The following is a 111374-nucleotide window of genomic DNA, read 5'->3' as shown; positions in this document are numbered from 1 at the left end:
ACGTGCACGAGCTCAAGCCGGAGCCCCTTGCGTGCCGCGTCGTCGGCTGCCCAGGTGAGCGCGGCGTCGGCGCCCGGCGAACCGTCGGTTCCCACGACGATGACATCGTTCATGGTCGCGCCTTTCGTCAACAGCCTTCCCTGTGCGTACCTCCTGCCCGGAACGCGACAAAGCCACAGCAAAGGCGCTCAAGACTGCGCCGTGGTCACCGCACGTGTGTCCTGACCAGGGAAAACGGGAAGGTCGTCCCTTGTGGATCGTCCCTTTGACGCGTTCCGTGCCCTGGCCGACCGGCGTGGCCGGCCCGGGGGGCGGCTGGTCGAGGCTCTGGCCCAGGCCGCGTCCGAGACGCTCAGCGGCCCTGAGGCGTGGGCGCCGGAGATCGCGCGCCGGTTCGGGCTGCCCGCGGCGGCCGGGCTCGGCCCGGCGAGCTTCTACGCCGATCTGGCCACCGGGCATGGGCGTCGTCATGTACGTGTGTGCACCGCGACCGCGTGTTTCGCGGCCCAGGGCAACCGGCACCTGCCCGAGATCGAGCGCGCTCTCGGCATCGAGAGCGGCGAACCCACGCCTGAGGCGTCCGTGCAGCCGGTCCGGTGCCTGGGGTACTGCTACGCGGGGCCCGCCTGCCTGGACGGTGCGACGCCCTGCAGCGGTCCCTCGGTCGCCGAGCAGGTGGCGGGGCGGGTGCGGCCGTACGCGCCGCCGATCCCGGTGGCCGACGTCACCGGCGAGCCGGTCGTCCTGGCCGGGATCGTCGCGGGTCAGCCTGCCTGGCGGTCCTGGGTGGAGACCGTCGGCCGGCGGACGCCCGAGCAGATCGCCTCACAGGTGGCCGTCTCCGGGCTGCGCGGGCGCGGCGGGGCCGGGTTCCCGGTGGCCGGCAAGTGGGCGGCCGCGGGCCGTTCGCCGGACACCGTGGTGGTCGCCAACGGCGACGAAGGAGACCCCGGCTCGTACGCCGACCGGCTGCTGATGGAGGAGGATCCCGGGCGGGTGCTCGAAGGGCTGGCGCTGGCCTGCCTGGCCTGCGGGGCGCGGCGTGGGGTGGTGCTGGTGCGCTCGGAGTATCCGCGGGCGCTGGCCCGGATGCGTGCGGCTCTGGCGCAGGCGTACGAGGACGGGCATCTCGGGACGCGGGTGCACGGCAGCGATGTGGATCTCGACGTCGAGGTGGTGAGCGGCGCGGGATCGTACGTGTCAGGTGAGGAGACGGCGCTGATCGCCGGGCTGGAGGGCGGCCGTGGCTGTGCGCGGGCGCGCCCGCCGTACCCGACCGGCAAGGGCTTGTGGGACGCGCCCACCGTGGTCAACAACGTCGAGACCCTGGCCGCGGTCCCGTGGATCGTCCGGCACGGCGGCCACGCCTACGCCCGCCGCGGCACTCCAAGTGAGACGGGCACGAAACTGGTCTGCCTCTCGGAGCGGTTCGCCCGTCCCGGCTGCTACGAGGTCGAGCTCGGTACGCCGCTGCGCCGGATCGTCACCGAGTTGGGCGGCGGCCTGCGCGACGGCGCCCGGCTCGCCGTGCTGCAGGTCGGCGGCCCGCTGGGCGGGTTCCTGCCGGAAGACGAGCTGGACGTGCCGCTGAGCGAGGCCGCGCTGGGCCGGCTCGGCGCGGCGCTCGGCCATGCCGGCCTGGTGGCCGTCGACCATCGGCCGGCGCCGGAGGACGTGCTGCGGCACGTGTGGGGGTTCGCCGCCGCCGAGAGCTGCGGCGCCTGTTCGCCCTGCCGGGTCGGCTCGCGCCGCGGGCTGGAGCTGGCCACGGCGGGCGGCCCGCCCGGGGAGGCGTACGCCCGCATGCTGGAGCTGATGAGCCGGGCCAGCCTGTGCGCGTTCGGCCGCCGGGTGCCCGCGGCCGTGCGGAGTCTGGCCCGCGCCTACGGAGACCGGCTGCGGGGGTGGGGCGGATGAGGGTGATCGTGGACGGCGCCGGAGTCACCGTGCCCGAGGGCGTCACGGCGCTCTCCGCGGTCCGTGCGGCGGCCGTCGGCCTCCCGACGCTCTGCCACGACGACCGCCTGTCGCCCGTGGGCTCCTGCCGTACCTGCTTGGTACGGCTGGACGGCCACGTGGTCGCGGCCTGCGTGACCCCCGTGACGGAAGGCGCCCAGATACAGGTCGAGCAGGACGATCTGTGCCGGCTCCGGCACGACGCCGTGGAGCTGATCGTCTCCGCCCTTCCCGGCCATGCCCTGGAGGGCGACACCGAGCTGGCCCGGCTGTGCCGGACGCTCGACATCGGCCCCGGAGCCGCCGAACCGGCGCGCGGCCAGGACGACAGCCACCCCTACGTACGGCTGGACCGCGACCTGTGCATCGCCTGCGGCCGATGCGTACGCATGTGCGCCGAGGTCCAGGGCACCTTCGCACTCACGCTGACGGGACGCGGCGGCGACACCGTGGTCGCTCCGGGAACCGGTGGCCCATGGGCGGAATCCGACTGCGTCGCCTGCGGCGGCTGCGTGGACACCTGCCCCACAGGCGCTCTCACCGAGCCCGGCCTGCCGCTGGGCACCCGGTCGTCCGCACTCACGCGTACCCGCACCACCTGCGGCTACTGCGGCGTCGGCTGCGCTCTGGACGTGCTGACCCGCGACGGCGAGGTCACCGCCGTCAAGCCCGCCCACGACGGCCCGGTCAACCGCGGGCACGCCTGTGTCAAGGGCCGCTTCGCCCACGGATTCCTCCGCTCCCCCGAGCGGCTCACCCGGCCGCTGCTGCGCCGCGGTTCCCGGCTGGAGCCGGTGGACTGGCCCGAAGCACTCGACCACGTCGCCCGCGGAATGCGGGCGGCGATCGCCGAGGCGGGCCCTGACACCGTGGCGGCGATCTCCTCGGCCCGGGCCACCAATGAGGAGAACTACCTCATCCAGAAGTTCATGCGGACGGTCATCGGCACCAACAACGTCGACAACTGCTCACGCCTGTGCCACTCCCCCTCCGCCGCCGGGCTGACCGCCGCGTTCGGGCTGTCCGGCGGCACCGACAGCTTCGACGACGCCGAGCACGCCGACTGCCTGCTCGTGGTGGGCGCCAACCCGATCGAGGCGCACCCGGTCGTCGGGGCCCGGCTGCTGCAGCACGTGCTGCGCGGCGCGCGGCTGGTGGTCGCCGACCCGCGCCGCGTCGGGCTGGCCGAGCACGCGGACGTGCATCTGCGGGCCCGGCCGGGCACCAATGTCGCGCTCTTCAACGGGCTCGCCCACGTCCTGCTCGACGAGGGCCTGGCCGACCTGGACTTCCTCCGCCGCCGGGCCACCGGCCTGGCCGAGCTCACCGCGCTCCTCGAGGACTACCCACCCGGCCGCGTGTCGGAGATCACCGGCGTTCCCGTGCCCGACCTCGTGGCGGCGGCCCGCCTGTACGGCCGGGCCGAGCGACCCGCGATCATCTACGGACTCGGCGTGACCGAGCACCTGCACGGCACAGACGGCGTGCGTACGCTGTCCAACCTCGCGATACTGCGTGGCGCGGTCGGCACCGGCCGCGGCTACGGCGTGAATCCGCTGCGCGGCCAGAACAACGTCCAAGGCGCCTCCGACATGGGCGCCCTGCCCGACCTGCTCCCGGGCTACGCCGCGGTCGGCGACCCCGCGGCTCGTGCCAGGGCCGAGCGGGTCTGGGGCGTCCCGGTGCCGCGGACCGCCGGCCTGCGCATCCCGGAGATGTTCGCCGCCGCGCGGGCCGGCGACCTGCGCGTTCTGTGGGTCGTCGGAGAGGACGTCTGCGCCACCGACCCGGACACCAACCTGGTCGTCGCGGCGCTGGAAGCCTGTCCCCTGGTCGTGTGCCAGGAGCTGTTCCTGTCCGAGACCGCCCGCCACGCCGACGTGGTGCTGCCCGCCGCGTCCTGGCTGGAGAAGGACGGGACCTTCGTCAACTTCGACCGGCGCTTCCAGCGGGTGCGGCCCGCCCTGTCCCCGCCCGGGCAGGCGCGCACCGACTTCGCCATCGTCCAGGCCCTCGCCGCCACGCTGGGAGCCGATCTGGGCTGCCCCACCCCGGCCGCCGCCCTGGCCGAATGCGGCCGGGTCGCGCCCGTCTTCGGCGGCATCTCGCACCAGCGGCTCGACCAGGAGGGCGCCCTCGCCTGGCCGTGCCCCGACGCCGGCCGGCCGGGGACGGGCAAGCTCTACCTGGACCGGTTCGCCACCGCGGACGGGCTGGCTCACCTCGCCGCCCTGCCCTACCTCCCGCCGGGCGAGAGCCCCGACGGCGACTACCCGTTCATCCTGGTCACCGGCCGCCGGTGGGCGCACTACAACTCCGGCAGCATGACCAGACGCACCGGCAACCTCCGCCTCGATCCCGCCGACAGGATCGACGTCAACCCCGCCGACGCCGCCCGCCACGCTGTCCGCGACGGCGACCCGGTCACCGTGGAGAGCCGCCACGGACGCGCCACGCTGAACGCCCGCATTACCGACGAAACAGCGCCCGGCCAGCTCTTCTGCGCGTTCCATTTCCCCGCCAGCCGGGTGAACGCCCTCACCTCCGGCCACGCGGACACGGTCACGTCGTGCCCCGAGTACAAGGTCACCGCCGTACGACTGTCACCCGGCGGACCCCCTTAGAGCCTCTCGGGCTGGGCGTTCTAGGTCAGGCAGCGAGCGTCGAACCGCGTACGACAAGCTTGGTAGCACGTTCGATGTGGCGGTATTCGATGTCCTCGCCGGCGGCCAGGCGCAGCGCGGTGCGCAGGGCGACGGCGCCCATTTCGCGCAGCGGCTGGCGTACGGTGGTCAGCTGCGGCGAGGTCATGGTGGCGATCTCGGTGTCGTCGAAGCCGACGACACCGAGCTCCTCGGGGATACGCAGACTGCGGGCCCTGGCCGCCTGTATGGCGCCCATGGCGCTCTCGTCGCCGGCCGCGAAGATGGCCGTGGGCGCGGGGCGCAGGTCGAGCAGGGCGGCTCCTTCTCGCATCCCGTCGGGATGGCCGAAGCCCGGAGTGCGGATGATTCCTGCCTGGCACCTGCCCTTCGGCAGAGGACGCCCGGCAGCGATGGTCTCCTCCTCCGATGACTGGTGATCCGAGCGGCGCCTTGCAGAAGAGACGGCGTCACCCCGCCTACCCGGTGCACCTGATCACCGAGTCGGGCATGGGCTACCGCTTCACTCCCTCACGATTCGCGCGTTGCGGCATTTTGCGATACATGGTGTATATATCAGATACAGTCTGATCTCTTAGAAACGACATGTCGATACCCCCACAACGAAAGGCATGCGATGCCCAGCGCCGAAGCCCACGTCACGACGGACCGCGCCGGCCGGTACCTCGCCCAGCTCTGCCGGCACGCCGCCCAGATGGGCCACGGGTTCCCCGCCCATCCGGGTCGCGGTTCTCACACGGGCGGCGAGAGGCCCAAGGACGTCAAGGCCGAGTGGTCGGACACCGAGGGGACCATCACCGTCGACGGGGCAACCTGCTTCCTGCGGGCCACCCCCCACGACCTGACCCTGCGCGTCGAGGCCGCGGACGAGGACGGGTTGCAGCGCGCCCAGGCCCTCCTCACCAGGAACATCACCAGAATGGGCAGGCGCGACAACCTGACCGTGGACTGGGACCGACCCGGCGCGACCGCCGGCGCGGCCGTCACGGACCCCGCGCCCCGGCGGCGGCACATCGTGCTCGGCCTCACGCTGGCCGCGGTCCTGGCCGTCGTCGTACACGTGGGCCTGGCCGCAGGCATACTGGCGATCCCGCAATGGGCGGGCCTCGGTGCGGACGTCGTCCTGGTGGCCGTCCTGGCGAAGGCCGCCCTCGTGGCGACGCACCTCTGGCGCCGCCGCCGTTCAACGGCCAAGACCGGCTGAGACCGGAAGGCCGCAACGGGCTCAGCGGGCTCGCAACCCGCCCAGGGTGACCGCGACGAGCCGCTGGACGGCGTCCTTCGAAGGGAGGACGGCAGCCGCCTGCAGCGCGTGCAGGCAGAACGCGGCGAGCTCCTCCGCCGCCACGTCGTCGCGCACGGCACCGGCCCGCACGCCCTCGCTCAGCGCGTCGCGGAGCAAGGCGTGTATCTGATGCTGGGCGTGACCGACGTCCTGCGACCGGTGCAGGAGCGCGACCAGATCGGGGCCGAAACCGTGGCGCGCCATCTGCTGATGGATGAACGCGTACGTCTCCAGCACGGCCTCGAGCCGCTGCCCGGCATCGCCCTCATGCTCCCCCGCACGGGAGAGTCGCTCCAGATGCCCCGCGACCTGGCGGCCGTGCCAGGCCACCAGGATCGTCTCGACGTCAGGGAAGTACTTGTAGAGCGTGGCCCGGCCGATGCCGGTCTTCTCGGCGATCTGCGACATCGTCACCGCCAGCAGTCCCCGCTCGCGCACCAGCTCGACGGTGGCGTCCAGGATCGCGTCATGCACGGTACGGCGGTGCGCCTCGATCGTCTCGTTCCACAGTTTCGGCACCTGGCCAGTGTACGAGGTGCCGCAAAGGATACATTTTGTCGGAAAACGTGCACTCTGTCGCGCTCCGTGCAGCCCGGCGGCACCTCGGCGGTTCAGCCGGCGACCACTTCGTAGCCGACCTCTTCCACGACGTTCCTGATCTCGGCGTCGTCGAGCGGGCCGTCCGAGGTGACGGTGACCTGTCCGGTCGCCAGCTCGACGGCCACCGATGAGACCCCGGCGACCTTGCCGATCTCCGCCTTCACCTTGCCGGCGCACCCGCCGCAGGTCATCCCCGACACCTTGTACGTGCTCGTGCTCATCGCGACATCTCCTTTCCTTCATACCCCTGCCGGGTATGCAGAGGAGACGGTACGCCGCGATCCTTTCCAAGGCAAGGCATACGGCCTAGGGGTATATGAGATCCATGTCACATTGCCAGCCATATACCCCCTGTAGGTATTGTCGCCGGCATGGGAAGAATCAACAAGATCACCGTTGTCGGCGCTTCGCTGGCCGGGCTGCGGGCCGTGCAGACGCTGCGCCGGGAGGGCTTCGAGGGCGAGGTCACACTGGTCGGAGCCGAGACGCACCTGCCGTACAACCGCCCGCCGCTCTCGAAGAGCGTGCTGCGTGGCGACGACGACGTCACGCTCCCCGGCGCGGAGGAGGTCGGCGACCAGTGGCTGCGCGGGCGGCAGGCCGTACGCCTCGACGTCCGGAGCCGGACGGTCACCCTCGACGACGGCGCCGAGGTCGGCTACGACGGCCTGGTCATCGCCAGCGGCGCGCGCCCGCGACGGCTCGACGGCGTGCGCACCCTGCGCACCCTCGACGACGCGCTGGCGCTGCGCGCGCAGCTCGAGTCGGGGCACGAGCACGTGCTGGTCATCGGCGGCGGCTTCATCGGGGGCGAGGTGGCCTCCACAGCACGGCAGCTCGGCAGGAAGGTCACCCTGGTCGACCCGGCGCCGTACCCCATGCACGCCGGGCTCGGCGAGGAGGCGTCCCGCTGGCTGGCCGCGCACCATGAGCGCAACGGCGTCGAGCTCGTCACGAACGCCAGGGTCACCGCCGTGAACGGCGGCCAGGTACGGCTCAGCGACGGCCGGTCCATCGCCGCGGACCTGGTCGTCGGGGGCATGGGCGTGGCGCCGAACACCGAATGGCTGGACGGCAGCGGCCTGTCCGTGGACGACGGCGTGCTGTGCGAGCCGACGCTGTTCGCGACGGAGTCGACCGACATCGTGGCCGCGGGGGATGTCGCGCGCTGGCCGCACGGCCTCTTCGGCGGGGAGACGGTGCGCATCGAGCACTGGTCCAACGCCAACGAGCAGGGCGCGGTCGCCGCCCGGAATCTGCTGGCCGGACCGGAGAACGCGCAGCCCTTCGCGGACGTGCCGAACTTCGCCACCCATGTGCACGGCGCCCGCGTCCAGACGGCCGGGCTCCCGCACCTCGCGGACGCGGCGAGCATCACCGCCGGCTCCCCGGAAGAAGAACGGTTCGCCGTGGCCTTCACCCGGAACGGCGTGCTGGTGGGCGCCGTCGCGGTCAACTCCCCCAAGGACCTGATCAAGCTCAAGCGGGCGATCACGGCACGCGAAACGCTCTGACTACGATCGCCGGTAGCATTGCCGGCATGACGCGGGGTCTCGGCGAACTCGAATCCACGATCATGGACCGGATGTGGGCCCGGCGCCGGCCCGCCTCCGTACGAGATGTCCTGGAAGACCTTCGCCAGGAGCGGGCCATCGCTTACACCACGGTGATGACCGTGATGGACAAGCTGCACACCAAGGGCCTGCTGAAGCGCCGGCCCGTCGGTCGAGCGTACGTCTACGAGCCGGTCGCCTCCAAGGAGGCTTACACGGCCGACCTGATGCGCAGCGCGCTCGCGGGCAGCGGCAACCAGGCCGCCACGCTGGTGCACTTCCTGGAGCGGCTGACGCCGGAGGAGGCCGCCGCGCTGGAGGCGGCGCTGCAGGTGTTCCCGCCCCGGGGCGGTCGGGCATGATCGCCGCCATCGTCCTGCTGCTCTACACGGTCGTGGCCGCGATCTGGCTGCCCCGGCTGGGCCGGCGGGCGGCGCGCCGGGCCGATCGGGCACCCCGGCTGGCGATCGCGCTCTGGCAGGCGGCGGCCGCTTCGGTGGTCGCCTCGACGGCGCTGGCGGCGCTGGCCTTCGCCGTCCCTCCCGAGGTCGTGGGGCACGGCCTGGCCGGGCTGTTCGAGGCCTGCGCCGACATGCTGAACGACGGATCCGGAGTCACGCCGGCGGGTGGGGGCGCGCTGCTGGCCGCGGGAGCGGTGCTGGCACGCGTCGCCTATTGCGGTGCGGCCGTCCTCGTCAGAGCCCGCGCCGAACGTCGCGAGCACGCGGCGCTGCTCGGTCTGCTGGGCCGGCGCGACAGCGACCTCGGCGCGGTCGTGATCGAGTACGACGAGCGGCTGGCCTACTGCGTGCCCGGCAGGCACGCCCAGATGGTCATCACCACGGGCGCGCTGCGAAGTCTCGCTCCTGAGCAGGTCGCAGCGGTGCTGGAGCACGAGCGGGCGCATCTGCGGGGCCGCCATCACCTGGTGCTCGCCGCCGGCGAGGCTCTGGCCCGGGCCTTCCCGCACGTCCCGCTGTTCGAGCAGGCCAGGACGGAGATCGCCAGGCTGATCGAGCTGCTGGCCGACGACGTCGCCGCGCGCCGCCACCCGCGTGTGCAGATCGCCGCCGCGCTGGTCCGGCTGGCCACCGGCCACGCGCCCGCGTTCACGCTGGGCGCGGGCGGCGAGACGGCGATCACCCGCGTGCGCCGTATGCTCAATCCCGAGGCGCCGCTCGGCCGTCGCGAGCGCCTCACCGGGCTGCTCGCGGTCGCCCTGCTGCTGGGTGGGCCCGCGATGGTCGCGCTGGTGCCCGGCCTCAGCTCCTTCCTGGCACATCACTGCCATTCGCTCCTCACCTTCTGACCTACGAATACTCGTAGTAGCAAGCTTCGAGACCGTCGGCGCGGCGCCGCTTTGGACATGGGGCCGGCATGCGACTTGATGCCGGCATGAAGTCGCATGCCAGCATGAGCATCGGTGAGTTCGCACGTACGAGCGTGATCCGGGACTCCTTGAGGTCGCCATACGACGCCTCAGGACGCAACTTCTACTATGAGTAATGGTAGATAGAGCGCCACCTGACGGGTATGGAGGAGCCATGACGACCGGCGAGACCAAGGATCGCAGCACAGCGGTTCTCGACGTGAGCGGGCTACGGTGGGCCTCGGAGCAGAACGTCGTGCGTGCCGTCCTGAGCCGCCGCCCTGGAGTGATCGAGGTCGAGGTGAACCCGGTAGGGCAGACCGCCACCGTGGTGTTCGACCCGAGGGCCACGTCCTTGGCCGAGCTTCGCCGCTGGGTCCGGGAATGCGGCTATCACTGCGCGGGGCAGTCGGTGCCGTCGCACGTCTGCGACCCCATGGCGGAGCCCGACCCGCCAGGCGCCGAGCAGGCGGTTCTTGAGCCCGCTGCGGAGCATGAAGCGTCTCCGCACGAGATGATGGGGCACGGGGGCCACGGCGCCATGTCGATGGAGGCCATGGTGGCCGACATGCGCAACCGGTTCCTGGTGGCGGCCGTGCTGTCGGTCCCGATCCTGATCTGGTCGCCGATCGGCCGGGAGGTGCTGGGGCTGGACGTGCCGGTGCCGTTCGGGCTGCGCGAGGGCGTGTGGGCGCTGCTGCTCAGCCTGCCGGTGATCTTCTACTCGTCGTGGATCTTCTTCGACGGCGCCGTACGGGCGTTGCGGGCGCGCACGCTGGACATGATGGTGCTGGTCGCCGTGGCGATCGGGGCGGGCTGGCTGTACTCGCTGTACATCACGCTGACCGGCGGCGGCGAGGTGTTCTACGAGGCCGCGACCGTGCTGGCGGCGTTCGTGCTGCTGGGGCACTGGTTCGAGATGCGGGCCAGAGGCGGCGCCAACGACGCGATCCGGGCGCTGCTGGACCTGGCCCCGCCCAAGGCGGTGGTGATCCGCGACGGCGAGCAGGTGGAGATCCCCACGGCCGAGGTCGTGGTCGGGGACGTGCTGGTGGTCCGTCCCGGCACGAAGATCGCGGTCGACGGCGAGGTCGTGGAGGGCGAGAGCGAGGTCGACGAGTCGATGGTCACCGGCGAGAGCCTGCCGGTGCACAAAGCTCCGGGCTCCGCGGTGGTCGGCGCGACCATCAACAAGAACGGCACTCTGCGGGTACGGGCCACCAAGGTCGGCGCCGACACCGCCCTGGCCCAGATCGTCAAGCTCGTCCAGCAGGCCCAGAACTCCAAGGCACCCGGGCAGCGCCTGGCCGACCGGGCGGCGTTCTGGCTGGTCCTCGTCGCGCTCATCGGCGGCGGGCTGACGCTGGCGGCCTGGCTGGTGGCGGGCGCGACGGCAGGAACGGCCATGCTCTTCGCCATCACCGTCGTCGTGATCACCTGCCCCGACGCGCTCGGCCTGGCCACCCCCACCGCGATCATGGTGGGCACCGGCCTCGGCGCCAAGCGTGGCGTGCTCTTCAAGAACGCCATGGCGCTGGAGACCTCGGCTCGCATCCAGACCGTGGTCATGGACAAGACCGGCACCCTGACCAGGGGCGAGCCGGAGGTCACCGATGTGATCGTCGACGGCCTGGAGGAGGCCGAACTGCTGCGGCTGGTGGCCGCCGTCGAGCGGGAGTCCGAGCACCCGCTGGCCGAGGCCGTGGTCCGGTACGCCGACGCGCACGCCCCCGGCGTCCCCCGGGCCACCGGCTTCGCGAACGTCCCGGGTCACGGCGCGACGGCTCAGGTGGACGGGCGCCGGGTCGTGGTGGGCAACACGAAACTCATGCAGGCGGAAGGCATCGACCTCGGCGCCCTGGCCGTACGCCGTGAGGAACTGGCGGCGGGCGGACGCACCGCGGTCGTCGCCGCCGTGGACGGGCGCGTGGCAGGGGTGATCGGCATCGCCGACGCCCCCCGCGACAGTTCAGCGGCCGCCGTGGCCGCGCTGCACGAGGCCGGTGTGGAGGTTGTCATGCTGACCGGCGACAACGAGGCCACCGCCCGGCGGATCGGCGATCAGCTCGGCATCGACACGGTGATCGCCGAGGTGCTGCCGGGCGACAAGGCCGCCAAGGTCGCCGAGTTGCAGAGCGGCGGGCGCAGGGTCGCGATGGTCGGCGACGGCGTCAACGACGCCCCGGCGCTGGCCCAGGCCGACCTGGGCATCGCGATCGGCGCCGGTACCGATGTCGCCATCGAGACCGCCGACGTGGTGCTCATGCGTTCCGACCCGCTCGACGTCCCGACGGCGCTGGCCATCGGCCGCGGCACGTTGCGCAAGATGCGGCAGAACCTGGGCTGGGCGATCGGCTACAACACGATCGCGCTGCCGATCGCCGCCGGCGTCTTCGAGCCCGCCTTCGGTCTGGTGCTGCGGCCGGAGATCGCGGCCCTGTCCATGTCCGGATCGAGCTTCATCGTCGCGGTCAACGCACTCGCCCTCAAAGGGCTCCGCCTGCCCCGCCCCGCCGCTGCCGCAGACTGAGCACCGACCTCGGTCCTGCCGGTCTGCGGACGGTCCACGCTATGTGCGGGCAGGTCTCGTATCCGTGCCGGACATGCTCGCATGTCCTGTCCGGGCCTCAGCTGTCAGCTGTGTGATCAGGTTCACGGAAATGATCCCCACCTGGCGCTGCTGCGGGCGTGCGCAAGGGCGAGGCGAACCGGCCGGCGACGGCTGCCAGGATCGCCCCTGCTACGGCCGCGACCGCGGCCGCACCGAAGGCGGTGGCTCCGGTGTCGTGAGGGCCGGTGAGCCGGCCGGCGACGGCGGTGCCCAGGCCGTATCCGGCCCACATGAAGGTGTTGAGCCAGGCGAAGACCTCGGTGCGGTACCGAGCGGGGGCGTGGTCGGCGAGCAGGGCCGGCACGACCGCGTCGCGCGGCCCGGTCACCAACCCGACGAGAGTGACCAGCAGGGCGAGCGTCACGAAGCCGGGCGCCCAGCCTCCGCCGAGCAGGACGGCCGCCTCAGCGAGCGAGAGCAGGACGAGCAGGCGCCCGCCGGTGATGGGCCCAGTGATGTGCCACGCCCGCGCGCCGTACCCGAGGGTGCCGAGGAGGGCGCCGGCCGACAGCAGGCCCATCAGCACGCCTGCGGAGGAGGCCGAGCCGAAGGCGGTGGCGGAGGCGACCGTGGCGATGCGCAGGCAGCCGAAGGCGAAGGTGCCGAAGGCGGCGATGGCCAGCAGCACGAGGGTGCGCCGGTGGGTGAGCGGCCCGGCCAGGCGGAACCTGCCGGGCGGGGTGGGTGCGGCCTGCCGTACCGCAGGGAGAGCAAGGAGTAACGCGGTCCCGAGCAGGACGGCGGCGCCCGCGGCCGCCACCACGCCCTGGGCCGGGATGACCCAGGTCAGGACCGGCACGAGCGCGGGGCCGGCGATGAAGGTCAGTTCGTTGACGGCATTGTCGACGGCGTAGGCGGCGGGCAGAGCGGCAGCGGGGACGAGGCGCGGCCAGACGCCTCTGATGACCGACCCCGCGGGCGGGGTGGTAGCCCCCAGCAGCACCGCGGCGCCGATCATCAGGGCCGGCGGTGCGAGCAGGAGCAGGGCGTAAGCGAGGGCGTGGGCGGCCAAGTAGCCGGTCAGAGCCGGGCGTAGGCCGTACCGGTCGGCGATGCGCCCGCCGAGCGGCGCGCACAGGGCCAGGGCGAAGGCGTGACCGGTGAGCACGAGCCCGGCGGTGGCGTAGGAGCCGAGCCGGTCGACAGCGGCCAGCAGCAGGGCGAGGCTGAGCACGGGGGTGCCGAGCTTGACGATGAGCCCGGCGACGACCAGGTGAGGGACGCCTGGATGGGCGAGCAGGCGGCGATAGGGCGCGAACATGGCGACTCCGTTACCATCTAACTGGATTATGCCTATGACACACGGAAGGGTGTTACCAGTCAAGTGGAGATAGCCTGTAACGTGACCCGGCAGGCTCCGCTGATCGCCGAGCTGGTCAATCTGGCCACCACGCGCTGGCGGGGCGGCGCCTCGATACAGCCACTGACGGACGAGGAACTGGCGACGGCGTTCGCCGCCCAGCTCGGCGACCGCACGAGTGCGGCCCTGTGCGCGGCCCCGGACGCCGGGCGGCGCCTGGCCGAGCTGGCCGGCGAGCTGCGACAGGCGCTGCTGGCCGAACGGCCGGCGGACCAGGCCGCCCACATCAACGCCCTGATCCGCAGGTACGGCGCACAGCCGTACCTGGTCGAGGACGTCGGCCAGCCGTTCCACCTGCACTTCCACGGCTCGGGCGGCACCCAGGTGGATGCTCTGGGGGGCGAGTTCGCCACGGCGCTGGCACTCATCGTGGACGGCTACGGCCCAGACCGCTTCGGGACGTGCGAGGCGCACCACTGCGAGGCGGTCTACATCGACCTGACCCGCAACGGTTCGCGCCGTTACTGCAGCGCGGCGTGTACGGCTCGCGCCAAGACCGCCGCCTACCGCAGCCGCCGCCAAACCTGATCGAGCCGGTACGGCACGCAATGTGGCCGAAGGCGTTGGTCGCCTTCGGCCACAGGGAGCGGTTTCCTAGTTGAAGCGGCGGAGGCGCAGGCTGTTGCTGACCACGAAGACGCTGGAGAACGCCATCGCGGCTCCGGCGATCATCGGGTTGAGCAGTCCGAGTGCCGCCAGCGGCAGCGCGGCCACGTTGTAGGCGAACGCCCAGAACAGGTTGCCCTTGATCGTCGACAGCGTGCGGCGTGAGAGCCGCAGCGCGTCGGCTGCCACCCGCAGGTCGCCGCGGACCAGGGTGAGGTCGGAGGCCTCGATGGCGGCGTCGGTGCCGGTGCCCATCGCCAGCCCCAGGTCGGCCTGGGCCAGCGCGGCGGCGTCGTTGACGCCGTCGCCCACCATGGCCACGACCTTGCCCTGGCCCTGCAGCTTCTTGACCACGTCCACCTTGTCGGCGGGCAGCACCTCGGCGATCACCTCGTCGATGCCCACCTCGGCCGCCACCGTCGTGGCGACCGCCTCGTTGTCGCCGGTCAGCAGCACCGGGGTCAGACCCAGCGCCCGCAACTCGGCGATCGCCTGCCTGCTGGTCGCCTTGACCACGTCGGCCACCACCAGCACCGCGCGCGCCTGGCCGTCCCAGCCGACCGCCACCGCGGTGCGGCCCGCCGCCTGCTCCTCGCCCAGCTTGCGTTCCAGGTCGACGGGCAGGTGCTGCGACCATTCGGCCAGCAGCCGGGGCCGGCCGACCAGCACCGCGTGCCCGTCCACGATGCCCTGCACGCCGAGCCCTTCGACATTGGCGAAATCCTCCACGCTCGCCTCGGAGGCGGCTGCGCGGGCGATGGCCTGGGCGATCGGGTGCTCGGAGGCGTGTTCCAGCGCGCCCGCCAACCGCAGCACCTCCTCCCGGCTCTCGCCCTCGGCCAGGTGCACGGCGACCAGGGTCATCTTGCCTTCGGTGACCGTGCCGGTCTTGTCCAGCACGATCGTGTCGATGCGGCGGGTGGACTCCAGCACCTCCGGACCCTTGATCAGAATGCCGAGCTGAGCGCCCCGGCCGGTGCCGACCAGCAACGCCGTCGGGGTGGCCAGACCCAGCGCGCACGGGCACGCGATGATCAACACGGCGACCGCGGCGGTGAACGCGGCCCCCACCCCGTTGCCGGTCCCCAGCCAGAACCCGAGCGTCGCGACCGCGAGCGCGATCACGACCGGCACGAACACCCCGGAGATCCGGTCGGCCAGCCGCTGCACGGCCGCCTTGCCGGTCTGCGCCTCCTCCACCAGCGTGGCCATCTGGGCGAGCTGGGTGTCCGCGCCGACCCGGGTCGCGCGGACGATCAGGCGGCCGCCCGCGTTCACCGTCGCCCCGGTCACCGCATCACCCGGCTTCACCTCGACCGGCACCGATTCGCCGGTCAGCATGGAGGCATCCACCGCGGAGGTGCCCTCGACGATCACACCGTCGGTGGCGATCTTCTCTCCCGGCCGCACCACGAAGGTGTCACCGACCTGCAACCGCTCGATGGGGACACGACGCCCGTCGGCCAGCTCCACGTCCTTGGCGCCCAGCTCCAGCAACGCCCGCAACGCCGCACCCGCACGCCGCTTGGAGCGGGACTCGAAATAACGCCCGGCCAGGATGAACGCGGTCACCGCCGCCGCCGTCTCCAGATAGATGTTGCCCGAACCGTCGCTACGCTCGATGGAGAACGCGAACGGGTGCGTCATCCCGGGGGCGCCCGCGGTGCCGAAGAACAGCGCCCACAACGACCAGCCGAGCGCGGCCAGCGTGCCGACCGAGATCAACGTGTCCATCGTGGCGGCGCCGTGCCGCAGGTTCGTCCAGGCCGCCTTGTGGAACGGCCAGCCCGCATACACCACCACCGGCGCGGCCAGCACCAGCGACAACCACTGCCAGTTGGTGAACTGCAACGCCGGAACCATCGCCATCGCCACCACCGGCACACTCAGCACCACGGCGGTGGTCAACCGCTGCCGCAGCGGCCGCAGTTCATCCTGCGGCTCTTCCTGCGCTTTGGTTTCTGGCGGGCTGGGCAGCGCGGCGGTGTAGCCGGCCTTCTCCACCTCGGCGATCAACTGCCCCGGATCCACCCCCTCAGGGAAGGTGACCTTCGCCTTCTCCGTCGCATAATTGACCGTCGCGCTCACACCATCCAGCTTGTTCAGCTTGCGTTCGATCCGGTTGGCGCAGGACGCGCAGGTCATGCCGCCGATCGACAGCTCGACAGCCCTGCTTTCCGTCAGGGACGACATCACGTCTCCTTTCGTCGGTGTCCTGCGCTCAGTGCGCGTGCTCGCCGTGAGACGGGCTTGAACTCGGCTCTACCGCCGGCTCACTCTGTCCGGTCCCGGCCCGGGCGGTGAAATCCGCGGTGCGGACCTTCCCGTCGTGCTGGAAGTCCAGGAACAGCCGGTACTCGCCGCCGCTGGGAACCTCGGCATAGAAGGTGATCTGCGGTCCGGCCGCCGTCTTGCCGTCACCCGGCTCACCGTCCGGGTGAACGTGCAGGTAGGCCAGGTCACCGGCCCGCAACGCGACCAGATGCCCATACGCACCCAGATACGGCTGCAAATCCGTGACCGGCTTGCCGTCCTTGCTCACCCTCAGCGTGAGCTTACTGGCCCGGCCCGGCACCAGATCACCCGCCAGAGCGACCGTGTAGCCGTCCACCTCAGCCGTCCGGACCGCCTGCGGCAGGGGCTGCGGCTTGTAGTCGCCCGCGACCAGCAGATCCGCACCAAGAGTCAGACCGCTACCACCGGCGGGAGCGAAATCCGCGAAAGCCCGGTAGGCGCCCGGATCGGCCAGCGTCAGCTTCACCGACCACACACCATCGCCGGCCATCTCCGGATGCACATGCTGGAACGTCGCCAGATCCCGCGAGACCACGATGAAGTGCAGCTTCTTGTCATGCTGAACCTGATAATCGGTCACCGGCCTGCCATCGGGACCCGTCACCGTGAAACGGAAATCCGTCGGCTCACCGGCCTTGATCGTCGTCAACGGGTTGAGCGTGTAGCCGTTCTGGGACACCTGGAGCCCCCCAGGGGTATCGTTCTGCGCTGTCGCGGTGCTCTGCTCATGGCCGCCATGGCCCACGGCGGCGGACGTCGAATGGGTGGTCCCGTGTTCCGACTTGGCGGGTGCCGGGCCAACCTCTCCCACCGCGTTCCCCACGCCCAGGGCGCCGCCGAAGACGACGGCCAACCCCAGCACGTACGCACCCAGCTTGGTCGCCGCGTTCATGCCGGATTCGCCACCTCGTAGCCCGCTTCCTTCACGGCCGCAACAATCGCCGCCGCCTCCACAGGACCGTCGCTCGCAACGGTCAGCAGGCCACTGGCCAGATCAACCTCCACCGAGGTGACCCCGGCAACCTCACCGACCTCCTCCTTCACCGAACTCACGCAGTGGCCGCAGGTCATGCCCGTGACGGTGTAAGTAGCGGTAGCCATATCGATCAACCCTTTCCGGTGTGTTCGGTGCTGTCAGGAGCGGACAAGCCGCGCAATCGCGTCGGAAGCCTCTTTCACCTTGGCCTGAGCCCCAGGACCCCCCTTGGCGGCGGCCTCCGCCACACAGTGAGCCAGATGATCCTCCAGCAGAGAGATGGCGACCGACTGCAGAGCACTGGTAGCCGCCGACACCTGCGTCAGAACATCGATGCAGTACTTGTCGTCCTCCACCATCCGCTGCAACCCCCGCACCTGACCCTCGACGCGGCGCAACCGGCGCAACTGGTCCTGCTTGCTGTCGCTGTATCCCACCATGTCTCCCCCTTCCGACCCTCTCAACATACTATACCCCCCCACCGTATTTCAAACCTAGACCGCACCCCATGCGGTCGTCCCACCCGGAGGGGTGGGACCAGTAGGTACCGGGATGGGGCAACCGGCTGGCGCCAGGCCGGAGAGGTTCGGGTCCCGAGGAGGCCTTCCAGGCCGCCTAACGCATCAACGGAAGGAAGCCGACGATGGCCTCGCCGATCTGGCTCGCGGCGTCGAACACGCCGTTGCCATGGGCTACACCAGGGATCTCGACGAAGGATGCCTGCGGCCACTCCTCTGCGGCTTCCTTGACCCGGCTCGGCGGAAACTGGATGTCGTGCTCGAAAGCCACGAACAGCGCCGGCACCCGCATGTTCGGCCAGCGCTCGACGCGTCCGTCGTCAAGAAGCCAGGCCCGCGCCGCGGCACCCTGCCCGATACGCCCCGGCCCGTCCGTCGCGCCGATCAACTGCGCCCACTGCTCCACGGTCTTGTCGTCGTCCTGGAGAACCTTGGCGGGCAGGAACACCGACAGCGCATCGACGAGGTCATAATCCACCGGCACCGGACCGGCGGCGAACAACCGCTCCTCGGCCTGCATCTTCGCCCGCATGTACGCGGTGGTCCGCCCACCGGAGGCCACCAGCACCACCGAACGCACCAGGTCCGGCCGTCGCCAGCAGATCTCCTCGGCCACGAACCCGCCCAGTGACAGTCCGACGACGTGACACGGCCCGTCGCTCACCTGCTCGACCAGTCCGACGGCGTCCAGGGCGAGATCTTCGATCGAGTAAGGCGGCTCCGGAGCGCTCGACCCGCCGCCACCCCGGGAGTCGTAGGTCACCACGCGATAGCCCGCCTGGACGAGAGCCGGCTTGAAGGAGAAGTCCCACACCCCCTGATCCATCCCGCTCCCCCCAACCAGCAACACCGTCTCGCCCTCACCCGCCGCGCTGTAGGCGATCTCGACCCCGTTCGCATGAGCTGTGTTCATGAGGCGATGCCAGGAGACCGCGAAGCGAACCGGTTGCTGACATGAGGCCATCTGGAGAGGGGCGCCCTGAAGCAGCGGTCCCGATTTCTTTACCAAGTCCCGCAACCCTTACAGGCACGGCACTTCAGCGCCGTTCAGGTGCCGATACCGACAAATCACAATTTGCCCTACTTGCACCATATATGGTCGTATGTCTATCTTTTGCCTAATCGCGACATGGATGCGACGACCTTCACCGCATCATTGCCGCTTGGTTGACCGGACCGTGCGCTGCCCTTCGGAGCAGTGTCCGGCCGCCGAATCCGCGCCTCGCGGAGCCGGGGACCCATCTTCTCGGGGTGAATCGGACGCCGGCCCAGCCTGCGCCCGTAGGGCACTTCCAAGCCCGAACCCGTCAGCTAACCCGGTAGGCGGCATGGAAGCAAGGAGTCAATGCCGTCATGCCCGAGCCCCGGCTTGCCGCAATCGCCCATACCCTAAAGAATCGCCTCAATCCCCTCACCCAGCGCGTCAGCTTCGCCGTCGCGGGTGCGATCCTCGCCGGAACAACCGCCATCGCCGGCGTGGCCACCATGACGCTCGCATCGCCCACCAGCCACGCCCCGGGGCAAGAAGCCCAGCCTGAGACCGGGTCTCTCACCTACGGCCTGGACATCTCGAACTACGAGCCCCTGTACGACTGGAACGCCAGCGACGCCCAGTTCGGCATCATCAAGGCCACGGAAGGCACGAGCTTCCGCGACGCCTCCTTCGCCAGGCACTGGCTCCAGTTGGGCAAGAAGGGCATCGTGCGCGGCGCCTACCACTACGGCCACCCCGGCAACGACCCCATCGCCGAGGCCGAGCACTTCCTGTCCGTGGTGAACGCGCAGCCCGCCGAGCCCGGCGACCTGCTGGTCCTCGACCTGGAGACCACCGACGGCAGGTCCGTCGCCGAGGTCAACGCCTGGGCCAAGGCGTGGCTGTCGTACGTGAAGGCCAAGACGGGAACCACCCCGATGTTCTACAGCGGCTGGAACTTCGCGGACACCTACGGCAAGGGCCTGGCCGAATACCCCCTATGGGTGGCCCACTACAGCAAGCCCAAGGGAGCGGTCACCCCGCCCGCCGACTGGAAGTCCTGGACCATCCACCAGTACTCCGAGTCCCCCATCGACCAGAACGTCTCCGCGCTGACCGCCGACCAACTGCGCGGCCTGGGCCGCCGCGCGGCCTGAGCAGAGCGCGACGAGATCGGTGGACGCCGGTTCCGACGTCCACCGATTCGCCTCGGCTCGGCACACGTCAGCTTGACGCCTCGGTTCACTCGCTGACGTACTGGTCGGCGTAAGCCTCGGACGGCGCGATGGGCGTGATGACATCGATCAGCACGCCGTTGGGGTCGGCCACGATGAAGTGCCGCTGCCCGAAGTCCTCGTTGCGCAGCTCGAGCTCGGGTCGCAGCCCTTCGCCGGCGACGAGCCGTTCCCACTCGGCATCGACGTCCTCCACCTCGAAGTTGAGCAACAGCCCCCGCACCGGCGCGCGATACCCCTCGGGCAGCGTGGGGTGGGTGTGGTCGAGCAGCGCCAGTTCGTACGCCGACGGCCCCGGCCGCCGCAGACTCACGTACCAGTCCGCCTCGAAGGTCGCCTCGAAGCCGAACAGCCGGGTGTAGAAGTCGTGGGACTCGGCCAACCGCGAGGTGCCGATGACCGGATAGAAGCTGGTCAGTATCATGGAATCGCCTTTCACATACCGATGGTATGCGAAGGTACAGTATTGACGTACCATCGGTATGTCAACGTGGAGGGACGCCATGACCGACGGGGCCAGGGCCCGCCAGCGCGAGCAGACCAGGCGCACCCTGCTGCATGTGGGCCGGCGGCTGTTCGCGACCCGTGGCTACGCCGCGGTCGGCCTGGCAGAGATCGTGCACACCGCCGGCGTCACCAAGGGCGCGCTGTACCACCACTTCGCGGGCAAGGCCGACCTGTTCCGCGCAGTCCTCGAACACGTACAGCAGGAGGTCGCCCAGAAGGTGGCCGCCACCGCCGACGCCGAGGACGATCCCTGGGAGCAGCTGACGTCGGGATGCCGAGCCTTCCTCACGGCGAGCACCGATCCGGACGTCCAGCAGATCATGCTCATCGACGGTCCCGCCGTGCTGGGATGGAGCGACTGGCGCGCACTGGACGAGGCCGCCTCGGCCCGCCACCTGGCCGAAGCGCTCACCACCCTTATCGAAGAGGGAGTCATCGCGCCGCAGCCGGTCGAACCGCTCACCCACCTGCTGTCCGGCGCCATGAACGAGGCGGCACTGTGGCTGGCCAGGTCAACCCGCCCCGGCGACCTGGACGACACCTGGACAGCGCTCTCACAGATGCTCCAGGCACTACGCCTCAAGCCGGCCCACACGGCCGCCGCAACGGATTGACCGCCGCACCCCACGCGCGGCATCTCGACAAGAAGGCCGAGGTCAGCGGCTGAGCAGGTAGCGCCGGGGCGTGGTGCCGACCGTACGGCGGAAGGCCGCCAGGAACGCGCTCGCCGTGGCGTACCCCACGCTGTGCGCCACCCGCGACACCGGCTGCCCCTCGGCCAGCAGCGGCAGTGCGGCGCGCAGCCGTACCTGCGTATGGCCAGCCTGGCCTGCGGGCTCGCGCGGGAGCCGTGGCAGCTCGTGGTCGGGCGATTCGTGCAGGGCGCGGGCTCTGCGATGGCCGGCCCGGCGGCGATGTCGATGATCACGTTGCTGTATCCGGGGCCGGAGGAGCGGGCCAGGGCGCTGGGTGTCTGGGGCGGCATCGCGGCTCTGGGCGGGACCGCGGGCCTGGTGCTGTCCGGGACGCTGACCGACCTGGCGTCCTGGCGCGTGATCTTCCTGATCAACCTGCCCGTCGTCGCCGTGGCCCTGGCGCTGCTCCCCCGCCTGGTCCCCGAGTCCCGTGCCCCCGGCCGGCGCCGCCTCGACGTTCCCGGCGCGATCCTGGTCACCGGCGCCGCGGTGTCGCTGGTGTACGGGCTCCTGCGGACTGGAGAGACCGGCTGGGGCGATCCGATCGTCATCGGCGCCGTCGCGCTCTCCGCCGCCTTGGCGGTGGCGTTCGTGCTCGCCGAGACACGGGCGGCGGCGCCGCTGGTGCCCGGGTCGTTCCTGGCCTCGCGGACGCGGGCGGTCGCGAGCGGCGCGACCCTGCTGTTCTCGATGGCGATGTACGCGATGTCGTTCCTGCTGATGATCCAGGTGCAGACCGCTCTGGACTACAGCCCGCTCCTGGCCGGCATCGCCTACCTGCCCTACGGCGCCGGCATCCTGGCGGGCATGTGGCTGTCCTCCCGCATCTCGCTCCGGGTCGGGACGCGCTGGGCGCTTCTGCCGGCGTTCCTGGTCAACATCGCCGGCCTGCTGCTGCTGTCCGGCCTGGCGGCGGGCGACTCCTACGCCGCCCACGTCCTGCCCGGCATGCTCATCCTGAGCGTGGGCAACGGGCTGAGCCTGCCCGTCATGGCCGCAGCCGCCGTCGACGGCACCACCGAGGAGGACGCCGGTCTCGGCTCGGCAGTGTTCACCTCCGTCCAGCAGATCGGCGGCGCCATCGGGGTGGCCGCGCTGACCACCATGGGCTACTCGGGCGGGCTCACGGCGGGCGCGGTCTGCGTGGCGCTCGGCGCCGTACTCATCGTCGTGCTGCTGCCATCACGCGCCGGCGGCCCGCCGCAGCCCGCCGGACAGGAGGCCGAAGCACGCCTCCCCCGGTGAGGAGCTGGGCCTGGCGGCCCTGGCACCAGAATGCGGACCTCCTCAGGCCCCGATCCAGGCGTCGATGAGGTCGAGCCGCTCGAGTGGAGGTTCGGGCGGGCGGAAGCCGAGCGCCTCGGTCAGGACGCTGTCGACGACCGGGTGGAGGCGTTCCTCGACGAACGTCTCCCAGTCGGCCTCGGACTCCCACACGTCGACGTAGCGCAGGCCGTTGCCGGTGCGGTAGGCCAGGTGGGCAATGAGCCCCTTGGGCGGCTCGGGCCCCAGCCCTTCCTTGATGCGGGCGTAGATGTCGGGGCCGATCGGAACATCGTAGGTGAACGCGTGTGCCATGGGATCCCCCCAATGACTTTGATCCGAAGTAATTTCGGATGAATATGGCTAGCATGAACCTCGTGGCAGGACAGGTCAAGAGGCGATACGACGTCACCGGCCGGCGGGAAGCGGCCGACGCCAATCGGCGGGCCATCCTGGAGGCGGCCGGCGAGTTGTTCACCGCGCGCGGCTACGCGGCCACGATGATGAACGACATCGCCGAGCGGGCCGGCGTCGCCCTGGACACCGTCTACACCGCGGTGGGCCGCAAGCCCGCGCTCTTCCTGGAGCTGGTGGAGTCCGCGCTGTCCGGCACCGACCGGGCCGTTCCTGCCCGGGAGCGCGGGTACGTACAGGCCATCCGCGCCGAACCCGATGCCGGGCGCAAGCTGGAGATCTACGCGCGCGCGATCGGCGACATCCACGGCAGGCTGGCGCCGCTGCTGCGCGTCGCCCAGACGGCGACGCATCCGGAGGTCCGCGAGGTCTGGCAGGACATCGCGCATCGGCGCGCGGCCAACATGCGCGAACTGGCACAGAACCTCGTCGACACCGGACAGGTGCGGCCGGGGCTCGACGTGGAAGAGATCGCCGACGTCGTCTGGGCGACCAACTCGCCGGAGCTCTACTGCCTGCTGGTTGAGGACCGGGGCTGGCCGGCGGAACGGTTCACCGCTTGGCTGGCCGACACCTGGCGCCGCCTGCTCCTCGCGTGATGCCTGGGGCCGTACCCGCATGCGCGCCCCCTGGCCACCTCGCCCGTCTCGCAAGCCGGGCAACCGTTCTGGAGAGGACAGGCGAGGGCCAACCGCTGACGAGAATGGCCTTTGGCCGGATGGGTAGCTGCCGGTCATGGCTACCGACGTCATCACCCTGATCACCAAGGACCACCGGGCCGTGGAGGGTCTCTTCGAGCGGCTCAAGAACAAGGAGGGAGACCAGGAGGCGACCGTGACCGAGTTGCACGCCCTCCTGATCGCACACTCGCGGGCCGAGGAAGACAGGGTCTATCCGGATATCGACGCCCACCACAGCCTGGAGGAGCACAAGGAGATCGAGATCCTGCTCGATGCGCTCATGCGTGCCGAGCCGGGGACGAAGGTATTCGACCGCACACTCGACAAGCTCATCAAATCAGTCAATCGCCATGTCCAGGAGGAAGAGGGCAAGGTCCTCCCCAACCTGGCGAAGTCCGTCAGCAAGAAGAGACTCGAGGATCTCGGCAGGGAGTTCAAGAAGCGCAGAGCGGAGGAACTGGACGCGCTCAGCGCTCAAGCCCGCTCCACCAGCGCCCCCACCAGGCGCTAGCCGTACGAGCGGACACAAGCCCGGCTGAGATCAAGCCCCTGGCTCGTCGAGATCCTGTCCGGCCAGGTCGAGAAAAGCCCGGCCCTGCGCGGAGAGGCGATCGCGGCGCCAGACCAGCGCCAGGCTTCGGCTCGGGGCGGGCGGCCGGAGCGGGATGGTGACCACCTGCGGCCGGGCCCGCTCTGCGGCCGACCGGGGCATGAGGGCCACTCCGAAACCGTGCCGGACCAGATCGGTCAGCAAGGTGAGGTCGTCGGTCTCGGCCGTGACTTCGGGGAGGAAGCCTTCCTCGGCGCAGGCGGTCTCGAGTGCGATGCGCAGCCCGGCGCCCCAGGTGAGCGTGACCATCGGCTCTCCACGCAGCTCGGACAGGCTCAGCTGTGGCTTCGCGGCGAGTGGATGTCCGGGGGTGACGACGATCACGAGTGCTTCCTCGGCGACGTCGCGGCTCGTGAGGCCGACAGGCAGGCGCTGTCCCGCCGGCCCTGCGGGAAGGCGGTTGCCTGAGACGCCGATGACGGCCGCATCCAAGGCGCCCGCCGCCACCTGCGCCGTCAGTTCCTCCGGATCGCCGGTGCGCAGGGTGATACGGACGCCGGGATGGCGGCGCCGAAACCGTGCGAGTTGATCCAGTAGCGACAACGGAGGGGAAGGGATGGTCCCCACCGTGAGCCGCCCTGCCAGGACGCCGCGCAGTGCGACGACCGCGTCCCGTCCAGAGGCTGCCGCATCGAGGGCCGCGCGGGCGTACGGAAGGAAGGCCTCCCCTGCCGGGGTAAGCCGGATCCGGCGCTCGGACCGGTCGAAAAGCCGCTCTCCGAGCTCGCGTTCGAGTTGGGCGATCTGCTGGCTGATCGCGGGCTGGGCGACGTGGACGCGAGCGGCGGCGCGGGTGAAGCTTCCCTCTTCCACGATGGCCAGCAGATAGTGCAACTGGCGCAGTTCCATAAGGCTCCCTTATGCGAGGGCATAGGAACCATATCTTGGACTTCTGTGACAGCGAACGGCAGGGTGTAGCTGTACTCAACCGTCCCGATCTCTCCAGGGAGGCAGCCGATGTCCCGTCATCACCAGGCTCTGATGGTGTGGATCTCAGTCTTGCCCACTCTCACCGTCGTACAACTCGTCCTCAATGGCTTCTTGGAGGCGGTCCCGCCGTTCCTGCGCCCCCCGGTCGTCGCCACCGTGGTGGTGCCCATCGTCGTCTACGTGATGATGCCGCTGTTGCAGCGGGTTCACAGCCGGATGGGCAAGCAGCGAAGGTCACGGCGGCGGCCATCCCCGCCTGTTCGGGGTTTGGATCAGAGGGCTGGGTGATCATGTATGCGACTCGAGGATCAAGCATCCGGGTGGACAGGCTCTCATGGAGAACCGTGCGCCGGCCGGGGGCGCCGGTCAGCCAGGCGACGGCCGAATCCCTGCAGGGGCCGCTCGAGGAACCGATGGCTCAACCAGCGTCAGGCTGCAACCACCACCAGCCGGCGTTGATCGCCCATAAGGGCGTCGCCGTCACCAGGACGGCGGCGACCGCCACCGGCCATCGCCGGCCATCGCCGAGCTCCCACCTGCGAATCGCCGTACCGGCGAACATGACCGCGAGGATCGCGGCGGCGAACCACGGGACGCGGCTGCTCAACAGGACCAGAGCCAGCCCGCTCGTCGCGATCGGCTACTTCCTGTCCGGCCAGGCTTTCGCCCAAGCTACGGGCCTCGCTGACATCGGCGGGCTCCTGCAGCGGCTGACCGTCGTCGTTGGCTGGGGATGGCTGACCCTCCTCGCGATCCACCTGCGCAACACCGACGAACCCGCTCGCCCTCCTCTCGGATGGAACAAATCGTGAAGATCACGAAATACACCCATGCCTGCGTACGGCTGGAGCACGAGGGCCGTGTCCTGGTCATCGACCCCGGGATCTGGAGCGAGCCGAGCGCGCTGATCGGCGCGGACGCGGTGCTGATCACCCATGAGCATGCCGACCACGCCGACGTGCTGCGGCTGCTGGGCGCCGGCATCGAGGTGTACGCTCCGCTCGCGGCGGAGCTGGCGCTGCCGTACACCGCCGTGCGGGTCGGTGAGGACTTCACGGCGGCCGGTTTCCGCGTACGGGCCGCCTGCGGCCGGCATGCGCCGATCTACGGCGGCCGACCCGACTGCGTGAACCTCGGCTATCTCGTGGAGGGCACGCTCTACCATCCCGGCGACTCCCTGCACATCCCGAACGAGCCCGTGGAGACGCTCCTGGTCCCCCTGCAGGCGTCGTGGCTGAAGACCGCCGAGGTGATCGACTTCGTTCGCGCGGTCGCCCCCGAGCGGGCCTTCGGCATCCACGACGGGCAGGTCAACGCACGAGGCTTGGCCAGCGTGAACGGCTGGCTCGGTCAGGAGACGCGGCACCGCTACCGGTGGCTGGCCCCGCAGGAAAGCGCTTGACCGCACACGTCGGACTGGGAGATGTACCTCAGTTCTCTGCCCCGCAGGCACGAACTTCTGGGTAGATCCCGACAAGGACCGGATGACACCGGGTCGGCGCTGCGCCGGCTTGTTCGCCAGGCGAACTTCAGCGACCGACTTGCCGACACGGCGATGCGCTGGGAATGGCCAAACCCACTTGCCGAAAGTCTCGAAGCCAGGCGGGTGGCGCTTCAGGCGGCCCTGATGGCCAGGCCGGGATAGTCGAGCACGAGGCCGGACTCGTCGTAGGTCAGGCGGCAGGCGACGTCGAAGACCGGCGCGGCGTAGTCGTACCGCTGCCGCCCACCGTCGTCGGGCAGCCGGGCATAGTGCTGCTCCAGCCGCTCGACGGCCAGGTCGGCGGCCCGGACGAACGCCGCAGGAGCCGGCGAGGCGGCACCCACGCCGAGGCGCAGCCGGTGCACGGGGAACGCGTTGGTGAGGGCCGACGACTCCAGGTCAACGTCGAGGCAGCCGTCCAGCCAGGACGCCGGCGCGCCGTCCACGCGCCAGTGGCCGGCGCCGTCGGCCTCCAGGACGATGTGGCGCCTGGCCCGGGCGGAACGGCTCTCCAGCCGGGCCGAGCGCGTGGCCCAGCCCGAGTCGAGCTCGATGACGTAGTCGACGACCCAGGCCTCGCCCTCCTCGACCGCGGTTGTGCACCCCTCGACGCGGTATCCGTCCGGCGGGGAGCGGAAACAGACCACCTCGAAGCCGGTGCGTACGGCGAGGTGCTGCCAGGCCGCGGTGTCAGGCGGTGGCGTGAAGGTCGTCATGGCCGGATCATGTCACCGGCCACTGACAAAGGTGGAGAGGCGACGGCGTCGGCGGCCTCACCGGCGCCGCGCAGCGGGTCACAGGCACGGGCAGCAGCGCGAAAAGCTTGAGCCGTTTCTGCGTGCCGCCCCAGGGATTCGAACCCTGAACCTCCGCCTCCTGAGGGCGGCGCCTCTGCCGTTGGGCCAGAGCGGCTGGGCCCCGGGCTTGGCTGGCGTGGGCCGGCCCGGGGCGTGGGCTGGGTCCGGCCGGGGGGCGCCAATCCCGTCGGCCAGGCCGTGGCCCGCGGCCCTTTCCTTTCAGGACCGCCGTCCGAGTGGCAGGATTCGAACCTGCGATGCTCCTGCTCCCAAGGCAGGCGGGCTGACCAAACTGCCCCACACTCGGTTGTCAACGAAAAAGCCGCCCCGGGGTGTCCGAGACGGCTCTCCGAATAATTCGAGGGTTTATCCGGAAAGCCTTCGCGGCGGCTCTGGGAGGACCAGGTCGGAGCTCACTTCGCCGCCTTTCTTCGTGCTGCTGGACAATGTCCACGGTAAAGGCTTGATCGGCCCCGCGCCACGTATTTAATTGCGCAGTCGGGATTCCGGGGTGTCCACGCGGAAGCGGGGCAGGGAGTCCGGGTAGTTGTCCCTGACGTAGTTGACCAGGAACTCGCGTACGTCGCACTTGAGGTCCCACGCGGACGGCGAGTCCGCGGCGCTCATCAGGGCGCGCAGCTCCACCAGGCCGTTCGTGAGCACGTCGGTGACCTGGAGCGTCCAGTCCTTCTGGTCCCACAGCGGGTTGCCCTGAAGGAACTCGTAGAGCGCGTCCCGCAGTTTCGGGACCGGCACCGACCAGTCCACGCGCAGGAGGACGACGGCGAGGACCCGGCTGCCGTGCCGGGTCCAGTTCTCGAAGGGGTTCTGCGTGAAGTAGGACACCGGCAGGACCAGGCGGCGCTCGTCCCACAGGCGCAGGACGACGTAGGTGAGCGTCAGCTCCTCGATCCTGCCCCATTCGTCCTCCACCACGACCACGTCGTCGAGCCGGAGCGCGTCGCTGAAGGCGAGCTGGAGGCCGGCCAGGGCGTTGCCGATGGTCGGCTGGGCGGCGATGCCGACGATGGCGCCCGCGATGCCCGCCGAGGCCAGGATGCCCGCTCCGAGCGCGCGGACCTGGGGGAAGGAGAAGAGCATGGCGCCGATCGCGACCACGATGATGACCGCGGCGGCGATGCGGCGGACCAGCGCGATCTGCGTCCTGATCCGCCGCGCCCGGCGGTTGCGCTCCCCTTCGACCAGCACCAGCCGCTCGAGTACGACGTCCGTCAGGGCGTACGAGGCCTGCACGATCAGCCAGGTGACCGCGCCGATCGTGGCCAGGCCGAGCGCTCGCTGCACCGTCGCCGCGACGCCCGGCTCCCCCGGGCCTGAGCCGAACATCCCCGGCTCGAAGACGAGGTTGAAGGCCACGACGGCCGCCACCGCGAACGCAGCCCACGTGCAGTGCTCCACCAGGTGCCGGGCGAGCGACCATTTGCGCCCGACCCTGTTCAGCACCCTCCGCACCAGCTCAACCAGGAGGATCGAGCCGATCACCGAGATTACGAGAATCGGCCAGTCCGCCGGAGACTGCACGCCTATGCCCCCAATGTCTAGAAAGTCTCGTCAAAGGTCACATTGCCCTCAACTGCCACTTGATACGCAGAAACCCGCCGTTCGAAGAAGTTCGCCAGCTCCTGGACGTCCTGCAACTCCATGAACGCGAACGGGTTCGCCGAGCCGTACCTCTTGGGCAGGCCCAGCCGGACCAGCCGCTGGTCGGCGACGTACTCGAGGTACTGGCGCATCTGCTCGACCCCCATGCCGGGCATGCCGTCCCCGCACAGGTCCTCGGCGAAGGCCAGCTCTGCGGCCACGGCCTCCTCCAGCATGAGGGTAACCTGTTTGGCCAAATCATCGCCAAAGAGCTCCGGTTCCTCCGCCCGCACGGTGTCCACCACGCTGAAGGCGAACTCCATGTGCATGGACTCATCGCGGAAGACCCAGTTCGTCCCGGTGGCCAGGCCGCCGAGCAGCCCGCGGGAGCGGAACCAGTACACGTAGGCGAAGGCGCCGTAGAAGAACAGGCCCTCGATGCAGGCGGCGAAGCAGATCAGGTTCAGGAGGAAGCGCCGGCGCTCGTCCTGGGTCTCCAGGCGCTGCAGCTCGTTGATCGAGTCGATCCACTTGAAGCAGAATTCCGCCTTGTCGCGGATCGAGGGGATGTGGTCGATCGCGGCGAAGGCCTTCACCCTCTCGGCGGGATCCGGGAGGTACGTGTCCAGCAGGGTCAGGTAGAACTGGACGTGCACGGCCTCCTCGAACAGTTGCCTGCTGAGATAGAGACGCGCCTCAGGGGCGTTGACGTGCTGGTAGAGGTTGAGCACGAGGTTGTTGGCCACGATGGAGTCGCCGGTGGCGAAGAACGCGACCAGCCGGTTGATCAGGTGCCGCTCCTGGGGCGTCATCCTGGCCAGGTCGGCGAGGTCGGTGTGGAGGTCCACCTCCTCGACGGTCCACGTGTTGCGGATGGCCGCGCGATACCGTTCGTAGAAGTCGGGGTAGCGCATGGGCCGGAGCGTGAGGTCCATTCCCGGGTCGAGCAGCATGGAAGTCTCCTTCTACTGGCAGGCTTCGCAGGTCTCCGGGTTCTCCAGGGAGCAAACCGAAGCCGCGACGGTGGTCTGGGCGATGCGGGTGGCGGGGCGGGAGCGCAGGTAGTACGTGGTCTTCAGGCCCTGCTTCCAGGCGTAGGCGTACATCGACGAGAGCTTGCCGATGGTCGGGCTGGCCATGAAGAGGTTCAGGGACTGCGACTGGTCGATGTACGGCTGGCGCGCGGCGGCCAGGTCGATCAGCGCCTTCTGCGGCAGCTCCCAGGCCGTGCGGTAGAGCTGCTTGAGGTCGTCCGGGATGCCGGGGACCTCCTGGACCGAGCCGTCGGCCCGCTTGATGGCGTCGCGCATCTCCTGCGTCCACAGCCCGCGCGCCTGCAGGTCGGCCACCAGGTATCGGTTGACCTGCAGGAACTCCCCGGACAGGGTCTCGCGCTTGAACACGTTGGACACCTGCGGCTCGATGCACTCGTAGCAGCCGGCGATGGAGGCGATCGTGGCGGTCGGCGCGATGGCGATCATGAGCGAGTTGCGCAGGCCGGTCACCGCCACCTTCTCCCGCAGCGCCGCCCAGCGCGGCGAGGTCCCGGCGCCGTAGTGGTCCGGGTGCAGCACTCCCCCGGCCGCCCGCGTGTCGGCGTACGACGGGTGCCGGCCGCGCTCGGCCGCGAGGTCGGCCGAGGTGTCGTACGCGGCCAGCGCGATCTCCTCGGCTATCCGCGTGGACAGCTCCAGGGCGCGCGGCGAGTCGAACGGCAGCCGCAGCCCGAAGAACACGTCGGCCAGTCCCATCACGCCGAGCCCGATCGGCCGCCAGCGCCTGTTGGCCGCCTCGGCCTCGGGCGTGGGGTAGAAGCCCAGGTCGATGGTCCTGTCCAGGAAGCGCACGGCCGTGCGCACGGTGCCGCGGAGCCGCTCCCAGTCCATGTCGCCACCGGCGAGATGGGCGGCGAGGTTGATCGAGCCGAGGTTGCAGACCGCGGTCTCCCCGTCGCTGGTGACCTCCAGGATCTCGGTGCACAGGTTCGACAGGTGGATGACGTTCTCGGGGCGGGCGGTCTGGTTGGAGGTGCGGTTGGCGGCGTCCTTGAACGTCATCCAGCCGTTGCCGGTCTGGGCGAGCGTGCGCATCATCCGACCGTACAACGTCCTCGCCGGAATCTGCCGGACATATCGCCCCGCGGCCTCATAGGCGCGGTACGCCGCCGTGAACGCCTCTCCGTACAGGTCGGTCAGGTCGGGCACCTCCTTCGGGTCGAACAGCGACCAGACCTCGTCCGCCTCCACCCGGCGCATGAACTCGTCGGGCACCCAGTTGGCCAGGTTGAGGTTGTGGGTGCGGCGGGCGTCCTCGCCGGTGTTGTCGCGCAGCTCCAGGAACTCCTCGATGTCGGCGTGCCAGGTCTCCAGGTAGACGCAGGCCGCGCCCTTGCGCCGCCCGCCCTGGTTGACCGCCGCGACGGACGCGTCGAGCGTGCGCAGCCAGGGGACGATGCCGTTGGAGTGGCCGTTCGTGCCCCGGATCAGGGAGCCGCGCGAGCGCACCCGGGTCCAGGAGATGCCGATGCCTCCCGCGTACTTGGACAGCCGGGCCACCTGCCCGTACCTGTCGTAGATCGCCTCCAGCTCGTCGCGCGGCGAGTCGAGCAGGAAGCACGACGAGAGCTGCGGCCGGCGGGCGCCCGCGTTGAACAGCGTGGGCGAGCTGGGCAGGTACGACAGCGTGGACATGAGCGCGTAGAGCTCGGCGGCCTCCTCGACCGACTCCGACAGCCCGCAGGCCACGCGGAGGAAGAAGTGCTGCGGCCGCTCCAGCACAGCCCGCGTCTCGGGGTGGCGCAGCAGGTAGCGGTCATAGACGGTGCGCAACCCGAAGTACTCGAACCGGTCATCCGCCTCCGCGGCGACCAGCGCGTCCAGCTCCGGCGCGTGCGCGGCGACGAACTCCGCCAGCCCGTCCTGGATCAGCCCGGCCGCGTGGGTGGCGGCGATGGACTCGGAGAACGACCGCACCCCGTGCGCGGCCGCCTCGTCGGCGATCTCCTCGGCCAGCAGCCGGGCGGCGACCCGGGAGTTGGCCGGATCGGCGATGACCCGGGCGGCGGCCTCCTCGATGGCCAGCCGGCGGTCGATCCCGATGATCTGCGTCACGTGCTCTCTCCTCGCGAGCTCGTCCCCCGTGAGGGCGCGCGAGAGCACGGCGGCGGGCAGCACCCGCCGCGGTTCGCTCCCCGGCCCTCCCTCGAGGCCATGGTCACTTCATGCCGGACGGGCAGCCCGGCACGCCGCTGGCAGGTCTTCGGGCTCGCGGGCGCACAATCGTTCCTACTGGCCGTCGCTTCCCAGATCACTCCAGTGCGTATGACGGCGGTCGTTCCCGCTCACCGCTGCGGGGCAGCCCCGGAATCGCACCGGGTTCCCTTTTGCTCCGCCTCCGTGGAGGCGAACCAGCAACGAGGAGGATCCTACATCTAGTAGCCGTTCCCGCAACTGACCCAGGATGTTGTGGCTCAGGGCTTGTCGAGCAGTCCGAGATCCCGCAGCACGGCGCGCGTGCGCTCGACCTCGGTGCTCAGCCAGAGCTCGAAGTCCTCGCCGCTCAGCGGGATCGAGATCCACCCTTCGGAACGGCAGGCCGCGTCCCAGGCCGGCGAGCCGGTGACGTCGTCGCACATGCGGATGGCCGCCTCGCGGGCCCCGTCCGGCATGGCCTCGGGGCCGAAGGCCGCCACCCAGTCCGCGAAGTCCACCCGTACGCCGGACTCCAGCAGCGTCGGAGTGTCCAGGTCCGGCACCCGCCTGGCCGTGGAGACGGCGAGCGCCCTGACCCGGCCCGCGCCGATGCCGGGGCGCCAGTCGGCGAGCAGGCCGGCGGCGGCCGTGGCCTTGCCGGACAGCAGCGCGGTGGCGGCCTCCTCGCTGCTGGGGTAGCCGGTGTAGTCCATCCGCCTGGTGTCCGCGCCGAGCCCCTTGGCGATGAGGCCGAACAGCAGGTGGTCGGGCTCGCCCTGCGGCCCGCCCACCAGCGGCGTCTGGCCCGGCTTGGCGACCAGGTGGGCGCCGAAGTCCTCGAAGTCCCTGAAGCGGGACTTGCCGGACACGACCACGACCTCGACCTCGCCGCTGAGCCGCGCCAGCGGGGTCGTCGTGGTGAGCAGGGCCTGGCGGCCGTTCACCTCGGCGGCGGCCAGGGCCGGCAGGCCGGTCAGGGTGACCTTCGTGCCGGCGCCGAGCTGGTACCCCGCCGCGCGGGCCGCGCCGGCGAACACCTGCCCGACGCGCGCCCACCGGCGCCCCTCCGGGTTGATCGAGAACCGGGCACGCAGGCCGGCCGCGCCTCCGGGGGCGCGCTCCGTACCGCAGCCGACCGCGCACACGGCCACGGCCAGCCCTCCTGCGAAGAACTGTCGACGGCGCATGTGCCTCTCCCCCGAACTATCACTTACAGGGAGTTATTGGCAATTTACGCAGAGATACACATTTCTCTCAGAGTGGCTTCTTGCCGACTCCGGCCATGAGCGACGACGGGAGCGACCAGTCGCCGACCAGCTTGGGCCGGTCGGGTCGCCAGTCGACGGCCTGTACGAGCCCCGGCGGCTCCAGCGGGAAGTCGCCGAAGAACGCACGGATCTCGGCGGGCGTGCGGTCGGTGCCGGCACCCGGCTCCTCCGTGGAGGCGCCCCGGTATCGCCGCTCGTCCTCCAGACGGCCCATCGACGTGGCATGGGTGATCACGAGGTGGCTGCCCGGCGCCAGCCTCTCGCGCAGGCGGGCCACCACCCGCTGCGGCCCCGCCGAGTCCGGCAGGAAGTGCAGGATCGACACCAGCAGCACCCCGACCGGCCTGCGCAGATCCAGGAACGCGCCCGCCTTGGCCAGCACCGCGTCGGCGTCCAGGAGGTCCGCCTGAACGAAGGCGGCCCTGCTCGAACGTCCGAGCAGGGCCTTGGCGTGGGCGGCGACGACCGGATCGTGATCGACGTAGACGACCCTGGCCTCCGGCGCCACCTCGTGCGCGCTGCCCTGGGTCGGCAGCCCGCTGCCCAGGTCGAGGAACTGGCGTACCCCGTCGGCGGCGACGTAGCGCACGGCACGCTGGAGGAACGCCCGGTTCGCGCGGGCCAGCGGGACCGCCTCCGGGATCAGCTCGGCGAGCTGCTCGATGGCCTGGCGGTCGACCGCGAAGTTGTCCTTCCCGCCGAGCATGTAGTCGTACATGCGTGCGAGATTGGGCGTCTCATGGTCGAACTGCCGCACGTATCGAATTTATGCCGTCCGCAGCAAGATAACGAGGTTTGAAGCCAAATTGGCCTGTTTATTCGACCGTGACACTCTTGGCTAGATTGCGCGGCTTGTCCACATCACGGCCGAGCGCCACCGCCGCATGGTAGGCGAGCAGCTGCAACGGGATCGTGAGCAGGATCGGGTCGAGCTCGATCTCGTTCTTGGGGATCACGATCACGTCGTCGGCCAGCTTGGCGTCGGGCTCGCGGTGGCCGACCATGACCACCTGGCCGCCGCGCGCGCGGATCTCGCCGAGCGTGGTGAGGTTCTTGTCGAGCAGCTCGTCGTCGGGGACGATCGCGACCGTCGGCATCTCGGGGCCGATCAGCGCGAGCGGCCCGTGCTTGAGCTCGCTGGCCGGGTACGCCTCGGCGTGGACGTACGAGATCTCCTTGAGCTTCTGCGCGCCCTCCCTGGCCACCGGGTAGCCGCGCACGCGGCCCACGAACATCATGCTCGGGTGCTTGGCGTACTTCTGCGCCAGCTCGGCGATCTTGTCGCCCTGCGCGAGGATCTCCTCGATCTGCCCCGGCAGCCGGCGCAGGCCCTCCACGATGCGCCGCCCGTCGGCGGGCGACAGGTCACGCACCCTGCCCAGGTGGAGCGCGAGCAGTGCGAACGCCACCGACGTCGAGGTGAACGCCTTGGTCGAGGCCACCGACACCTCGGGCCCCGCGTGCAGGTAGATGCCGCCGTCGACCTCGCGCGCGATGGCGCTGCCGACCGCGTTGACGATGCCGATGACGCGGCCGCCCTTGCGCTTGAGCTCCTGCACGGCGGCGAGCGTGTCGTACGTCTCCCCCGACTGGCTGATCGCGACGTAGAGCGTGTCGGGGTCGACGACCGGATTGCGGTAGCGGAACTCGCTGGCGGGCTCGGCGTCGGCGGGGATCCTAGCCAGCTCCTCGATGAGCTGCGCGCCGATCTGCCCCGAGTAGTACGCCGACCCACAGCCGATGATCTTCACCCGGCGGAAGGAGCGGGTCTCGCGGGCGTCCATGTTCAGGCCGCCGAGGTGGGCCACGTGGAAGCGCTCGTCGAGGCGGCCGCTCATCGTGCGGGTCATCGTCTCGGGCTGCTCGGAGATCTCCTTGAGCAGGTAGTGCTCGTAGCCGCCGGTGTCGTAGTGCCCGGCGTCCCAGTCGACGGTCAACGGCTCCTTGGCCGTCTCGCGGGCGTCGCTGGAGAAGGTGTGGAAGCCGTCGGCCTTCAGCACGGCCAGCTCGCCGTCCTCCAGGTGGACGACCTGACGGGTGTAGCGGACGAGCGCGGCCACGTCGGACGCGGCGAACATCTCCTTCTCGCCGATGCCCAGCACGATCGGGCTGCCGTTGCGCGCCACGACCACCTCGCCGGGCCGGTCGCGGTCGATGACCGCGATGCCGTACGTGCCGACGATGCTCTTGAGCGTCTTCCTGACCGCCTCCTCGAGGGTGTCGTTCTCGTCGACGGCGCGGGCGATCAGGTGCGCGAGCACCTCGGTGTCGGTGTCGGAGGCGAACTCCACGCCGTCGGCCTGGAGCTTGGCGCGCAGCTCACCGGCGTTCTCGATGATGCCGTTGTGCACGACGGCGATGCGCTCGTCGGCGGACAGGTGCGGATGCGCGTTCTCGTCGCTCGGCACGCCGTGCGTGGCCCACCGGGTGTGCCCGATGCCGAGGGTGCCCTTGAACCTCGCCGGCATCACCTTGGCCAGGTCGGCCACGCGGCCCTTGACCTTGCGTACCTTGAGCCCACGGTTGGACACCACGACCCCGGCCGAGTCGTAGCCTCGGTACTCCAGCCGCTGCATGCCTTCCAGCAGGATGGGTGCCGCCTCCCTCGGGCCGACGTAGGCCACGATTCCGCACATAGAGGTCTCCTGTTCATCCGTAAATGATCCTGCGCAGCTGCCGCAGGGACAGCTCGGGTGCCGCTACTCGGCGACCGCGTAAGTCGCGGGCGATCCTCGGGAAGATCTCGTCGTTGGTGTGGCCGCGCGACTTCAGCTCCGCGTGACGGCGGCGGACGTACTCCTCGACGGACTCGGAGAAGTACGACAGCACGTCGGCGACCACGCGCGCGGCCTCGCCCGGGCTCAGGGGGCTCGTCTCGGTGAGGTGGGCGATGAGATCTTCGTAGGGATGCCGTGCGGTGGACACAGAGGAGGACACTACGCATCTGGAACGAGACACGCCATCATCCTGCCCGAAATCGGGCAGGATTTAACTCCAACCGCTCTCTACAGGAGGCTGCTGCGGTCCCAACCTTTACCGAAGCGCCACCAGGCGAAGGCGCCGGCGACGAGGCCGAGCCCGACGAGGACGGCCGCCGGACCGGCCGTGCTCGCGACGTCGCCCCTGACGGCGGCCTGGAGCATGGTGGTCGCCCAGTATCCGGGCGAGACCGGCGCGATCGCCTGCGCCCAGGAGGGCATCATCGAGTACGGCACGAGCGCGCCGCCGAGCGCGCTGACCGACAGCGCCGCGATGTTGCAGAGCGTGCTCAGCTCGCCCTGGCTGCGCACCACTCCGGCCAGCGCCGTACCCACCCCGAGCAGCGCGAAGCACCATGCCATCACGGCCAGCGCCAGCGCCCACACCGGTCCGGCGGGCCGCATGCCCACTGCGACGATCCCGTACGCGAGCAGCACGGACTGCTGCAGGACAAGCACGGCGAAGACCGGCAGGGCCTTGCCGAGCATGATCTCCGGCACGCCGGCTCTGGTGGCCTTGAGGCGGTCCCAGGTGTGCCAGGTGCGCTCGGCGAGGCTGGACCCGGCCACGTCGGCCATCGACAGCACCGAGAACATGACCAGCAGGCCCGTGACGACCTGGACGGGCTCGCCCAGCATGGACTTGAAGACCAGCATGAGGACCATGGGCATGACCAGGTAGCTGACCAGGTGGGCCGGGTCGCGCCTGCGCAGCAGCACGTTGTGGGCGGCCAGCACGGCGATCCGGTGCAGGGAGATCCGGCGCAGGGAGATCTGGTGCGGGGCGTCACGCGGCATGGGCCAGCTCCCGGTAGAGGTCGTCGAGCGACGGCTGGCGGATGTCGATGCCGCGCACCGGGCGGTCCAGGTCACGCAGGAGGGCGGCCAGGGTGGCGGTGGGATCGGTGGTGGAGACCGTGATCTCGTCGTCGTCCAGCGTGACGCGTACCTCGCCCGGCAGCCCCTTGAGCAGCTCGGCGCCCGTGCCCCGCGCGATGACCCGCCCGTTCCTCGCGACGGCGATCGTGGCCTCCAGCTCGGCGAGCTCGGGAAGGTAGTGGGTGCAGTAGACGACCGCCGCACCGCCGTCCGCCCGGCGGCGCACCGCCGCCAGGAGCGCGGCGCGGGTCTCGGGGTCGGCGCCCACCGTGGGCTCGTCGAGGAGGAGCACGCCCGGGTCCGCGAGGAGGGCGGTGGCGGCCTGCGTGCGGCGCTGCTGGCCGCCGGAGAGCACGCTCACGCGCCGGTCGAGCACCTCGGTCAGCGCCATCTCCTCGGCCGCGACGTCGACAGCCCTGGCCAGGGACCGCCGCCGCAGCCCGGCGAGCCCGCCGAACAGCCGCAGCGTCTCCCGCACGGTGACGCTCGGGTAGAGGGCGAGCTGCTGGGGCGCCATCCCCACCTCGCCCCGCGCCACGACGCTCCCGGCGTCCGCCCGGACCAGGCCCGCGGCGATCTCGAAGAACGTCGTCTTGCCGGCACCGTTGTGCCCGACCAGACCCGCGATCTCCCCCGGCTCCACCCGCAGGTCGAAGCCGCCCAGGGCGGTGACGTCGCCGTACCGCTTGACCAGCCCGTTCGCGTTCAGCATGACGCCTCCTTCGCAGTCTACGGCGTAGACTGCTCTACACTGTAGACTGTTCGCGTGCGGAAGCTCAAGACCTCCCGGCAGCCGGAAATCCTCGACGCGGCCCTCGCGATCGCCGACGAACGCGGCCTCGAAGCCCTGTCCATGCGGGCCGTCGCCGAGCGGGTCGGGGTGACGCCCATGGCCCTGTACGGCTATTTCCGGAACAAGGATGAGCTGCTCGACGGCCTGGTCGGCCGCCTGCTCGGCGAGCTCGTGCCCGACGACCCCGGGCAGACGTGGCAGGAGCGCCTGGGCGCGATCGCGTGGGCGATCCGGCGCCTGGCCCGCGAGCACCCGACGGTCTTCCCGCTCCTGCTGCTGCGCACGTCGGTGACGCCCGACGGGGTCAAGCTGGTCGACCTGGCCTATCAGGCGCTGCTCGACGCGGGCGTGCCGGAGGCCGACGTCCCCCGGGTCGAGCGGCTGATGAGCACGTTCGTGCTGGGCTTCGCGCTGTCCGAGGTGAGCGGGCGCTTCTCCCACGCCTCCAGGGAGATCAGGCACCGCCGAGGGACCGACATGCCCGCCCACCAGCGGCTGGCCGGCCACCTCACGCCTGATGACTGGGATGCCGAATTCGCTGATGATCTCGCAGATCTCATGCGTATCATCCGACCCGTCTGACACATCCCTTTCAGGGGAATGGCTACGGTGAGTAGTTGCATCGTGACGTTCCCGAGGGGTGCTCATGCACATCCGGCTCACCGCCACCTTGATCGCCGGCACGCTCACCTCGCCTGCCGCCGTGCCCGCTGCCGTGTCCACGTCGGGACGGCAGGCCGACTTCGCCGCCGCGGCCCGGGAGTACGGCGTGCCGGAGAGCGTGCTGCTCGGCGTCTCGTACCTGGAGTCCCGCTGGGACACGAACGGCTGGTCGCCCAGCACGGCGGGCGGCTACGGGCCGATGCACCTGGTGGACGCACCCCCCGGCCGACGCCCCCTATCTGCGCTGCGCATGGCCGACCCGCCCGCCTCGCTCCCCCAGGCCGGGCTCCTCATCGGCGCCGACCCCGCCACGCTGCGCAAGGACCCCGCCGCCAACATCAGGGCCGGCGCCGCCCTCCTCGCCTCCTACCAGGACCGCCCGAGCGCCGACCCCTCCGCCTGGTACGAGGCCGTCGCCCGCTATTCGGGCGCCGCGGACGAGACCGGGGCTCAACAGTTCGCCGACGAGGTCTTCTCGGTGATGCGGGAGGGCGTGGAGCGCCGCACCGACGACGGCTTCCTGGTGCGGCTCGACCCGGTACCGGCCCTGTCGTCCCCTCGCGAGCAGTCGGAGAACGCGGACGTGGAGTGCCCCGCCTCCCTCGCCTGCGAATGGATGCCCGCCGCGTACAGACGCTTCGGCAAGAAGAGCAACCGGGACTACGGCAACCATGACCACCTGAGCCGGACCCGGGCCGTCGACTACATCGTCATCCACGACACCGAGGGCTCGTACAAGGGCATCCCGTCCATGATCAACGACCCGAAGTACGTGAGCTGGCACTACACGATCCGCTCCGGCGACGGGCATGTCGCCCAGCACGTGCCGACGAACGACATCGCCTGGCACGCGGGCAACTGGGACGTCAACACCCGTTCGATAGGGATCGAGCACGAGGGCCGCCTCGCCCAAGGGGGCACCTGGTACACGGAGGCGATGTACCGCTCGTCGGCCAAGCTGGTCAAATATCTGGCCGACAAGTACGACATCCCGCTCAACCGCGCCCACATCCTCGGCCACGACAACGTGCCCGGCCCCACCCCGAAGGCCGTTCCCGGCATGCACGACGACCCCGGGCCGTACTGGGACTGGGCCCACTACTTCGACCTGATGGGCAAGCCACTCAAAGAAGCCAAGAACGGCGATTCCATCATGATCCGCCCGTCGTACGGCGAGAACCAGTCCCGCTTCACCGGCTGCGCCGGCGGCAAACCGGCCAAGGACTGCCCGAAGCACGGCGCCGCCACGGTCTGGCTGCACACGCAGCCGAGCGAGTCGTCTCCCCTGGTCAGCGATCCCGGCAAGCATGCGGGAACGCCCGGCACGTACAGCGTGTACGACCAGAGCGCCCGCGCCTCCACCGGCCAGCGCTACGCCGTGGCCGCCCGGCAGGGCGACTGGACGGCCATCTGGTACCTGGGCCAGAAAGCCTGGTTCCACAACCCGCCCTCGAACCCCACCGCCGTCCCCGCCAAGGGCCCCGTGGTCACGCCGCTCAAGGCCGGCACCAAGGTGTACGGCCGCGCGTACCCGGAGAAGTCCGCCTACAAGCTGGCGTCCTACCAGCCGCTGGCGCCGCTCCCGTACAAGATCGGGCCCGGCCAGCAGTACACGGTGGGCGGCACGATCACCGGCTCCTACTACGCCGCCGGCGCCTTCAGCCCGGCCAAACACGTCACCACCACCGGCGATCTCCGCTACTACCAGATCCAGCTCGGCCACCGGGTGATGTTCGTGATGGCCAAGGATGTCCGCCTGATCGATTGAATTTCGCCCCGGGGGCCGCCTGCTGCGCACGGGCACTCCGGGAAGGCGATATGGTTTTCCCGTAGCCCGGCGCACGTCGCCCGGGGTTAACGCGGAAGTGGCTCAGTGGTAGAGCATCACCTTGCCAAGGTGAGGGTCGCGGGTTCGAATCCCGTCTTCCGCTCGGAGCAAGACTCCTGGTGGAGTGGCCGAGAGGCGAGGCAGCGGCCTGCAAAGCCGTCTACACGGGTTCAAATCCCGTCTCCACCTCGGCCTGGCTGGCGGACCCTCCGGGATCCGCTAAAGTAAAAGCAGCACCACGCGGAAGTGGCTCAGTGGTAGAGCATCACCTTGCCAAGGTGAGGGTCGCGGGTTCGAATCCCGTCTTCCGCTCTGAGTTCTAACTCAATACGGACGATTAGCTCAGCGGGAGAGCGCTTCCCTGACACGGAAGAGGTCACTGGTTCAATCCCAGTATCGTCCACCATGCAGAAAGAGAGCCCCAGGTCCCAGGCCTGGGGCTTCTTGTTGTTATCGGTTGATCATGGATGTTGTCAGCACCGGTGCTGACCCGTGATGGCCCCGGTCGGGATCTCACCCTTGACGACCTCGCAACCGCCGTTCAGGCTCGCCTGTGCGCAAGTTCGCACATCCGGAGCAGTGGAGGCCATCATGGCGCTACGGTTCATCGGCATCGACGGCACCAGCGAGCACGGGGTTGTCCCTCAGTCTGGGTCGATGACAGAGACGGGTGGCGTCTGAATTACCGCGACATTTGCGCTCAGGTCGCGAGAGGAAGAAGTCATGTCAGCAAACGGGCAACGGCCCGACGACCAGCCCGCGTTATCCGACAGCGGCGACAGCGGCAGACGATTACCAGCAGACGTCGTCGTGCCAGAGCTCTCTCGCCGGACCTTTCTGGGGAGCAGCCTCGGAGCCATGGCGGTGGCCTCGCTGCCCTGGGTCGGCGCGCCCATCCCGACGCCATGGCCCTGGGCTCTTCGCGGCAAGCCCGGCCCTGGGGTGACGTACGGGATCGGTGCGGTGGCGGTCCAGGACAGGAGAGTCTCGATGGCCTCCCGTCCTTTCGTATTCGTGCGAGCGGATGACAGTCATCTGTGGATTCTCTGGAAAAACCCCGCTGACATCTGGGAATGGGTCGACCAAGGGGGAAAGGTCGACCGACCCGTTGGTGTCATCGCCCTCGACGACGATCCGAATGGGAATCGACCCTACGCGTTCGTCGTGCGAGATGGACATCTCTGGGTGCGCTGGTGGAACGGCGCAAACTGGATCTGGTCCGATCAGGGGCAGCCGGCGAGCGTCGACGTTCTCAATGGCCTCGGCGCGGTGACGGTCGCGCTGAAGCGGACGATGGATCTCGCCCCCTTCGCCGTCGTAACCGGCAGCGACGGCAATGCGTGGGTGAACTGGCAGAACGTGTTGTCCTGGAACTGGTACAACATGGGTTCGCCCGGCGTCGCGATCGGCTCCTCGATGGGAGTTCTCGCCGTCCCGGACTTCCGAACCGGCGAGCAGAGCCTGCAGGTCTATGTGTGGGACGGCAGGCAACTGTGGCTCGGTGTCACGGACATGGTGTCCACGCGATGGACCGCCCTTGGTGGGCCTCGCTACCCCGCGGTGATCAGTGGATCGGCCGGTGCGGCGATCATCATAAGCGCCTCGGAGGATCTCGCGCAGCCCTGCTGCTTCGTTCTGAGCGCATCAACCGGCGACCTCTGGGCCTGTCAGGACGGCACCTGGCTCAACATGGGCGCCCCGCCGAGTGACCATTACGCCAAAACCGGTTTGGGTGCGAGACGCGTCCTGGACATGAACAACGGCTCCCAATACGCACTGGTCTTCGTGACCGACGGCAACGACTCCGTCTGGGCCTGTCGGTGGGACGGCACCAGTCCGGTCTGGGAGGATCACGGGAATCTGACTGGCCATACCATCGACGCGGGCGTCGGCGTCACCATCACACAGACCTCGCCTGGGGCAACTTGGCTGCCCCATGCCTTCATGCGAACCACAGACGGGCTCGTATGCGAGAACTGGCAGCAATAGGGCCCATCTGAGCGACGTCGCCGGATATCGCTCAGGTCTTCAAAGCAAGGCGGCCCGCCTCAGAAGCTGGGGCGTGTCCGCTACAAGGGAATGACGTACGCGTTGGTGCTAGATCGGCCGGTGCCGTTCACGGCGGTGATGTACAGGAACGGCCGGCGGGGATCGACGTCGGTGGGCGTGGTGAAAGGGACCCATGCGGCACTCGCCTCGTCCGGGCCTTGGGCGACGGTGCCCGTCTTCATCGCCGCACCGGCCCGAGCGTACTGGACCTTGATCGTCCCGCCCGCGAGGTTGCGGCCAGTGATCGCGATCCCCGCCGCGTTCCTGGTCGCGCCGACGATGAGCGGCGCGTTCCACGAGGCGTGGAGGTCGTCGCTCAACGACGGGGTCATCCAGTTGAGGCGGCAGGTCAGGAACGGGTCCCAGCCGTAGGAGATCACCTTGGTCACGGCCGCGCCGGCCGCCATGACCTGGGCATCCAGCCGTTTCTTGGTCGTCCGGCCGCGTAGCGGCAGTGGGTCGGCCCGGCCGCACTCGCCGGCCACCGGGACGGCACCTCGTCGCGGCCGTACACGGGCACCTTGCCCGTCCCGCGCCCGACCTGCACGGCGACGACCATGGGCGCGCCGTGCGCGGTGGCGGCGATGGCGAGCAGCCCCGGCCCCACCCGTTCGGGCGGGAAGGTGTCCTGTGAAACGTTGAACGGGGGCAGATCACCACCGGGCTCGGGCACGAGGGCGTCTCGGCGATAACCGCCCGCGAGATGGCCGCCTGGCGCGATCACCTGGCCGCCGCCGGGCGGCACACGAAGACGGCAGCAATATGATCACGCGCATATGAGCGACATCACCGAACCCCCGATCGCCCGGGTTGACGTCGTGCGCGAGACCCTCCACGGCATCACACTTGAGGATCCCTACCGGTGAATGGAAACCGAAGGTGAGGAGTTCCACCACTTGGACGGCCAGGCCAGGCACGCCCGCGAGCACCTGGATGCCCTGCCGCACCGCTCTGGCCTGCTGACCCGGATCCGACGCCCCGGGATGTTCGCGACTGCTGTAAGGGAGGATCAGCGCGTTTCCGCGTCCTCGTCGTCCCAGTCCTCGTCGTCCCAGTCCCAGTCCTCGTCGTCGATCAGCCAGTCCGGCGGTGAGATGAGCGGGTTGCCCCTCACCCGAAGCTCTGTGACTGTGAGGTTCTCCAGCCACTCGGGCAGGGCAGTGATTTGGTTGTCGCCCAGGTTGAGTTCCTCAAGGGCGGTGAGACCTCTTACCCACTCGGGCACCTCGGTGAGATCGTTCTCGCTCAAGTCGAGGTAAGTGAGGTTGGCCAGGTTGGCCATGGTGTCAGGCAACGCGCTCAACTGGTTGCCGCCCAGGCTGAGGCAGCCGAGGTTGGCCAGGTCACCCATGGTGTCAGGCAACGCGCGCACCTCGTTGGCGTCCAGATTGAGGTACCTGAGGTTGGCCAGGTTGCCGAAGGTGTCAGGCAACGTCGTGAGCTCATTGTGCGGCGCCTCGAGCCAGGTGAGATTGACGAGGCCGCCGAACGTGTCCGGCAACGTTTTCAGATGGTGATTGCCGGACAGATTGACCTTGGCGAGGTTGACGAGATGGCCGAAGCTCTCGGGCAATGTCGTGAGCTTGTTGTGCGACAAGTCAAGCTCCCTGAGACCGATGACGCCGCCGAACGTGTCCGGCAAGGTGCTCAGGTGGTTGCCGTACAGATTGAGCTTGGCGAGGCTGACAAGGTCGCCGAAGGACTCGGGCAATCCTGTGAGATTGTTGTGCGACAGGTCGAGCTCGACGAGATCGGCGAGACCACCGAAGGTATCCGGCAACAGGTCCAACCGGTTACCGCTCAGCTCCAGCTCGCCGAGATTGCCGAGATCGCCGAAGGTGTCGGGCAACGCGGTGAGCTTGTTCTGCGACAGATCAAGCTCGGCGAGACCGGCGAGGGTACCGAATGTGTCGGGCAACAGGTCCAGCTGATTGTTGCTGAGGTCCAGCTCGGTAAGGCCGGTGAGATTACCCAGCCAGTCGGGCAGAACGCTGAGCCGATTGCTGTACAGCTTGAGCTTGGTGAGATTGGTGAGCCCAGCCAGCCCGCTTGGCAGGACAGCGAGGTCGTTAACTCCCAAATTCAGCTCGGAGAGGTTGCTCAGCGTCTCCGGCAGTTCGGCGATGCGGTTGCCGTACAGGTTGAGTTTGGTCAGGTTGGTGAGCCGGGCTATGCCGTCCGGCAATACGGTGAGCTTGCTGTCTTGCAGGTCGAGTTCGGTGAGGTTGCTCAGCGTCTCCGGCAGCGCGGCGATCCGATTTCCGCCGCCCAGGTACAGCCTGGTGAGGCTGGTGAGCCTGCCGAACGTTTCCGGCAGAGCGGCGAGCCGGTTGTAGCAGACGTTCAGCTCGACGAGGCTGGTGAGCTCGCCCAGCGTGTCCGGCAACGTGGTCAGCTGGTTCATGGCCAGGCTGAGATCGGTGAGGTTGGCGAGGTCGCCGAACGCCTCCGGGAGCACGGTGAACCGATTGTGGCCCAGGTCGAGCGTGGTCAGGCCGGTGAGCCTGCCGAACGTTTCCGGCAGAGCGGTGAGCTGGTTGTACCAGAGGTTCAGCTCGGCGAGGCCGGTGAGGTCGCCGATCGAGTCCGGCAGGACGGCGACATTGTTGAAGGCCAGGTCGAGAACCGTGAGGTTGGACAGATCACCCAGCCACTCGGGTAAATGGGTGATCCTGTTGTCCCGCAGCTTGAGCACCCTCAGATTGGCGAGGTTACACAGCCAGTTCGGCAATGCGGTGAGGCGGTCGCCGCCGGTATTGAGCTCCAGCGTGGTGAGGTTGGTGAGGCCGCCTAACGCATCAGGCAGGCTGACGAGCTTGCTCCCTGACAGTTTGAGCTCGGTGAGGTTCGCGAAGCCCCCCAGCCATTCGGGTAATTCAGCGAACAGATTGTTTCTCAGGTCGAGCCTGGTAATACCGGTGAGGTCGCGCAGCGCCTCAGGCAGGCTGTCCAGCTCCAGACCGGAAAGGTCCAGGTCAGAAGCACCGCTTTCCAGCGCCGCGGCGATCCGCCTCTCGGCCTCGGGAGACACCTCGATCCACCCCACTTCGACATCCTGGCGAAGCGGATCGGCTCCGCCCGCCGCCTCCAACGGCATCGCCGGCAACCGATGACCGGTGCCGCGCGCGATCGACGACGGAATGAAGTGCCCCTGTTTCAGTGACGGCGGTGCCGGTCTTGATTCCCGCTCACCGGCGGCCGACCCGGCCCTGACATACGGGGCACACTGATGATCTCCGCACATCGAGGCCACCCTAGTGGCAATGCCGGGAAGTCGGAGGGGTGCGGCTCCTTCTGAGGGACCGGGCTGATCAGGTGGTGTGCTCGTTATCGTGCCGACCGTGGATGCGCTGATGTTCTTGGCCGAGGTGATGGCGCCATTCGGGCAGGTCGTTGTTGGTGATGAGGGCGGAGTTTCAGGATGGCTCCGGCCAGGCCCCAGCGGGCGCCGGTGATGTCGAGGCGGTCGGCGATGAGGTGGCGGCAGGCGCCTTCGATGACGCCGGTCGCGATGGGCCGTCCAGCGGCCAGCCCCGGCTCGTCCAGCGCCGTCACCTCCACGCCGCCCAGGAGCACCCGGCCGGAGTTCGGCATGTCGAGACCGGCAACTCAGCCCCCATCAATATCTCCTGACCTGCACAAACGTAGGAGCCGGTGCGGCGGGGCGACATCCCACCGGTGGGCGTCTTGGCGGTGGTGCGCGCACTGCCATGCAGAATGTGGCCCATGAACGTCCTGACGGCCATGCGGAATGCGGCGCTCTTCCTGATCATCGGGTTGAGCACCGCGCTGCTCGCCCTGCCGCTGTTCTGGCTGGCTGTCTGCGCCGCGCTGCTGAGCCTGGCCGGCATCGGCCTGCCCCTGGTCCCGCCGGCGACGCACCTGGTCAGGCGGCTGTCGGGGTGGCAGCGCCGGCGCCTGGGGATGCCTGCTCCGCCGTACCTGCCGCTTGAAGGGCCGCTGCCGGTGCGCCTGCGCGCGGCCGTGGGCGACCCCGCCACCCCGCGGGAAGTGCTCTGGCTCCTCGCGCACGGCCTCACCGGCATCGTGCTCGGCTTCCTGGCACTCGGCCTGCCCCTGGCCGCGCTCAACGCAGCCACCCTGCCGCTGTGGTGGCGGCTGACGACGGGCAGCCCGCCATCGGTGCTCGGCTACGCAGTCGACTCCTGGCCGCTGGCCCTGACCGGCCCGTTGGTCGCCACGGTCTACCTGGGCGCGGCCTGCCTGGTCCTGCCGCCCGCCGCCGGCCTGTCAGAACGGCTCAGCCGCAGCCTGCTCAAACCCCTGGGCCGCGTACGGCTGGCGCAGCAGGTGGCACTGCTGACCGCGGCTCGGGCCTCGGCACTCGAGGCCCACGCACAAGAACTCAGACGCATCGAACGCACCCTCCACGACGGCACGCAGAACCGCCTGGTCGCCGTCGTCATGCACCTCGGCCTGCTCGAACGCGCCCTGGCGGGCGCCCCGGAAAGCACCCGGCAACTGGCCGGACGGGCCCAAGAGGCCGCCTCCGACGCCCTGGTCAACCTGCGCGATGCCATCCGGGCCATCCACCCGCCCGTCCTCACCGAGTACGGGCTCGACGGTGCGCTCGCCGCGCTGGCCGCGCGCAGTCCCGTCCCCTGCACCGTCGAGATCACCGACTTCCCTCGCCTGCCCGCGGCCGTCGAGGCGGCGGCCTACTTCACCGCCGCCGAAGCGCTCACCAACGTCGCCAAACACAGCCACGCCAACAAGGCCGTGGTGCGGGTGCACCTGGACGGCGGCCTGCTGATCACCGCGATCGAGGACGACGGCGTGGGCGGCGCCCACAGCGGCACCGGCAGCGGCCTGACCGGAATCGACCACCGAGCCGCCGCCTTCGGCGGCCGAACCACCCTGACCAGCCCGCCCGGCGGGCCGACCGTGCTGAAAGTGGAGTTGCCATGCGGGTTGTGATCGCCGAAGATGACGCGCTGTTGCGCGAGGGGCTGGCCCTGCTGCTGGCCGCAGAGGGCATCGAGGTGCTCGCCGCCGTCGACAACGCTGCCGACCTGCTCGCCGCCGTCACGGAAAAGGCGCCCGACGCGCTCATCGTGGACGTACGGCTGCCGCCGGACTTCAGCGACGAGGGTCTGCGCGCGGCCATCGAGGCCAGGCGGACACGGCCCGAGCTGCCCGTGCTGGTGCTGTCCTCCTATGTCGAGGACACCTACGCATCCGCCCTGCTCAGCAAGGGTGGCGTGGGGGTCGGTTACCTGCTGAAGGAGCGGGTCGGCAAGGTGCAGTCCTTCCTCGACGCGCTCCACCGGGTGGCCGAGGGCGGGACCGCCATCGACCCCGAGGTGATCGCCCAGCTCCTGGTCCGCCGTCGGGCCGGAGACCCGCTCCACGCCTTGACCGCGCGTGAGCGGGAGGTGCTCGCGCTGATGGCGGAGGGGTTGTCCAACACCGATCTGAGCGAGCGGCTGGTCATCAGCGAGGGTGCGGTCAACAAGCACATCAGGAACATCTTCGCCAAGCTCGGCCTGCAACCCTCCGACAGCGGCCACCGCAGGGTCCTAGCCGTGCTCGCCTACCTCAAGGCCTGACCGGCAAGGGACTGGCTCGTGAGGATCTGACCCGCGAGAACCTGGCTCGGGCTTGCCCCGAGGGGCCCTACCTTCCCGCGCAAAGGGCCGTGTCAAGGGCGGCGTCGAGCTGCTTGTCACCGTCTGCCGTGAGAGACTCCGCGGTCGCGGTGACCGTGGCCGACCGGCCGCCCTCGGTGATGCCGCTACGGGTCGAGTAGCCGCCGACATCACCACTGTGCCCCCACGCGAGGCCGCCGCAGCTCAGCAGGATCTTCGTCAACCCGAGCCCATACCCCCACCCCTGCGGGGCCCCGGCCACCGGGACGGTCCGCTTCATCTGCTCCAGCATCGACGGTGTGAGGAGCCTGCCCCCCAGCAGCGCGCCCAAGAACCGGTTGACGTCCCGCGGCGTGCTGACCAGCTGCCCGGCCGCCCACCCCCTGGACGGATCCATCTCCGACACGTCCACCGGTTCGCCGCCCGGTTTGCTGGTCTTGGACTTGTAAGCCCCGGGGTGGACACCCCGGATCTTCTGCTCACCGGCAGCGGGCCAGTAGGTGTCACCGAGCCCCAGCGGCGTCATGATCCGATCGGTGATCTCCGCACTCACCGGCCGGCCCGTGACCTTCTGCACCAGCAGCCCGAGCAGAACGTAGCCGGTGTTGCTGTAACCCCAGCTCTTGCCGGGTGCGAACTGCGGCTTCTGCGTCAGAGCCAAGTCGAGCAGCTCCCGGGGCTCGAAGTAACGGTGCTGGCTTTCGAAGAACGTTCCCGCGATGGCCCTGCCGTGCTCGGGCATGCCGGAGGTGTGCTGGAGCAGCTGGCGGACGGTAATCAGGCGGCCGTCGTTCCCGTTGCCGCGTACCAACCCTGGCAGATACGTCTCGACCGGCGCGTCCAGCTTGACCTTGCCCTCGCCGGCCAGCTGCAGCACGACCGCGGCGGTGAAGGTCTTGGTGATGCTGGCGATGCGCACCTGCCCGTTGACCGGGACCTTCGCCCGCGTGACCAGGTCGCCCACACCTGCGGTGTAGTCCCAGCTGCGCCCGTCGCGCTCCCTGACAGCGGCCAGCGCACCGGGGAACTCGCCGCCGCTGACCAGATCGTGCAGCGCCGTCTGCACGGCGCCGCCCGGCCGGTCCTGGGGGGCGACGTCGGCGGTCGCCGGGCTGAGGGTCCCCAGAGCGAGGGCCAGAACCGCCGCGCCGGCCGCCCAGGCCGGGCGGAAGGGGACAGCAGGATGCTGAGACATCGGGAAACTCCCTTGATGACGTGGTTGCGATGTCCTCAAGCATGTCGGCGCGACCAACTCGCGATCGATCCCACGCGTGGGTGTTTCCGCACTACAGCCAGCGCTACCAACGGCCCGGGAGACCCTGGGCCGCACCCACTGTCCGGCCGGAGGCATCGACGACGCCCTCATCCAGCCCTACTCCGGCCATGCCAGCCGCACCTCGCTGGAGATCACGCCCCTGGCTGCCCGATCGCGTGCGACTGGTTCGCTCAAGAGTCGCGTCGCAGCGACGACAGCCCCCACAGCTCAGCGATACGCCCGTCGCGCACCCGGAACATCTCCAGCATGGTCGGTGGCTGCGTACCGGGGATGCCGTGCACGCTCGTACGGACGGCGACCGTGTCCCCCTCGACGATCATGTCCTCGACGACCACCCGAGCATCGGGGAACGTCTCATGGAACCGCTGCCACGCTCGGGTGACGCTATCCGGCCCGGTCGTGTCCATGGGGTGGCTGTAGAAGTCCGCCGTGAAGATCTCCGCCGCGGCCGCGTGGTCGTGGGCGTTGAACGCGGCGTACATGCGCCGGGCAGCGGCCCGCAGGTCCTCGGTCATGGGTTCTCCTGTTCGATGATGTTCGCGCGGACACGGCGTAGCACGCTCAGCACGATCTCCCGCTGTTCCGGGGCGACACCGTGCAGCAGCCGCTCCTGGTACACCTGGTGCGATCGCTCCAGATCGGCCGCGGCCCGCTCGCCCGCAGTGGTCAGCGCGGCCAAGGTGTAGCGGTTGTCCGCCGGGTCGAGGCGACGGCCGATCAGCCCTTCGGCCTCGAACTCCTTGACCAGCCGGGTGACGCTCGCACCATCGATGCCCAGCGTCCGGCGCAGGTCGCTGTGGCTGGTCTCGCCGTCGCGCCACAGACGGATGAGCAACTGCACTCGGTGGGGGCTCATGCCCACGTGCCTGGCGAACGCCTGCCGCAGCTCGGCGCAGGCGCCGCCGAGCTCACGGAAGAAGGCGTCCTCAGGCGTCTCCTCACGTATCACCATCTCTTTATATCTTCAACTCTTGATGACATCAAGAGATTCCCAGGCCTGACTGTCCTTCGAATCGGGGACAGTCAGGGTCGACCGGTTGATGGTGGCGGGCGGGACTCACCGATCGGATGCTGGAGGCATGACTGGGGCTGCGGTGAGGGTCAGGGGCCTGATCAAGCAGTACGGCGATGTGCATGCGCTCCGCGGCATCGACCTGGACATCGGCATGGGTGAAGTGCTCGGGATCCTCGGCCCCAACGGCGCGGGCAAGTCCACCATCGTGGAGATCTCGGAGGGCTACCGCCAGTGACGCGGCCGAGCTCACCGTACGCGAGACGGGCCGGCAAACGGATCCGCCGGCTCTCCGGCGGCCAGCGGCAGGATGGCACACTCAAGCGCCTGGCAGGGACTCCCATGCCACCCGTGGCCTATTTCATCGGCCGCCCCGTTCGGGCTCTGCCCCCAACGCTTCATGGCGCTGCCCACGTGGCGGCCGGTTCAGACGTGGATGGCTGCTCGGGTGGAGGCTTCGAGGATGTCGCCCAGAGCGGTTTGGGCTCGGGTGAGGTCGGCTATGCGGGAGTCCAGCTCGGCGTACTGGGTTCTCAGGTGGTCGAGAACGCAGGCCTGCAGCTCGGTGCCGTCGCCGACGAAGCAGGGCATGAGCTCGCGGATGACCTTGGTAGGGAGCCCGGCAGCGAGCAGGGTGCGGATGCGGCCGACAGTGGCGGGGGCCTCGGGATCGTAATGCCGGTGGCCGCCTTCGCTGCGGTGGGAGGTGAGCAGCCCCTGGGCCTCGTAGTAGCGGAGGAGACGTACGGCCACGCCTGTTTCGCGGGACAGCTCCCCGATCTTCATGTGACCCACCTCATAGGGCAGCGGCTTGAATCTGACACCGATGTCACATCCTAACGTTGATCGCATGACGACGACTTCGACGGCACCAGCGCCCGTTTCGCTCTACGGATTCCTGACCCCCAAGCCCGGACACGCCGACGAACTCAGGAAGCTCCTGATGGACCTTGTCGAGCCGTCTCGGGGGCACGAGGGCAATCTTGAATACCACCTCCACGAGCAGGAAGACGGCCGATTCTTCCTCTATGAGGTCTGGCGTTCGCAGGAGGACCTCGACCGGCACAACGCGACCCCACTGCTGCGCGCCTTCATGGACGAACTGTCCGAGCACATCGAAGGAGCACCCGAGGCTTACTTCGGCGCGATGAGGAGTCCCCATCCGGCCATCGTGGTCTGCGCGCGGACACCGTTCTGACCCGGGGTCAGGGCCAGGTCTTCGCCTCCGCCTCGAACCGGTCGCTCTCCACGGGCAGCACGCAGAGCACGTGCCCGCCGGGCGCCCGCAGGATGCGGCACTCTTGCCACTGCGACACCTCCGTCGCCCCGAGCGCCACCAGCCGCCGGGTCTCGGCCTCGATGTCGTCCGTCTCGATGTCCACGTGGAATCGGGGTGCGTCGTCCACAGCCTGGACGGCCACGTCGAGGCCCGGAACGGCCCCGTGCAGCGAGGTGAACTGCTCGTATCCGGGGAGCGGGCTCGCGGTGGCCCCGAGCGCCCCCGCCCAGAACGTCGCCGCCTGCTCGGCCTCGGACGCGGGGGTGTCGATGAGAAGGGCGTACATCCGGCTGCGGTGCATGACGATCACCCTAGCTGCCACCCCGATGCAATGTCGCCTTGTGCGAAGTTTCGACTGCGCTGCGTGCATACACCGATTCCGTACGGGTAGCAGCGCGTTGCATTGGCTCCTCGGAGGAGGGAACCGTGGACATCAACATAGGCCAAGGTCTGTCTGACGCCTGGCGGGCGATCGCGACGTTCGTTCCGAAGCTGGTCGCGATGCTGGTGATTCTCGTCATCGGCTACCTCGTGGCCAAGGCGCTGGAGAAGATCGTCGACAAGATACTCGAACGCGTCGGCTTCGACCGGGCGGTGGAGCGCAGCGGCATACAGCGGTGGCTGGAGCGGAGCAAGTACGACGCCAGCAGCCTGCTCGCGAAGATCGTCTTCTACGCGATCCTGCTGGTCACCCTGCAGCTGGCCTTCAGCGTGTACGGGCCCAACCCGATCTCGTCCATGCTGAACGGCGTGGTCGCCTGGCTGCCCCTGGCGCTGGTCGCCATCGTGATCATCGTGGTCGCGGGTGCGGTGGCCAAGGGCGTCAGGGACGTCCTCGAAGGGATGCTCGGCGGGCTCTCGTACGGCCGCTGGCTGGCGACGGCCGCCTCGGTCTTCATCTGGGCGCTGGGCATCATCGCGGCGCTCAACCAGATCGGCGTGGCCACGACCGTCACGACGCCGGTGCTGATCACGGTGCTCGCCACCCTCGGCGCGATCGCGGCGATCGGCTTCGGCGGCGGGCTCGTCCGGCCGATGCAGCAGCGCTGGGAGCGCTGGCTGGGCCGCATCGAGCGGGAGGCGCCGCAGGCGAGGGCGCACGCGGAGGCGTACCAGCGGGGCCGCGAGGACGCGCGGGCGATGTCGGAGGAGACCACCCCCATCCGCACGGGCCCGGCGGCCACGACCACCCCGCCGCGCACGGACATGCCACGTACGGACATGCCGCCGCGCACGGACGTGCCGCCGCGTCCGGAGATGCCTCCGGAGTGACCGCGCCCAGCGGGAGCCCCGCTCGGGGGCCCGGCGTGGACCCGGCGAGTCAGGCGGGCAGGCCGTCTTCCAGGAAGCCCAGTTCGCGGGCCAGCCAGCAGACGGCCGTCAGCCGGAGCGCGGCCGCGTCCGGCTCGCCGGTGAAGATCCAGCCGCGCTGCCGCAGCTCGTCGAGGAAGCCGAGCAGGTAGTCGCCCAGCGTCTCCCGGTCGAGCGGGATCGCGTCACGCAGCACTGCGGCGTGCTGGTCGACCGCGGCCACCAGCCCCGGGTCGCGGTCCATCCGGGCGAACTGTGCGTCGCCCAGCGTGTTCATCAGCCAGCGCAGGGGCGTAGCCGCCCACCCTTCCTCAAAGACCACCAACCAACTGTAAAGCATCTCCCAAGGTCAACGGCCCTCCGCGTCGATTTCGGCGAGGGTGCGGCGGGCCACCGCGAAGGCGGCGTTGGCGGCCGGAACCCCGCAGTAGACGGCCGTCTGGAGCAGCACTTCCTTGATCTCGTCCCGCGTGAGCCCGTTCCGTAAGGCCGCTCGGACGTGCATGGCGAGCTCGTCCAGGTGGCCCCGCGCCACCAGCGCGGTGAGCGTGACGCAGCTGCGGGTGCGCCGGTCGAGGCCGGGCCGGTTCCAGATCTCGTTCCACGCGTAGCGGGTGATCAGCTCCTGGAAGTCCCGGGTGAAGTCCGTGGTGGCGGCGACCGCCCGGTCGACGTGCGCGTCCCCGAGCACCTCGCGCCTGGTGCGCATCCCCGCCGCCAGGCCGTCCTCCACGACAGGAGGCGGTTGGTCGTCTGACAGGTGGCCGACGATGGCGGCGGTGACCGCCTTGGGGCGTTCCACGTTGGCCAGGTGGGAGGCGCGCGGCACCACCGTCAGGGACGCTCCCGGGATGCTGTTGGCCAGCGTGAGCGCCTGGTCGAGCGGCGTGGCCGGGTCCTCGGCGCCGGCGATGACCAGCGTGTGCGCGGTGATCTCCCCCAGGCGGCGCGTCAGGTCGAAGGCGGCGATGGCCTCGCAGCAGGCGGCGTACGACTTGGCGTCCACCCCCACCAGCTGGTCGAACACCCACTGGCCGTCGAAGTCGGGCGTGAACCAGCGGGCCTTGAGCGTCGGGACGAGGGCCGCCACCCCCTTGCCGCGCACCAGCGCCGCCCGCCCCAGCCACGGCCCCGGCTCGCCGAACCTGGCCGACGTGCAGCAGAGCACCAGCTTGCGCACCCGGTGCCGGGCGCGCGTCGCGATGGTCGTGGCGATCGCGCCGCCGACCGAGATGCCGCCCACCGCGAACCGCTCGGGCTCGACGAGATCGAGTACGGCCCGCGCCAGGTCGTCGATCGTGAACCCGGCCGCGACCGCCGGCGAGCCGCCGTGGCCCGGCAGGTCGTACCTGAGGACCCGCCAGGAGTCGGTGAGCGCGGGCAGCTGGGGCTCCCAGATCTCCATCGTGGTGCCGAGCGAGGGCCCGAGCACCAGCAGCGGCGCGTCGGGCGGGCCGTCGATGCGGTGGTGGAGTTTCACGGTTGCTCCCGATAGGTGGCGAGAATGCGGTCAACCAGCTCAGCGGCCGCCCCGAGGTACGCCTCCGGATCGAGCAGCTCATCGGGGACGGGGAGCCGCGATCCCGCCGCGGACAGGGCCTGCTTGAGTGTCCGCGGGTCGAGGTGGGCGGACAGGCGTTCGGCGACCAGACGGCCGCCGGTCAGCTCGGCGTTGGCGCGCATCCGTTCGGGGAACACCCGCAGCCCGGCCACCAGCTCCGCCGCGGTCTCGGCCGCGCCGCCCGTGAGCCGGAGCGCCTCGCGCAGCGGCAGCCACTCCGCCTGCCAGGCCCCCGCGGCCCGCTCGTGCTCGCCGATCTGCCCCAGCACCTGCGTGTACGCGGGCACCTGGAGCGCGGCCGACCGCACGAGAACGGAGAGCGCCGGGTTGCGCTTCTGCGGCATGGCCGACGAACCGCCGGTGGACGACTCGGCCACCTCCCCGACCTCGGTCTGCGCCATGAGCACGATGTCGGTGGCCGGCTTGCCGAGCGCCCTGGCCGTGCCGGCGAGCGCGGCGCCCAGCTCGGTGACGGCGGAGCGCTCGGCGTGCCACGGGATCGCGGGCGCCGCCAGCCCGATCTCCTCGGCGAACACCTCGACGAGCATCAGCGCGGTGACGGGACCGGCGTCCGCCCGTTCGGCGACGGCGGCCAGGGTGCCGGCCGCGCCGCCCAGCTGGGCCGGCAGGCGCAGCTCGCGCAGCCGGGCGCGGGCGCGCAGGAGCCCGGCCAGCCACCCCGCCGCCTTCAGCCCGAACGTGGTCGGCACCGCCTGCTGCCCCAGCGTCCGCGCGGCCATCACCGTGCCTCTGTGCCGCTCGGCCAGCTCGCCCAGATCCCGCATGATCGCGCTCAGATCGCCCACGATGGCACGTACCGCCCGCGTGGCCACGAGCATGGCCGCGCTGTCCAGGATGTCCTGGCTGGTCGCCCCCAGGTGCGCGTACGAGGCCGCCCCCGGCACGGCCCGCCGCAGGTCCGAGACCAGCGGCACGACCGGGTTGGCCGACTGGCGGGCGCGTCTGGCGAGGTCGGCCGGGTCGAGGACGAGCGCGGCCGCCGTCCTGTCGATGGCCGCGGCCGCCTCGGCGGGGATGAGCTCCAGCCGGGCCTGCGCGCGGGCGAGCGCCGCCTCGGCCTCCAGCATGGCCCGCAGCCAGGCCGCGTCCGAGGTGATCTCCTCCGCTCGAGTGCCTGCCCAGACCGGGGCGAGCAGGCCGCCGTCAGCGCTCAATGAAGCCTCCAGCACTCAAATGACCCGGCACTCGATGAAGCCTCGCCCCTGATGTATCACGGCAACCCCACGTAGTTCTCCGCCAGGGTGGTCGCCGCCGCCTCCGACGAGGTGACGTAGTCGAGGTACGAGAGCTGCAGCCGCCGCGCGTACGGGTCGTCGTCCTCGAACGTGTGCAGCAGCGTCGTCATCCACCACGAGAAGTGCTGTGCCCGCCAGACCCGCTTCAGGCACGCGGCGGAGTAGCCGTCGAGCAGCTCGGTCGAGCCGTCCGCGAAGTACGCGGCCAGCGCCTCGGTCAGCACGCGGACGTCCGCGACGGCCAGGTTGAGCCCCTTGGCGCCGGTCGGCGGCACGATGTGCGCGGCGTCCCCAGCCAGGTAGAGCTGCCCGTACTGCATGGGCTCGGCCACGAACGCCCGCATCGGCGTGACGCCCTTCTCCATGATCTCGCCGGTCGCCAGCGTGAAGCCGGGCACACTCTCCAGCCGCGCCTTCAGCTCGGCCCAGATCCGCTCGTCCGGCCACTCCTCTACCCGGGCGTCGGCCGGGACCTGCAGGTAGAAGCGGCTGACGGTGGGCGAGCGCATGCTGTGCAGCGCGAAGCCACGCTCGGTCCTGGTGTAGATGAGCTCCTCCGACGAGGGCGCGACCCTGGCCAGGATGCCGAGCCAGGCGAAGGGATAGTCCCGCTCGAAAACGCTCAGAACGCCCTCGGGGACGGCCGGTCTGGATACGCCGTGGAAGCCGTCGCACCCGGCGATCACGTCGCAGTCGAGCCGCTCGCCGCCGAACGTGAGGTAGGGGCCCGAGTCCGACCTCGACTCCAGCGAGTGCAGGGCCACGTCCTCGACCTCGAAGCGCACGTCGCCGCCCGCCGCGAGCCTGGCCGCGATCAGGTCCTTGACCACTTCCTGCTGGCCGTACACGGTGATGGACCTGCCCGGCACGAGCTTCTCGAACGCGATGCGGTGGCCCGCGCCGCCGTACCTGAGCTCGATGCCGTGGTGCGGCAGCCCCTCGCGCAGCATCCGCTCGCCGACGCCCGCCTCGATCAGCGTGTCCACCGTGCCCTGCTCCAGCACTCCGGCCCGCACCCGCCGCTCGACGTACTCGCGGCTGCGCTTCTCGAGCACCACGGAGGAGATGCCGCGCAGGTGGAGCAGATGAGACAGGAGCAGGCCGGCGGGCCCCGCGCCGATGATCCCGACCTGAGTTCGCATGAGGGAAGCATCCTGCCTCGACCGTGCTTTGGCCGAGATCTCCCTTCCGCTCAGTGGAAGAATGGCTCCATGGCAGGCGGATCACGCGACCCCGGGCGTTCGGTGACGTCCAAGGTGCTGGCCGTTTTGGGCGCGTTCGACCCGGCGCATCCGCAGCTCACGCTGACCGAGCTGGCAAGGCGCAGCGGGCTGCCGCTGAGCACGGCGCACCGGCTGGTCGCCGAGCTGGAGGGCTGGCAGGCGCTGAGCCGCGCGCCCGACGGGCGGCTGCGGGTGGGGCTGCGGCTGTGGGAGCTGGGTCAGCTCGCGCCCCGGCCGCTCCACGAGCTGGCGCATCCGTGGCTGCAGGAGCTGTTCACGAGCACGGGCGAGAACGTGCACCTGGCCGTGCGCGACGGGCTCGAGGTGCTCTACGTGGACAAGGTGTACGGCAGGCGGGCGGTGCCCATCGTGTCCAGGACCGGCGGCCGGCTGCCGATGCACCCGACGGGGGTGGGCAGGGCGCTGCTGGCGTACGAGCCGGACTGGTTCGTGAAGTCCTACCTGGCGCGCCGGCTCGAACGCCCGACCCCGCACACGATCACCGAGCCGGGGCGGCTGGCCAGGGAGCTGGCGGTGGTGCGCGCCCAGGGGTACGCGCTGACGTACGAGGAGATGACCTTGGGCACCTGCTCGGCGGCGGCGCCGATCCTCGTGGAGGGGCGGCCCGTGGCGGCCGTGGGCATCGTGGTTTCGTCCCGGCGCGCCCGCGAGCTGCCCCGCCTGATCGATCCGCTGCTGAACGCGGCGGCGGGCATCGCGACGGACATCGCGAAGATCAGTCCCCCATCTTCTGGATCCGGTCCTTGAACAGGGTGGTGGCGATGGCGGCCTTGTGCGGCTGCCCCTTGAGGAACGCCTGCGCGAAGTTCTTCGCCTGCTCGTAGGAGACCTTGCCGGGCATGGGCGGCTCGTTCGGGTTGACGTCCACGTCCACCAGCGCCGGGCCGTCGTACGCGAGCGCCTGCCCGATCGTCAGGGCCACGTCCTCCGCCTTGACGACCTTGGCCGCGAACCCGCCGCACGAGCGGGCCCAGGCCGAGAAGTCGGCTTCGGGCTCGGGATAGCGCACGCCGTGCTCCGGGTAGCCGAGCACCATCTGCTCCCACAGGATCTGGCCGAGCGAGTTGTTGTTGTTGATGATCACCTTGACCGGCAGCCGGTGCTGCACCGCCGTCAGGAACTCGGCCATCAGCATCGAGAAGCCGCCGTCGCCGACGTACGCGATGACCTGGCGGCCCGGGAAGGCGTGCTGCATGGCGATGGCGTACGGCAGCCCCGGCGCCATCGTGGCGAGCGTGCCCGACAGGTAGAACTGGCGCCCGCCCCGGATCGTCCAGTGCCTGGCGGCCCAGGTGGCGATGGTGCCGCTGTCGCAGGTCAGGATGGCGTCGTCGGTCGCGAGCTCGTCGAGGACCGACACGACGTACTGCGGCGCGATGGGATCCCGGTCCGGGTTCTCCAGGGTGTCCATCTCGGCCCGCCACTTGCCCATCATCGTCTGATATTTCGACAGGTGAGCGTGACGGTCCCGGTGGGTCAGCAGCGGCAGCAGCGCCTGCAGCCCCTCCTTGGCGTCGCACACCACGGGCACGTCGGTCGCGATCCGGGCCCCCGCCCTGGTCGGCTCCGCCTCGAACTGCACCACGCGCGCCGCCTCCGGCAGGAACTTCGTGTACGGGAAGTTCGTCCCCACCATGAACAGCACGTCGGTCTCGTCCATCAGCTCCTCGCTCGGCCGGGTGCCGAGCAGCCCGATCCCGCCGGTCGTGTACGGCGAGTCGTCCGGGATGACCGCCTTGCCGGGCAGCGTCTTGACCACGGGCGCCCCGAGCGCCTCGGCCACGGCCAGCACCTCCGGCCCGGCGTGCAGCGCTCCCTGCCCGACGAGCATGGCGGGGCGCTCGGCCTCGTTGAGCACGTCGGCCGCGCGCCGGAGGTCCTCGTGCCGCGGGATGCCCGCCGGCTGCAGGTAGATGGGCGCGGTCTCCGGCGCACGCGCGGGCGCCACGGTCCTGTACGGCTCCGCGCCCGCCTCGGCCACCTGGATGTCGTTGGGCACCGTGAGATGGGAGACCCCGCGCCGCGCGTAGGAGGTCCTGATCGCCAGGTCCACCAGCGAGGGCAGCTGCGCCGGGTTGGTGATCATCATGTTGTACTCGGTCACGTCGGCGAAGAGCCGGTCCAGGTGCACCTCCTGCTGGTAGCCGGTGCCCAGCACGGACGTCTCCTGCATGCCGGTGATCGCCAGCACCGGGACGTGGTCCAGCTTGGCGTCGTACAGGCCGTTGAGCAGGTGGATGCCGCCGGGCCCCGAGGTGGCCAGGCACACGCCGATCCGCCCGGTGGCCTTGGCGTAACCGGTGGCCATGAAGGCCGCCGCCTCCTCATGGTGGACGAGGACGAAGCGCACCCGGTCACGGTGGCGCCGCAGCCCCTCCATGATGCCGTTGATGCCGTCGCCCGGCAGGCCGAAGACGGTGTCGACGCCCCACTCGGCGAGCCGTTCTATCAGGGATTCCGCTGCGATTCGAGCCATGTGAGCGGCCCTACCCTGCTCGCCCGCTGACAGACGCTTTTACCAGATTCCTTGTCATTTCCTGAGATTCACGGGTAGAGGGGCGGCATGCGCATTCTGGTCACGGGAGCCACGGGCACGCTCGGCAGTGCACTGGTGCCCGCCCTGCTCAGAGCGGGCCATCAGGTGCGGGCGCTGAGCCGTACGAAGCGGGAGAGCCGGGGGAACGTCGAGTGGATGTGGGGCGACCTCGTCTCCGGCAACGGCGTCGCGGACGCCGTGCGGGACGTCGACGTGATCGCGCACCTCGCCACGGGCGGCCGCAAGGGCCGCGGCGCCGTGGACGTGACCGGCACGCGCAAGCTGGTCGCCGCCACCCGCGAGTCGGGGTACGCGCACCTGCTGTACACCTCGGTCGTCGGGGCCGACCGCGTCGCCATCGGCCATCTGCGGCACAAGCTGGAGGCCGAGCGCCTGGTCTCGGAGAGCGACCTGGGCTGGACGATCCTGCGCGCCACCCCCTTCCACCAGTCGCTCGACCGGCGGCTGGGCGACTTCGAGTCGCTCCCTGTGCTCACCGTGGACCGCACGGTGCCCTGGCAGCCGGTCCACGCCGGCGAGGTGGCCACCCGCATCACCGAGCTGATCGCCGCGGGCCCCGCGATGGACGAGATCGAGTACGGCGGCCCCCAGGTGCTCAGCACGGAGGAACTGGTCAAGACGTGGCTGCAGGCCAGGAACCTGCACCGCCCCTGCCTGCCCGTCCGCTTCCCCGGCAGCCTGTACGCGGCCCAGCGCGCCGGCGACCTCCTGACGGACGCCGAGCCCAAGGGGCGGATCACCTGGCAGGGCTACCTCTTCCCGCCGCCGCCCGAGCCCTCAGACGACTTCGCCGCCGAGCACACCGCCTCGCCCACCAGCCCGGCCAACCAGCCGGAGCAGGACCCCGACCTGCACGTCTACGGGGGCGACGAAGGCTACGAGCGGCCGACCCGCGGCTGATCCCCCTTTACGCACTCGTTACGTATCTTCTGTACGGTGCTTCAGTGCCACTTAACAATTTGTTCAGTGGCGTCAATCGAGCGCTTCCCGGCAAGAAGGCTGGCGTCCCCATGGGAACGATGTGATGACCGGGCCGGAGACCGCCCGCTTGGGTGCGCGAATCCGGGCCTACCGCACCATGCGCCACATGACCGTACGCGCTCTCGCGACCGAGGCCAAGGCGAGCGCAAGCTTCATCAGCCAGTTGGAGCGCGGGCAGACCAGCTCAAGCATCGGTATGCTGCGGCGCATCGCCTCGGCGCTCGGACTCACGGTCGCGGATCTCTTCAACGAGGAGGACGAGATCGGCCACCGCGTGGTGCGCCGAGAAGCACGTCCGGAGCTGCACACCGCCCCCGGCACACGCAAGTTTCTGATCTCTCAGCGTCCGCTCCAGAACGTGGAAGTCTACGCCGCGGAGTTCGATCCGGGCTCGTCCACAGGGGACGAACCGTACACCCACAGCGACTCCCAGGAGATCCTCCTGGTGATTCGCGGGCAGGTCACGCTCTGGCTCGGCTCGGACGGCTCCGCCACCGCACACTTACTGAAGCCTGGGGACAGCGTGGAGTACCGCACATCGGTCCCCCACCGGGTGGTCAACGAGTGCCACGAGACCGCCGAGGTCCTCTGGATTGTCTCCCCGCCCACCACATCCGTTTGAACAGGCTTCACACCTCCTCAAGGAAGTTCGATGACAGATATTCCGCTGACCGGGGACTTCGCCAACGGCGGGGTCTCCTTCTGGTACCGCCAGATCGGCCTGCCGGAAAGGCGTCCCGCGCTGCCGGGGCCGCGCTCGTACGACGTGGCCATCGTCGGCGGCGGCTACACCGGCCTGTGGACCGCGTACTACCTGAAGAAGGCCGAGCCGGGGCTGCGGATCGCGATCCTGGAGAAGGAGTTCGCCGGGTTCGGGGCGTCGGGGCGGAACGGCGGCTGGCTGTCGGCCGAGTTCGCCGGGTCGCGCAAGCGGCACGCCAAGGCGCGCGGGCGGCAGGCGATGATCGATCTGCAGCACGCCATGTTCAGCTCCGTAGACGAGGTCATCGAGGTGACCCGCCAGGAGGGCATCGACGCCGACATCCACAAGGGCGGGCTCATCCACGTCGCGACGAACCCGGCCCAGCGGCGCAGGCTCCGCGCGGAGCTCGAGGACCTGCGCGCCTGGGGGTACGGCGAGGAGGACATGCGCCTGCTGGACCGCGACGAGCAGCGCGAACGCGTGCAGGTCGCGGGCACGCTCGAGGCCGCCTACTCGCCGCACTGCGCCCGCATCCAGCCCGCCAAGCTGGCCGTCGGCCTGGCCGAGGCGGCGGCCCGGCTGGGCGTGGACATCTTCGAGAACACCACGGTGACCGCGATCCGGCCGCGGCGCGACAACGCCCAGGCGGCGGCGATCACCACGCGCGGGGCGGTCTCGGCGGACTACGTCATCCGCGCCACCGAGGGCTTCACCGCCTCGCTGGCCGGGCAGCACCGCCAGTGGCTGCCGATGAACAGCTCCATGATCGTCACCGAGCCGCTGCCCGCCGAGGTGTGGAAGCACATCGGGTGGCAGGGCAACGAGCTGCTCGGGGACGAGGCGCACGCGTACATCTACGCGCAGCGCACGGCCGACGACCGCATCGCGATCGGCGGGCGCGGGGTGCCCTACCGGTACGGCTCGCGTACCGACGTCCGGGGCGCCACGCAGCCGCAGACGGTGGCGCTGCTCTGGCGGATGCTGGTCAAGCTCTTCCCCGCGGCCGCGGACGCGCGGATCCAGCACTCCTGGTGCGGCGTGCTGGGCGTGCCGCGCGACTGGTGCTCGACGGTCCACCTCGACCACGCGACGGGGCTCGGCTGGGCGGGCGGCTACGTCGGCAGCGGCGTCACGACGACCAACCTGGCCGGGCGCACGCTCCGCGACCTGGTGCTGCGCCATGACACCGAGCTCACGGCCCTGCCGTGGGTGGGCCGCCAGGTGCGCCAGTGGGAGCCGGAGCCGCTGCGGTGGACGGGGGTTCAGCTGATCTACGCGCTGTTCCGGGCCGCCGACCGCCGGGAGAACGACCACGGCACCACGACGTCGCCGTACGCCCGCCTGGCGAACCTGATCTCGGGCCGCTGAGCCGGGCGTCAGGGGATGACGATACGGTCCTGCTCTGTGGGCGGCGTGCCGCCGTACCAGGGCAGGGGTTTGCCGAAGCGGACCAGCTCCCCGTACAGGGCGGGGTCGGCGCCCTCGCCGAGCACCAGGTCGAGCACCGCCCGCGCGGCCTGGGCCGGCGTCTGAGCGTGGCCGTACTCGCTGAACCAGGGCCGCGAGGCCCGGGTGTCGACCATGCCGGGGCAGACGGCGGCGATCAACGTGCCGGTGGCGAGGTCGCGCTCGCGGCGCTCGGCCGCGACCGCGCGCACGGCGGCCACCTGCGCCACCTTGGAGGGCACGTTCAGCCAGCGCGGCCAGCCGGCTTCGTCGAGCGTCCCGGCGTGGATGGCGTCGCGCCAGGACTCGACGGCCTGCTCGACCTGGTCGAGCGAGGCGCCGTCGAACAGGTGGTGCAGCCGGGGGTCGAGGTGGCCGAGAGTGCCCAGACTGCTGGCCACGACGATGAGCCGCCCGCCGGGCCTCAGTATCGGGCCGTACGAGCGCAGGATCGTGTGGGTGGCCGCGTTGGCGACGTCGATGAACTCGTCGGCCTGCTCGGCCTGCGACCTGTCGGGCAGGTTCGGGGCGATGGCGTTGGAGATCACCACGTCCACCCCTCCGTGGCGCTCGCGCAGCTCATCGGCGAGCCCGGTCACGGCGCCGGTGTCGGCGACGTCGAGCACCCGGCCCTCCACCCGGCTGCGCGTGCCGGGCGACCGCACGACCTCGCGGGCGGCGTCCGAGACCCGCCGGGCGTCGCGGCCGGTGAGCAGGACCAGGTCGTCCGGGGCCATCCGGGCGGCCAGCCCTTCGACGAGGGCGCGGCCGAGGCCCTGGTTCGCCCCGGTCACCAAGGCGATGCGTGGATCGTTCATGCCGCCACGCTAGGAGGCGGCTCGATCATGAGTCCAACGAAAGTTACGCACACCTGGTATGCGTAGACGTCATGGATTTCAGCGACGTGTCGCTGACCGCGCTGCGGGTCTTCCGCGCCGTGGCCGAGCAGGGCACCTTCACTGCCGCCGCGTCCGTGCTGGGCTACACGCAGTCGGCGGTGTCCCGGCAGATCGCCTCCCTGGAACGGGCCGCGGGGACGGACCTGCTGGAGAGGCGGCGCGACGGCGCCCGGCTGACCGCCGCCGGCCGCGTCGTGCTGCGCCGGGCCACCGTCGTGCTGGACGAGATCGACGCGACCGCGCGGGAGCTGTCCGGCCTGCCGGCCCGGGCCGGGGTCGTGCGGGTGGGCTGGTTCCCCAGCGCGGGCGCCGTCCTGCTGACCAGGGCTCTCGTCGCGCTGCGCCGTACGGACCCCGCCATCACGGTCGTCACCCGGGAAGGCAGCACCCCGGCACTCGTCCGCGCGCTGCGTGCCGGCAGCCTGGACCTGGCCGTGCTGGCGTCGGCGCCACCGTTCCGGCCGCCGGACGCCGAGTCGCCGCCGCTGACCGTCCAGACGCTCGCCGAGCGTGGCCTGCGCCTGGCCGTGCCCGCCGCCCACCCCCTCGCCCACGGCGACTACATCGACGTCGCCGACCTGCGCGGGCAGCGCTGGATCGCCGGCCCGGCGGGTGACGACCTGGTGATGGGGGCGTGGCCCGGCCTGGACGAGAAGCCCGACATCGCCCATACCGCCCGCGACTGGCTCGCCAAGCTCCATCTCGTCGCGGCCGGCTGCGGGCTGACCACCGTGTCCGCCCTGCTCACCGCAGCCGCGCCGCCGGGCGTACGCATCCTGCCGGTGAGGGGCGGCCCGCAGGAGCACCGCCGCCTCCTCCTCGCCCGCCTGCCGCACCCGCCGACGGAGCCGGTCGCCCGCGTCGCGGACGCCCTGCGCACCGCCGCACTCGACACCGAAACACCGACGTGACCCGAGCCGCGAAAGTCAGCCTGCCGCCTTGATCAGGGAGTCGAGTGTGAGCGGCGGCGCCGGCGGCAGGGGCTCGGCGTGCTCGGCCCGGAAGGACTGCAGCAGGTACGCCACCAGCCGCCGCGACGCCGCCGCCGCGGCCTGGCTCGTTCCGGTGGCGACGCCGCAGTTGGCCTTGAGCACCAGCGTCAGGTCGGCCAGGTCGAAGTCGGCCCGCAGCCGCCCCGCGGCCTTGGCCCGCCGCATCACCTCGGCGAAGCCCTGCTCGGCCCGCATCCGCGTACGCTCGTAGTCGATCGCGTCGGGGAACGCCGTCAGGAACGCCTCGGTGAACCCCCGATCGGCGACCTGCATCGCGCACACCTTCTCGATCATCGAGCAGAACCCCCGCCACGGGTCCGGATCGGCCAGCGCCTCGTCCACGACCGACGCGCACGTGGCCAGCTCGTCGCCGAACACCTCCGTGATCAGCGACTCCCGCGACGGGAAACGCCGGTAGAGCGTGGCCACGCCGACCCCGGCGCGCCGCGCGATGGCCGCCATGGGCACGTCGAGCCCGCGCGTGGCGAACGACTCCCGCGCGGCCTCGAGGATGCGCACGCGGTTGTGCCGCGCGTCGGCCCGCAGCACCTGCGCGGACTCCATCTGAGAGGGATGATCAGGCATATTTCTCACATTAACGTAAATGGACGGCCCCATCCGGTTAGCCCGCTAGCGTCACTCACGTGGAGATGAAAGCGACTGAGATGCGCGCAGCCCTGTTCGACCGGTACGGGCCACCGGACGTGCTGTACGTGGGCACGGTGCCGAAGCCGGCCCCCGGACCCGGCGAGGTGCTGGTGCGCGTGCACGCCACCAGCGTGAACGGCGGCGAGCTGCACGGCCGGGCGGGCAAGATGCGGCCCGTGACCGGGCTGATGCAGCGAGGCTTCCCGAAACGCATGGGGCTCGACTTCACCGGTGAGGTCGTCGCCGTGGGCCCGGACCCGGCCGAACCCGGACCCCGGCCGGGCGACCGGGTGTGGGGCGCGCTGGACCGCACGTTCGGCAGCGTCGCCGAGTACCTGGCCGTCCGCCCCCGTCACCTGTCCCTCGTCCCGGAGGGCCTCGACCTGGTGGCGGCCTCGGCACTCCCGGTGGGCACCGTAGCGATCACGGCACTGCGCGACAAGGCGGAACTGCGGCCGGGCGAGCGCCTGCTCGTACGCGGCGGCAGCGGCGGCGTCGGGGTCACGGCGGTGCAGCTCGGCAGGGCACTCGGCGCCCACGTCACCGCGCTCGCCGGGGCACGGAACCTCGACCTCGTCCGCGACCTCGGCGCCCACGAGGCCTATGACTACGCCACCACGCGGCCTGCGGATCTGCCGCCATTCGACGTGGTCATGGACACCGTCGGCACCGACCACGCCGCCTACCGGCGCCTCCTGACCCCGTCGGGTCGCATGGTGGCGATAGCCTTCGACGTCAACCGGATCGCCGCGTCCCTGTCGTACATCGCCGCCTCCACCCTGTACGGCCGGCGGCGCGTGCGCTTCTTCAGCGGCCGGCCCACCCACCGCCTCCTCGCCGACCTCACCCGGTACGTGCAGACCGGCGCCATCCGCCCGGTCGTGGACACCGTGTTCCCCCTGGAAGAGATCGCCGAGGCGCACCGGGCCCTGGAGGCGGGCGGCGTGAGCGGCAAGATCATCGTCCGCCTCGTCTGAGACCCGGGGTCGGCGAAAATCGGTCGCTTCCGCGCGGCGGTCGTCGTTAGCGTGTCACGGTGATCTACGAGCACCCGTTGGCGTACGTGCTGGGCCTGGAGGGCATCGCCCTGATGCGGTCCTTCACCGGCGAGCACGACCGTGCGTTCGTCGAGGCACGCCTCGCCGAGATCCGTAAGTTCCTCGATGACGACTCCCTGGCCGACGCCGCCGTCGAGGTGGCTCGCTTGGACACCGTGGAGGGTTACCGGATCTGGTCGCGGAACTACGACGGGCCCAACAGCGCGTTCGACCTCGACGAGCCGTTCATCAGGGAGATCGTCGACGCGTTGCCGGCCGGCGACGCGCTGGACGCGGCGTGCGGCACCGGCAGGATGGCGGCCTACCTGGCCGGTCGCGGCCATCGGGTGCGCGGCGTGGACAGCTCGCCCGACATGCTGGAGCGGGCGCGCCTACGGGTGCCGCAGGCGGAGTTCCTGCCGGGCGAGCTGTCCTCCCTGCCGGTGCCCGGCGAGTCCGTCGACCTGGTGGTCTGCTCGCTGGCGTTGACGCACGTGCCCGTGCTGGACCCGGTGCTGGCCGAGTTCGGCCGGGTTTTGCGGCCCGGCGGGCATGTGGTGATCGCCGACATCCATCCCGAGGGCGTGGCGCAGGGGGTGGTCCCGCCCGTACGGCTGCCGGACGGCCGGCCGGGGAGGGTGGCCACCTACCGCCATCTGGTCGGGGACTACGTACGGGCCGCGCTGGCGGCGGGGCTCCAGGTGCGGCGCTGCGAGGAGCCCCGGCATCCGGCAGGGGAGCCGCGCGAGCGGACCGACGTCCTGGAGGCGTGGGACGTGTGGCCGTGGGCCTTGTGGGATCTGGCGCCCGAGGCGGCGCACGCGGCCATCGCCGGGACGCCGTCCATGCTGTTCTGGCACTTTCAGCGCTAGCCGGCACTCCACGGCCGCCGCGATGCGCGCCGAGGGGGATGTGTCCGGCGCCCCGCTCAGCTCGGGGCGGGGCCGCCTGCGCCCGCTCAGCTCGGGGCGGGGCCTCCGGCGCCGCGCCAGGGGTCGTAGTCGACCTCCAGCGGCTCCTGCTCCGGCCGCTGCTCCTCCGGCACATGCTGGAGGTTGACCCGGACGCGATACCACACGCTGCTGCGCCCCCGCATGCCGTCGACCAGCACGTCGGCGGGCTCCAGCTTGGCCGCGACCTCCGGATGGCGGGCCTTCCACCGCTCGAACCCGGCCAGCGCCTCGTCCTTGTGCTCGGCCCGCGCGATCTCGATGACGGGCATGGTCTGCTGCCGGCGCCCCGCGCCCTTGGGCGGCTTGGGCGCGGGCCCGAGCTCGTCGGCCAGCCGCAGCAGCCCGTCCAGCGAGCCCGGGTGCAGGTCCATGTCCTCCCACGGGTCGCCCACCGAGGCCAGGCGCTTAGGCACCGTGTCGATCGTGTACGCCTCGGGGTGGCAGCCCGGCACCTCGTCCCAGGTCAGAGGCGTCGAGACGCGCGCATCGGGGACGGCGCGCACGGAGTAGGAGGAGGCCACCGTGCGGTCGTAGGCGTTCTGGTTGAAGTCGACGAAGACGCCGTGCCGCTCCTCCTTCCACCACCGGCTGGTGGCCAGGTCGGGAGCCCGCCGCTCCACCTCGCGGGCCACCGTCTCGGCGGCCTTGCGCACCTTGGCGAACGGCCAGCGCCGCTCGATCCGGGCGTACACATGGAACCCCCGCGACCCTGACGTCTTGGGCCAGGCGACCAGCCCGTGGTCGGCCAGCACCTCGCGGGCCACCTGCGCGGTCGCCAGCACGTCGGACCACGGGACGCCGGGCACCGGGTCGAGGTCGATGCGGAGCTCGTCGGGCCTGGACAGGTCGTCGGAGCGCACCGGATGGGGGTTGAGGTCGACGCACCCCAGATTGACCACCCAGAGCAGCTGGGCCAGGTCGGTGCAGACGACCTCCTCGGCGCCGAGCCCCGAGCGGTATTTCAGCTCGGCCACCTCGATCCAGTCGGGCCGCTTGGCCGGGGCGCGCTTCTGGAAGAAGGCCTCCTGCTCGATGCCGTGCACGAACCGCTTGAGCACCATCGGCCGCCCGTGGACGCCCCGCAGCGCCGCCTCGCCCACGGCCTGGTAGTAGCGGACCAGGTCGAGCTTGGTGTGGCCGCTCTGCGGGAAGACCACCTTGTCGGGGCTGGTGATGCTGACCTCGCGCCCCGCGACCTCGATGACAGGCATACGGTCACCCTACGCGGGGCCACCGACAAGACCCCGGCGGCTTCATTGCGTCAGCTCGGCGCGGCGGGCGAGGCTGCGCGACTCCCAGTAGGCCAGCCCGAGCCGCCGATGCGTGGCGATGGCGGCCGCGTTGTGCTCGAGCGCCTTGTCCCTGTGCCCGAGCCGGAGCGCGAGCTCGGCCAGCACGTCCTGCACGGAGCCCAGGGCCGCGCTGCCCATGCCCATGATGACCGGCTGCCCGGCGATCGGCAGCAGCCGCTCGTACATGTCGCCGGGGTCAGGCGTGCCGAGCTGGGCGGCCACGAGCCCCCAGACCGGGAAGAAGAAGTCCGCCGACCAGTCCTCCTGCAGGTCCACACCCCACCGTTCGACGAGCCTGCGCGCCCGGTCGGTGCGCCCCACGTCCAGGGAGGCGAGGATGGCGAGCGGGCGTACCAGGGTCATGCCTGGGCGGTCGCCCGCGGCCACCAGCTCGTCCACCAGCTCCGCCACCCGGCCCTGGCCACGCCGGCACGCGTAGAGGCCGGACAGGCGGCGGACGTCCAGGCCCCACAGGCTCGCCCCGAAGGCGATCGTGGGGAAGCGTTCGAGCAGCGCCTCCACCTCCGCCCACCGGCCGTGCAGCACGTGGTCGGCGGACTGGGAGACGCGGACCATGGCCTCCAGCTCGGGCCGGTCCACCTCGTGGAGCAGCTGCTCGCAGCGGGCCAGGTCCCTCCTCCACTCGTCCAGGTCGCCGGCGCGCAGCAGGCACGACATGCGCAGCACCCGCCCCACCACCTTGGCCTCCCTGGGCAGGCCGGGCACGGCCAGCATCTCCTCGGCCGCCGCCAGCCGTTCGCGGTTGCGGCCCGGTACGAAGCTCGCGATCAGGTAGTTGTTGAGCGCCCTGGCCAGCAGCATGGACTCGCCCGAGCGGCGGGCCAGGTCGATCGCGTCGAGCGCCAGCCGCTCGCCCTCGGCCCGCCGGGGGCCGTAGTACAGCTCGATGCCGAGCGTGCCCAGGAGCGCGGCCCTGGACCGGTCGTCGAGGTCGCCCGCCAGGAGGTCCTCCAGGATCGCGACCATGTCCTCGTCCACGGTGCCGTACGGGCGCCAGTTCCACACCGACAGGCCGCCGAAGACCGAGACCGCCGCCACCAGCGCGTCCCCGTCGCCGAGCCGCTGGGCCTGGGCGACCGCCTCGCTCAGGTCGCGGTAGGCGCCCTGGGCGTCGCCCATGGTGCGGCGGGCCTGGCCCAGCTCGGTCAGCACGTGGCAGCGTCCGGGCGAGTCGCCGGGCGGGAGGTGGTCAAGCGCCAGCTCCCACAGCTGGACGGCCTCCTGGTAGCCGTGCCGCCGCGCGGCCTGCCCGGCGGCCCGCGTCGCGTACGTGGCGGCCTTGGGTGCGCCGCCCAGCCGGGCCGCTGCGGCGAAGTGCCCCGCCAGGATCGCGGGGTCGGCGCCGGGCACGGTCTCCAGGTGCTCGGCGGCCCGCAGGTGCAGGCGGGCGCGGCCCAGCCTGGTGAGCCCCGCGTCGAGGGCCTGACGTACGAGGGCGTGGGAGAAGCGGTAGTCGGCGGCCCCGTTGGACAGCTCGGCGAGCAGCCCGGCGGCCAGCGCGGGCTCCAGCTGCGACATGACCTCTTCGATCGAGCGGTCCACCAGGGCGGCCAGCAGGTCCAGCTCCACCTCGCGGCCCGCGACCGCGGCGGCTCTGAGCAGCTCCTGGGTGGGCTCGGGAAGGCGGGCCAGCCGGCGTTCGATGACGTCGCGGGCGCCGGGAGGGACGAGGTGGCGCTCGCGTTCCGGCAGGCGGAGCAGCTCGGTGAGGTAGAACGGGTTGCCGCCCGACCGGTCGAGCAGCTCCTGCGGGTCGGCCGCCACGTCGTACAGGCGCAGGTAGTCGCGTATGCCCGAGGCGTCGAACGGTTTCAGCGGCACCCTGCCGCCCTCCCTGGCCAGCACGCCGAGGGTCTCGCGCAGCTGCTCCGGATGGTCGCCGGGCTCAGGCCTGAGCGTGGCGACGATGAGCGCGGAGGTCCGCGCCAGCTCGCCCGCGACGTGGCCGAGCAGCCTCAGCGAGGAGGCGTCGGCCCAGTGCAGGTCCTCGAGCACCACCAGCAGGGGGCCCTTGCGCAGCTCGGTCAGTACGGCGTCGTACAGGTCGAACAGCTCGGCGTGCGGGCGCGGAGGGATCAGGCCCGCCTTGGTCCAGGGCCAGAACGCCGGAGCCGTGCCGCCGTCGAGGCAGCGCCCCCACTCCACCCTGAAGCCCCGGGCGGCGGCGAGGTCGGCGGCCGCCCTGGCCAGGCTCGTCTTCCCGATGCCCGCCTCACCGGTGACCAGGACCAGCCCGCCCCTGCCGCGCCGGGCCTCGGACAGCAGCTCCTCCAGGGCACGCAGCTCGCCCTCCCTGGCCACGAGCCGGTCCCCGTCGAAGGCGGGCGCGGGCCTCGGGCTGCCCGCGGGCGCCGCCCCGGCTCGCGCGGGCATCGCCCCGGCACTCGCGGGCGCCTCGGCTCTCGCGGGCGTTCCGGCTCTCGCGGGCGTTCCGGCGTCGAGCTCGGGCGCCTGCTCGAACACGGCCTGTTCCAGCCGCCTCAGCTCCGGCCCCGGCTCGATGCCCAGCTCGTCGGCGAGCAGGGCGCGCACCCTGCGCAGCGCCGCGAGCGCGTCGGCCTGGCGTCCTGCCCGGTACAGCCCGAGCACCAGCAGCCCCCACGCCCGCTCGCGGTAGGGATGCGCCTCCGTCAGCGCCTCCAGGTCGGCCACGCTGGCCTCTCCCAGCGCCAGCCGGGCCTCCAGCCGATCCTCCTCGGCCGCCAGTCGCAGCTCGCCCAGCCGCGCGGCGGCCGCCGGCGCCAGATCGGGGAACTCGGCCAGCGGCTCCCCGCGCCACAGCGCGAGCGCCCGGTCCAGCGTCCGGCCCGCCTCCGCGTGCCGCCCCTGTCTCACTAGGCGCGCGCCGTCGGCGGCCCACGCGGCGAAGCGGCCCACGTCGGTCTGGCCGGGTGTGATGTTCAGCAGGTAGCCGGGTTCGCGGGTGAGCAGCACCTGGGGCGGCGTGCGCGGCTTGCGGTCCGGCTCGAGCACCCGCCGCAGGTGCGAGACGTACGCCTGCAGCGTCGCCGTGGCCTTGGCCGGCGCCTCGCCCGCCCACAGCTCCTCGATCAGCAGGTCGAGCGGGACGACCCGGCCGGGTTCGAGCGCCAGCCTGGCGAGGACCGCCCGCTGCTTGCGGGTACCGGGGTCGAGCCGGTTGCCCTCGTCGTCGTCCACCTCAAGTGGGCCGAACATTCTGAACTCCACGAACCTCAAGTCAACCCCAATTTTTTCTCAAGTCCTAAACCGCACGCTGGACACATGAACGAACTGAGGAACCTGATGAACGGCCGCGTCCTCCTCCCCGGCGACGAGGGCTTCGACGAGGCGCGCAGGCCGTGGAACCTGGCCGTCGACCAGCCGGTGCGCGCGGTGGTCGAGGTGGCCGACGCGGACGACGTGGCGGCCGCGGTCGGTTTCGCCCGCCTGCACGGGCTGGCGGTGACCGCGCAGCCGAGCGGCCACGGCCCCTCCGGCGACACCGACGGCACGATCCTGCTGCGTACTCGCGGGCTCGGCGGAGTGGAGATCGGCAACGGGGTGGCCCGCGTCGGCGCGGGCGTGAAGTGGGGCGAGGTGCTGGCGGCGGCGAGCCCGCTCGGCCTGACCGGCCTCGCGGGCAGCTCCCCCGTGGTCAGCGTGGTCGGGTACACGCTGGGCGGCGGGCTGAGCTGGTTCAGCAGGAAGTACGGCTTCGCGTCCGACAGCGTGCGGGCCTTCGACGCGGTGGACGCCGAGGGCAGGCGGATCAGGGTGACGGCCGATCAGGATCCCGAGCTGTTCTGGGCGCTGCGGGGCGGCGGCGGCGACTTCGCGATCGTGACGGCGGTGGAGTTCGAGCTGAGCCCCGCGCCCTTCCTGCACGGCGGGCGGATCATGTGGCCGATCGAGCGGGCGCCCGAGGTGCTGGCCGCCTTCCGCGAGGTCACCGCGTCGGCGCCGGACGAGCTGACGGTCTGGTTCGACCTGCTGCAGATCCCCGGCGGTCCCGGGTTCGTCATGGTCGACAGCACGTATCTGGGCCGGGACCCGGGCGCGCTGCTGCGGCCCTTCGACCTGATCGGCGGGGCCGTCAGCGACAACCGGAGGCTGCTGCCGGTGGCCGAGCTGGGCTCCATCTGCGACGAGCCCACCGACCCCTCGCCGGGGATGAGCCGGTGCGAGCTGCTGACCGGGCTGGACGGCGAGGTGGCCGGCGTGCTGCTGGACGAGCCGATCGATCCGCTGGTGGGCGTGCAGATCCGGCATCTGGGCGGCGCGCTCGCCAAGCCCGCGGACGGTGGCGGCGCCGCGGGGCACCTGGACGAGCCGTACCTGGTCTACGCGTTCGGCCAGCCTTCCGAGACGACGGGCGAGCGCCTCGACCGGCTGGGCAAGGCGCTGGTGCCGGCGACCAGCGGGCGCAAGCCGTACACGATGCTGCATGGCGGTGAGCAGGCCGCGGCCGCGTTCCCGCGCGAGACGCTGGCCAGGCTGCGCGACCTCAAGCGCTCCCGCGACCCGCACGGTGTGATCAAGGCGAACTTCCCCGTGCTCGGGTAGCGTCCCTCTCGCGCCCCCCGCTCAGGGCCGGAAGGGCAGGAAGACCGGGTCGCCGCCGGAACCACGGCGGGGGACGATGCACAGGTAGGCGTCGTTGGGCTCCATGAGGATATTGCTCGAGCCGAGGTGGATCTTGTAGGTGCGCAGGTCACCGCGGACGACGAGGAACCGGTCTGCGAGAGTGCAGCGGTCGGAGATCGCCAGGCGCGGCAGCAGCCGGGCCAGTGCGTCACGGCGGATCTGGGCAGTCTGGGTGAGGTCGCCGAAGCCGTAGGACTGCCAGTACTCGCCGTGCCCCTCGGGGTCCAGGCCGGTCGAGGTGACGCCGACGGCCAGGTCGGCGTCGCGCAGCACCTCCGACAACGTCAGCGGGGCCACCTCGGTCAGCGGGACCCGGCGCCGCCCTGTGTCGTCGGTGAAGTGGAGGTCGCCGCTGACGCAGACGGACACCGTGCCGAGGCGTGTTCGGCTCGGGCGCGGGTCTGGGTGAGCTCGGAGAAGCAACGACGCGTCAGAACCGGCTCCACTCCGGGACTTGGACCCACCTGGACCATGGTCCCTTCACGCAGGAGCCGTCGCCGGGATCCAGGCCCAGCAGCGTGAACGCGTATCCGATCTCGGCTGCGATCGGGTCCTGTCTGCTTTGGGCCCAGGAGTAGAGGAAGCGGTTCAGCGTCCGCGCCGGGTTCTCGCCGGGGCGTGCGTCACTGCTGACGGGATCGCGGTCGACCTCTTCGCCGTCGATGACGTAGCTGCTCTGCGTGCCGCTCTTAGCGTTGAAGTAGACAGCTACGCAGTGGGTGCCCGCCGACAAGGGGTTCACCGTCTCGTTCAGGGTGACGGCGAAGCCTTCCGGCTGCACCAGGGCGCATCCTCCCGCGATTTCGGTGACGGCGACGTATTGCAACCCGGCTGTGTAAAGGTCAACCTCATCCTCGTCATCCTCATCCTCGGGCAGCCACGGTGCCGGGCGAGGGGGATGCGGAGCGAACCGCGCGGGGTCGGCCCCCAGGCGCCGGATCGCCTCATCAGCGCTGATTCCTGCGACCAGCGCCAGTCCCATCCCCACCGCCCACTCCCCGCCCAGGTGCGCCGTGTTATCGAGCAGCGTCTTGCGCTCACGCGCCCGCTGGATGGCGGCTCGATGCTCCTCCTCCAGGGGAACGACCCCGGGAAGGCAAGCGAACAACGACGCATGTGGGCCAGCCAGCGCCAGCCGCCCGGCCGACCACCCGCACATCACCTCGATCCATGGGTCGGCCCCGGCTGCCAGCAGCGCCTCGATGGCACCGGCGTTGGCCTCCCACACCGCTTCCCACAGCGGGGTGCGGCCATCTTCCCCGCGCACGTTCACGTCACTGGCCTGAGCCGCCAGCGCGGCCACGACCTCATTTGAACCGCGACTACACGCGGCGATCAGCGGCACACCCCAAGCCACTGCTTCCGGCGCGCTGGGGTCGGTGCCGGTAGCCAGCCACTGCCCGGCCTCCTCCATGTCCGTCCAGGCCCAATAGCCGATTCTGTCGAAGGTCATAGCATGCTCCTCAGCGCCTCGATCATCGTCCACGCGCAACCCCATGCTAGTGATCATGACTACTCCTCGTGGATAGTCTGATCCCGGCGTAGATGCTCAGGGCAAGCATGCTCCAAGGCGCGTGCTGGTTGATCGACACCCTTCGCACCACCCCGAAGAACACCCACGGCTGCCACAAACACCTCATCACCACGCGATGTAACGGCGCGAGTCCGCGACGATAGATGACCTTCGAGCGCGAGGACTACTACGGCCAGCATTTCCGCCGACCTGGTCACCGAGGATGACCGGCGACCAGTAGCCACTCACTCACTGACACCAACTCCGCGCACAGCAACCGTCGCTAAATCTCATCGACATCACCGCCCCCGACGCCCCGCAACCGTCGCTCAAACCAGCGAACAAACGTGGCTGATTCTCGTGGTCGCAGTCATGGCGCCGTCGATGGGCGAAAAACAGTTTTGGGGATGTTGTGTGGGCATCGAGACTTCTGCCATGCGTCATGTGCCTTTCCCCAAGATCCCCGTTGCGTCGAGCGCCACCGTCGCCGCCAACGGCATCTGGATCGCGACTGAGAAGATCCACGGAGCGCAGCTGGTCATCGCCTACGACGGCCGGCAACTCCGCATCGGCAAACGCAAGGCATGGCTGCGCGGAGAGGAGGCCTTCTTCGGCTGGCAACTGCTGCGCGCCGAACTGGAACGAGCGGCCAGGACGGCATTGTCGTTGGGCGGCACGGTCGTACGCATCTATGGAGAGTTGTACGGCGGCCACTATCCGCATGCCGACGTTGAGCCGATGCCCGGGGTCAGCGCGGTGCAGACCGGGGTCTGGTACAGCCCGGGCCTGCGTTTCGCGCTCTTCGATGTACTCCGGCACGACCATTTAGACGACGCCGGCCTCTTTCTGCCCTATACCGACGTGGCAGCCGTGGCGGCGGCTGCCGGACTCGACGTCGTGCCCATACTCGGCAGAGCCCCCAGGCACGAGCTCGACGCCCTGCCACTGCGGTTCCCCACTCGAGTGCCATGCCTGCACGGCCTGCCGGACATTCCGGGAAACTTCGCGGAAGGGATCGTCATGCGTCCGGACATCTCCGCGACGGCGGAACAGCGGCCGATCATCAAGATGAAGATCGAAGAGTTCGACGAGCAACGCTTCGACGAAAGCCGGCCCTGGAACCAGCACACACAGCTTGCCTTGAACGACTTACGCCGACTCGCCCAGGCCATGGTGAACAAACCACGGCTGGACAGCGCGCGGTCCAAGACAGGACCCGGGTCCTTCAGCGAGTTTATGGACGAGGTCGTGCTCGACGTCATGGTCGATATCACCGACGCCTTCCCCGCCGCCATGGCCGCCCTTGGCGATGGCGAAGAAGACGAACTGCACACGTACCTGCGAGAGGTCGTCCAAGCGATGTGCCACGAGTGAGAACAGCCGCGCCGGATCCTGAAGCTACAAGGTCGATCAGCGGCAAGCCCACGGTTTGCCCGATGACAAGACTGGAGTTCTGGTCCTTCAATGGCGCTCTGCGACCGCCCTCTTCATCGCGCGGCGACTACCGCACCCCGCGGCCTGCTGATCAGCGTGGGCGGCTGAGGGCGGCTTCGGCCAGACCCGTCCATTTCTCGGACGAGGAGTGGGGCACGACCACCCAGTCCTTGATCACCCTGCCCTGTCCCATGGGGTCGAACAGCGACGCCCCGGGCAGCTCGAGCGCGGCCGTGTGCTCAGGGGTATCCCTGACCAGCCGGAACACCATCGCGCCGTCGCGTTGCAGGCTCGCGAACACCTTCCCCATCTGATCTTTGAGCGCGGGACTCCCCATCATCCTGGAGACCCGTACACCCAGGTCGGCCAGCTCGGCGCCGACCTGCTGGAAATCTTCCTCTGCGCTCAACGTCAGTCGGTCCCCAACTGCATGGCGGCGTGGTCGAGCAGCTCGTCGTGGTCGGGGCTCTTCCCGCGTGCTGCGATCGCCTCGGCCCCGCCTTCCGGCAGCGCGGCGATCAGGCTAGTGGTCCTGACGGCAGCGATCAAGGCCGTCGGCGGGGTGCCGGCCATTCCGGGCGGGGTGCGCGCCGCACCGCCGGATGCTTTGCCCGACCGCGCCGGCATCGGCTCGTCCGACCCCACCATCGTCAACGTCGCCCACGACGCCCTGGCCGACGCGCCGAGCTCAGGCGTCAGGGGTGGCGCGGTGCGTCCTTGACGCGCCGGGTTCGTCGTGGTCCCGGCGACTCGTCAAGATGTCGCGCAGGCGTGGCAGGCTCCGGACTTCTGGCCCGACCTCCCGTACCAGGGTCCAGGTCAGGTCGATACGCTCCAGATCGGTGAGCCGAGCCAACTCCGGTGGCAGTTCGCGCACCTCGCACGTGCTCAGGTCCAGGTAGCGGAGCCTGGTCATGCGACCGATCACGGCCGGGATCGCGGCCAGGCCGCTCATCGGCAGGGTCAACTCTTCGAGGTCGGTCAGATCCCACAGGTCGGCGGGGGGCGGGACCCATGTCCCGTCGGGCCTGACCAGACTTCCGTTGTTCAGGTCCAGCCGTCGCAGCGCCCGCAGATCGCCGATGCCGACCGGCAGTTCATCCAGGTGGCAGTCGGACATGTCCAGCTCTCGAAGGTTGCCCAGGGCCCACAGCTCTGCCGGGATACGGCAGCATGGCCGTTGAGCAGCAGCCTGCGCAGGGCGCCGAGCCGGCCGAGTTCGGCGGGGAAGGCTTTCAGCGGCGCCGACTGCAGGTCCAGGACCTCCAGTTGCTGAAGTTCCCCGATCTCGGCCGGTAGTTCGGTGAGCGCAGTGCCACATGCGGTCAACTCACGTAATCGGGCCAGGTGTCCGATCTCCGGTGGCAGAACGGCGATATACCGGCACCGAATCTCCAAGGTCTCCAACCGGGTCAGTCGGGCGATCTCAGCTGGCATCTCGGACAGGTAGTCGGCGTGGATGACCAGGACCCATGTCTCCGAGAAGCGCCTCGGGCACGTGCCATAGAAGGATGCGGATGTGGGGAAAACACGAAATGGCAGGGGCGGAATAAGCGATCATGGCGCAACCATCCGCTTGTTCGATGCACAACAGCGGCAATATGTGCAGCTTCCACCGCCGGCCTCCGGGCCTATCGTGGTGCGCTTCACTCCTCGCGAGGCCAGCGGACTGCATTCGGTGGACGACGAGCGCGGGATCGTGTTCGTGGAAGTATTGTGCAGGCTGCTGACCTGGAAGGGGTATCAGGTCCAGCCCCAGGAGAAGCCTCGTAGAGACGGACCCGGTACCGCGGACTGTCCTGCGGCGGCAAGGGGAAACAGTTCGTGCATCGACGCGCTGAGCTCGGATGACGACTCCCGGGCGTACGGGGAACACGACGACCTGCTATGTCACGTGCTGGTCGGCCCCGCCCAAGCCGGCGACCCATGTAGGTCCATGTGGCATCACCATCCCCAACATTCCCGCCCTACCCCGGCCATGCTCTCGAGGAACGGGCTCATCGAGGACTTCCGGTTCGCCATGCTGGCGGCCGGACACTACCGGCGCCCACGCGGCTTCTGGTGCGGCGGCATTCACAGCGGCTCATGTTTCGGCGATGCGCGCACCACCCGACGCCGGTTTGAACGCCTTGTTCAACAGGCGGAGCCGTTACCCGGAACGCAAACCTATGCCAAAGCCGTTGAACAGATGCCCGCTTCCGGCCCCGGGAGGCGCTACCTCACCCTCGTAGACGAAGCCATCAGCGACGATCTCCACACAACCCGTGCGCTCCACGCACTATACGCGGCACTGCGTCGAGGCAGGCTCTCCAACAGCGAACGAGCCGTCTTGGCAGCCACGGCACACCTGTTCACGCCATTGCAAGCGACGAATACACCTTCATAGCGTGATGTACGTGCTGCACCACTCCAAGAGAGCCGCACCCATCGCAGAATGCGTATTCGCTTCCGGGAAGCTTGTTCACCCCGGCGGCGAGCGCCAATGGCCTTGGCAAACTCCCGTCACTCTCAGACCCGTCCAACGGTAAGTGACGGACCACCGTTCTGTGAGGCTCAGAGGTCGCCGAAGTCGCCGTGGCGGCCCGCTCCCGCGGCGAAGCGGGCGGCGCCGCCCACGGCGTCGGGCAGCGAGACGAGCCCGTGCCGGAGCTCAATCCGCATCGCCTCCTCCTCGCTCAAGCCATGCTGCTCGAGCGCCGACAGCCGGTCGCCGCGCAGGCAGGTCTGCGGGAAGCGGGCGATCTCGCGGGCCAGCTCCTCGGCGCGCACCCTGGCGGTGCCGTCGGGCACGAGCCGGTTGGCCAGCCCCCACTCGTACGCCTCGCGCCCCTCGACCGCGCGGCCGGTGAGGATCATGTCCATGGCGCGGGAGGTGCCGATGAGCCGGGGCAGGCGCACGGTGCCGCCGTCGATCAGCGGCACCCCCCACCTCCGGCAGAACACCCCGAACACCGCCTCCTCCTCGGCCACCCGCAGGTCGCACCAGAGGGCGAGCTCGAGACCGCCCGCCACGGCATGCCCGGCCACGGCGGCGATGACCGGCTTGGTCAGGCGGAGCCTGGTCGGGCCCATCGGCCCGTCGCCTTCCTCGCCGACGTGGTTGTCGAGTGCCTTGAGATCGGCGCCCGCGCAGAACGTGCCGCCCTCGCCCCACAGCACCGCCACGGCGGAGTCGGAGGCCTCGAAGTCACGGAACGCGTCAGTCAGCGCGTCGGCGGTCTTGCGATCGACCGCGTTGCGCGCCTCCGGCCTGCTGATCACCACGGTGGTGACCGGTCCCTCGCGCTCCACGCGTACGGTCATGCCACCCTCCTCTCGGGGATCGTGCCGAGCGTACGCTCATGTGGACCTGCGGGCCAGCGACAGGCCACGCGACGGCTGGTGCGATTTCCGATGCTCGCGCACCCACCACCCCGATGACCTTCTGTCCGGGTGATGGACGCGTCGTCGCCCTAGATCGCCCGGCCGGTCAGGTCGCGGGTGAGTATTTCCATGAGGTGCCCGTCGGGGTCGGGGAAATAGACGCCGCGGCCGCCGGTACGGGAGTGGTAGATCTCACCTCGCTGTTCACGATGGGGATCGGCCCAGTAAGTGAGGCCGGCCGCACGGATCCGCTCGAACGTCGCGTCGAAGGTGTCCTCGGAGACCAGGAACGCGTAGTGCTGCATGGGGTCGTCGGCCAGGTTCATGTAGTCCAGGGTGACATTGTTGCTCAGCGTGACCGGGGCGAACCGGGCGACGTCGGGGCTGGTCGGTATTCCGAGGATGCCGGCGAGGAACTCGGCGGAAGCATGCTTGTCACGGGCGGGGACGATGGTGTGGTTGAGCTGGATGGACATTTAGTTTCCCTCCTTGGCTGGCTGCGTCTGGGTTGCGGGTTGTGGTCGTGCTGCGGGAATGAGGAGGTAGACGAGTACGGCCATGGCCGCGAGTAGGCCGGTGGCCCAGGCGGTCGCGGTCGCGTACCCGTGGATGAGCGCCGCTCGATGCAGGCTCAGGGCAGTGGGGTGGGTGGCGAGGTAGGTGGCGGTGGCGGTGACCGCGAGCGTGTTCAGGATGGCGGTGCCGATGGAACTACCGACCTGGGTGGCCGCGTTGATCACGGCGGAGGCGACGCCCGCGTCCTGTTGGGTCACGCCGTGGATGGCGATTTGGTACGCCGGCGGGAACAGCGCCCCCATGCCGCTCCCGATCAGTATCTGGGCGGGCAAAATGGTCGCGAGGTACCCGCTGTGGGGGGTCAGCCGGGTGATGAGGGCCAGCCCGGTTGCGGCGACCAGCAGCCCGCCGGCGATCAGGATCCGTGGCGGGAGACGCGGCATCAGCCGGTTGCCCAACTGGTAGCCGCTGAGCGCGTTCGCCAGCGTCATCGGCAGCACGGCCAGGCCGGCGCGGACGGGCGAGTAGTGCAGCACCACCTGCAGGTGGTAGGTCAGCAAGAGGAACATGCCGAATGATCCGACGACCGCGGTGGCGACGGCGAGGTAGGCGCCGGCGCGGCTGCGGTCGGCGAGGATGCGCAGCGGGAGCAGGGGGTCCGGGATCCGTGCCTGCCGCAGGGCGAATGCGGCCACCATGGCCGCTCCGCCCAGCAGCGCACCGAACACGGTCGGTTGCGCCCAGCCACCAGCGGCGGCCTGGCTGCATCCGAGCACCACGGCGGCGAGCCCGCCGGTGGCCAGCACGGCCGAGGCGGCGTCGAGTCCGGCAGAGCCGAATCGGGGTGGATCGGGCAGCACCAAGCGGCCGGCGGTCAGCACTGCGCCCGCGATGGCCACGTTGACGAACAAGCACCATCGCCAGTCGAGATAGTCGGTGAGGACGCCGCCTGCCAGCAGCCCGGCCGCCGCACCACTGCTGGCCACCGCCCCGTAGATGGCGAACGCCCGGGTTCGCTCCCGCTGGTCGGTGAACGTGACCGCGAGCAGCGACAGCACGGTCGGCGCGATCAGCGCGGCGAACGCCCCTTGCAGGGCACGCCCGGCGGCGAGGACCGGCAGTGTGGGCGCCAGCCCGGCAATCAGCGAGGCAAGCCCCAATCCGGCGACTCCGATCTGGAAGGACCGGCGCCGCCCGACGGCGTCGGCCACCCGCCCGCCGAACAAGAGCAGGCCGGCGAAGCACACGGTGTAGGCGGTCACTACCCACTGCCGCTGTCCATCGCTGAACTCCAGTGTCCGCTGGGCCGAGGGCAGCGCGATGTTCACGATCGTGGCGTCCAGCGCGGTCATCAGCTGCGCGGTGGCGATCACGACAAGCGCGAGCCAGCGACGCTCCGGCCTGCCTCGCCCTCGCGGCCGAGACTCGCCCGTACGACCTGGACGTGCGTCGGTCATCGCAGCCGCCTCTCATAAACGAAGGGATTTCCTCCGCATAACGTAACCGAAGGCGTTCCCTCCGTCTAGTGGTATGATGGGGGCCGAACCAGGAGGGAGAGGGCGATGCGAGCCGACGCACGCCGCAACCACGAGCGGCTCCTGGAGGCCGCGCGGGACGTGTTCGTCGAGCAGGGCCCGGGCGCGTCGCTGGAGGAGATCGCCCGACGCGCCGAGGTGGGGATCGCCACGCTGTATCGGCGCTTCACAGATCGCGGCACGCTCATGCACGCCGTCGTCCTCCACGCGTTGACCGGCACCATCGAAGCCGTGCAGCGAGCCCGACGCGAGCATCCAGACCCGCTTGAGGCGCTGGCCGCCTACGTCCACGCCGTTCTGGACCTGCGGACCTCGGTGGTGATCCCGACGCTGTTGGTCGCGCTCGATCTGGACGAGCCGGAGCTCAAGGCCGCCAGCCTCACCTCGGCGCGGCTCGTCGAGGAACTGCTGGAGGAAGCCCACAAAACCGGCAGGCTCCGCACGGACGTGGCCTTCGGCGACATCGGATTGCTGCTCACCCGGCTCTCCCGGCCACTGCCCGGACCGATCCCCGACGAGACCCAGAACGCCCTCGCCCACCGGCACGCCAACCTTTTCCTCGCCGGCCTACGCGCCGACCCCACCGCGCCACCCCTGGGCGGCCCCGCCCTGAAACTGGCCGACCTGCGGCAATTTCAGAACGACACCGATGAGGTGGCCAAAGGCACCTCCGCAACCAGTCCATAGCCGTCGAGCCGATCAGGCCGCCTCCAGATCAGCCGGCTCCGCCAGGCCCACAGTCAGGCGATCACCCGATCGTCACCTTCTCCGGATCGTTCGACGAGCTCGCCGCCGGTGAATATCGCTCCTGCCCGGGCGAGGGCGACCACCTGCGGTGCTTCACAGCCCGCCAGCAGGCCTGGGCGGACTCGATGAGCTTGAAGGCCATCGTCGCGGGCCGGGGAACGATCAGCTCCCTCGTGTGCAGTTGTCCTCTGGGCCGGATTGCGCCCGGCCAGGTATGCCGTAGGGTCCCGATAGCCCGAGTCCTCTCCGGTCGGTTGGCCGTCAACGGGCCTCACCGTGCAGAATCTGCTGGAAGATGCGTTGAGCGGTCACGCTCAACGTCCAGGCGGTTTCACGGACGGTCTGCTTCTCGCGATCGGTGCGGCGAACGAAGCTCTGGCCGGCGGCGGCGCACAGTTCGTACGTCGTGTCGCGGCATTCACAAGTGTGTGAGATCACCCGGATGCGTGGCGGCCGAGGGGTGGGGTCGTACCAAGTCAGCGTGACGTGCCCAGGCAGGGGTGGCTCAACGTGCGGGCCATGGAAATCGGGGATCCCTGTCATGTCACACAGCCCTTCCCCTGAAGGCTTCGCCAAGGTTCCTGAGCAAGTGTCCGCCGGGGTCGCGGCCCTGACCACCATCCCTGATCCATAACCTCGACGCGGACCTGGCTGGCGTCGAGCCACATACGGACCCGAAATGACCCATGTCGTCAACGGCCAGAAATAGTGTGCCTTATCGCGTTGGTAGCGAGTTCGGCGACCAGGAGCCGTACATCATCCAGGAGATGATCGCTGTCAGCAGCTCCAGGCAGTTCCATTACGAGCCAATGGACAGCATAGATCCGAACATCACGAATGATCTCGGAACGTCCAGGGAACCGCATCTCGCCGACTAGCCGCATGCCAAACGCTGCCATATTTACCACCTTTGCCCCATCTTGTTGGAATTTAGCGCATACCACTGTCGATCTTGATGGAACCTGTTATATAAACTGGCGCGTTGCCAGCTCTTGGCAGCCACTTCAAACATTGCCTGCAACGAGCTAGATTGTCTTGCGAAACAATCCCAGGGCGATCCCAGACTTTTGCTGGAACCAAACCAGAACGCTGGGACCCATTGGTTACGGGAGAAGCAATGCCAGCACCCAAAGAGCTTGACCCAACCGCCAGTCCGGCGGCACGTTTCGGTGCCGATCTACGCAAATATCGCTATGACGCCAAATGGACCCAGGAGCAGCTTGCCGAACGCATCGGCTACAGCAAGAGCCGTATCGGCAACGTAGAACGCGGAGACGAGAACCCCACGCGCGAACTGATCGAGCTCTGCGAAAAGGCGCTGGGCCTGGACGGCGCTCTGCTCGCCCACTGGCCGGCCATCAGCGGCAATCGGGTACCCACGTGGTACCGACGGTGGCCACCGATCGAGCGGAAAGCCGATCAAATCATCAGCGTCGCGCCCCTGATTGTGCCGGGACTGGCACAGACCGAGGAGTACGCTCGTGCAATCTTCGCCGGGGAGCCGCACGCGACACCCCAGCAGGTGGACGAAGCCGTCCAAGCCCGATTGGAACGGCAAACTATCTTCAACCGCCCCACACCGCCTCAATACCTTGCTGTGGTGGACGAAGGCATCCTGTATCGTCCGGTTGGAGACGGCTCGGTGACACGCCGCCAGCTGGAACAGCTGATCACCATGGCCGAGAACAACTGGTTCAGCGTCCAACTGCTCCCATACGAGGCCCTGTGTACGGCGGTGCTCGTGGGGCCGGTTGTTCTGGCTCAGGAGAATGGAGTGCCGATCGCCGCGTACGTCGAATCTGCCCTCCACGGTCAGGTCATAGACAAACCCGACGACATCAAGCACCTCGTGGGCCGACTCGAGTGCATACGCAAGGCGGCGCTTCCCGAGTACCTGTCAGTGCAGCGGATCAAGGGGAGAGTGGCGGCATGGAGTTGAGTGAGCAAATCGCGCGAGAGATCGCAAGTCCCACGGGATGGATCACGGCGTCAAGCGGTCAGGGCGGCGAGTGTCTGGAGGCCAAGCATCTCTCCGACGGCCGTGTCGCCTTGCGCGACACCGAGCAGCCGGACGCAGAGCCGTGGGTGGTCCGTCGGGCCGTCTGGGACAAGTTCATAGCAGGCGCGAAGAGCGGCATATTCGACTTTTAGCGTCATCACCATGCGGCCCTCGAAACCCGTCAGGGGGCCGCACCGTTCCTGACCTGTGATTCTGCAACCTCACCTGGGCTTGTCCAGCAGGAGGGGTTTGAGCTGGCGGAAGAACTCGGTCGCGTCCGCCAGGGAGTCGCGGCCTGGTGCGCCCCTATAGATGTTGATGCTGAGAAGGCGCTTGTAGCCGGACGTCCATCCGTAAACAAAGGCGATGGTCTGATCCTTGGCATTCTTCCGCCGCGCCGCGAAGCCTGGCCCGAGTTCGTCGGGCAGGTCCTTCCCCTGGGTGTTCAGCTTGGTGTTCTTCAAGTCTTCTGCGTCGTTCGGAGATGGATCGAAGACTTCGATCACGAGTCCGAGTTTGCCCTCTGGGGCCAAGTCCTCGGCTACCGAGCATGACGCGAAACGGCCCTTGTCCATCTTCGTGCCGACCGCTGTATAGTCCTTGAAACCGGTAGCAGGACTGGAGACCGAGGTAACCAGGTGGGATGACCGTTCGCTGATCATCCGGTATTTCGGCCAGAATCTGAAAGTGGCTGCCGTACGGCTTGGAGTTCCAGACGAGGCCGACACGGAGGAGCTTGCCGCTGATATTCACGAATGGCCGGCCACTGACGGGGCTGACGACCTGCTTTGGGCAGTCTCGATCGAGATTGAGGTCGCGCCGATCCTCCAAGCCGCTAATTGAGGGTCAGCGGTCCATCCCGAGCGAAGCGGCGCCGTCGTGCATCGACCGTCAGCCCGGCAGAATCGGCGCCCAGGCAGCGCTCGGCCTCGCCCATTTCGAGCGCGACTACCTACCCGCATTTCGCCGAAATCATGCCACTGAGTGTGGCCATGGTCGTGCGCTCCACAGCCTCGGCGGTCTCAACGCGGAATCTCGTAATCGGGACAACGGTCGATGACAGAATGTGACCATGAGGCCACTAAAAGCGAGATACTTCAACACCACCGGCCCGTGCGACCCGCAACGCCATTACATGCTGCCTCCCACGCCGCAGATCCCGCAGACACGGGTGCTCATCGACATGGATCGTTATTTCGTGTTGCACGCGCCCCGGCAGACCGGGAAGACGACCGCGCTACGTTTCCTGGCCTCCGAACTCACCGCCGATGACGACATTGCCGCCCTGAGGTTCTCCTGCGAGACCGCCAAGGCGGCCGGTGACGACTTCGCCGCTGCGGAGTCGATTCTGCTGCATTCCATGCGCGAGGCCGCCAAGTGGTCGGGATGTCCGGACGAGTGGCTGCCGCCGGATCCCTGGCCGCAGGTCGCACCAGGCAGCCGGTTCGGTGCGGCGCTGACGGAGTGGTGCCGGCGCTGCCCGCGCCGGGTGGTGCTGTTCCTCGACGAGGTCGACGCTCTTCAGGGCGACAGCATGATCAACATCCTCGGACAACTCCGCACCGGCCACGATAAGCGGCCTCAAGGCCATCCGTTCCCCACGTCCGTAGTGCTGTGTGGGGTGCGCAACGTGCGTGACTACAAGGTCGCCTCGGGCCACTCCGACCGTTCGAACCCGGCCAGCCCGTTCAACATCATCGCCGACTCGCTGCGCCTGGGCGACTTCACCGCCGACCAGATCGCCGAGCTGTACGACCAGCACACACAAGCGACCGGTCAGGAGTTCACCAAGGGCGCGGTGGATCGGGTCTTCGAGCTGACGCAGGGACAACCGTGGCTGGTCAACGCCCTCGCCTACGAAATCACCTTCCAGATGGGGGCAACCGGCGCCATCACCGCCAGGCAGGTGGAGGAGGCCAAGGAGCGGTTGATCCGGGCGCGCGTCACCCATCTCGATGTGCTGGTCTCCCGGCTGCGCGAGCCCCGGGTCAAGCGGGTGATGGAGTCCGTGGTGGCTGGGTCGTTCCCCGACGCCGACCCCGCCTTCTCCATCGACCTGTCCTACGTTCGCGATCTGGGCCTGGTCAAGCAGAGACCTCCGATAGATGTGGCGAACCCCATCTATGGGGAAGTCATGCTGCGGGTGCTGGGAGGCCATCGGAATCTTGGATAGCCCATGACCCGTGACGTGTCCGGCCCCGGCGGCCGGCGAGAACCCCTGCGCCCTTGACGGCCAACCCCCGCGGTGCTCAACAAGCCGCACACATGCAGCAATTGAATAGCTACACTGTGCAACGTGCCCCCTGTATATGTCTCGGCCTACACTCAAGACATGAGTGACAGCGCCTTCGAGGTCCCGCTGAATGAAGCCGACGGCCATCTGCCCGAGGTCATCAGTGCTGCCTCCGAGCGTGGCGCGATCGCCTACTTGACCGATCATGGCCGCCGCGTGGCCGCCATCGTTCCTGCTGACGACGCCTGGTACTGGACGCCCGGCTGGCAGGCGGCCGAAGCCGAGGCCGACGCGGATTTCCGAGAGGGCCGCAGCCGACGCTTCGACAGCATGGAGGATCTCTTCACGGAGAGCGATGCGATTCGCGGGGAGACATCCGCTTGAAGTACGAGCGATCCGACTCATTCGTGCGGGATCTCTCACGGCTTCCTCCAGAGCACTACGCTCTGTTCAAAGAGGCGGTCTGCAAGCACTTCCTGCCCGCGCTCGCCCAGGGAGCCCACACGGGACACATACCCTGGCCGGTACGGCTGCATCCACAAACTCGTCGGCACCGACGTCTACTCCATGACCTGGAACTTTGTCTCGCCGGATGGACGTGCCACTTTCTGTTTCGCCACGGATGACGACGGCGAGACGATCCTGCGGTGGCGGCGCGTTGGCGACCACTCCATCTACGATCGCCCCTGAGTGCCTGTTTCACATGGGGACGCGACTTTTGCAGTAGGGCACTCGCGCAAATCCAGGTTGTCAGAGCGTGACCGCCCCCGAAACGAGGTCGCCGAACACCTCAAAGCCCTCCGACGGGCGGTCGATTCCGCGCAGCGGGCCGTGGTCGATGAGGTGCGCCTCGGCGTAGAGCCTGGCGACCAGCGCCTTGCGGCCGTCGTCGAGCCCCCACGTCGCCTGGTCCTCCAGCAGCGCGGCGGCGTACACGTCGGCCATGAACTGCGCCAGCGGATACAGCCGCTCCTCCGCCACCGAGGGCTCCAGCGCGGCCCACGCCGAGACGGCCTTGGCGAGGTCGTCGATGCGCGTGTGGACCAGGTCGGAGGTGGCCAGGTCGCGCAGGCGGTCGAGGAAGGGCAGGTGGGCCTGCTCCTTCACCATGGCGCGCCGCACGTCGAGGCAGAGGATGTTGTCGCCGCCCTCCCAGATCGGGTTGACCTGAGCGTCGCGCAGCAGCCGGGCCACCGGCCACTGCTCGATGTAGCCGTTGCCCCCGTGCACCTCGATCGCGTCGCTGGCGGCCGTCACGCCGAGCCGGGCGGTGCGGAGCTTGATGAGCGCGGGGGCGATGCGCAGGCGGGGGCCGACGTGGCCGTCGAAGACGAGGGCCTGGGCGGCCTCGACCTCGACGATCAGCTCGCCGAGCTTGCGGCGCATCAGCGGGTGGTCGATGAGCGGCCGCCCGAACGCCTCGCGCGACCTGGCGTAGCAGATCGACTCCACCAGCGCGCGCCTGGCCACGCCGGCGCCCATCATGGCCACGCCGAGCCTGGAGGCGTTGGTGAGCTTCATCATGGTCCCGAGCCCGGAGCCGGAGCCCTCTCCCGACAGGGAGAACGCCTCCGCGCCGGTGAACTCGACCTCGGCCGACGCCACCGACCTGGTGCCGAGCTTGTCCTTGAGCCGCCTGATCCGCACCCCGTTGCGGGTCCCGTCCCGCCGCTCCCACAGCACGAGGAACGGCGACACGGCCCCGTCGGGGCGCCTGGCCAGCACCACGAACGCGGACCCGTTGGCGTTGGACGCGAACCACTTGAACCCCGTCAGCAGCCACGCGTCGCCGGCGGGCTCCGCCGTGGCCTCCAGCGCCGCCAGGTCCGAGCCGCCCGTCCGCTCGGTGAACATCTGAGCGGCCTCGCCGGAGTAGTAGCCGTTGGCGAAGATCTCCCGCACCCGTTCGCGTACGTCCTCCGGCGCGTACTTCTCCGCAAGGGAGACCACCATGTCCCCGCCCGTGCCGAGCGCGCAGCCCATCCCGATGTCCGCCTGGTCGAGCAGGTACGTCCAGGCGGCGGCGAGCGCGGCCGGATCCGCCCCATGGGAGCGGGCCTCCTCCGCGAACGACGGCGAGGTGAAGTTGTCCTCCATGAGCGCCTGCCTGGCCGCCTGGAACGACGGCGGCATGACGACCTGGCTGACGTCCCTGCCCCACTTGTCGTACTTCTCCAGCCGCGGCGGGTTGCGGTCTGTCTCCTCGGCGCACTCGGCGACGAGCCCGCCCATGAGCGCGCCCAGCCTCTCCAGGCGTGGCTCGGCCCAGGCGAATCCCTCGCCCAGGTGGCGCCGCATGAGCAGGCGGAGCGTGGGATCGCAGGTCCACCAGTTGCGCCCGGCCGCGCCCTGGTAACGCTCGGTGGCGTACCGGTCGCTGCGGTCGCCGCGGTCGAAAGGTTCGATGAGATAGCGGCCCATACTCGCGAGTGTTACATATACTCGACACGCGATGGAAGAGCGTAACAATCTGAGTGCCAGATCGGCCGTGCTGAGCGCGCTGCTGGGCAGCCACCCGCCGCGCCTGCCGGCCCGCCATCTGGTGCGCATCGGCGCGCTGTTCGGCATCGCCGAGGGCACCGTACGGGTGGCGCTGTCACGCATGGTCGCGGCCGGCGACCTGCTCCAGGACGGCCGCCACTACACGCTCTCGCAGCGCCTCGTCGAGCGCCAGGCCAGGCAGGACGAGAGCCGCGACCCGCACACCAGGCCGTGGGACGGCACGTGGGAGGTGGCCGTGGTCACCGCGGAGCGGCGCGCGCCCGCCGACCGGGCCGCGTTCCGGCACACGATGACCGCGCTGCGCCTGGCCGAGCTCCGCGAGGGCACCTGGATGCGGCCCGCCAACCTGGTGCGCGAGTGGCCGGAGACCGTCACCGCGCAGTGCACGCTGATCGACGGCCGGCCGCACGGCGACCCCACTCCCCTGCTGTGGGACCTGGACGGCTGGGCGGCCGAGGCGCGCGGGCTGGAGCGGGCCCTGGAGAGGGCAGACGGCCTGGCCGAGGGCTTCCTGGTCTCGGCCGCCGTGCTGCGCCATCTCCTGGCCGACCCGCTGCTCCCGGAGGAGCTGCTACCGCCTGACTGGCCGGGCGCGGAGCTGCGCTCCCGGTACGACGACTTCGACCGCCGCTATCGCGAGGTCCTGTACGAGCACCTCGACAGGCTCACAGAGGGACGCCGAAGATGATCCGCCTGTTCCGGAACTCGGTGACGCTCCACAGCTTGCCGCCCTGCACCGTCAGATCCTCAGGCCCGACGGGAAACGCCCTGGTCTCCAGCTTGCCGTCGGCATAGACGAGCAGCTTGCCGTTGGCGGCCGCGCCGGCCGCCTGGCTCAGGTACCACTTCCCACCCCACGAGACGGCCCCCTGGATCTTGGGCTGTCCCATCACGAAGGCGTCCTCGGGCTCACCGCCGGACATGCCGAGAGGCCAGCGGGCCACCCAGCCGCCCGGGTCGTCCTCCCGGTACTCGCCGCTGACCAGCCGCGGCGTGCCGCCACTGCGGTCGATCGAGACGAACGAGAAGAGCGGCCCCGCCGTCGCCACCCGCCAGAAGTCGGTCTGCGGCATCACGTACCGGTAGCCGAACGCGTGGAACTTGCCGTCGTGCCGCCCGATCCGCTGGGGATCGCCCAGATCGCTCTGGGCGGTACGCAGGTCCAGCACCCGGTTGAGGTCGAAGACGCGCAGCCCTCTCTTGGTGTCGGCGATGTAGACGAGGTCGCCGTCGCACGCGATGCCGCCCGCGTGGATGTTGATCGGCCCGTACGAGCCGTCGGGCTTCGCCTCGACCAGCAGCGCATGCTGATATTTCAGCGTCTTGGGGCTCAGGAAGGACACCCTGATGCCCCGCTCGCCCTCATCCGGCTTGAAGTACCAGGTCGCCAGGAACGCCGGCACCCCGATCGAGCCGGACTCGTCAGAGCAGGTCAGCCCCTGCGGATACCAGTCGACGGTGTCCTCGTCCTTGTCATCGAAGGCGAACCAGTCGACGGGTCGCGGCCGCATCGAGCCGACCGCGCCCGAGGCCCCCTTGTGCTCCGCGACCCGGTTGCCCTGTGCCAGCACCGCCTCGACGCCGACGCTGCCGATCTCCCCCGCGAGCTTGGCCGCCCCCTCGGCCAGGTCGCCGGTCTGCCGCCGCAAGGCCAAGCGCGCCTTGTCCGTGGGAACCATCCCCGTTGCCGCCATGTGATCCTCACTTTGCCGTCCTTTGACCCAGTTTGATGGACGGCAAGCGGCGGAGGTTTGCGATCAGCTCCACAAATGTACCGGCAGCCCCGAAAGCGCCAGTTCGTGGTAACGCCGTACGAGCTGCTCCCGGTCCCCGCCGAAGCGCTCCAGCGCCTCCCGCTGCCACGCCGCCCCCGTGCGGCGTAGCCTGGTCCGCTGCGCGATCACATCCAGGGCGCGGTCGGCGTCGGAGGGCGTCACCCCGGCCGCGAGCAGCCCTTCCCGCGCCTCGGGCAGCAGCCGGAGCACGAGGTCGGCGGCGGTGAACTCGACGTCCTCCCCCGGCCAGGAGAGCTTGGCGTCCAGCCCGTGCATGGCCGCGCGATAGAAGTTCTGGTACGCCTCCGCGAACCGGTACCCGGTCAGATCCCGCTCCGCCTGCGCCAACGTCAGCCCGAGCAGGAACGCCGTGTTCGCCGCCATGTCCACGCACGTGGGTCCCGCCGGCAGCGCGCGCATCTCGATCCGCAGGTGCCCGCCGTCCGCCGGGTCATAGACGGGCCGGTTCCACTGCCAGATCGTGCCCTGGTGCAGCCGCAGCTCGGGCACCTGGTACGGCTCCGCGTCGTCGGTCAGGTCGGGCACGATGGGGTCGTAGTCCCGCACGTACCGCTCGAACAGCTCATAAGCGCCCTCACGCACCCAGTCGGAGCCGAACGTGACGCGCCCGTCCCTGCGCTCGCGCCGCTGCACGTCCCGGTCGTCGGCGGCCTCCTCCATCAGCGCGACACGCGTCTCCTCCCACAGCCGCCTGCCGAGGAAGAACGGCGAGTTCCCGCACGCCGCCAGCACGGGGCCGATGGCGAGCTGGGCGGCGTTGAACAGCCGGGCGAACCGCTCGGGCGGCGTGCGGATGTGCACCTGCCAGGAGGTGTTGGCGCTCTCGAGGATCACGTCCTCCACCGACAGCTCGAGATCGTCGATCTTGACCAGGAACGGTTCCAGCCGCAGCCGCCTGATGCCCCTGCTCATGGCCCGGTAGCGGTTCTGGTCGCTCATCGCGCCGACCGTGAAGTCGTCGGCGTCGAGCGTGGGCAGGATGCCGATGGGCAGCGCGCCGCCGCCCTCCACGGCCCGGTCCACCGCGCGGTCCACCATGCCCATCGTCTCCTGCACCTCGTCGCCGAGCCGCGCGAAGGGCTCGCCGGCCAGCGGCGTCGGGGTCAGGTTCACCTCGAGGTTGTAGCGGCCGAGTTCGAGCACCACGCGCGGATCGTCGACCGCCTCGAGCACCTGGCTGTTGCGCGGCAGCGGCCGCCCCCGCTCGTCTATCAGGAACAGCTCCAGCTCGGCCCCGATGGTGGCCGGCCCCTGGCCGAAGCCGGGGGTTGCGAGCAGCTCGCGCAGCACGCCGAGCTGCTCCTCGATGCGCTCCCCGAAGGCGGCGTACTCCGCCTCGGTAAATCGCTCCTTGTCCAGATCTCTTCCCATCACCCCCCTCTGTCCTTTTCACTGCGGTTGACACCTCACCAGGGGATCACGCCGGCATCTTCCAGATACGCCCCGGTGGGGCCGTCGTGGTCGACGGTCGCCAACCGTACGGCGATGGCCGCGCCCTGCTCAGGGGTCCTGAACCCGGTGTGCCCGTTGAGGTCGGTGGCGCAGTAGCCGGGGCTGACCGCGTTCACCTTGATCGAGGTGGCCATCAACTCCTTGGCGTAGCAGATGGTGATCATGTTGAGCGCGGTCTTGGAGGAGTTGTAGGCGACGATGTTGGCGTCCCAGAAGGGGCTGTCCGCGTCCATCGCCATGGCCAGCGAGCCGAGCTCGCTCGACATGTTCACGATCCGCCCGGCCTCCGACTGCCGCAGCAGGGGCAGCATGGCGTTGGTCACCGCGATCACGCCGAACACGTTCGTCTCGTAGACCGCCCTGACCGCCGCCACCGAGGCGGTGCTGGGGGTGACCGCGGAGATGTCGCCGCTGATCCCGGCGTTGTTGACCAGGATGTCCAGCTTCCCGTACTCCTGCTCGATCCACTTCGCGGCGGCGGTCGCGCTCGCCTCGTCGGTCACGTCGAGCCGCACGTACGGCTGCCCGAGCCGCTCGGCGGCGGCCCGCCCGCGCTCCTCGTCGCGCGCTCCCACGATCGCGGTGACGCCCTGCTCGCCCAGCAGCCGCGCGATCTCGTAACCGATTCCCTTGTTGGCGCCCGTGATGAGCGCGATCTTCGTCATGCGTCCACGTTCGCGCAGGTCGCAGCGGGCCCGGGAGAGACCTGGAAAGGCTGGTATCAGCGGTACCACCCAGGCACGCGCCGCCATCACCGAGGATGAGTGCATGAACCGCGACGAACTCGCCGACTTCCTGCGCATCCGGCGCGCCCACGTCACCCCGGCCGAGGTGGGCCTGCCGGGCGGCGACCGGCGCCGCACACCAGGGCTGCGGCGCCAGGAGGTCGCGCAGCTCGCGGGCATGTCGATCGACTACTACATCCGGCTGGAGCAGGGCAGGGGCCCGCATCCGTCGCGACAGGTCCTCAACGCGCTGGCCAGGGCCCTCATGCTCAGCCAGGACGAGCGCGCCCACCTGCTCCACCTGGCCGGACACGCGGTGGAGACGCCTCGGATCAGGGAGGACGTGCCCGAGAGCCTGCTGCACCTGATCGGATTCCTGGAGGAGGTCCCCGCGTACGTGCTGGACGCCAGATACGACTTCCGTGCCTGGAACCCCCTGGCCAACGTGCTCATGGGCAACCTCGACGCCCTGGGCCCGGAGGACCGCAACGTCATCCGCTGGGTCTTCATGTCCCCCGACATCGCCGAGCACCTCAGCGACGAGGAGAAGAGCCGCTTCGCCCGCGCCTCCGTCGCCGATCTGCGCGCCGCCGCCGGCCGCTACCCGGACGACCGCAAGCTCCAGGCGCTGGTCGCCGAGATGCTCGCGCTCAGCCCGCACTTCGCCGAGCTGTGGGCCAGGTACGAGGTCGAGATCCGCAGGGAGCAGCGCAAACGGATCACGCATCCCGTGGTCGGCACCATCGACGCGATCTGCCAGGTCATGCCCGTGCCCGACCGCGACGACCTCCGCCTCGTCCTCTACACCACCGAACCCGGCTCGCCGTCCCACCAAGCCTTGCGCGACCTGCGGCAACTGACTCTAAGCTCATGAGATGAAAGCGGTTGCGTTTGACATCTTCGGCGGCGAACTCGACGTGCGCGAGCTGCCCGACCCGTCCCCCGCCCCGCACGGGGCGGTGATCAGGGTCGAGGCGACGGGGCTGTGCCGGTCCGACTGGCACGGTTGGCAGGGGCATGACCCCGACATCACGGTCCTGCCCCACGTGCCGGGCCACGAGCTGGCGGGCGTCGTCGAGGCCGTCGGCGCCGACGTGCGCGGCTGGCTGCCGGGGGCGCGCGTGACCGTCCCGTTCATCTGCGCCTGCGGCACCTGCCCCTCCTGCGCCACCGGCGACCAGCAGGTGTGCGAGCGGCAGACGCAGCCGGGCTTCACCCACTGGGGCTCGTTCGCCGAGTACGTGGCCATCGACCACGCCGACGTCAACCTGATCGCGATCCCCGAGGACATGGCCTTCACCACGGCCGCCGGGCTGGGCTGCCGCTTCGCCACCGCGTTCCGCGCCGTGGCGCAGGTCGGCGAGGTGCGACCGGGCGAATGGGTGGCGGTGCACGGCTGCGGCGGCGTGGGCCTGTCGGCCGTGATGATCGCGACGGCGGCCGGGGCCCGCGTGGTGGCCGTGGACGTCAGCACCGACGCCCTGCACCTGGCCGAGCGGGCGGGGGCCACGCACTTCGTCAACGGCTCGGCCGGTGACGCGGCCGCCCAGGTCAGGGAGCTGACCAGGGGCGGCGCCCACGTCTCCATCGACGCGCTGGGCAGCCCGCAGACCTGTGCCGCCTCCGTCGAGAGCCTGCGCCGTAGGGGCCGTCACGTCCAGGTGGGGCTGCTGCCGGGCGGGCCGACGCCGGTGCCGATGGGCCGGGTGATCGGCCACGAGCTGCGGCTGCTGGGCAGCCACGGCATGGCCGCGCACGCGTACCCGCCGATGCTGGAGATGATCAGGGCCGGGATCCTCCACCCCGACCAGCTCATCACGCGCACGATCGGGCTGGCCGACGCCGGCAAGGCGCTCGCCTCGATCGGCTCGGTGCCGGGCGTCACGATGATCACTCCTAGGTCCGGACGGTAATCGTTTCGCGTCGCTGTGTGTCTTCCGAAAATTGGTAATTAGGTCTGACCTTCATAAAGCAGGACTTTTCACGATGGAGGCAATAGGTCAGGATTGGGGAGCCCGCACACAGACGTTGTCAGCCTGGCCGACCGCAAGGACGCATGGTGATCAGAACGTTACTCGCTGAGGACATGAATCTGGTACGCGGGGCGCTGGTGGCGCTGCTGGCCTATGAGGAAGACATCGAGGTCGTGGCCGAGGTCTCCAGAGGGGACCACATTCTGGCCGCGGCCAGCGCCTGCCGCCCCGACGTCGCCGTCCTCGACATCTCGCTGCCCGGCAAGGACGGCCTGGCCGCCGCCGGCGAGCTGCACGAGGAGCTGCCCGAATGCGGCGTGCTCATCCTGACCGGCGTGGGCACGCCGGGCCTGCTCAAGCGGGCGCTCGACGTGCACGTGCGGGGGTTCATGGCCAAGGACGCGCCGCCGGAACGGCTGGCGGACGGCATCCGCAGGGTGGCCGACGGAGAGCGGGTCATCGACTCGGAGCTGGCCATCGCGGCCATGCGCCCGGCCGACGCGCCGCTGACGCAGCGCGAGCTGGACGTGATCGGGGCCGCCGCGGACGGGGGGTCGATCGAGGAGATCGCCGCGTCGCTGTTCCTGTCCGAGGGGACCGTACGCAACTACCTGTCCAAGAGCACGACCAAGCTGGGCGCCCGCAGCCGGATCGACGCCATCCGCATCGCCAGGGAGTCAGGCTGGATCTAGGCCCGTGTGGGCGGCGAGGAAGGCCAGGGCGTCGGCCGCCAGGCCGACGGACCTGCTGGCCGCCCGCGCGCCGTGCCCGACGTCCGGCTCGTGCCTGAGCAGGATCGGCCGGTCTGTATGGCCGGCAAGGCCCGTCGCCCACTGCAGGGCGGCGCACATCTTGCGCGCGTGCATCGGATCGACCCGCGTGTCGCCCGCCGAGACCGTGAACAGCGTGGCCGGGTAGTCCTGTCCCTTCCTGACGTGGTGGTAGGGCGAGTAGGCCAGCAGCCAGTCGAGCTGCTTGGGGTCGTCGGGGTCGCCGTACTCGCCGGTCCAGGAGGGGCCGAGGCCGCTCAGGTGGTAGCGGGCCATGTCGAGCAGGCCCGCCGAGCACACCGCCGCCGCGAACAGTCCGGGCCGCTGGGTGAGGGCGGCGCCGACGAGCAGGCCGCCGTTCGACTCGCCCCAGATGCCGAGCTGCTCCGGCGTGGTCCAGCCGTCGGCGATCAGCTTCTCCGCGGCGGCCACGAAGTCGTCGAACACGTTCTGCTTGCGGTCCAGCATGCCGTCCCGGTGCCAGCCCTCGCCCTCCTCGCCGCCGCCCCTCAGGTTGGCGACGGCCAGCACGCCGCCCGCCTCCACCCAGGCCAGGGAGTCGGCGGCGTAGCCGGGCATGAGGGGGATGCCGAAGCCGCCGTACCCGGTGAGGATCGTGGGACGGGGGCCGGCCGGCGCCGGGCGCGCGACGACGACCATGCGGACGCGGGTGCCGTCGGCGGAGGCGTACTCGATGTGGTGGCTGCGCACGGAGGGCAGCGCGCTGCGGCCCGGCGCGGCCGACCAGAGGGTGGTCTCGCCGGTGCGGGCGTCGTAGCGCCAGATCTCGGGGGGCGTGACGGCGTCGGTGTAGGTGAACCAGGCCTCGGGTCCGCCGTCCGGGCGCGAGGTCAGTGAGGCGATCGTGCCGCTGCCCGGCAGCGGCACGGTGCCCAGCCGCCGCCCCGTGCGGGCATCGTGCACGGCGATCTCGCCGACGGCGTGCCGGGTCCTGGAGACCAGCAGCCGGTCGCCGTCGAGCACGGTGAACGCGCCCAGCACCGCCTCGGGGTCCTCCGGGATCAGCTCACGCCACGCGGCGGGCTCCTCCGGATCTGCCACGCAGAGCCTGCGCCTCGGCGCGTCCCTGTCGGTGACCAGGTAGAGGCGGCCGTCGCAGGCCACCGCTCCCGCCGTGCGGGCGTGCGCCCCGTCCTGTACGGGCCGGGGCTCCGGATCGCTCCGCGAGAGGTCGGCCAGCCAGAGCGAGTTGCCCGCCGGGGCGCCCGCGGAGATCGTCAGCCAGCGGCCGTCGGCGCTGATCTGCACGCCGTACGAGACCGGTCCCCGGGTGAAGAACGGGACGTCGGCCGCGACGCCGACCCTGTGCAGGTGGACGCCCTCACGGAAGCGCACGTAGTAGAACGCCTCGCCGCCCGGCAGCCAGGCGACCGCCGAGTAGCGGCAGCCGCTGACGGGGCCGTCGATGACGCGCCCGGTGTCCACCTCCTTGACGTAGAGGTCCGCCCGCTCGTCGCCGCTCCGCGAGATCTGGTACGCCAGGCGGCGTCCTTCCAGGTCGGGCTGCCAGTCGTCCAGCGTCGTGAGGCCCGTGGGATCGAGCTCCATGGGGTCGATCACGACGCGGTCGTCGCAGTAGAGGACCGGGTGTTCCTGGATGGTGGACTGGCGCAGGTGGAAGCGCCGCCCGCCGCGCCACACCGGCGCGGTGACCAGGCCCGTCTCCCTGAGCTCGGTGAGCCGGACGAGGAACCGCTCGCGATGGGGCAGCCTGGCGGCGCTCTCGCGCCAGAGCCGGTCCTGTGCGGCCAGCCAGGTCTCGGTGCCGGGAGTGTGGGGGTCTTCGAGCCAGCGGTACGGGTCGTCGATGTCGTGTCCGTGGCGGTGTTCGGTGAGAAGGAGGCGTTCGGCAGGCGGGTAGTTGTCTGGAAATTTCATGACACGGGCTCCGGGTGCCAGTGGCCGGCCAGGTCGGCGTAGAGGGGCGAGACCTTGGCCAGCTCGTCATGGGTGCCGACGGTCACCCGGGTCCCGTCCATGAGGAGGATGCGGCGGGCGCGCAGCGCGGAGGTGAGGCGGTGCGCGACGACGATGAGCGTGCCGCCGCGCCGCGCGAACGCGGCCTCCGCCCGGGCTTCCGCGGCGGGATCGAGGTGACAGGTGGCCTCGTCGAGGATGACGAGGCGGGCGGGGGCGAGGTAAGCGCGGACGAGCGCGACGAGCTGGCGCTGCCCGGCCGACAGCGCCGCCGGGTCCAGCAGGGCCTCGTAGCCGCCCAGCGCGTCCACCAGTTCACGGACGCCCACGGCGGCGACGGCCTCGTCCAGCCTCTCCTTCAGGTCGGCCGGCGTCTGCGGATATGCGAGGTTCTCCGCCAACGTGCCGCGGAAGACGTACGCCTCCTGCGGGATCAGCACGCGGGCGTCGGGGTCGATCCGGTCGGCGGGGACGCCGCCGACCAGCACCTCGCCCTCAGCGGGGCGGAGCATGCCGCTGACCAGGGCGGCCAGCGTGGACTTGCCCGCCCCGCTGGGCCCCACGACCGCCAGGTGGTCGCCCTCGGGGATGACGAGGTCGAGGCCGTCGAGCACGGGGGCGGAGTGGGGGCCGTACGCGAAGGTGACGGAGGAGAGCCGTACGTCGGAGGACGCGGGGCGCAGGCTCGGCCGGGCCCGCGGGGCGGGCGGGGCGGAGGCGGCGATGCGGCGCAGCGTGGCGGCCAGCCGGACGCCGCTGACGCTGAGGCCCTGTACGAGGCCGCCGAGTGCGGGGGCCAGGGACTGCGCGACGTAGGCGAGCGTGCCGACGATCACGCCGGGGCCGAGGCCGCCGTCCAGCAGCCATGGGGTCCCGGCCAGCACGAGCATGACGGGCAGCCAGCCGCCCACGGCGAGGGCGGCCGTGCGGGCGGCCGTCACCCGGGCGAGCGCCCGCGCGGCGGCGGCCTGGTCGCCGACCTGGCGATCGAGCCGCTCGTACGTGCGATCCTGCAGGCCGCACGCCTCGATGTCACGCAGACCGCCGGCCACGCCCGTCATGGCGTCGGCCAGCCTCTCGTCGGCCAGCAGGAAAGCCCGCTGCCTGCGCGCGAGGGCGGGCAGCGACGCCAGGAACAGCGCGAGCCCGGCCGCGAACGGTGGCAGCACGAGGGCGAGCGCCTGCGGGGCCAGCGTGACCAGCCCGAGCACCACGCTGACCACCGTGAACGCGAACCCCCTGACGGTGGTGACCACGGCCGCGAAGGCGTCCCTGGCCAGCTCCACCTGGAGCGTCGCCCTGGCCACCGCGGCGCTGTCGCGCCCGTCGGCCTGGCGCAGGGTCCCTTCGACGACGTGGGCCAGGAGGTCGTCCCTGAACGGCTCCGCCACCGCAGCCACGCAGAGCACGACCTGCCGCGCGGCCACGGCCGCGACCAGCCACGCGACGCCCAGCGCCGCCAGCCACGCCAGTCCGGTCACGGGCTCGGCCCTGGCGAACCCGTCCTCGATGGCGCGCGCGACGGCGTGCCCGATGAGGAACGCGGGCGCGGCCTCCAGCACGGACCAGAGCCCCATGGCGACGAGCCGCCGCGGCTCCCGGCTCAACGCCCGCCAGAATCCGATGCCGGCACGCTCCCGCCGTCTCACGGCTCTGTCCCCTGGAAGACCGCCCGATAGGCGGGGTCCTCCCACAGCACGTGGTGCGGCCCGTAGGCGCGCACCACGCCGTTCTCCAGCCAGACGACCTGGTCGGCGCGGGCGGCGGTGGCGGGCCGGTGGGCCGCGATCAGCCGGGTGCGGGCGCGGCGGTCGGTGGTGAGGGCCCGGCTCACCTGGCGCTCCGTCACCGTGTCGAGGCTCGAGGTGGCGTCGTCGAGCACCAGCAGCCGCTCGCCCTGCGCGAAGGCCCGCGCGAGGCCGATCCGCTGCCGCTCGCCCCCGGACATCGGGGCGTCGCGGAGGGGTGTGCCGTACCCGAGCGGCAGCCGCCGGACGAACGCGTCCGCGCACGCCGCCTGCGCCGCCTCCACCATCGGGGCCGGTTCCTGGGAGGCCGGTTCCTGGGAGATCGCCTCGGCCACCGTCTCGCCCACCAGGACCGGACGTTCGAAGGCGTATCCGATGGCTCTTCTCAGCTCCTCCCGCGACAGCTCCCGCAGCGGGACCCCGTCGAGCAGGACGGCACCGCGCCCCGGATCGGCCAGCCGGCCCGCCAGGGCGGCCAGCAGGGACTTGCCCGACCCGGACCGCCCGACCACGGCGGTCACCGAGCCGCCGGGGAGCGTCAGGTCGCCGACGGTCAGCCCGTCCACGGCCACGTCGCGGAACTCGACCGTCCCGGGACCGGGCGGGAGCGTCCGCGTGCCGTGCGCGACCGGGGTGAGGCCGAAGATCTCGGCGACCCGTTCCGCGGCCGCCCGGGCACGGGCGAGGCCGCCGACGAAGCCGAGAGAGGTGCTCAGGGACGCTCCGAGCACGGCGTAGCGGGCGGCCGCGTACAGCTCACCGACGGTGAGGCGGCCGGAGGCGAGCATGAAGCCACCGGCGATCAGCACCGCGACCTCCAGCAGCGGCACCACCAGGCCCGACTGGACCGCGGCCCCCGCGTTGGCCCGCCACAACGACATCCCGTGCGCGCGCAAGCGGGGCAGCGGCGCGAGCACGCGCCGCGCTTCCTGGGCCGCGGTCCCCGCCGCGGCGATCGTGCGCGCCCCCTCCATGGCGTCCACGAGCCGCGCGGCGATCTCCCCCTGCACCTGCTGGTAGCCGCCCGAGATCATCGTCGAGGCGCGGAGGAAGGCACGGAGCACGAGCAGGATGACCACGATGCCCGCCCCGAGCGTCAGCGTCAGGACGGGCGAGATGAGCGTGAGAGCGACCAGCGCCCCCACGGTCGGCACCAGGAGCGCCAGCGCGCCGGTGACCGTCTCGGGCGCCCGGCCCACCTCCTCGGCGTTCAGTCCGGCCCTGGTGACCAGCTCGCCTCCGGGGAAGCGGCGGGTGGCGGCGTTCCCGGCCCCGAGCACATGGCGCAGGACGGCCCGCCGCAGCGTGGCCGCCGCGTACGCGCCGCCGGCGCCGCGGGCCCAGATGCCGAGGCTCTCGCCGGCCACGACGGCCGCCACGGCGCCGGCGGAGAGCGCCAGCCACGGGGTGCCGTCCGGCTGGCGCGTGACGAAGGCATCCACGGTGCGGCCGACCAGGTACGGGATCGCCAACTCACCGGCCGCGCCCACGACCGCCGTGACGGCCAGCACGGCGGGCCAGGGGCCGCTGCGCCGCACCGCGCCGATCACCAGCCGGTCTCCCGCTAGCACCCGGTGTCTCCTTACGTCTGCGTCCCCGCGCCGCCGGTGACGGCGCGGGGACTGCTATTACTGATCAGTGGCAAATTGCGACACTGAGGTTGCTGGGCTTGCCAGAGTGGCAGGACAGCACCGTCAGCGTGCTGCCGCCGCTGGCGACGTCGCTGGCCGTGGGAGCCTCGAGACCCTGAAGGTCGAGAAGGACCATTCGTCTACACCTCCTTCCGGAGCTCGTCGGGGGCAGGCCGCTCGGGAGCGGCCTCGAGGAACGGCAGATGGCCCGGCTGGTCGCCCAGCGACGTGCCGAGGGCGAAGAGCACGCCCGCCGTTCCGGTCGCGAAATCCATGGAGAGGCGCAGCAGCTGGTCGCCGGGGAAGGCCAGGCCTCCGCCGTACGGCAGCGCGTGCCATCTCAGGCCCTTGATGTGCTCGCGCGGGTCGCCCGTGCGGGCCGCGAGCATGCCCGCGCGCCCGGTGAACAGCCCGGACTGCACGAAGAAGCCGGCCTGCCCGGCCAGTCGCAGCTCGGCCAGGGCCGTGGCGAGCTCCTCGTCGTGCCTGTGCGCGAGATAGCGCTCCAGCACCAGGGCGATGCCGGCCGACCCCTCGTCCAGGTACGGCAGCAGCCGCCAGCCCTGGTTCACCTGGAGCGAGCCGTCCGCGGAGTGCCGGCAGCGCCGCAGGTCCTGCCGGAGCGCGGTCGCCGCCAGATCGAGCAGCGCCGGGTCCGCGGTGTGCTCATACGCGTGCAGGAAGAGCAGCGCGGGACCCGACGAGCCGTACATGAGCCCGGCCTTGGGGTTGCTGCCGCCGCTGAGCTCGGGGACGGGGGCGGCGAGCCGTTCGGCGCAGATGTCCGCCGCGCGCAGGGCGAGGTCGGTGCGGCCGGAGCGCAGCAGGTTCAGCCCGATGCCGGACAGGCCGGAGAACAGCGCCGACTCCAGGCGCTCCCACTTCTCGCGCAGGCAGACCTCGATGAGGTCGTCGGCGTCCTGGTGGTGTCCGAGCAGGTCGAGCACGTACGCGATGCCGTGCAGCCCGTCGTACAGGCCGAGTCCCGAGCCCTGGACGGGGCGGCGCGCGTGCTCGCGTAACCAGCGCTCGTATTCGGGGAACGGCCCGAGGCCCGCGCGGTGGAGCGCGAACAGCACGCCGGCCGCTCCGTAGGCCAGGTTGAACCCGCCGCCCGGCTGGAACTGGGCCACGTCGCCGGGGAAGAGCCGGTCGTCCCGCTCGGGGGTGGCGGCGGCCACGATGGCCCGGCACATCGCGTCGCGCAGCTCGGGCCAGCTCTCCGGCATGGTCACGGGCTCGCCGTCCGCGCCGACGGTCGCGACGGCCGCGTCCACCAGGTGCCCCGGCACGGGGAACGTCTCCTTGACGATCTCCCCCAGGTGGGCCGCCTTGGCGCGGTGCAGCGGCAGCATGATCGTGCACTGCGGCGCGAACAGGCCGAGGCGCAGGCAGGCCAGCGCGTACCTGTCCACGTCCACGCCCTGGCGGTCGGGGGGCGCGATGAAGGCGGGGTGGGCGAGCGCGGCGCGGCCGCCGTCCTCGGCGAGCGTGGCGACCTCGTAGTCGATCAGCGCCACCCGGCCGTCGGCGGTCAGCAGGATGTTGTCAGGGTGCAGGTCGCCGAAGACGACCCCGCGCTCGTGCAGCGACTCGACCGCCCGTTCCACGCTCTCCGACGTCTCGACCGCCCACGCGGTGTAGTCGGCGAGGTCCTGGTCGGTGCGGTCGGCGCGGGTCAGGGGGTAGCGGTGCACGAGGCGCCGCTGCAGCGGTGTGCCGTCCACGAACTCCTGCACGAGGAAGTGGTGCTCGCCCAGCGTGAAGTAGTCGAGCAGCGCCGGCGCGGCGGGCAGGCCCGACAGGCGCCGCAGGATGTCGCGCTCGTGCTGGAGCCGGGAGACGGCGTCGCGTCCTGCCGCGTCGAGCCCGGCGTGCGGCCTGGCCTCCTTGAGCACGACCTGCTCCCCCGTGCGGGTGTCCCGCGCCAGGTAGACGCCGCCGCCGTTGGAGAAGTGCAGCACCTTCTCGATCTCGTACGGCAGCCCGCTCGTGGTCACGGCGTTGCGCGCGGCCAGATGCGGCTCCAGGAACCCGGGCAGCGTCGTCCACGGCGGGACCGAGAACGTCGCGCCCCGCACGTCGGGCACGAGCCGCCCGTCGCCGTCCTCGAGGGCCAGCACGCGTTCGCCGGCCGCGGACAGGGTGTGCCGTTCGGCGAATCCGCCGTACCTGACGAACAGCGGGCCCGTGCCGTAGCGCAGGTCGCTGAGGATGTACGGGCCCTTGACGTCCCGCAGCAGCTCGTCGAGCTCCTTGAGCACGAGCTCGAGCTGGCCCTCGTCCCTGGGGTAAACAGTGATCAGCTTGCCGCTGGACGCCCGGGAGGCGGCCTTGGAGTTGACCATGACGAGCACCGGGGTGCCGCGCAGGAACTTGAACGCGATCCCCCGCGGGACGCAGTAGTCCCATACGGCGGCAATGGCCTTCTCGGCGTCCTCCACGCGGGCGGAAACATGGATCTTCCAGCCCTGGGCGGGCAGGGGCGGTTCGTTGTCGGGGGCGTAATAGCACCACGTGTCGGTCAGTGCGTTCGACCAGCCGGCGGGAACGGGCTCGCGTACAAGGGGAAAGTCGGCGTCTTCGGCCGTGCTGTGTTCGAGAGTGTCGTAGAAACACGGATCCACAAGGCAGTACAGCTCGTACTTGTCCATCTGGCGCCGACCTCCAAGGCGTTGTCCTTTGAGATTGCCGCCAAGACGCGATTTGGTCTAGTTACACATGACATCGAGTAATTATGCTTATTGAATTTGCCTTTGTGTGTTTTTCACAATGTATTGGGTGACATTAATTATCGAGTGGGACATATGCGTTGAAGGTGAACATTCCGGGCCTGGAGGACGTGGTCTCCAGCCAGCCGCCGAGGCTCGAGACGCGTTCGGCGAGGTTCAGCAGGCCCTGCCCCCTGTCCCACGGGCGGCGCGGCGCGCGCACCCCGTCGTTCCTGATCGTCAGGCGGACGATCCTGTCGCGTTCCAAAAGCTGGATGGAGCACTCGCGGGCCTCGGCGTGCCTGAGCACGTTCGTCACGCCCTCTCTCAGGGCGTGCGTGAGCGCCTCCTCGACGTCGCCCGGGAGGTCGCGGCAGGACACCTTGATCTGGCAGCGGACCCGTACGGACTCCAGGAGCGAGCGCGCGGAGCCCAGCTCCGCCGCCAGGGAGGAGCTGCGCAGGCCGTGGGCGACCGCTCTGACGTCGGCGGACAGGTTGCGCAGCAGCTCCAGCGTCTCCCTCGCCTCGTCCCCGGCCCGCTTGTCGTCCTCGTCCACGAGGCGCTGCACGAGCTGCGCCTTCAGCACGAGTACGGTGAGCCGGTGACCGACCAGGTCGTGCAGGTCGCGGGTGAAGCGGCGGCGCTCCAGGGCGACGGCCTTGCGCATGACGTCGGTGCGCGCCTCGGTCAGGCACCTGACCCGCTCGGCCAGCGCCACCATCGTGTACTCGACGACGCCGAGCAAGGGGGCGGCGAGCACCCACGCGGTGTCGATCATCGCCCTGTCAGGTGCGGCGAGCAGCACCGGGCCGCAGACCAGGGCCAGCACCACCAGCACGACCGACCGGATCCGGGCCGCCATCACGAGCAGCGCGCCCGACAGCAGGGCGAACACCGGCGTCCACGCCGCCCCGAACACCGCCAGCGGCAGATACGTGAGCCACGCCTGCACGGCCACGATCCACCACGCGCCCGCACGGCGTACCGGCGTCTCCGTGACGACCCTGACGTGCAGCGCCAGCAGGACCAGCAGCGTCACGCCGCCCGCGACCCCCGCCCCCGACCGCACCAGCCCGACCAGGACCGGCGTCGCCAGGGCGGCGAGGGCCGCCGCCAGCGCGAGCCCGCCTGATAAGCCGGGACTCCTGAGCTTGGAACGTGACCATGACACGAGCCTGCGACCTGTGTCTTTCACCCCACCCCCGATACGCGGTTGGATCGACGGAGCCGGCCGTGTCGTGATAGCCCCCGCCATTGCCTCGTTCCTCCTAATCGACCTGATCGCGCTCTGCCTTGTAAAGGTCATCGGCGCTTCGGATACCCATGACTTCCCGTCGGAGCCCTTGGTAACCAGACCGATCTGCTGTGTTTCCCCTCTTGCCGGACCTCGGCCCGCGGCCCCTGGCGGAGCCCCTGATCAGCCGGGCCAATCGCCCCCGTAAGGTGGGCGGCATGGAATACGCAAGACTTGGCAACACCGGTTTGAAGGTCTCCCGCATCTGCCTCGGCATGATGAGCTACGGCGATCCCGCCAGGCAGGAGTGGGCGCTGCCGCTCGACGAGGCGGAGCCGATCATCCGCAGGGCCGCCGACGCGGGCGTGACGTTCTTCGACACCGCCGACGTCTACAGCCGCGGCGCGAGCGAAGTGGTGACCGGCGAGGCGCTGCGCGCGATCTTCCCCAGGCGTGAGGACTACGTGCTGGCCACCAAGGTGTACTTCCCCATGGGCAAGGGCGCCAACGACGCGGGCCTGTCACGTAAGCACATCCACGCCGCCATCGACGCCTCGCTGCAGCGCCTCGGCACCGACCACGTGGACCTCTACCAGATCCACCGGTGGGACGACGAGACGCCCATCGAGGAGACCATGGAGGCGCTGCACGACGTGGTCAAGGCCGGCAAGGCCCGCTACATCGGCGCTTCGAGCATGTGGGCCTGGCAGTTCTCCAAGGCGCAGCACGTGGCCGAGCAGAACGGCTGGACGAAGTTCGTCTCGATGCAGAACCACTACAACCTCCTCTACCGGGAGGAGGAGCGCGAGATGCTGCCGCTCTGCGCCGACCAGGGCGTGGGCGTGATCCCGTGGAGCCCGCTGGCGCGCGGAGTGCTGGCCAGGGCGGGCTCGTCGGCGACGACCGCGCGGACGGGCTCCGACGAGCGCATCGACTTCCTGTACGACCCGGAGAACGACAAGGCGATCCTCGACCGGGTGGCGCAGGTGGCCAAGGAGCGCGACCTGCCGGCCGCCCAGGTCGCGCTGGCCTGGCTGCTCCACCAGCCGACCGTGACCGCGCCGATCGTGGGGGCCACGAAGGACCGGCACGTCGACGACGCGGTGGCGGCCGTGTCGGTGTCGCTGACGGAGTCGGAGCTGACCTTCCTCGGCGAGTCGTACCGCTCCCGGGAGGTGCGCTTCTAGCGGTCGCCGGATCGCCCAGCGGCGGTTCCCGGATTGTCGGCCCGACCTTCTAAGGTGTGGGCATGCGGGCAAACGAGCAGGCGGCGGCGGCGCTGCAGGAATACGCGGAGCTGTTCGCGCTCTGCGGCGGCGACGCCTTCCGGGTGCGCAGCTACCAGAAGGCGGCCAAGGCCATCGCCGGGTTCCCCGAGGACATCTCGGTGGTCGACGTGCGCGGCGTCCCCGGCGTTGGCGAGGCGATCGCCAAGAAGATGGAGGAGTTCCTGCAGCGCGGGAGCTTCCGGCAGCTCGACGACCTGCGCGGGCGCGTGCCCGATGGCGTGCGCAGGCTGACGCGGGTGCCGTCGCTCGGGCCCAAGACGGCGATCATGCTGTTCGAGGACTTCGGCATCGACTCCACCGCGTCGCTGAGCGAGGCGATCTCCTCGGGCCGCCTCGACGGCGTCAAGGGCCTCGGCCCGAAGACGCTGGCAAACCTGCTCAAGGGCATCGAGCAGCTCGAGCAGTCGGGCCGCCGCGTCCACATCGGCGTCGCCATGTCGCTGGCCGAGCAGGTGATGGCCTCGCTGGAGGCCGAGCGCATCGCGTACGCGGGGTCGCTGCGGCGGATGAAGGACACCATCGGCGACATCGACATCCTCGCGGTCGCGCCCGAGTCCATCATGGCCGGCTTCCGCGCCCAGCCCTACGTCGCCGAGGTCATCGCGGCGGGCGACAAGAAGACCTCGATCCGCACGACCTCCGGCATCCAGGTGGACCTGCGCGTGGTGCCCGCCGAGTCGTGGGGCGCGGCGATGCAGTACTTCACGGGCTCCAAGGAGCACAACGTCGCCATCAGGGAGATGGCGGTGAAGAAGGGCTGGAAGCTGTCGGAGTACGGCCTGTTCGAGGGCGAGCGGGTGATCGCCGCCGCCTCGGAGGAGGACATCTACGCCGCCCTCGGCATGCAGTACGTGCCGCCGCCGATGCGCGAGGACGGCGGCGAGGTCAAGGCGGCGCTCCGCGGCGAGTTGCCGGCGCTGGTGCGGCTGGAGGATCTGAAGGGCGACCTGCACACCCACACCGACCTGACCGACGGCGTCGCCTCACTGGAGGACATGGTGGCGGCCGGGCACGCCCGCGGCTACGCCTACTACGCGGTCACCGACCACGCCCCCGACCTGGCGATGCAGCGGATGACCCTGGACAAGGCGCTGGAGCAGCGGGAACGGCTGGCCGAGCTCCAAGAGAAATATCCCGACATGCGCCTCCTGCACGGCACGGAGCTCAACATCGCCCCCGACGGGTCGGTCGACTGGCCCGAGGAGATCCTCGCCGGGTTCGACGTGTGCGTGGCCTCGGTGCACTCCCATTTCGGGATGTCACGCGACGAGATGACCCGGCGCTTCATCGCCGCCTGCGAAAACCCGTACGTGGACATCATCGGGCATCCGACCACCCGCAAGATCGGCAAGCGGCCGGCCGTCGACGCCGACTGGGACGCCGTCTTCCGCGCGGCCGCGCGCACGGGCACGGCCATGGAGATCGACTCCTTCCCCGACCGCTCGGATCTGCCGTCCGATCTGGTCCGGCTGGCCAAGCACCATGGGGTGAAGTTCTCGATCGACAGCGACTCGCACGCGGTCCCGCACCTGGCCAACCAGCGGTTCGGGGTGGGGATCGCGCAGCGGGCGTGGCTGACCACGGACGACGTCATCAACACCTGGCCGCTGGACCGGCTCCTGGCGTTCCTCGGCCGCTGACACCCGCCGAGGGCACGCCGCGCTCAGTCGCTGACACTCGCCGGGCGTGCCGCGCTCGGCCGCTGACACCTACCGGGGATCCTTCCGCGCGGGCCTGGCCCTTCTGGTCGCCACCACCGCGGACCACTACGTGCAGCACGCCCAGCCCGATCTCGTGATCGCAGCGATCGGGTCGGCCCAGCGACAGGGCCCGGCTTGGCGCCGACGGTGAGCGGGCTCGGGCAGCAAGACCCGCCGTGGCCCGGTACGGCTCCCGTCGCTCACCGGCTCTTCACCGGCTGTCAATCCCAACATGAAATCGGGCTGCCGGGCGCATGGCCGCCGCATGTTTTCTTTTGAGAAGGGGAATTACCAGACCCTAAAAAAGTCAGGACCAAAACAATGCGGCTCGTATTTGGTGATTTACAACCGCTCTGACTTGTGTGTACCTTCGGGAGGTCTCGAATTCCCCAACGCCTTTATGGAGGCTCCATGCGCGGATTTCGGTTACGCCCGTCAGTAAGGCGCGTGCTCATAGCGGGCACAGCCGCCGTCCTCATGGGCGGAGCCATGGTGGTCACCGCTCCTGCGAGCGGTGCCGCCGCACCGAACATGAAAGCCCCGGCCGAGGCCGTCGCCGTCCCCGCTCCCGTCAGCCCGGACGTGGCGCAGGTGATGAGCACGGCGCGCAAGGCCAGGACAGAGGCCGTCCTGGCGTACTGGACAGAAGAGCGCATGCGCAAGGCAATCCCAGCGCCGGAATCCCCCGGCAAGCATCCCACTCAAGAATCGCCGTCCGACATCCAGTCGGCGGTCCCCAGAACCGTCCAGCCCGCGGCGCCGCCGTCCCTCAAGGGCGTGGAACGCGGCCAGGCCGGCCGAGGCACCAGCCAGAACGCCAACGTGCTGGTCAACGCGTCGATCGCCGTCGGCAAGGTCTTCTACCGTAACGCCGTGGACGGACGCGACTACGTCTGCTCCGCCGGCGCGATCAACAGCCCGTCCAAACGCATCGTGAGCACGGCCGGTCACTGCGTGCACGGGGGCAGCGGCGGGAACTGGCACCAGAACTGGGTCTTCGTCCCTTACTACAATTACGGGAACCGTCCGTACGGCACCTTCGCCGCGAATTGGCTGATCAGCTTCAACGGCTGGATCAACAACGGTAACTTCGATTACGACGTCGGCTTCGTCAAGACATTCAACAATGAGCGGGGCCAGATACTCGTCGACACGGTGGGCGGTCACGGCTTCCAGACCGGACAGCCGAAATCGCGCTCCATGACCATGCTCGGCTACCCGTCGGAGTCCCCCTACCCGGGAGACTGGCAGTATTTCTGCCAGGGCACCACGTCCGCCTCCGGATCGAATCAGATCACGATGGGCTGCCCCCTGACGCGCGGCCAGAGCGGCGGCCCGTGGCTCGCGTCGTACAACGACAGCACAGGCCTCGGATATGTCAACGGCACATCCAGCACACTGGACAGAATTGTCAATCCCACCCAGTGGTGGAGTCCTTATTTCGACAATCCTGACTGGGATCTCTACAACTACGCCGACCAGATATCCTGACGAATAGCGCAGCGGGCTCCCCGGCTCCACGCCGGGGAGCCCTGCCCCGTTCTCAGTCTCCCGTCGAGGGGAGGTCCCGGCCTTGTCCAGGACGGTCCTAGCGGCAGCCGCGACCGCGGTCCTGATCGCTCTCGCCGTGATCGTGGTGCGCATGGCCACGTCACAGCCTGCGGAGGGCGCTCGCCCCACTCCCGCTGACACCGGCATTCCCGCCTCGCCGACTGCTCACCGCGTCGCGACTCCCACGCCGGCTGAGGATTACTGGACGGACGAGCGGATGCGTCGAGCGTCTCCGGCGCCCGCGCCTGTTCAGACGGAGTGAGCGCGCCCCGTTGAGCGGCGCCCCGCCGCGGGGAGTGCGCGGGCGTGCCCGGCTTCCTCCACCACCGTCACGTTCGGCCGCCGCGTCCACCGGGTGCGAGCCTCGACGGCCCGGGGGACGCCCTCGGGCGGCCATCGGTCGAGCGGGTCTCCTGCCCCCGGCGCGCAGGACGCCGACGCCAAGCACCAGCCGCTTGCTTGCGCGAAACAAGCACTCCCCCTGTCAGGGGATCTCGCCATCGCCCGCTGTGGGGAGGGCCCGCGGCAGGTTCCCCCGTCCGTGGGATCCGCGCGCGGGCGGCCGGCGGAAGGATCGCCGGTGTCGGAGGTCGATGCGGGGAAGGCGGGGGTCACGTTGACGCGGGTGCCATCAAAGGAGGAGGCGCGGCCGTCCGCCGCGGCCGTCGGTGCCTGGTGGAGCGTCGCGCGCAGAGCAGCGGGGTACACGGCCGCGCTCACGATGTCGCTCTATCTGGTGGTCAAGGTCATCTGGATCGTGGCCGCGTTGACCGGGCACGGGCCGTCGGACGTCGGCACCGCCGGCTGGGTCGGGCTCAACGCCGTCACGGTGGGGATGTCGGCGGCCGGGGTCGCGCTGGGGCTGGCGCTGGCACAGCGGTGGGGGCGGCGGCTGCCCGCACTTCCCGTGATCTTCCTGTCCTGGGTGGGTGCCGGCTTCCTGGTCCCGATGCTCCCGTACATGGTGATCAGCACGATCCTCGATGCGTCCGGCGGGGCCGGGGGCGCCGGGTCGGCGCCCGGCTGGGAGATGGTCTTCATCGCCATCGGCTTCGCCGGGATGGCGGCGGGGCTGGCCGTCGCCCTTCCGATCTACCTGAGGGAGAGATGGCCGGGGCATTTCCTGGGGCGGATCGGACAGATCCGGCCGCACGTCTCACGCTGGGCGCGGCCGGCGATGCTCGCGGCCGTCATGCTGGGCCTGATCTGGCTGTACTGGGGGTTCGGCGGCACAATCGGCCTGGACCCCGCTCATCTCGCTCATCGGGATCTCAACGCGCGGCTGTTGACCGGGAACGCGGGACTGTGGGCCCTGATCGGCGGCTGGAGCATGCTGGTGCTCGGTCGTCGCCGCCCCGCCCGGCTGCCGCTGTGGGTCCCGATGACGCTGGGGTTCGCGGCGTCGGGGTCGCTGTTCGCCTGGAGCTGCTGGAAGCTTCCGCTGGCCGTCCTGCGGCCCTGGGACTACGTGCCGGCCGAACATCCCGTGATCGCCGTGATCGAGCACGCGCTGAGCATCGGCACGGGCCTGGCCCTCCTGGTCTCCGCCATCAGACTTCCCGGTCGTGAGTGACACAGGTCACGTTCGGACGGTGTTATGTCTTTGCCGGCTCGTGTGTCTTGAGGTGGAACAGCCACCGTAGAAAGAACGGGAAAGACATCATGAGCAAGGTCTGGTTCGTCACCGGTTCGTCGCGCG

Annotated in this window: 111 protein-coding genes, 6 tRNA genes, 1 pseudogene and 2 riboswitches (2 of these 120 only partly in view); of the genes and pseudogenes, 53 read left to right on the top strand and 65 right to left on the bottom strand. The window is 70.2% G+C overall.

All coding sequences use genetic code 11. The features are described from left to right. On the bottom strand, nt 1–113 hold the beginning of the coding sequence (locus ABD830_RS28480) for a universal stress protein (RefSeq protein WP_344993794.1). 730 nt of this gene lie to the left of the window's left edge; 113 of the gene's 843 nt are visible here — the first part of the coding sequence; it begins with the start codon at nt 111–113; its stop codon lies beyond the left edge, outside the window. A 139-nt stretch (nt 114–252) separates the two neighbouring features. Between ABD830_RS28480 and ABD830_RS28475 the strand changes: the two genes are divergently transcribed. Together ABD830_RS28475 and fdhF are read left to right on the top strand one after the other, a co-directional pair. After that, nucleotides 253–1917, top strand: a complete 1665-nt coding sequence (locus ABD830_RS28475) for an NAD(P)H-dependent oxidoreductase subunit E (protein WP_344993791.1) — start codon at nt 253–255, stop codon at nt 1915–1917. After that, nucleotides 1914–4580: a formate dehydrogenase subunit alpha gene (fdhF, locus tag ABD830_RS28470; RefSeq protein WP_344993788.1), complete on the top strand. Its 2667-nt coding sequence runs from the start codon at nt 1914–1916 to the stop codon at nt 4578–4580. Before ABD830_RS28475 ends, fdhF begins: the two co-directional genes overlap by 4 nt. A 25-nt stretch (nt 4581–4605) precedes the next feature. On the opposite strand, the gene ABD830_RS28465 is transcribed toward fdhF, so the two are convergent. Further along, the gene (locus ABD830_RS28465; protein ID WP_378520975.1) at nt 4606–4932 is read right to left on the bottom strand and encodes a substrate-binding domain-containing protein; all 327 of its coding nucleotides are present in this window, start codon (nt 4930–4932) and stop codon (nt 4606–4608) included. A gap of 303 nt (nt 4933–5235) precedes the next feature. On the opposite strand from ABD830_RS28465, the gene ABD830_RS28460 reads away from it, so the two are divergent. Further along, complete coding sequence (locus ABD830_RS28460) at nt 5236–5823, top strand: DUF2218 domain-containing protein (protein ID WP_344993785.1); 588 nt, start codon at nt 5236–5238, stop codon at nt 5821–5823. Nucleotides 5824–5844: 21 nt separating this feature from the next. Here ABD830_RS28460 and ABD830_RS28455 read toward each other — a convergent pair whose 3' ends face one another. Both ABD830_RS28455 and ABD830_RS28450 read right to left on the bottom strand, forming a co-directional pair. Beyond that, nucleotides 5845–6423: a TetR/AcrR family transcriptional regulator gene (locus ABD830_RS28455; protein ID WP_344993783.1), complete on the bottom strand. Its 579-nt coding sequence runs from the start codon at nt 6421–6423 to the stop codon at nt 5845–5847. A 92-nt stretch (nt 6424–6515) separates the two neighbouring features. Next, nucleotides 6516–6725, bottom strand: a complete 210-nt coding sequence (locus ABD830_RS28450) for a heavy-metal-associated domain-containing protein (RefSeq protein WP_344993780.1) — start codon at nt 6723–6725, stop codon at nt 6516–6518. Nucleotides 6726–6875: 150 nt separating this feature from the next. Between ABD830_RS28450 and ABD830_RS28445 the strand changes: the two genes are divergently transcribed. The 4 genes from ABD830_RS28445 (at nt 6876) to ABD830_RS28430 (ending at nt 11956) form a co-directional block, all read left to right on the top strand. After that, nucleotides 6876–8018: an NAD(P)/FAD-dependent oxidoreductase gene (locus ABD830_RS28445; protein WP_344993778.1), complete on the top strand. Its 1143-nt coding sequence runs from the start codon at nt 6876–6878 to the stop codon at nt 8016–8018. A gap of 26 nt (nt 8019–8044) precedes the next feature. After that, nucleotides 8045–8419: a BlaI/MecI/CopY family transcriptional regulator gene (locus ABD830_RS28440; protein ID WP_344993775.1), complete on the top strand. Its 375-nt coding sequence runs from the start codon at nt 8045–8047 to the stop codon at nt 8417–8419. After that, complete coding sequence (locus tag ABD830_RS28435) at nt 8416–9366, top strand: M56 family metallopeptidase (protein ID WP_344993772.1); 951 nt, start codon at nt 8416–8418, stop codon at nt 9364–9366. The genes ABD830_RS28440 and ABD830_RS28435 overlap by 4 nt, the downstream gene beginning before the upstream one ends. Nucleotides 9367–9601: 235 nt before the next feature. Then, nucleotides 9602–11956 (top strand): heavy metal translocating P-type ATPase, encoded by a 2355-nt coding sequence (locus ABD830_RS28430; protein WP_344993769.1) that lies wholly within the window; start codon nt 9602–9604, stop codon nt 11954–11956. A gap of 97 nt (nt 11957–12053) precedes the next feature. Here ABD830_RS28430 and ABD830_RS28425 read toward each other — a convergent pair whose 3' ends face one another. Then, a complete protein-coding gene (locus ABD830_RS28425; protein WP_344993766.1) occupies nt 12054–13298 on the bottom strand; it encodes an MFS transporter in 1245 nt (414 codons plus the stop codon). Nucleotides 13299–13379: 81 nt separating this feature from the next. Here ABD830_RS28425 and ABD830_RS28420 point away from each other — a divergent pair, with 81 nt between their 5' ends. After that, nucleotides 13380–13925: a CGNR zinc finger domain-containing protein gene (locus ABD830_RS28420; RefSeq protein ID WP_344993763.1), complete on the top strand. Its 546-nt coding sequence runs from the start codon at nt 13380–13382 to the stop codon at nt 13923–13925. Between the two features lie 66 nt (nt 13926–13991). Here ABD830_RS28420 and ABD830_RS28415 read toward each other — a convergent pair whose 3' ends face one another. The 5 genes from ABD830_RS28415 to ABD830_RS28395 form a co-directional block, all read right to left on the bottom strand. Then, a complete protein-coding gene (locus ABD830_RS28415; protein WP_344993760.1) occupies nt 13992–16196 on the bottom strand; it encodes a heavy metal translocating P-type ATPase in 2205 nt (734 codons plus the stop codon). Between the two features lie 28 nt (nt 16197–16224). Next, complete coding sequence (locus ABD830_RS28410; protein WP_344993757.1) at nt 16225–17190, bottom strand: hypothetical protein; 966 nt, start codon at nt 17188–17190, stop codon at nt 16225–16227. Then, the gene (locus ABD830_RS28405; protein ID WP_344995976.1) at nt 17187–17399 is read right to left on the bottom strand and encodes a heavy-metal-associated domain-containing protein; all 213 of its coding nucleotides are present in this window, start codon (nt 17397–17399) and stop codon (nt 17187–17189) included. The genes ABD830_RS28410 and ABD830_RS28405 overlap by 4 nt, the downstream gene beginning before the upstream one ends. Before the next feature lie 33 nt (nt 17400–17432). Further along, nucleotides 17433–17714 carry a metal-sensitive transcriptional regulator gene (locus ABD830_RS28400; protein ID WP_344993754.1) on the bottom strand — a complete coding sequence of 94 codons (282 nt, stop codon included), beginning with the start codon at nt 17712–17714 and terminating at the stop codon, nt 17433–17435. Nucleotides 17715–17889: 175 nt separating this feature from the next. Then, nucleotides 17890–18810 (bottom strand): alpha/beta fold hydrolase, encoded by a 921-nt coding sequence (locus ABD830_RS28395; protein WP_344993751.1) that lies wholly within the window; start codon nt 18808–18810, stop codon nt 17890–17892. Between the two features lie 179 nt (nt 18811–18989). Beyond that, a riboswitch (cyclic di-AMP (ydaO/yuaA leader) is annotated at nt 18990–19133 on the top strand. 12 nt (nt 19134–19145) lie between these two features. On the opposite strand from ABD830_RS28395, the gene ABD830_RS28390 reads away from it, so the two are divergent. Beyond that, on the top strand, nt 19146–19922 hold the full coding sequence (locus tag ABD830_RS28390; RefSeq protein WP_344993748.1) for a glycoside hydrolase family 25 protein: 777 nt from the start codon (nt 19146–19148) through the stop codon (nt 19920–19922). Between the two features lie 85 nt (nt 19923–20007). Here the strand turns inward: ABD830_RS28390 and ABD830_RS28385 are convergent, their stop codons facing one another. Then, on the bottom strand, nt 20008–20424 hold the full coding sequence (locus tag ABD830_RS28385; protein ID WP_344993746.1) for a VOC family protein: 417 nt from the start codon (nt 20422–20424) through the stop codon (nt 20008–20010). Nucleotides 20425–20503: 79 nt separating this feature from the next. On the opposite strand from ABD830_RS28385, the gene ABD830_RS28380 reads away from it, so the two are divergent. Next, nucleotides 20504–21121: a TetR/AcrR family transcriptional regulator gene (locus tag ABD830_RS28380; protein WP_344993743.1), complete on the top strand. Its 618-nt coding sequence runs from the start codon at nt 20504–20506 to the stop codon at nt 21119–21121. A 42-nt stretch (nt 21122–21163) separates the two neighbouring features. Here the strand turns inward: ABD830_RS28380 and ABD830_RS28375 are convergent, their stop codons facing one another. Then, on the bottom strand, nt 21164–21262 hold the full coding sequence (locus tag ABD830_RS28375) for a hypothetical protein (RefSeq protein ID WP_344993738.1): 99 nt from the start codon (nt 21260–21262) through the stop codon (nt 21164–21166). On the opposite strand from ABD830_RS28375, the gene ABD830_RS28370 reads away from it, so the two are divergent. Next, on the top strand, nt 21254–22447 hold the full coding sequence (locus tag ABD830_RS28370) for an MFS transporter (protein ID WP_344993735.1): 1194 nt from the start codon (nt 21254–21256) through the stop codon (nt 22445–22447). The two genes, ABD830_RS28375 and ABD830_RS28370, sit on opposite strands and share 9 nt — an antisense overlap. A 42-nt stretch (nt 22448–22489) precedes the next feature. Here ABD830_RS28370 and ABD830_RS28365 read toward each other — a convergent pair whose 3' ends face one another. Next, nucleotides 22490–22780 carry a hypothetical protein gene (locus tag ABD830_RS28365; RefSeq protein WP_344993733.1) on the bottom strand — a complete coding sequence of 97 codons (291 nt, stop codon included), beginning with the start codon at nt 22778–22780 and terminating at the stop codon, nt 22490–22492. A 53-nt stretch (nt 22781–22833) separates the two neighbouring features. Between ABD830_RS28365 and ABD830_RS28360 the strand changes: the two genes are divergently transcribed. Continuing rightward, nucleotides 22834–23478: a TetR/AcrR family transcriptional regulator gene (locus ABD830_RS28360; RefSeq protein WP_344993730.1), complete on the top strand. Its 645-nt coding sequence runs from the start codon at nt 22834–22836 to the stop codon at nt 23476–23478. 136 nt (nt 23479–23614) lie between these two features. Next, complete coding sequence (locus tag ABD830_RS28355; protein ID WP_344993727.1) at nt 23615–24070, top strand: hemerythrin domain-containing protein; 456 nt, start codon at nt 23615–23617, stop codon at nt 24068–24070. Between the two features lie 30 nt (nt 24071–24100). On the opposite strand, the gene ABD830_RS28350 is transcribed toward ABD830_RS28355, so the two are convergent. Next, the gene (locus ABD830_RS28350) at nt 24101–25018 is read right to left on the bottom strand and encodes a LysR family transcriptional regulator (protein ID WP_344993724.1); all 918 of its coding nucleotides are present in this window, start codon (nt 25016–25018) and stop codon (nt 24101–24103) included. Nucleotides 25019–25512: 494 nt separating this feature from the next. On the opposite strand from ABD830_RS28350, the gene ABD830_RS28345 reads away from it, so the two are divergent. Beyond that, nucleotides 25513–25911, top strand: coding sequence for a hypothetical protein (locus ABD830_RS28345; RefSeq protein ID WP_344993721.1), 399 nt, complete (start codon nt 25513–25515; stop codon nt 25909–25911). Next, nucleotides 25908–26501, top strand: coding sequence for an MBL fold metallo-hydrolase (locus ABD830_RS28340; RefSeq protein WP_344993717.1), 594 nt, complete (start codon nt 25908–25910; stop codon nt 26499–26501). The genes ABD830_RS28345 and ABD830_RS28340 overlap by 4 nt, the downstream gene beginning before the upstream one ends. A gap of 212 nt (nt 26502–26713) precedes the next feature. Here the strand turns inward: ABD830_RS28340 and ABD830_RS28335 are convergent, their stop codons facing one another. The 12 genes from ABD830_RS28335 to ABD830_RS28280 form a co-directional block, all read right to left on the bottom strand. Next, the gene (locus ABD830_RS28335) at nt 26714–27298 is read right to left on the bottom strand and encodes a putative glycolipid-binding domain-containing protein (RefSeq protein ID WP_344993714.1); all 585 of its coding nucleotides are present in this window, start codon (nt 27296–27298) and stop codon (nt 26714–26716) included. A 123-nt stretch (nt 27299–27421) separates the two neighbouring features. Then, nucleotides 27422–27494 (bottom strand) — tRNA-Leu (locus ABD830_RS28330). Nucleotides 27495–27610: 116 nt separating this feature from the next. Then, a tRNA-Pro gene (locus ABD830_RS28325) sits at nt 27611–27686 on the bottom strand. A gap of 179 nt (nt 27687–27865) precedes the next feature. Further along, nucleotides 27866–28882 carry a mechanosensitive ion channel family protein gene (locus ABD830_RS28320; protein ID WP_344993711.1) on the bottom strand — a complete coding sequence of 339 codons (1017 nt, stop codon included), beginning with the start codon at nt 28880–28882 and terminating at the stop codon, nt 27866–27868. 56 nt (nt 28883–28938) lie between these two features. Continuing rightward, nucleotides 28939–29934 carry a ribonucleotide-diphosphate reductase subunit beta gene (locus ABD830_RS28315; protein ID WP_344993708.1) on the bottom strand — a complete coding sequence of 332 codons (996 nt, stop codon included), beginning with the start codon at nt 29932–29934 and terminating at the stop codon, nt 28939–28941. A gap of 12 nt (nt 29935–29946) precedes the next feature. Then, on the bottom strand, nt 29947–32091 hold the full coding sequence (locus ABD830_RS28310; RefSeq protein ID WP_344993705.1) for a ribonucleoside-diphosphate reductase subunit alpha: 2145 nt from the start codon (nt 32089–32091) through the stop codon (nt 29947–29949). A 122-nt stretch (nt 32092–32213) separates the two neighbouring features. Beyond that, nucleotides 32214–32407: riboswitch (cobalamin riboswitch) on the bottom strand. A 43-nt stretch (nt 32408–32450) separates the two neighbouring features. Further along, on the bottom strand, nt 32451–33359 hold the full coding sequence (locus ABD830_RS28305; protein WP_344993702.1) for a Bug family tripartite tricarboxylate transporter substrate binding protein: 909 nt from the start codon (nt 33357–33359) through the stop codon (nt 32451–32453). A 67-nt stretch (nt 33360–33426) separates the two neighbouring features. Then, a complete protein-coding gene (locus ABD830_RS28300; protein ID WP_344993699.1) occupies nt 33427–34197 on the bottom strand; it encodes an SAM-dependent methyltransferase in 771 nt (256 codons plus the stop codon). 58 nt (nt 34198–34255) lie between these two features. Then, nucleotides 34256–36076 (bottom strand): glutamine--fructose-6-phosphate transaminase (isomerizing), encoded by a 1821-nt coding sequence (gene glmS / locus ABD830_RS28295; protein WP_344993696.1) that lies wholly within the window; start codon nt 36074–36076, stop codon nt 34256–34258. Between the two features lie 13 nt (nt 36077–36089). Beyond that, entirely contained in the window at nt 36090–36365 is a 276-nt protein-coding gene (locus ABD830_RS28290; protein ID WP_344993693.1) for a hypothetical protein, read from the bottom strand. An 80-nt stretch (nt 36366–36445) separates the two neighbouring features. Further along, a complete protein-coding gene (locus ABD830_RS28285) occupies nt 36446–37216 on the bottom strand; it encodes an ABC transporter permease (RefSeq protein ID WP_344993690.1) in 771 nt (256 codons plus the stop codon). After that, nucleotides 37206–38009: an ABC transporter ATP-binding protein gene (locus tag ABD830_RS28280; protein ID WP_344993687.1), complete on the bottom strand. Its 804-nt coding sequence runs from the start codon at nt 38007–38009 to the stop codon at nt 37206–37208. Before ABD830_RS28280 ends, ABD830_RS28285 begins: the two co-directional genes overlap by 11 nt. A gap of 54 nt (nt 38010–38063) precedes the next feature. Between ABD830_RS28280 and ABD830_RS28275 the strand changes: the two genes are divergently transcribed. From ABD830_RS28275 to ABD830_RS28245, 7 genes are all read left to right on the top strand, one after another. Further along, nucleotides 38064–38672: a TetR/AcrR family transcriptional regulator gene (locus tag ABD830_RS28275; RefSeq protein WP_344993684.1), complete on the top strand. Its 609-nt coding sequence runs from the start codon at nt 38064–38066 to the stop codon at nt 38670–38672. Nucleotides 38673–38736: 64 nt separating this feature from the next. Continuing rightward, a complete protein-coding gene (locus ABD830_RS28270; RefSeq protein ID WP_344993681.1) occupies nt 38737–40521 on the top strand; it encodes an N-acetylmuramoyl-L-alanine amidase in 1785 nt (594 codons plus the stop codon). Between the two features lie 91 nt (nt 40522–40612). After that, a tRNA-Gly gene (locus tag ABD830_RS28265) sits at nt 40613–40684 on the top strand. A 15-nt stretch (nt 40685–40699) separates the two neighbouring features. Then, nucleotides 40700–40770: transfer RNA gene (locus tag ABD830_RS28260), tRNA-Cys, on the top strand. Nucleotides 40771–40821: 51 nt separating this feature from the next. Further along, nucleotides 40822–40893, top strand: a tRNA-Gly gene (locus ABD830_RS28255). 19 nt (nt 40894–40912) lie between these two features. Then, nucleotides 40913–40987: transfer RNA gene (locus tag ABD830_RS28250), tRNA-Val, on the top strand. Between the two features lie 452 nt (nt 40988–41439). Beyond that, nucleotides 41440–42570 carry a hypothetical protein gene (locus tag ABD830_RS28245; RefSeq protein WP_344993678.1) on the top strand — a complete coding sequence of 377 codons (1131 nt, stop codon included), beginning with the start codon at nt 41440–41442 and terminating at the stop codon, nt 42568–42570. An 80-nt stretch (nt 42571–42650) separates the two neighbouring features. Here the strand turns inward: ABD830_RS28245 and ABD830_RS28240 are convergent, their stop codons facing one another. The 4 genes and pseudogenes from ABD830_RS28240 to ABD830_RS28225 all read right to left on the bottom strand — a co-directional run. Further along, on the bottom strand, nt 42651–43037 hold the full coding sequence (locus tag ABD830_RS28240; protein ID WP_344993675.1) for a hypothetical protein: 387 nt from the start codon (nt 43035–43037) through the stop codon (nt 42651–42653). Further along, on the bottom strand, nt 43016–43375 hold the full coding sequence (locus ABD830_RS28235) for a hypothetical protein (protein ID WP_344993672.1): 360 nt from the start codon (nt 43373–43375) through the stop codon (nt 43016–43018). Before ABD830_RS28235 ends, ABD830_RS28240 begins: the two co-directional genes overlap by 22 nt. Nucleotides 43376–43639: 264 nt before the next feature. Further along, a complete protein-coding gene (locus ABD830_RS28230; protein WP_344993669.1) occupies nt 43640–45874 on the bottom strand; it encodes a leucine-rich repeat domain-containing protein in 2235 nt (744 codons plus the stop codon). Nucleotides 45875–45941: 67 nt separating this feature from the next. Next, nucleotides 45942–46161 (bottom strand): annotated as a pseudogene (locus tag ABD830_RS28225) (ISKra4 family transposase); the annotation flags it as partial. A gap of 195 nt (nt 46162–46356) precedes the next feature. Here ABD830_RS28225 and ABD830_RS28220 point away from each other — a divergent pair. Together ABD830_RS28220 and ABD830_RS28215 are read left to right on the top strand one after the other, a co-directional pair. Then, nucleotides 46357–47568 (top strand): sensor histidine kinase, encoded by a 1212-nt coding sequence (locus ABD830_RS28220; protein ID WP_344993667.1) that lies wholly within the window; start codon nt 46357–46359, stop codon nt 47566–47568. Continuing rightward, the gene (locus tag ABD830_RS28215) at nt 47556–48200 is read left to right on the top strand and encodes a response regulator (RefSeq protein ID WP_344993664.1); all 645 of its coding nucleotides are present in this window, start codon (nt 47556–47558) and stop codon (nt 48198–48200) included. Before ABD830_RS28220 ends, ABD830_RS28215 begins: the two co-directional genes overlap by 13 nt. Before the next feature lie 67 nt (nt 48201–48267). Here the strand turns inward: ABD830_RS28215 and ABD830_RS28210 are convergent, their stop codons facing one another. The 3 genes from ABD830_RS28210 to ABD830_RS28200 form a co-directional block, all read right to left on the bottom strand. Continuing rightward, entirely contained in the window at nt 48268–49434 is a 1167-nt protein-coding gene (locus ABD830_RS28210) for a serine hydrolase domain-containing protein (RefSeq protein ID WP_344993661.1), read from the bottom strand. Nucleotides 49435–49685: 251 nt separating this feature from the next. Further along, on the bottom strand, nt 49686–50030 hold the full coding sequence (locus ABD830_RS28205; protein ID WP_344993658.1) for an ester cyclase: 345 nt from the start codon (nt 50028–50030) through the stop codon (nt 49686–49688). After that, a complete protein-coding gene (locus tag ABD830_RS28200) occupies nt 50027–50467 on the bottom strand; it encodes a MarR family winged helix-turn-helix transcriptional regulator (RefSeq protein WP_344993655.1) in 441 nt (146 codons plus the stop codon). The genes ABD830_RS28205 and ABD830_RS28200 overlap by 4 nt, the downstream gene beginning before the upstream one ends. Nucleotides 50468–50594: 127 nt before the next feature. Between ABD830_RS28200 and ABD830_RS28195 the strand changes: the two genes are divergently transcribed. Further along, nucleotides 50595–50765 carry an ATP-binding cassette domain-containing protein gene (locus ABD830_RS28195; protein ID WP_344993652.1) on the top strand — a complete coding sequence of 57 codons (171 nt, stop codon included), beginning with the start codon at nt 50595–50597 and terminating at the stop codon, nt 50763–50765. Between the two features lie 188 nt (nt 50766–50953). On the opposite strand, the gene ABD830_RS28190 is transcribed toward ABD830_RS28195, so the two are convergent. Continuing rightward, nucleotides 50954–51313, bottom strand: a complete 360-nt coding sequence (locus ABD830_RS28190; RefSeq protein WP_344993649.1) for a MerR family transcriptional regulator — start codon at nt 51311–51313, stop codon at nt 50954–50956. Between the two features lie 64 nt (nt 51314–51377). Between ABD830_RS28190 and ABD830_RS28185 the strand changes: the two genes are divergently transcribed. Further along, nucleotides 51378–51725 carry a putative quinol monooxygenase gene (locus ABD830_RS28185; protein ID WP_344993646.1) on the top strand — a complete coding sequence of 116 codons (348 nt, stop codon included), beginning with the start codon at nt 51378–51380 and terminating at the stop codon, nt 51723–51725. A gap of 7 nt (nt 51726–51732) precedes the next feature. On the opposite strand, the gene ABD830_RS28180 is transcribed toward ABD830_RS28185, so the two are convergent. Continuing rightward, nucleotides 51733–52107, bottom strand: coding sequence for a VOC family protein (locus tag ABD830_RS28180; RefSeq protein ID WP_344993643.1), 375 nt, complete (start codon nt 52105–52107; stop codon nt 51733–51735). Between the two features lie 131 nt (nt 52108–52238). Here ABD830_RS28180 and ABD830_RS28175 point away from each other — a divergent pair, with 131 nt between their 5' ends. Continuing rightward, a complete protein-coding gene (locus ABD830_RS28175; protein WP_378521103.1) occupies nt 52239–53078 on the top strand; it encodes a mechanosensitive ion channel family protein in 840 nt (279 codons plus the stop codon). Between the two features lie 49 nt (nt 53079–53127). On the opposite strand, the gene ABD830_RS28170 is transcribed toward ABD830_RS28175, so the two are convergent. Genes ABD830_RS28170 through ABD830_RS28155 form a run of 4 tightly spaced genes read right to left on the bottom strand, consistent with a single transcriptional unit; the run spans nt 53128 to nt 57076 of the window. Further along, nucleotides 53128–53439 carry a DUF6401 family natural product biosynthesis protein gene (locus tag ABD830_RS28170; protein WP_344993637.1) on the bottom strand — a complete coding sequence of 104 codons (312 nt, stop codon included), beginning with the start codon at nt 53437–53439 and terminating at the stop codon, nt 53128–53130. Between the two features lie 27 nt (nt 53440–53466). Further along, nucleotides 53467–54597, bottom strand: a complete 1131-nt coding sequence (pcaDC, locus tag ABD830_RS28165) for a bifunctional 3-oxoadipate enol-lactonase/4-carboxymuconolactone decarboxylase PcaDC (protein ID WP_344993634.1) — start codon at nt 54595–54597, stop codon at nt 53467–53469. Continuing rightward, on the bottom strand, nt 54594–55853 hold the full coding sequence (locus tag ABD830_RS28160) for a lyase family protein (protein WP_344993631.1): 1260 nt from the start codon (nt 55851–55853) through the stop codon (nt 54594–54596). Before ABD830_RS28160 ends, pcaDC begins: the two co-directional genes overlap by 4 nt. Before the next feature lie 56 nt (nt 55854–55909). After that, nucleotides 55910–57076, bottom strand: coding sequence for a 4-hydroxybenzoate 3-monooxygenase (locus tag ABD830_RS28155; RefSeq protein WP_344993628.1), 1167 nt, complete (start codon nt 57074–57076; stop codon nt 55910–55912). Nucleotides 57077–57145: 69 nt separating this feature from the next. Between ABD830_RS28155 and ABD830_RS28150 the strand changes: the two genes are divergently transcribed. Next, nucleotides 57146–57925 (top strand): IclR family transcriptional regulator, encoded by a 780-nt coding sequence (locus ABD830_RS28150; RefSeq protein ID WP_344993625.1) that lies wholly within the window; start codon nt 57146–57148, stop codon nt 57923–57925. On the opposite strand, the gene ABD830_RS28145 is transcribed toward ABD830_RS28150, so the two are convergent. Next, nucleotides 57894–59654 carry a thiamine pyrophosphate-binding protein gene (locus ABD830_RS28145; protein WP_344993623.1) on the bottom strand — a complete coding sequence of 587 codons (1761 nt, stop codon included), beginning with the start codon at nt 59652–59654 and terminating at the stop codon, nt 57894–57896. The two genes, ABD830_RS28150 and ABD830_RS28145, sit on opposite strands and share 32 nt — an antisense overlap. An 87-nt stretch (nt 59655–59741) precedes the next feature. On the opposite strand from ABD830_RS28145, the gene ABD830_RS28140 reads away from it, so the two are divergent. The 3 genes from ABD830_RS28140 to ABD830_RS28130 all read left to right on the top strand — a co-directional run bounded on the left by ABD830_RS28140 (nt 59742) and on the right by ABD830_RS28130 (nt 62787). Continuing rightward, entirely contained in the window at nt 59742–60635 is an 894-nt protein-coding gene (locus tag ABD830_RS28140; protein ID WP_344993620.1) for an SDR family oxidoreductase, read from the top strand. Between the two features lie 124 nt (nt 60636–60759). Then, nucleotides 60760–61338, top strand: coding sequence for a helix-turn-helix domain-containing protein (locus ABD830_RS28135; RefSeq protein WP_344993617.1), 579 nt, complete (start codon nt 60760–60762; stop codon nt 61336–61338). Between the two features lie 30 nt (nt 61339–61368). Then, a complete protein-coding gene (locus ABD830_RS28130) occupies nt 61369–62787 on the top strand; it encodes an NAD(P)/FAD-dependent oxidoreductase (protein WP_344993614.1) in 1419 nt (472 codons plus the stop codon). Between the two features lie 8 nt (nt 62788–62795). On the opposite strand, the gene ABD830_RS28125 is transcribed toward ABD830_RS28130, so the two are convergent. Continuing rightward, nucleotides 62796–63683 carry an SDR family NAD(P)-dependent oxidoreductase gene (locus tag ABD830_RS28125; protein WP_344993611.1) on the bottom strand — a complete coding sequence of 296 codons (888 nt, stop codon included), beginning with the start codon at nt 63681–63683 and terminating at the stop codon, nt 62796–62798. A 71-nt stretch (nt 63684–63754) separates the two neighbouring features. On the opposite strand from ABD830_RS28125, the gene ABD830_RS28120 reads away from it, so the two are divergent. Then, on the top strand, nt 63755–64675 hold the full coding sequence (locus tag ABD830_RS28120) for a LysR family transcriptional regulator (protein WP_344993608.1): 921 nt from the start codon (nt 63755–63757) through the stop codon (nt 64673–64675). A gap of 15 nt (nt 64676–64690) precedes the next feature. Here the strand turns inward: ABD830_RS28120 and ABD830_RS28115 are convergent, their stop codons facing one another. Further along, a complete protein-coding gene (locus ABD830_RS28115) occupies nt 64691–65341 on the bottom strand; it encodes a TetR/AcrR family transcriptional regulator (RefSeq protein WP_344993605.1) in 651 nt (216 codons plus the stop codon). Nucleotides 65342–65421: 80 nt separating this feature from the next. On the opposite strand from ABD830_RS28115, the gene ABD830_RS28110 reads away from it, so the two are divergent. Beyond that, entirely contained in the window at nt 65422–66381 is a 960-nt protein-coding gene (locus ABD830_RS28110; protein WP_425567197.1) for an NAD(P)-dependent alcohol dehydrogenase, read from the top strand. A gap of 59 nt (nt 66382–66440) precedes the next feature. Then, on the top strand, nt 66441–67313 hold the full coding sequence (locus tag ABD830_RS28105) for a class I SAM-dependent methyltransferase (RefSeq protein ID WP_344993599.1): 873 nt from the start codon (nt 66441–66443) through the stop codon (nt 67311–67313). Between the two features lie 86 nt (nt 67314–67399). Here the strand turns inward: ABD830_RS28105 and ligD are convergent, their stop codons facing one another. After that, nucleotides 67400–68605 (bottom strand): non-homologous end-joining DNA ligase, encoded by a 1206-nt coding sequence (gene ligD / locus ABD830_RS28100; RefSeq protein WP_344993596.1) that lies wholly within the window; start codon nt 68603–68605, stop codon nt 67400–67402. 42 nt (nt 68606–68647) lie between these two features. Beyond that, nucleotides 68648–71884: an ATP-binding protein gene (locus ABD830_RS28095; RefSeq protein WP_344993594.1), complete on the bottom strand. Its 3237-nt coding sequence runs from the start codon at nt 71882–71884 to the stop codon at nt 68648–68650. A 66-nt stretch (nt 71885–71950) separates the two neighbouring features. Between ABD830_RS28095 and ABD830_RS28090 the strand changes: the two genes are divergently transcribed. Beyond that, the gene (locus ABD830_RS28090) at nt 71951–73231 is read left to right on the top strand and encodes an FAD-binding oxidoreductase (RefSeq protein ID WP_344993591.1); all 1281 of its coding nucleotides are present in this window, start codon (nt 71951–71953) and stop codon (nt 73229–73231) included. 21 nt (nt 73232–73252) lie between these two features. Here the strand turns inward: ABD830_RS28090 and ABD830_RS28085 are convergent, their stop codons facing one another. Together ABD830_RS28085 and ABD830_RS28080 are read right to left on the bottom strand one after the other, a co-directional pair. Continuing rightward, a complete protein-coding gene (locus ABD830_RS28085) occupies nt 73253–73681 on the bottom strand; it encodes a DUF7737 domain-containing protein (protein ID WP_344993588.1) in 429 nt (142 codons plus the stop codon). A 61-nt stretch (nt 73682–73742) separates the two neighbouring features. Continuing rightward, nucleotides 73743–74765 (bottom strand): DUF6461 domain-containing protein, encoded by a 1023-nt coding sequence (locus tag ABD830_RS28080; RefSeq protein ID WP_344993585.1) that lies wholly within the window; start codon nt 74763–74765, stop codon nt 73743–73745. Between the two features lie 420 nt (nt 74766–75185). On the opposite strand from ABD830_RS28080, the gene ABD830_RS28075 reads away from it, so the two are divergent. Next, the gene (locus ABD830_RS28075; protein WP_344993582.1) at nt 75186–76199 is read left to right on the top strand and encodes an RNA ligase family protein; all 1014 of its coding nucleotides are present in this window, start codon (nt 75186–75188) and stop codon (nt 76197–76199) included. Nucleotides 76200–76350: 151 nt separating this feature from the next. Here the strand turns inward: ABD830_RS28075 and ABD830_RS28070 are convergent, their stop codons facing one another. From ABD830_RS28070 to ABD830_RS28055, 4 genes are read right to left on the bottom strand one after another with little or no spacing between them, the layout of a single operon-like run. Beyond that, nucleotides 76351–76668, bottom strand: a complete 318-nt coding sequence (locus ABD830_RS28070; RefSeq protein ID WP_344993579.1) for a hypothetical protein — start codon at nt 76666–76668, stop codon at nt 76351–76353. A gap of 2 nt (nt 76669–76670) precedes the next feature. Then, a complete protein-coding gene (locus ABD830_RS28065; RefSeq protein WP_344996059.1) occupies nt 76671–76913 on the bottom strand; it encodes a hypothetical protein in 243 nt (80 codons plus the stop codon). Between the two features lie 34 nt (nt 76914–76947). Further along, on the bottom strand, nt 76948–77379 hold the full coding sequence (locus ABD830_RS28060) for a leucine-rich repeat domain-containing protein (RefSeq protein ID WP_344993577.1): 432 nt from the start codon (nt 77377–77379) through the stop codon (nt 76948–76950). Then, a complete protein-coding gene (locus tag ABD830_RS28055; protein ID WP_344993575.1) occupies nt 77307–77696 on the bottom strand; it encodes a leucine-rich repeat domain-containing protein in 390 nt (129 codons plus the stop codon). Before ABD830_RS28055 ends, ABD830_RS28060 begins: the two co-directional genes overlap by 73 nt. An 82-nt stretch (nt 77697–77778) precedes the next feature. On the opposite strand from ABD830_RS28055, the gene ABD830_RS28050 reads away from it, so the two are divergent. Continuing rightward, a complete protein-coding gene (locus ABD830_RS28050; protein ID WP_344993573.1) occupies nt 77779–78645 on the top strand; it encodes a hypothetical protein in 867 nt (288 codons plus the stop codon). A gap of 167 nt (nt 78646–78812) precedes the next feature. On the opposite strand, the gene ABD830_RS28045 is transcribed toward ABD830_RS28050, so the two are convergent. From ABD830_RS28045 to ABD830_RS28035, 3 genes are all read right to left on the bottom strand, one after another. Then, complete coding sequence (locus ABD830_RS28045; protein ID WP_344993570.1) at nt 78813–79562, bottom strand: crotonase/enoyl-CoA hydratase family protein; 750 nt, start codon at nt 79560–79562, stop codon at nt 78813–78815. A gap of 149 nt (nt 79563–79711) precedes the next feature. Beyond that, nucleotides 79712–80098, bottom strand: coding sequence for a VOC family protein (locus ABD830_RS28040; RefSeq protein WP_344993567.1), 387 nt, complete (start codon nt 80096–80098; stop codon nt 79712–79714). Further along, a complete protein-coding gene (locus tag ABD830_RS28035; protein ID WP_344993564.1) occupies nt 80099–81595 on the bottom strand; it encodes an MFS transporter in 1497 nt (498 codons plus the stop codon). It abuts the gene before it with no gap. A gap of 105 nt (nt 81596–81700) precedes the next feature. On the opposite strand from ABD830_RS28035, the gene ABD830_RS28030 reads away from it, so the two are divergent. Next, nucleotides 81701–82360, top strand: a complete 660-nt coding sequence (locus ABD830_RS28030) for a TetR/AcrR family transcriptional regulator (protein WP_344993562.1) — start codon at nt 81701–81703, stop codon at nt 82358–82360. Between the two features lie 321 nt (nt 82361–82681). On the opposite strand, the gene ABD830_RS28025 is transcribed toward ABD830_RS28030, so the two are convergent. Continuing rightward, on the bottom strand, nt 82682–82963 hold the full coding sequence (locus ABD830_RS28025; protein ID WP_344993559.1) for a hypothetical protein: 282 nt from the start codon (nt 82961–82963) through the stop codon (nt 82682–82684). Between the two features lie 574 nt (nt 82964–83537). Between ABD830_RS28025 and ABD830_RS28020 the strand changes: the two genes are divergently transcribed. Beyond that, nucleotides 83538–84359 (top strand): helix-turn-helix domain-containing protein, encoded by an 822-nt coding sequence (locus tag ABD830_RS28020; RefSeq protein ID WP_344993556.1) that lies wholly within the window; start codon nt 83538–83540, stop codon nt 84357–84359. Beyond that, on the top strand, nt 84350–84571 hold the full coding sequence (locus tag ABD830_RS28015) for a DUF397 domain-containing protein (RefSeq protein WP_344993553.1): 222 nt from the start codon (nt 84350–84352) through the stop codon (nt 84569–84571). Before ABD830_RS28020 ends, ABD830_RS28015 begins: the two co-directional genes overlap by 10 nt. Nucleotides 84572–84640: 69 nt before the next feature. Here ABD830_RS28015 and ABD830_RS28010 read toward each other — a convergent pair whose 3' ends face one another. After that, a complete protein-coding gene (locus tag ABD830_RS28010; RefSeq protein ID WP_344993550.1) occupies nt 84641–84925 on the bottom strand; it encodes a hypothetical protein in 285 nt (94 codons plus the stop codon). A 94-nt stretch (nt 84926–85019) separates the two neighbouring features. Here ABD830_RS28010 and ABD830_RS28005 point away from each other — a divergent pair, with 94 nt between their 5' ends. The 3 genes from ABD830_RS28005 (at nt 85020) to ABD830_RS27995 (ending at nt 87036) form a co-directional block, all read left to right on the top strand. Then, nucleotides 85020–85262: a hypothetical protein gene (locus tag ABD830_RS28005; protein WP_344993547.1), complete on the top strand. Its 243-nt coding sequence runs from the start codon at nt 85020–85022 to the stop codon at nt 85260–85262. A 229-nt stretch (nt 85263–85491) separates the two neighbouring features. Next, nucleotides 85492–86592, top strand: coding sequence for an AAA family ATPase (locus ABD830_RS28000; protein ID WP_344993544.1), 1101 nt, complete (start codon nt 85492–85494; stop codon nt 86590–86592). Between the two features lie 159 nt (nt 86593–86751). Then, nucleotides 86752–87036 carry a hypothetical protein gene (locus ABD830_RS27995; protein ID WP_344993542.1) on the top strand — a complete coding sequence of 95 codons (285 nt, stop codon included), beginning with the start codon at nt 86752–86754 and terminating at the stop codon, nt 87034–87036. Between the two features lie 366 nt (nt 87037–87402). On the opposite strand, the gene ABD830_RS27990 is transcribed toward ABD830_RS27995, so the two are convergent. Further along, on the bottom strand, nt 87403–89073 hold the full coding sequence (locus ABD830_RS27990; RefSeq protein WP_344993540.1) for an acyl-CoA dehydrogenase family protein: 1671 nt from the start codon (nt 89071–89073) through the stop codon (nt 87403–87405). A gap of 31 nt (nt 89074–89104) precedes the next feature. Between ABD830_RS27990 and ABD830_RS27985 the strand changes: the two genes are divergently transcribed. After that, nucleotides 89105–89842: a PaaX family transcriptional regulator C-terminal domain-containing protein gene (locus ABD830_RS27985; protein WP_344993537.1), complete on the top strand. Its 738-nt coding sequence runs from the start codon at nt 89105–89107 to the stop codon at nt 89840–89842. Here ABD830_RS27985 and ABD830_RS27980 read toward each other — a convergent pair. The 3 genes from ABD830_RS27980 to ABD830_RS27970 form a co-directional block, all read right to left on the bottom strand. Continuing rightward, entirely contained in the window at nt 89820–90803 is a 984-nt protein-coding gene (locus tag ABD830_RS27980) for a hypothetical protein (protein ID WP_344993534.1), read from the bottom strand. The genes ABD830_RS27985 and ABD830_RS27980 overlap by 23 nt on opposite strands. Nucleotides 90804–90911: 108 nt before the next feature. Beyond that, nucleotides 90912–92321 (bottom strand): glutamate-cysteine ligase family protein, encoded by a 1410-nt coding sequence (locus ABD830_RS27975; RefSeq protein WP_344993532.1) that lies wholly within the window; start codon nt 92319–92321, stop codon nt 90912–90914. 35 nt (nt 92322–92356) lie between these two features. After that, nucleotides 92357–93067, bottom strand: coding sequence for an SDR family oxidoreductase (locus ABD830_RS27970; protein WP_344993529.1), 711 nt, complete (start codon nt 93065–93067; stop codon nt 92357–92359). Nucleotides 93068–93170: 103 nt separating this feature from the next. Between ABD830_RS27970 and ABD830_RS27965 the strand changes: the two genes are divergently transcribed. The 3 genes from ABD830_RS27965 to ABD830_RS27955 all read left to right on the top strand — a co-directional run bounded on the left by ABD830_RS27965 (nt 93171) and on the right by ABD830_RS27955 (nt 95792). Then, complete coding sequence (locus ABD830_RS27965; RefSeq protein WP_344993526.1) at nt 93171–94001, top strand: helix-turn-helix transcriptional regulator; 831 nt, start codon at nt 93171–93173, stop codon at nt 93999–94001. 1 nt (nt 94002) lies between these two features. Continuing rightward, a complete protein-coding gene (locus ABD830_RS27960) occupies nt 94003–95040 on the top strand; it encodes a zinc-dependent alcohol dehydrogenase family protein (RefSeq protein ID WP_344993523.1) in 1038 nt (345 codons plus the stop codon). Nucleotides 95041–95186: 146 nt separating this feature from the next. Then, complete coding sequence (locus tag ABD830_RS27955) at nt 95187–95792, top strand: response regulator transcription factor (RefSeq protein WP_486348597.1); 606 nt, start codon at nt 95187–95189, stop codon at nt 95790–95792. On the opposite strand, the gene ABD830_RS27950 is transcribed toward ABD830_RS27955, so the two are convergent. The 6 genes from ABD830_RS27950 to ABD830_RS27925 all read right to left on the bottom strand — a co-directional run bounded on the left by ABD830_RS27950 (nt 95778) and on the right by ABD830_RS27925 (nt 105072). Further along, a complete protein-coding gene (locus tag ABD830_RS27950; protein WP_344993518.1) occupies nt 95778–97769 on the bottom strand; it encodes a prolyl oligopeptidase family serine peptidase in 1992 nt (663 codons plus the stop codon). The genes ABD830_RS27955 and ABD830_RS27950 overlap by 15 nt on opposite strands. Next, nucleotides 97766–99457 carry an ATP-binding cassette domain-containing protein gene (locus tag ABD830_RS27945; RefSeq protein ID WP_344993515.1) on the bottom strand — a complete coding sequence of 564 codons (1692 nt, stop codon included), beginning with the start codon at nt 99455–99457 and terminating at the stop codon, nt 97766–97768. The genes ABD830_RS27950 and ABD830_RS27945 overlap by 4 nt, the downstream gene beginning before the upstream one ends. Next, nucleotides 99454–101127 carry an ATP-binding cassette domain-containing protein gene (locus ABD830_RS27940; protein WP_344993512.1) on the bottom strand — a complete coding sequence of 558 codons (1674 nt, stop codon included), beginning with the start codon at nt 101125–101127 and terminating at the stop codon, nt 99454–99456. Before ABD830_RS27940 ends, ABD830_RS27945 begins: the two co-directional genes overlap by 4 nt. A 64-nt stretch (nt 101128–101191) precedes the next feature. Next, nucleotides 101192–101323 carry a SapB/AmfS family lanthipeptide gene (locus ABD830_RS27935; RefSeq protein ID WP_344993510.1) on the bottom strand — a complete coding sequence of 44 codons (132 nt, stop codon included), beginning with the start codon at nt 101321–101323 and terminating at the stop codon, nt 101192–101194. Nucleotides 101324–101327: 4 nt separating this feature from the next. After that, nucleotides 101328–103841 carry a class III lanthionine synthetase LanKC gene (gene lanKC / locus ABD830_RS27930; protein WP_344993507.1) on the bottom strand — a complete coding sequence of 838 codons (2514 nt, stop codon included), beginning with the start codon at nt 103839–103841 and terminating at the stop codon, nt 101328–101330. Nucleotides 103842–103974: 133 nt separating this feature from the next. Beyond that, on the bottom strand, nt 103975–105072 hold the full coding sequence (locus ABD830_RS27925; protein ID WP_344993504.1) for a sensor histidine kinase: 1098 nt from the start codon (nt 105070–105072) through the stop codon (nt 103975–103977). 281 nt (nt 105073–105353) lie between these two features. On the opposite strand from ABD830_RS27925, the gene ABD830_RS27920 reads away from it, so the two are divergent. The 6 genes from ABD830_RS27920 to ABD830_RS27895 form a co-directional block, all read left to right on the top strand. Further along, the gene (locus ABD830_RS27920) at nt 105354–106322 is read left to right on the top strand and encodes an aldo/keto reductase (protein WP_344993501.1); all 969 of its coding nucleotides are present in this window, start codon (nt 105354–105356) and stop codon (nt 106320–106322) included. Between the two features lie 62 nt (nt 106323–106384). Next, entirely contained in the window at nt 106385–108064 is a 1680-nt protein-coding gene (gene polX / locus ABD830_RS27915; protein WP_344993498.1) for a DNA polymerase/3'-5' exonuclease PolX, read from the top strand. Nucleotides 108065–108110: 46 nt separating this feature from the next. Further along, the gene (locus ABD830_RS27910; protein WP_344993495.1) at nt 108111–108275 is read left to right on the top strand and encodes a hypothetical protein; all 165 of its coding nucleotides are present in this window, start codon (nt 108111–108113) and stop codon (nt 108273–108275) included. Nucleotides 108276–108613: 338 nt separating this feature from the next. Then, complete coding sequence (locus tag ABD830_RS27905) at nt 108614–109615, top strand: trypsin-like serine peptidase (protein ID WP_344993493.1); 1002 nt, start codon at nt 108614–108616, stop codon at nt 109613–109615. Between the two features lie 640 nt (nt 109616–110255). Further along, nucleotides 110256–111248, top strand: a complete 993-nt coding sequence (locus tag ABD830_RS27900; RefSeq protein ID WP_344993490.1) for a hypothetical protein — start codon at nt 110256–110258, stop codon at nt 111246–111248. Between the two features lie 89 nt (nt 111249–111337). Next, a protein-coding gene (locus tag ABD830_RS27895; protein WP_344993487.1) for an SDR family NAD(P)-dependent oxidoreductase crosses the window boundary here: on the top strand, nt 111338–111374 show its 5' end (the start). Its footprint extends 815 nt past the window's final position; only the first 37 of its 852 coding nucleotides appear in the window; its start codon is at nt 111338–111340; its stop codon lies off the right edge, out of view.

It is taken from the genome of Nonomuraea helvata (assembly GCF_039535785.1).
GTDB lineage: Bacteria > Actinomycetota > Actinomycetes > Streptosporangiales > Streptosporangiaceae > Nonomuraea > Nonomuraea helvata.
Note: the sequence above shows the minus strand (reverse complement) of the source record. Positions and strands in the feature narration are given on the sequence as shown.

Bases quoted from the DNA above. Each gene is read 5' to 3' on its own strand.
- ABD830_RS28380 (WP_344993743.1), top strand. From the start codon at position 20,504: ATGACCGACGGGGCCAGGGCCCGCCAGCGCGAGCAGACCAGGCGCACC.
- ABD830_RS28460 (WP_344993785.1), top strand. From the start codon at position 5,236: ATGCCCAGCGCCGAAGCCCACGTCACGACGGACCGCGCCGGCCGGTAC.
- ABD830_RS28205 (WP_344993658.1), bottom strand. From the start codon at position 50,030: ATGACCGAGGACCTGCGGGCCGCTGCCCGGCGCATGTACGCCGCGTTC.
- ABD830_RS28315 (WP_344993708.1), bottom strand. From the start codon at position 29,934: ATGCTGCTCGACCCGGGAATGGACCTCACGCTCCGGCCCATGCGCTAC.
- glmS (WP_344993696.1), bottom strand. From the start codon at position 36,076: ATGTGCGGAATCGTGGCCTACGTCGGCCCGAGGGAGGCGGCACCCATC.
- ABD830_RS28140 (WP_344993620.1), top strand. From the start codon at position 59,742: ATGCGCATTCTGGTCACGGGAGCCACGGGCACGCTCGGCAGTGCACTG.
- ABD830_RS27985 (WP_344993537.1), top strand. From the start codon at position 89,105: ATGGAAGAGCGTAACAATCTGAGTGCCAGATCGGCCGTGCTGAGCGCG.
- ABD830_RS28195 (WP_344993652.1), top strand. From the start codon at position 50,595: ATGACTGGGGCTGCGGTGAGGGTCAGGGGCCTGATCAAGCAGTACGGC.
- ABD830_RS28125 (WP_344993611.1), bottom strand. From the start codon at position 63,683: ATGAACGATCCACGCATCGCCTTGGTGACCGGGGCGAACCAGGGCCTC.
- ABD830_RS28440 (WP_344993775.1), top strand. From the start codon at position 8,045: ATGACGCGGGGTCTCGGCGAACTCGAATCCACGATCATGGACCGGATG.
- ABD830_RS28385 (WP_344993746.1), bottom strand. From the start codon at position 20,424: ATGATACTGACCAGCTTCTATCCGGTCATCGGCACCTCGCGGTTGGCC.
- ABD830_RS27920 (WP_344993501.1), top strand. From the start codon at position 105,354: ATGGAATACGCAAGACTTGGCAACACCGGTTTGAAGGTCTCCCGCATC.
- ABD830_RS28465 (WP_378520975.1), bottom strand. From the start codon at position 4,932: ATGCGAGAAGGAGCCGCCCTGCTCGACCTGCGCCCCGCGCCCACGGCC.
- ABD830_RS28090 (WP_344993591.1), top strand. From the start codon at position 71,951: ATGAACGAACTGAGGAACCTGATGAACGGCCGCGTCCTCCTCCCCGGC.
- ABD830_RS28280 (WP_344993687.1), bottom strand. From the start codon at position 38,009: ATGCTGAACGCGAACGGGCTGGTCAAGCGGTACGGCGACGTCACCGCC.
- ABD830_RS28080 (WP_344993585.1), bottom strand. From the start codon at position 74,765: ATGACCTTCGACAGAATCGGCTATTGGGCCTGGACGGACATGGAGGAG.
- ligD (WP_344993596.1), bottom strand. From the start codon at position 68,605: ATGCCTGTCATCGAGGTCGCGGGGCGCGAGGTCAGCATCACCAGCCCC.
- ABD830_RS27905 (WP_344993493.1), top strand. From the start codon at position 108,614: ATGGTGGTCACCGCTCCTGCGAGCGGTGCCGCCGCACCGAACATGAAA.
- ABD830_RS28155 (WP_344993628.1), bottom strand. From the start codon at position 57,076: ATGCGAACTCAGGTCGGGATCATCGGCGCGGGGCCCGCCGGCCTGCTC.
- ABD830_RS28445 (WP_344993778.1), top strand. From the start codon at position 6,876: ATGGGAAGAATCAACAAGATCACCGTTGTCGGCGCTTCGCTGGCCGGG.
- ABD830_RS28035 (WP_344993564.1), bottom strand. From the start codon at position 81,595: ATGACCGACGCACGTCCAGGTCGTACGGGCGAGTCTCGGCCGCGAGGG.
- ABD830_RS28270 (WP_344993681.1), top strand. From the start codon at position 38,737: ATGCACATCCGGCTCACCGCCACCTTGATCGCCGGCACGCTCACCTCG.
- ABD830_RS28405 (WP_344995976.1), bottom strand. From the start codon at position 17,399: ATGGCTACCGCTACTTACACCGTCACGGGCATGACCTGCGGCCACTGC.
- ABD830_RS28390 (WP_344993748.1), top strand. From the start codon at position 19,146: ATGCCCGAGCCCCGGCTTGCCGCAATCGCCCATACCCTAAAGAATCGC.
- ABD830_RS28200 (WP_344993655.1), bottom strand. From the start codon at position 50,467: ATGGTGATACGTGAGGAGACGCCTGAGGACGCCTTCTTCCGTGAGCTC.
- ABD830_RS28245 (WP_344993678.1), top strand. From the start codon at position 41,440: ATGGCGGTGGCCTCGCTGCCCTGGGTCGGCGCGCCCATCCCGACGCCA.
- ABD830_RS28015 (WP_344993553.1), top strand. From the start codon at position 84,350: ATGGAGTTGAGTGAGCAAATCGCGCGAGAGATCGCAAGTCCCACGGGA.
- ABD830_RS28285 (WP_344993690.1), bottom strand. From the start codon at position 37,216: ATGCCGCGTGACGCCCCGCACCAGATCTCCCTGCGCCGGATCTCCCTG.
- ABD830_RS28130 (WP_344993614.1), top strand. From the start codon at position 61,369: ATGACAGATATTCCGCTGACCGGGGACTTCGCCAACGGCGGGGTCTCC.
- ABD830_RS27950 (WP_344993518.1), bottom strand. From the start codon at position 97,769: ATGAAATTTCCAGACAACTACCCGCCTGCCGAACGCCTCCTTCTCACC.
- ABD830_RS28185 (WP_344993646.1), top strand. From the start codon at position 51,378: ATGACGACGACTTCGACGGCACCAGCGCCCGTTTCGCTCTACGGATTC.
- lanKC (WP_344993507.1), bottom strand. From the start codon at position 103,841: ATGGACAAGTACGAGCTGTACTGCCTTGTGGATCCGTGTTTCTACGAC.
- ABD830_RS28025 (WP_344993559.1), bottom strand. From the start codon at position 82,963: ATGACAGGGATCCCCGATTTCCATGGCCCGCACGTTGAGCCACCCCTG.
- ABD830_RS28115 (WP_344993605.1), bottom strand. From the start codon at position 65,341: ATGCCTGATCATCCCTCTCAGATGGAGTCCGCGCAGGTGCTGCGGGCC.
- ABD830_RS28450 (WP_344993780.1), bottom strand. From the start codon at position 6,725: ATGAGCACGAGCACGTACAAGGTGTCGGGGATGACCTGCGGCGGGTGC.
- ABD830_RS28350 (WP_344993724.1), bottom strand. From the start codon at position 25,018: ATGGAACTGCGCCAGTTGCACTATCTGCTGGCCATCGTGGAAGAGGGA.
- ABD830_RS28240 (WP_344993675.1), bottom strand. From the start codon at position 43,037: ATGGCGGCCGGCGCGGCCGTGACCAAGGTGATCTCCTACGGCTGGGAC.
- ABD830_RS28425 (WP_344993766.1), bottom strand. From the start codon at position 13,298: ATGTTCGCGCCCTATCGCCGCCTGCTCGCCCATCCAGGCGTCCCTCAC.
- ABD830_RS28400 (WP_344993754.1), bottom strand. From the start codon at position 17,714: ATGGTGGGATACAGCGACAGCAAGCAGGACCAGTTGCGCCGGTTGCGC.
- ABD830_RS28335 (WP_344993714.1), bottom strand. From the start codon at position 27,298: ATGACGACCTTCACGCCACCGCCTGACACCGCGGCCTGGCAGCACCTC.
- ABD830_RS28430 (WP_344993769.1), top strand. From the start codon at position 9,602: ATGACGACCGGCGAGACCAAGGATCGCAGCACAGCGGTTCTCGACGTG.
- ABD830_RS28210 (WP_344993661.1), bottom strand. From the start codon at position 49,434: ATGTCTCAGCATCCTGCTGTCCCCTTCCGCCCGGCCTGGGCGGCCGGC.
- ABD830_RS27975 (WP_344993532.1), bottom strand. From the start codon at position 92,321: ATGGGAAGAGATCTGGACAAGGAGCGATTTACCGAGGCGGAGTACGCC.
- ABD830_RS28030 (WP_344993562.1), top strand. From the start codon at position 81,701: ATGCGAGCCGACGCACGCCGCAACCACGAGCGGCTCCTGGAGGCCGCG.
- ABD830_RS28095 (WP_344993594.1), bottom strand. From the start codon at position 71,884: ATGTTCGGCCCACTTGAGGTGGACGACGACGAGGGCAACCGGCTCGAC.
- ABD830_RS27995 (WP_344993542.1), top strand. From the start codon at position 86,752: ATGAGTGACAGCGCCTTCGAGGTCCCGCTGAATGAAGCCGACGGCCAT.
- ABD830_RS28360 (WP_344993730.1), top strand. From the start codon at position 22,834: ATGAACCTCGTGGCAGGACAGGTCAAGAGGCGATACGACGTCACCGGC.
- ABD830_RS28000 (WP_344993544.1), top strand. From the start codon at position 85,492: ATGAGGCCACTAAAAGCGAGATACTTCAACACCACCGGCCCGTGCGAC.
- ABD830_RS28110 (WP_425567197.1), top strand. From the start codon at position 65,422: ATGCGCGCAGCCCTGTTCGACCGGTACGGGCCACCGGACGTGCTGTAC.
- ABD830_RS28365 (WP_344993733.1), bottom strand. From the start codon at position 22,780: ATGGCACACGCGTTCACCTACGATGTTCCGATCGGCCCCGACATCTAC.
- ABD830_RS28435 (WP_344993772.1), top strand. From the start codon at position 8,416: ATGATCGCCGCCATCGTCCTGCTGCTCTACACGGTCGTGGCCGCGATC.
- ABD830_RS28120 (WP_344993608.1), top strand. From the start codon at position 63,755: ATGGATTTCAGCGACGTGTCGCTGACCGCGCTGCGGGTCTTCCGCGCC.
- ABD830_RS27960 (WP_344993523.1), top strand. From the start codon at position 94,003: ATGAAAGCGGTTGCGTTTGACATCTTCGGCGGCGAACTCGACGTGCGC.
- ABD830_RS28145 (WP_344993623.1), bottom strand. From the start codon at position 59,654: ATGGCTCGAATCGCAGCGGAATCCCTGATAGAACGGCTCGCCGAGTGG.
- ABD830_RS28055 (WP_344993575.1), bottom strand. From the start codon at position 77,696: ATGCCAGCTGAGATCGCCCGACTGACCCGGTTGGAGACCTTGGAGATT.
- ABD830_RS28020 (WP_344993556.1), top strand. From the start codon at position 83,538: ATGCCAGCACCCAAAGAGCTTGACCCAACCGCCAGTCCGGCGGCACGT.
- ABD830_RS27965 (WP_344993526.1), top strand. From the start codon at position 93,171: ATGAACCGCGACGAACTCGCCGACTTCCTGCGCATCCGGCGCGCCCAC.
- ABD830_RS28305 (WP_344993702.1), bottom strand. From the start codon at position 33,359: ATGCGCCGTCGACAGTTCTTCGCAGGAGGGCTGGCCGTGGCCGTGTGC.
- ABD830_RS28045 (WP_344993570.1), bottom strand. From the start codon at position 79,562: ATGACCGTACGCGTGGAGCGCGAGGGACCGGTCACCACCGTGGTGATC.
- ABD830_RS28215 (WP_344993664.1), top strand. From the start codon at position 47,556: ATGCGGGTTGTGATCGCCGAAGATGACGCGCTGTTGCGCGAGGGGCTG.
- fdhF (WP_344993788.1), top strand. From the start codon at position 1,914: ATGAGGGTGATCGTGGACGGCGCCGGAGTCACCGTGCCCGAGGGCGTC.
- ABD830_RS28180 (WP_344993643.1), bottom strand. From the start codon at position 52,107: ATGCACCGCAGCCGGATGTACGCCCTTCTCATCGACACCCCCGCGTCC.
- ABD830_RS28150 (WP_344993625.1), top strand. From the start codon at position 57,146: ATGGCAGGCGGATCACGCGACCCCGGGCGTTCGGTGACGTCCAAGGTG.
- ABD830_RS27970 (WP_344993529.1), bottom strand. From the start codon at position 93,067: ATGACGAAGATCGCGCTCATCACGGGCGCCAACAAGGGAATCGGTTAC.
- polX (WP_344993498.1), top strand. From the start codon at position 106,385: ATGCGGGCAAACGAGCAGGCGGCGGCGGCGCTGCAGGAATACGCGGAG.
- ABD830_RS28040 (WP_344993567.1), bottom strand. From the start codon at position 80,098: ATGTCCATCCAGCTCAACCACACCATCGTCCCCGCCCGTGACAAGCAT.
- ABD830_RS28060 (WP_344993577.1), bottom strand. From the start codon at position 77,379: ATGTCCGACTGCCACCTGGATGAACTGCCGGTCGGCATCGGCGATCTG.
- ABD830_RS28190 (WP_344993649.1), bottom strand. From the start codon at position 51,313: ATGAAGATCGGGGAGCTGTCCCGCGAAACAGGCGTGGCCGTACGTCTC.
- ABD830_RS27935 (WP_344993510.1), bottom strand. From the start codon at position 101,323: ATGGTCCTTCTCGACCTTCAGGGTCTCGAGGCTCCCACGGCCAGCGAC.
- ABD830_RS28410 (WP_344993757.1), bottom strand. From the start codon at position 17,190: ATGAACGCGGCGACCAAGCTGGGTGCGTACGTGCTGGGGTTGGCCGTC.
- ABD830_RS28230 (WP_344993669.1), bottom strand. From the start codon at position 45,874: ATGTGCGGAGATCATCAGTGTGCCCCGTATGTCAGGGCCGGGTCGGCC.
- ABD830_RS28220 (WP_344993667.1), top strand. From the start codon at position 46,357: ATGAACGTCCTGACGGCCATGCGGAATGCGGCGCTCTTCCTGATCATC.
- ABD830_RS28345 (WP_344993721.1), top strand. From the start codon at position 25,513: ATGGCTCAACCAGCGTCAGGCTGCAACCACCACCAGCCGGCGTTGATC.
- ABD830_RS28135 (WP_344993617.1), top strand. From the start codon at position 60,760: ATGACCGGGCCGGAGACCGCCCGCTTGGGTGCGCGAATCCGGGCCTAC.
- ABD830_RS27990 (WP_344993540.1), bottom strand. From the start codon at position 89,073: ATGGGCCGCTATCTCATCGAACCTTTCGACCGCGGCGACCGCAGCGAC.
- ABD830_RS28415 (WP_344993760.1), bottom strand. From the start codon at position 16,196: ATGTCGTCCCTGACGGAAAGCAGGGCTGTCGAGCTGTCGATCGGCGGC.
- ABD830_RS28355 (WP_344993727.1), top strand. From the start codon at position 23,615: ATGGCTACCGACGTCATCACCCTGATCACCAAGGACCACCGGGCCGTG.